This is a genomic window from Brevundimonas nasdae, assembly GCF_016654005.1.
Taxonomy (GTDB): Bacteria; Pseudomonadota; Alphaproteobacteria; order Caulobacterales; family Caulobacteraceae; genus Brevundimonas; species Brevundimonas nasdae.
Window position 1 is genome coordinate 1 of sequence record NZ_JAEPWN010000009.1, and the last position, 113,653, is coordinate 113,653.

Annotated in this window: 103 protein-coding genes, 1 tRNA gene and 1 pseudogene (1 of these 105 cut by a window edge); 55 read left to right on the forward strand and 50 right to left on the reverse strand. The window is 65.8% G+C overall.

The window, feature by feature from the left end; all coding sequences use genetic code 11:
• Positions 1–81, forward strand: a pseudogene (locus tag JKF87_RS13365) (IS5/IS1182 family transposase); the annotation flags it as partial.
• Positions 82–104: 23 nt separating this feature from the next.
• Here JKF87_RS13365 and JKF87_RS13370 read toward each other — a convergent pair.
• Positions 105–1,274 (reverse strand): N-acetylmuramoyl-L-alanine amidase family protein, encoded by a 1,170-nt coding sequence (locus tag JKF87_RS13370; RefSeq protein WP_201100396.1) that lies wholly within the window; start codon positions 1,272–1,274, stop codon positions 105–107.
• A gap of 225 nt (positions 1,275–1,499) precedes the next feature.
• Positions 1,500–2,729, reverse strand: a complete 1,230-nt coding sequence (locus tag JKF87_RS13375; protein ID WP_201100397.1) for a class I SAM-dependent methyltransferase — start codon at positions 2,727–2,729, stop codon at positions 1,500–1,502.
• Between the two features lie 468 nt (positions 2,730–3,197).
• On the opposite strand from JKF87_RS13375, the gene JKF87_RS13380 reads away from it, so the two are divergent.
• From JKF87_RS13380 to JKF87_RS13390, 3 genes are read left to right on the forward strand one after another with little or no spacing between them, the layout of a single operon-like run.
• Positions 3,198–5,945 carry an Rne/Rng family ribonuclease gene (locus tag JKF87_RS13380; protein ID WP_201100398.1) on the forward strand — a complete coding sequence of 916 codons (2,748 nt, stop codon included), beginning with the start codon at positions 3,198–3,200 and terminating at the stop codon, positions 5,943–5,945.
• Between the two features lie 58 nt (positions 5,946–6,003).
• The gene (locus JKF87_RS13385) at positions 6,004–7,404 is read left to right on the forward strand and encodes a M48 family metalloprotease (protein ID WP_201100399.1); all 1,401 of its coding nucleotides are present in this window, start codon (positions 6,004–6,006) and stop codon (positions 7,402–7,404) included.
• Between the two features lie 31 nt (positions 7,405–7,435).
• The gene (locus JKF87_RS13390; RefSeq protein WP_201100400.1) at positions 7,436–8,215 is read left to right on the forward strand and encodes a DsbA family protein; all 780 of its coding nucleotides are present in this window, start codon (positions 7,436–7,438) and stop codon (positions 8,213–8,215) included.
• A gap of 106 nt (positions 8,216–8,321) precedes the next feature.
• Here the strand turns inward: JKF87_RS13390 and JKF87_RS13395 are convergent, their stop codons facing one another.
• Positions 8,322–9,104: a thiazole synthase gene (locus JKF87_RS13395; protein ID WP_201100401.1), complete on the reverse strand. Its 783-nt coding sequence runs from the start codon at positions 9,102–9,104 to the stop codon at positions 8,322–8,324.
• Positions 9,105–9,163: 59 nt separating this feature from the next.
• Positions 9,164–9,403 (reverse strand): sulfur carrier protein ThiS, encoded by a 240-nt coding sequence (gene thiS / locus JKF87_RS13400; RefSeq protein WP_201100402.1) that lies wholly within the window; start codon positions 9,401–9,403, stop codon positions 9,164–9,166.
• 298 nt (positions 9,404–9,701) lie between these two features.
• On the opposite strand from thiS, the gene aroQ reads away from it, so the two are divergent.
• The 4 genes from aroQ to aat are packed head-to-tail and all read left to right on the forward strand — an operon-like array spanning position 9,702 to position 12,722.
• Positions 9,702–10,148, forward strand: coding sequence for a type II 3-dehydroquinate dehydratase (aroQ, locus tag JKF87_RS13405; protein ID WP_201100403.1), 447 nt, complete (start codon positions 9,702–9,704; stop codon positions 10,146–10,148).
• Between the two features lie 46 nt (positions 10,149–10,194).
• Positions 10,195–10,683 carry an acetyl-CoA carboxylase biotin carboxyl carrier protein gene (accB, locus tag JKF87_RS13410; RefSeq protein ID WP_201100404.1) on the forward strand — a complete coding sequence of 163 codons (489 nt, stop codon included), beginning with the start codon at positions 10,195–10,197 and terminating at the stop codon, positions 10,681–10,683.
• A 9-nt stretch (positions 10,684–10,692) separates the two neighbouring features.
• Positions 10,693–12,045: an acetyl-CoA carboxylase biotin carboxylase subunit gene (gene accC, locus JKF87_RS13415; protein ID WP_201100405.1), complete on the forward strand. Its 1,353-nt coding sequence runs from the start codon at positions 10,693–10,695 to the stop codon at positions 12,043–12,045.
• Entirely contained in the window at positions 12,015–12,722 is a 708-nt protein-coding gene (aat, locus tag JKF87_RS13420) for a leucyl/phenylalanyl-tRNA--protein transferase (protein WP_201100406.1), read from the forward strand. Before accC ends, aat begins: the two co-directional genes overlap by 31 nt.
• On the opposite strand, the gene JKF87_RS13425 is transcribed toward aat, so the two are convergent.
• Together JKF87_RS13425 and JKF87_RS13430 are read right to left on the reverse strand one after the other, a co-directional pair.
• A complete protein-coding gene (locus tag JKF87_RS13425; protein ID WP_201100407.1) occupies positions 12,719–13,381 on the reverse strand; it encodes a DUF2155 domain-containing protein in 663 nt (220 codons plus the stop codon). The two genes, aat and JKF87_RS13425, sit on opposite strands and share 4 nt — an antisense overlap.
• Positions 13,378–13,770 (reverse strand): NADH:ubiquinone oxidoreductase subunit NDUFA12, encoded by a 393-nt coding sequence (locus tag JKF87_RS13430; RefSeq protein ID WP_201100408.1) that lies wholly within the window; start codon positions 13,768–13,770, stop codon positions 13,378–13,380. The genes JKF87_RS13425 and JKF87_RS13430 overlap by 4 nt, the downstream gene beginning before the upstream one ends.
• Positions 13,771–13,988: 218 nt before the next feature.
• Here JKF87_RS13430 and JKF87_RS13435 point away from each other — a divergent pair, with 218 nt between their 5' ends.
• The 3 genes from JKF87_RS13435 (at position 13,989) to JKF87_RS13445 (ending at position 18,039) form a co-directional block, all read left to right on the forward strand.
• Positions 13,989–16,538 carry a TSCPD domain-containing protein gene (locus JKF87_RS13435; protein ID WP_201100409.1) on the forward strand — a complete coding sequence of 850 codons (2,550 nt, stop codon included), beginning with the start codon at positions 13,989–13,991 and terminating at the stop codon, positions 16,536–16,538.
• 57 nt (positions 16,539–16,595) lie between these two features.
• Positions 16,596–17,090 (forward strand): pentapeptide repeat-containing protein, encoded by a 495-nt coding sequence (locus tag JKF87_RS13440; protein WP_201100410.1) that lies wholly within the window; start codon positions 16,596–16,598, stop codon positions 17,088–17,090.
• An 82-nt stretch (positions 17,091–17,172) separates the two neighbouring features.
• Positions 17,173–18,039 (forward strand): pentapeptide repeat-containing protein, encoded by an 867-nt coding sequence (locus tag JKF87_RS13445; protein ID WP_307418054.1) that lies wholly within the window; start codon positions 17,173–17,175, stop codon positions 18,037–18,039.
• Between the two features lie 53 nt (positions 18,040–18,092).
• Here JKF87_RS13445 and aspS read toward each other — a convergent pair whose 3' ends face one another.
• On the reverse strand, positions 18,093–19,925 hold the full coding sequence (gene aspS, locus JKF87_RS13450; RefSeq protein WP_201100411.1) for an aspartate--tRNA ligase: 1,833 nt from the start codon (positions 19,923–19,925) through the stop codon (positions 18,093–18,095).
• Between the two features lie 157 nt (positions 19,926–20,082).
• Here aspS and JKF87_RS13455 point away from each other — a divergent pair, with 157 nt between their 5' ends.
• The 6 genes from JKF87_RS13455 (at position 20,083) to JKF87_RS13480 (ending at position 26,206) form a co-directional block, all read left to right on the forward strand.
• Entirely contained in the window at positions 20,083–20,370 is a 288-nt protein-coding gene (locus tag JKF87_RS13455) for a YciI family protein (RefSeq protein WP_201100412.1), read from the forward strand.
• A gap of 87 nt (positions 20,371–20,457) precedes the next feature.
• Complete coding sequence (locus JKF87_RS13460) at positions 20,458–21,153, forward strand: P-loop NTPase family protein (RefSeq protein WP_201100413.1); 696 nt, start codon at positions 20,458–20,460, stop codon at positions 21,151–21,153.
• Positions 21,154–21,281: 128 nt separating this feature from the next.
• Positions 21,282–21,794 carry a DUF3617 domain-containing protein gene (locus tag JKF87_RS13465; RefSeq protein ID WP_201100414.1) on the forward strand — a complete coding sequence of 171 codons (513 nt, stop codon included), beginning with the start codon at positions 21,282–21,284 and terminating at the stop codon, positions 21,792–21,794.
• A 292-nt stretch (positions 21,795–22,086) separates the two neighbouring features.
• Entirely contained in the window at positions 22,087–24,303 is a 2,217-nt protein-coding gene (locus JKF87_RS13470; protein WP_201100415.1) for an RNA degradosome polyphosphate kinase, read from the forward strand.
• A complete protein-coding gene (locus JKF87_RS13475) occupies positions 24,303–25,790 on the forward strand; it encodes a Ppx/GppA phosphatase family protein (RefSeq protein ID WP_201100416.1) in 1,488 nt (495 codons plus the stop codon). Before JKF87_RS13470 ends, JKF87_RS13475 begins: the two co-directional genes overlap by 1 nt.
• A gap of 50 nt (positions 25,791–25,840) precedes the next feature.
• Positions 25,841–26,206 (forward strand): VOC family protein, encoded by a 366-nt coding sequence (locus JKF87_RS13480; protein WP_201100417.1) that lies wholly within the window; start codon positions 25,841–25,843, stop codon positions 26,204–26,206.
• On the opposite strand, the gene rnd is transcribed toward JKF87_RS13480, so the two are convergent.
• Positions 26,203–27,354: a ribonuclease D gene (gene rnd, locus JKF87_RS13485; RefSeq protein WP_201100418.1), complete on the reverse strand. Its 1,152-nt coding sequence runs from the start codon at positions 27,352–27,354 to the stop codon at positions 26,203–26,205. The two genes, JKF87_RS13480 and rnd, sit on opposite strands and share 4 nt — an antisense overlap.
• A gap of 79 nt (positions 27,355–27,433) precedes the next feature.
• Between rnd and purM the strand changes: the two genes are divergently transcribed.
• From purM to JKF87_RS13500, 3 genes are all read left to right on the forward strand, one after another.
• Positions 27,434–28,471 carry a phosphoribosylformylglycinamidine cyclo-ligase gene (gene purM, locus JKF87_RS13490; protein ID WP_201100419.1) on the forward strand — a complete coding sequence of 346 codons (1,038 nt, stop codon included), beginning with the start codon at positions 27,434–27,436 and terminating at the stop codon, positions 28,469–28,471.
• Between the two features lie 4 nt (positions 28,472–28,475).
• Entirely contained in the window at positions 28,476–29,060 is a 585-nt protein-coding gene (gene purN, locus JKF87_RS13495) for a phosphoribosylglycinamide formyltransferase (protein WP_201100420.1), read from the forward strand.
• Between the two features lie 87 nt (positions 29,061–29,147).
• Positions 29,148–31,202 (forward strand): M13 family metallopeptidase, encoded by a 2,055-nt coding sequence (locus JKF87_RS13500; protein WP_201100421.1) that lies wholly within the window; start codon positions 29,148–29,150, stop codon positions 31,200–31,202.
• A 135-nt stretch (positions 31,203–31,337) separates the two neighbouring features.
• Here JKF87_RS13500 and ndk read toward each other — a convergent pair whose 3' ends face one another.
• Positions 31,338–31,757 (reverse strand): nucleoside-diphosphate kinase, encoded by a 420-nt coding sequence (gene ndk, locus JKF87_RS13505; RefSeq protein ID WP_201100422.1) that lies wholly within the window; start codon positions 31,755–31,757, stop codon positions 31,338–31,340.
• A gap of 147 nt (positions 31,758–31,904) precedes the next feature.
• Between ndk and JKF87_RS13510 the strand changes: the two genes are divergently transcribed.
• Entirely contained in the window at positions 31,905–33,794 is a 1,890-nt protein-coding gene (locus tag JKF87_RS13510; RefSeq protein WP_201100423.1) for an ABC-F family ATP-binding cassette domain-containing protein, read from the forward strand.
• Positions 33,791–34,033: a DUF2164 domain-containing protein gene (locus JKF87_RS13515; RefSeq protein ID WP_201100424.1), complete on the forward strand. Its 243-nt coding sequence runs from the start codon at positions 33,791–33,793 to the stop codon at positions 34,031–34,033. Before JKF87_RS13510 ends, JKF87_RS13515 begins: the two co-directional genes overlap by 4 nt.
• A 6-nt stretch (positions 34,034–34,039) precedes the next feature.
• On the opposite strand, the gene JKF87_RS13520 is transcribed toward JKF87_RS13515, so the two are convergent.
• The 4 genes from JKF87_RS13520 to JKF87_RS13535 form a co-directional block, all read right to left on the reverse strand.
• Positions 34,040–34,636 carry a hypothetical protein gene (locus JKF87_RS13520; protein WP_201100425.1) on the reverse strand — a complete coding sequence of 199 codons (597 nt, stop codon included), beginning with the start codon at positions 34,634–34,636 and terminating at the stop codon, positions 34,040–34,042.
• 65 nt (positions 34,637–34,701) lie between these two features.
• Positions 34,702–35,196 carry a hypothetical protein gene (locus tag JKF87_RS13525; RefSeq protein ID WP_201100426.1) on the reverse strand — a complete coding sequence of 165 codons (495 nt, stop codon included), beginning with the start codon at positions 35,194–35,196 and terminating at the stop codon, positions 34,702–34,704.
• 14 nt (positions 35,197–35,210) lie between these two features.
• Positions 35,211–35,897 carry a hypothetical protein gene (locus JKF87_RS13530; protein ID WP_201100427.1) on the reverse strand — a complete coding sequence of 229 codons (687 nt, stop codon included), beginning with the start codon at positions 35,895–35,897 and terminating at the stop codon, positions 35,211–35,213.
• Positions 35,898–35,922: 25 nt separating this feature from the next.
• Positions 35,923–36,414, reverse strand: a complete 492-nt coding sequence (locus tag JKF87_RS13535; protein WP_201100428.1) for a hypothetical protein — start codon at positions 36,412–36,414, stop codon at positions 35,923–35,925.
• 255 nt (positions 36,415–36,669) lie between these two features.
• Here JKF87_RS13535 and JKF87_RS13540 point away from each other — a divergent pair, with 255 nt between their 5' ends.
• Positions 36,670–36,933: a hypothetical protein gene (locus tag JKF87_RS13540; protein WP_201100429.1), complete on the forward strand. Its 264-nt coding sequence runs from the start codon at positions 36,670–36,672 to the stop codon at positions 36,931–36,933.
• A 9-nt stretch (positions 36,934–36,942) separates the two neighbouring features.
• Entirely contained in the window at positions 36,943–37,650 is a 708-nt protein-coding gene (locus JKF87_RS13545; protein WP_201100430.1) for a lysozyme inhibitor LprI family protein, read from the forward strand.
• A gap of 42 nt (positions 37,651–37,692) precedes the next feature.
• On the opposite strand, the gene JKF87_RS13550 is transcribed toward JKF87_RS13545, so the two are convergent.
• The 4 genes from JKF87_RS13550 to JKF87_RS13565 all read right to left on the reverse strand — a co-directional run bounded on the left by JKF87_RS13550 (position 37,693) and on the right by JKF87_RS13565 (position 39,883).
• Positions 37,693–37,917 (reverse strand): lysozyme inhibitor LprI family protein, encoded by a 225-nt coding sequence (locus tag JKF87_RS13550; RefSeq protein WP_201100431.1) that lies wholly within the window; start codon positions 37,915–37,917, stop codon positions 37,693–37,695.
• A 93-nt stretch (positions 37,918–38,010) separates the two neighbouring features.
• Entirely contained in the window at positions 38,011–38,703 is a 693-nt protein-coding gene (locus tag JKF87_RS13555; protein WP_201100432.1) for a hypothetical protein, read from the reverse strand.
• Positions 38,700–39,176 carry a hypothetical protein gene (locus JKF87_RS13560; RefSeq protein ID WP_201100433.1) on the reverse strand — a complete coding sequence of 159 codons (477 nt, stop codon included), beginning with the start codon at positions 39,174–39,176 and terminating at the stop codon, positions 38,700–38,702. Before JKF87_RS13560 ends, JKF87_RS13555 begins: the two co-directional genes overlap by 4 nt.
• Positions 39,177–39,274: 98 nt before the next feature.
• A complete protein-coding gene (locus JKF87_RS13565) occupies positions 39,275–39,883 on the reverse strand; it encodes a TetR/AcrR family transcriptional regulator (protein WP_201100434.1) in 609 nt (202 codons plus the stop codon).
• A 229-nt stretch (positions 39,884–40,112) separates the two neighbouring features.
• On the opposite strand from JKF87_RS13565, the gene JKF87_RS13570 reads away from it, so the two are divergent.
• A complete protein-coding gene (locus JKF87_RS13570) occupies positions 40,113–40,445 on the forward strand; it encodes a hypothetical protein (RefSeq protein ID WP_201100435.1) in 333 nt (110 codons plus the stop codon).
• On the opposite strand, the gene JKF87_RS13575 is transcribed toward JKF87_RS13570, so the two are convergent.
• From JKF87_RS13575 to JKF87_RS13600, 6 genes are read right to left on the reverse strand one after another with little or no spacing between them, the layout of a single operon-like run.
• Positions 40,442–41,455, reverse strand: coding sequence for an aromatic ring-hydroxylating oxygenase subunit alpha (locus tag JKF87_RS13575; protein WP_201100436.1), 1,014 nt, complete (start codon positions 41,453–41,455; stop codon positions 40,442–40,444). The genes JKF87_RS13570 and JKF87_RS13575 overlap by 4 nt on opposite strands.
• On the reverse strand, positions 41,452–42,612 hold the full coding sequence (locus JKF87_RS13580; protein ID WP_201100437.1) for an ATP-grasp domain-containing protein: 1,161 nt from the start codon (positions 42,610–42,612) through the stop codon (positions 41,452–41,454). Before JKF87_RS13580 ends, JKF87_RS13575 begins: the two co-directional genes overlap by 4 nt.
• Positions 42,602–43,858, reverse strand: a complete 1,257-nt coding sequence (locus JKF87_RS13585; protein WP_201100438.1) for a cell division protein FtsA — start codon at positions 43,856–43,858, stop codon at positions 42,602–42,604. Before JKF87_RS13585 ends, JKF87_RS13580 begins: the two co-directional genes overlap by 11 nt.
• Positions 43,848–44,693: an MBL fold metallo-hydrolase gene (locus JKF87_RS13590; RefSeq protein WP_201100439.1), complete on the reverse strand. Its 846-nt coding sequence runs from the start codon at positions 44,691–44,693 to the stop codon at positions 43,848–43,850. The genes JKF87_RS13585 and JKF87_RS13590 overlap by 11 nt, the downstream gene beginning before the upstream one ends.
• The gene (locus JKF87_RS13595) at positions 44,690–45,673 is read right to left on the reverse strand and encodes an NAD-dependent epimerase/dehydratase family protein (RefSeq protein ID WP_201100440.1); all 984 of its coding nucleotides are present in this window, start codon (positions 45,671–45,673) and stop codon (positions 44,690–44,692) included. Before JKF87_RS13595 ends, JKF87_RS13590 begins: the two co-directional genes overlap by 4 nt.
• Complete coding sequence (locus JKF87_RS13600) at positions 45,673–46,668, reverse strand: 3-oxoacyl-[acyl-carrier-protein] synthase III C-terminal domain-containing protein (RefSeq protein ID WP_201100441.1); 996 nt, start codon at positions 46,666–46,668, stop codon at positions 45,673–45,675. Before JKF87_RS13600 ends, JKF87_RS13595 begins: the two co-directional genes overlap by 1 nt.
• 339 nt (positions 46,669–47,007) lie before the next feature.
• Here JKF87_RS13600 and JKF87_RS13605 point away from each other — a divergent pair, with 339 nt between their 5' ends.
• From JKF87_RS13605 to JKF87_RS13650, 10 genes are all read left to right on the forward strand, one after another.
• Entirely contained in the window at positions 47,008–47,889 is an 882-nt protein-coding gene (locus JKF87_RS13605; protein WP_201100442.1) for a hypothetical protein, read from the forward strand.
• A gap of 110 nt (positions 47,890–47,999) precedes the next feature.
• Positions 48,000–49,535: a TolC family protein gene (locus JKF87_RS13610; protein ID WP_236261385.1), complete on the forward strand. Its 1,536-nt coding sequence runs from the start codon at positions 48,000–48,002 to the stop codon at positions 49,533–49,535.
• The gene (locus JKF87_RS13615) at positions 49,532–50,554 is read left to right on the forward strand and encodes an HlyD family secretion protein (protein WP_201100443.1); all 1,023 of its coding nucleotides are present in this window, start codon (positions 49,532–49,534) and stop codon (positions 50,552–50,554) included. Before JKF87_RS13610 ends, JKF87_RS13615 begins: the two co-directional genes overlap by 4 nt.
• On the forward strand, positions 50,551–52,863 hold the full coding sequence (locus JKF87_RS13620) for an ABC transporter permease (protein WP_201100444.1): 2,313 nt from the start codon (positions 50,551–50,553) through the stop codon (positions 52,861–52,863). Before JKF87_RS13615 ends, JKF87_RS13620 begins: the two co-directional genes overlap by 4 nt.
• Before the next feature lie 140 nt (positions 52,864–53,003).
• On the forward strand, positions 53,004–54,266 hold the full coding sequence (locus JKF87_RS13625; protein WP_201100445.1) for a dicarboxylate/amino acid:cation symporter: 1,263 nt from the start codon (positions 53,004–53,006) through the stop codon (positions 54,264–54,266).
• A gap of 96 nt (positions 54,267–54,362) precedes the next feature.
• The gene (locus JKF87_RS13630) at positions 54,363–54,890 is read left to right on the forward strand and encodes an RNA polymerase sigma factor (protein ID WP_201100446.1); all 528 of its coding nucleotides are present in this window, start codon (positions 54,363–54,365) and stop codon (positions 54,888–54,890) included.
• Positions 54,890–55,861, forward strand: a complete 972-nt coding sequence (locus tag JKF87_RS13635; RefSeq protein WP_201100447.1) for a FecR family protein — start codon at positions 54,890–54,892, stop codon at positions 55,859–55,861. Before JKF87_RS13630 ends, JKF87_RS13635 begins: the two co-directional genes overlap by 1 nt.
• 134 nt (positions 55,862–55,995) lie before the next feature.
• Positions 55,996–58,920: a TonB-dependent receptor gene (locus JKF87_RS13640; protein ID WP_236261386.1), complete on the forward strand. Its 2,925-nt coding sequence runs from the start codon at positions 55,996–55,998 to the stop codon at positions 58,918–58,920.
• 8 nt (positions 58,921–58,928) lie between these two features.
• On the forward strand, positions 58,929–59,537 hold the full coding sequence (locus tag JKF87_RS13645) for a biliverdin-producing heme oxygenase (RefSeq protein ID WP_201100448.1): 609 nt from the start codon (positions 58,929–58,931) through the stop codon (positions 59,535–59,537).
• Complete coding sequence (locus JKF87_RS13650) at positions 59,534–60,271, forward strand: energy transducer TonB (RefSeq protein ID WP_201100449.1); 738 nt, start codon at positions 59,534–59,536, stop codon at positions 60,269–60,271. The genes JKF87_RS13645 and JKF87_RS13650 overlap by 4 nt, the downstream gene beginning before the upstream one ends.
• An 11-nt stretch (positions 60,272–60,282) precedes the next feature.
• On the opposite strand, the gene JKF87_RS13655 is transcribed toward JKF87_RS13650, so the two are convergent.
• The 12 genes from JKF87_RS13655 to JKF87_RS13710 form a co-directional block, all read right to left on the reverse strand.
• Complete coding sequence (locus JKF87_RS13655) at positions 60,283–60,441, reverse strand: hypothetical protein (protein ID WP_201100450.1); 159 nt, start codon at positions 60,439–60,441, stop codon at positions 60,283–60,285.
• A gap of 73 nt (positions 60,442–60,514) precedes the next feature.
• Complete coding sequence (locus JKF87_RS13660) at positions 60,515–61,903, reverse strand: efflux transporter outer membrane subunit (protein ID WP_201100451.1); 1,389 nt, start codon at positions 61,901–61,903, stop codon at positions 60,515–60,517.
• Positions 61,900–65,088: an efflux RND transporter permease subunit gene (locus tag JKF87_RS13665; RefSeq protein WP_201100452.1), complete on the reverse strand. Its 3,189-nt coding sequence runs from the start codon at positions 65,086–65,088 to the stop codon at positions 61,900–61,902. Before JKF87_RS13665 ends, JKF87_RS13660 begins: the two co-directional genes overlap by 4 nt.
• Positions 65,085–68,201, reverse strand: a complete 3,117-nt coding sequence (locus tag JKF87_RS13670) for an efflux RND transporter permease subunit (RefSeq protein ID WP_201100453.1) — start codon at positions 68,199–68,201, stop codon at positions 65,085–65,087. Before JKF87_RS13670 ends, JKF87_RS13665 begins: the two co-directional genes overlap by 4 nt.
• A gap of 4 nt (positions 68,202–68,205) precedes the next feature.
• The gene (locus JKF87_RS13675; protein WP_201100454.1) at positions 68,206–69,558 is read right to left on the reverse strand and encodes an efflux RND transporter periplasmic adaptor subunit; all 1,353 of its coding nucleotides are present in this window, start codon (positions 69,556–69,558) and stop codon (positions 68,206–68,208) included.
• Between the two features lie 250 nt (positions 69,559–69,808).
• Positions 69,809–71,080: an O-acetylhomoserine aminocarboxypropyltransferase/cysteine synthase family protein gene (locus JKF87_RS13680; RefSeq protein WP_201100455.1), complete on the reverse strand. Its 1,272-nt coding sequence runs from the start codon at positions 71,078–71,080 to the stop codon at positions 69,809–69,811.
• Positions 71,081–71,207: 127 nt separating this feature from the next.
• The gene (locus JKF87_RS13685) at positions 71,208–71,978 is read right to left on the reverse strand and encodes a 2,3-dihydro-2,3-dihydroxybenzoate dehydrogenase (RefSeq protein WP_201100456.1); all 771 of its coding nucleotides are present in this window, start codon (positions 71,976–71,978) and stop codon (positions 71,208–71,210) included.
• Positions 71,975–75,880 (reverse strand): non-ribosomal peptide synthetase, encoded by a 3,906-nt coding sequence (locus JKF87_RS13690; RefSeq protein ID WP_201100457.1) that lies wholly within the window; start codon positions 75,878–75,880, stop codon positions 71,975–71,977. The genes JKF87_RS13685 and JKF87_RS13690 overlap by 4 nt, the downstream gene beginning before the upstream one ends.
• Positions 75,881–75,883: 3 nt before the next feature.
• The gene (locus JKF87_RS13695) at positions 75,884–76,135 is read right to left on the reverse strand and encodes a phosphopantetheine-binding protein (protein WP_201100458.1); all 252 of its coding nucleotides are present in this window, start codon (positions 76,133–76,135) and stop codon (positions 75,884–75,886) included.
• Positions 76,132–76,779 (reverse strand): isochorismatase family protein, encoded by a 648-nt coding sequence (locus JKF87_RS13700; RefSeq protein WP_201100459.1) that lies wholly within the window; start codon positions 76,777–76,779, stop codon positions 76,132–76,134. Before JKF87_RS13700 ends, JKF87_RS13695 begins: the two co-directional genes overlap by 4 nt.
• Positions 76,776–78,410: a (2,3-dihydroxybenzoyl)adenylate synthase gene (locus tag JKF87_RS13705; RefSeq protein WP_201100460.1), complete on the reverse strand. Its 1,635-nt coding sequence runs from the start codon at positions 78,408–78,410 to the stop codon at positions 76,776–76,778. Before JKF87_RS13705 ends, JKF87_RS13700 begins: the two co-directional genes overlap by 4 nt.
• Complete coding sequence (locus JKF87_RS13710) at positions 78,407–79,609, reverse strand: isochorismate synthase (RefSeq protein ID WP_307418072.1); 1,203 nt, start codon at positions 79,607–79,609, stop codon at positions 78,407–78,409. Before JKF87_RS13710 ends, JKF87_RS13705 begins: the two co-directional genes overlap by 4 nt.
• Before the next feature lie 193 nt (positions 79,610–79,802).
• On the opposite strand from JKF87_RS13710, the gene JKF87_RS13715 reads away from it, so the two are divergent.
• Genes JKF87_RS13715 through JKF87_RS13725 form a run of 3 tightly spaced genes read left to right on the forward strand, consistent with a single transcriptional unit; the run spans position 79,803 to position 83,122 of the window.
• Complete coding sequence (locus tag JKF87_RS13715; protein WP_275945263.1) at positions 79,803–80,474, forward strand: response regulator transcription factor; 672 nt, start codon at positions 79,803–79,805, stop codon at positions 80,472–80,474.
• Positions 80,452–81,846, forward strand: coding sequence for a sensor histidine kinase (locus JKF87_RS13720; protein ID WP_201100463.1), 1,395 nt, complete (start codon positions 80,452–80,454; stop codon positions 81,844–81,846). Before JKF87_RS13715 ends, JKF87_RS13720 begins: the two co-directional genes overlap by 23 nt.
• A 58-nt stretch (positions 81,847–81,904) precedes the next feature.
• Positions 81,905–83,122 (forward strand): MFS transporter, encoded by a 1,218-nt coding sequence (locus JKF87_RS13725; protein WP_201100464.1) that lies wholly within the window; start codon positions 81,905–81,907, stop codon positions 83,120–83,122.
• Here the strand turns inward: JKF87_RS13725 and JKF87_RS13730 are convergent.
• Positions 83,035–84,042, reverse strand: coding sequence for a LysR family transcriptional regulator (locus tag JKF87_RS13730; RefSeq protein ID WP_201100465.1), 1,008 nt, complete (start codon positions 84,040–84,042; stop codon positions 83,035–83,037). The two genes, JKF87_RS13725 and JKF87_RS13730, sit on opposite strands and share 88 nt — an antisense overlap.
• Before the next feature lie 346 nt (positions 84,043–84,388).
• On the opposite strand from JKF87_RS13730, the gene JKF87_RS13735 reads away from it, so the two are divergent.
• Both JKF87_RS13735 and JKF87_RS13740 read left to right on the forward strand, forming a co-directional pair.
• Positions 84,389–86,446, forward strand: coding sequence for a TonB-dependent receptor domain-containing protein (locus JKF87_RS13735; protein WP_236261387.1), 2,058 nt, complete (start codon positions 84,389–84,391; stop codon positions 86,444–86,446).
• 17 nt (positions 86,447–86,463) lie between these two features.
• Positions 86,464–87,885, forward strand: coding sequence for a YncE family protein (locus tag JKF87_RS13740; RefSeq protein WP_201100467.1), 1,422 nt, complete (start codon positions 86,464–86,466; stop codon positions 87,883–87,885).
• Between the two features lie 66 nt (positions 87,886–87,951).
• On the opposite strand, the gene JKF87_RS13745 is transcribed toward JKF87_RS13740, so the two are convergent.
• The 3 genes from JKF87_RS13745 to JKF87_RS13755 form a co-directional block, all read right to left on the reverse strand.
• Entirely contained in the window at positions 87,952–88,482 is a 531-nt protein-coding gene (locus tag JKF87_RS13745) for an AprI/Inh family metalloprotease inhibitor (RefSeq protein ID WP_201100468.1), read from the reverse strand.
• A gap of 1 nt (position 88,483) precedes the next feature.
• A complete protein-coding gene (locus JKF87_RS13750; RefSeq protein WP_201100469.1) occupies positions 88,484–88,918 on the reverse strand; it encodes a hypothetical protein in 435 nt (144 codons plus the stop codon).
• A gap of 233 nt (positions 88,919–89,151) precedes the next feature.
• Positions 89,152–89,243 (reverse strand) — tRNA-Ser (locus tag JKF87_RS13755).
• A 123-nt stretch (positions 89,244–89,366) separates the two neighbouring features.
• Here JKF87_RS13755 and JKF87_RS13760 point away from each other — a divergent pair.
• The 4 genes from JKF87_RS13760 to JKF87_RS13775 are packed head-to-tail and all read left to right on the forward strand — an operon-like array spanning position 89,367 to position 94,195.
• A complete protein-coding gene (locus tag JKF87_RS13760) occupies positions 89,367–90,863 on the forward strand; it encodes an exopolysaccharide biosynthesis polyprenyl glycosylphosphotransferase (protein ID WP_201100470.1) in 1,497 nt (498 codons plus the stop codon).
• An 11-nt stretch (positions 90,864–90,874) separates the two neighbouring features.
• On the forward strand, positions 90,875–92,320 hold the full coding sequence (locus JKF87_RS13765) for an oligosaccharide flippase family protein (protein ID WP_201100471.1): 1,446 nt from the start codon (positions 90,875–90,877) through the stop codon (positions 92,318–92,320).
• Positions 92,317–93,249: a glycosyltransferase family 2 protein gene (locus JKF87_RS13770; protein WP_201100472.1), complete on the forward strand. Its 933-nt coding sequence runs from the start codon at positions 92,317–92,319 to the stop codon at positions 93,247–93,249. The genes JKF87_RS13765 and JKF87_RS13770 overlap by 4 nt, the downstream gene beginning before the upstream one ends.
• 1 nt (position 93,250) lies before the next feature.
• Entirely contained in the window at positions 93,251–94,195 is a 945-nt protein-coding gene (locus JKF87_RS13775) for a glycosyltransferase family 2 protein (protein ID WP_201100473.1), read from the forward strand.
• Here JKF87_RS13775 and JKF87_RS13780 read toward each other — a convergent pair.
• Both JKF87_RS13780 and JKF87_RS13785 read right to left on the reverse strand, forming a co-directional pair.
• Entirely contained in the window at positions 94,192–94,893 is a 702-nt protein-coding gene (locus JKF87_RS13780; protein WP_201100474.1) for a P-loop NTPase family protein, read from the reverse strand. The two genes, JKF87_RS13775 and JKF87_RS13780, sit on opposite strands and share 4 nt — an antisense overlap.
• A 39-nt stretch (positions 94,894–94,932) precedes the next feature.
• Complete coding sequence (locus tag JKF87_RS13785; RefSeq protein WP_201100475.1) at positions 94,933–96,375, reverse strand: GumC family protein; 1,443 nt, start codon at positions 96,373–96,375, stop codon at positions 94,933–94,935.
• A gap of 124 nt (positions 96,376–96,499) precedes the next feature.
• On the opposite strand from JKF87_RS13785, the gene JKF87_RS13790 reads away from it, so the two are divergent.
• A complete protein-coding gene (locus JKF87_RS13790) occupies positions 96,500–97,285 on the forward strand; it encodes a polysaccharide biosynthesis/export family protein (protein WP_201100476.1) in 786 nt (261 codons plus the stop codon).
• A 7-nt stretch (positions 97,286–97,292) separates the two neighbouring features.
• Here the strand turns inward: JKF87_RS13790 and JKF87_RS13795 are convergent, their stop codons facing one another.
• Both JKF87_RS13795 and JKF87_RS13800 read right to left on the reverse strand, forming a co-directional pair.
• On the reverse strand, positions 97,293–97,604 hold the full coding sequence (locus JKF87_RS13795) for a sel1 repeat family protein (RefSeq protein WP_201100477.1): 312 nt from the start codon (positions 97,602–97,604) through the stop codon (positions 97,293–97,295).
• A gap of 173 nt (positions 97,605–97,777) precedes the next feature.
• Complete coding sequence (locus JKF87_RS13800; protein WP_201100478.1) at positions 97,778–98,503, reverse strand: glutathione S-transferase N-terminal domain-containing protein; 726 nt, start codon at positions 98,501–98,503, stop codon at positions 97,778–97,780.
• Positions 98,504–98,679: 176 nt separating this feature from the next.
• Between JKF87_RS13800 and JKF87_RS13805 the strand changes: the two genes are divergently transcribed.
• Together JKF87_RS13805 and JKF87_RS18395 are read left to right on the forward strand one after the other, a co-directional pair.
• Entirely contained in the window at positions 98,680–99,189 is a 510-nt protein-coding gene (locus JKF87_RS13805; protein WP_201100479.1) for an RcnB family protein, read from the forward strand.
• Between the two features lie 169 nt (positions 99,190–99,358).
• Entirely contained in the window at positions 99,359–100,375 is a 1,017-nt protein-coding gene (locus tag JKF87_RS18395) for an RcnB family protein (protein WP_236261388.1), read from the forward strand.
• A 175-nt stretch (positions 100,376–100,550) separates the two neighbouring features.
• Here the strand turns inward: JKF87_RS18395 and gatB are convergent, their stop codons facing one another.
• Complete coding sequence (gene gatB / locus JKF87_RS13815) at positions 100,551–102,053, reverse strand: Asp-tRNA(Asn)/Glu-tRNA(Gln) amidotransferase subunit GatB (protein ID WP_201100480.1); 1,503 nt, start codon at positions 102,051–102,053, stop codon at positions 100,551–100,553.
• A gap of 97 nt (positions 102,054–102,150) precedes the next feature.
• On the opposite strand from gatB, the gene JKF87_RS13820 reads away from it, so the two are divergent.
• On the forward strand, positions 102,151–102,495 hold the full coding sequence (locus JKF87_RS13820) for a hypothetical protein (protein ID WP_201100481.1): 345 nt from the start codon (positions 102,151–102,153) through the stop codon (positions 102,493–102,495).
• A gap of 38 nt (positions 102,496–102,533) precedes the next feature.
• On the opposite strand, the gene gatA is transcribed toward JKF87_RS13820, so the two are convergent.
• The 3 genes from gatA to JKF87_RS13835 form a co-directional block, all read right to left on the reverse strand.
• On the reverse strand, positions 102,534–104,012 hold the full coding sequence (gene gatA, locus JKF87_RS13825; RefSeq protein ID WP_201100482.1) for an Asp-tRNA(Asn)/Glu-tRNA(Gln) amidotransferase subunit GatA: 1,479 nt from the start codon (positions 104,010–104,012) through the stop codon (positions 102,534–102,536).
• Between the two features lies 1 nt (position 104,013).
• A complete protein-coding gene (gatC, locus tag JKF87_RS13830; RefSeq protein ID WP_201100483.1) occupies positions 104,014–104,301 on the reverse strand; it encodes an Asp-tRNA(Asn)/Glu-tRNA(Gln) amidotransferase subunit GatC in 288 nt (95 codons plus the stop codon).
• Between the two features lie 69 nt (positions 104,302–104,370).
• Complete coding sequence (locus tag JKF87_RS13835; RefSeq protein ID WP_201100484.1) at positions 104,371–104,883, reverse strand: hypothetical protein; 513 nt, start codon at positions 104,881–104,883, stop codon at positions 104,371–104,373.
• Between the two features lie 51 nt (positions 104,884–104,934).
• Between JKF87_RS13835 and ruvX the strand changes: the two genes are divergently transcribed.
• The 4 genes from ruvX (at position 104,935) to pyrC (ending at position 108,659) form a co-directional block, all read left to right on the forward strand.
• Positions 104,935–105,414, forward strand: a complete 480-nt coding sequence (gene ruvX, locus JKF87_RS13840) for a Holliday junction resolvase RuvX (RefSeq protein WP_201100485.1) — start codon at positions 104,935–104,937, stop codon at positions 105,412–105,414.
• On the forward strand, positions 105,411–106,334 hold the full coding sequence (locus tag JKF87_RS13845) for an AEC family transporter (RefSeq protein WP_201100486.1): 924 nt from the start codon (positions 105,411–105,413) through the stop codon (positions 106,332–106,334). The genes ruvX and JKF87_RS13845 overlap by 4 nt, the downstream gene beginning before the upstream one ends.
• A gap of 70 nt (positions 106,335–106,404) precedes the next feature.
• Positions 106,405–107,388 carry an aspartate carbamoyltransferase catalytic subunit gene (locus tag JKF87_RS13850; protein WP_201100487.1) on the forward strand — a complete coding sequence of 328 codons (984 nt, stop codon included), beginning with the start codon at positions 106,405–106,407 and terminating at the stop codon, positions 107,386–107,388.
• On the forward strand, positions 107,385–108,659 hold the full coding sequence (gene pyrC, locus JKF87_RS13855; protein ID WP_201100488.1) for a dihydroorotase: 1,275 nt from the start codon (positions 107,385–107,387) through the stop codon (positions 108,657–108,659). The genes JKF87_RS13850 and pyrC overlap by 4 nt, the downstream gene beginning before the upstream one ends.
• 6 nt (positions 108,660–108,665) lie before the next feature.
• Here pyrC and JKF87_RS13860 read toward each other — a convergent pair whose 3' ends face one another.
• Entirely contained in the window at positions 108,666–109,598 is a 933-nt protein-coding gene (locus tag JKF87_RS13860; RefSeq protein WP_201100489.1) for a glycerophosphodiester phosphodiesterase family protein, read from the reverse strand.
• Between the two features lie 127 nt (positions 109,599–109,725).
• Here JKF87_RS13860 and plsY point away from each other — a divergent pair, with 127 nt between their 5' ends.
• A complete protein-coding gene (plsY, locus tag JKF87_RS13865) occupies positions 109,726–110,364 on the forward strand; it encodes a glycerol-3-phosphate 1-O-acyltransferase PlsY (RefSeq protein WP_201100490.1) in 639 nt (212 codons plus the stop codon).
• On the forward strand, positions 110,361–111,434 hold the full coding sequence (gene dprA / locus JKF87_RS13870) for a DNA-processing protein DprA (RefSeq protein ID WP_201100491.1): 1,074 nt from the start codon (positions 110,361–110,363) through the stop codon (positions 111,432–111,434). Before plsY ends, dprA begins: the two co-directional genes overlap by 4 nt.
• Positions 111,435–111,640: 206 nt before the next feature.
• Here the strand turns inward: dprA and JKF87_RS13875 are convergent, their stop codons facing one another.
• Together JKF87_RS13875 and JKF87_RS13880 are read right to left on the reverse strand one after the other, a co-directional pair.
• Complete coding sequence (locus JKF87_RS13875; RefSeq protein WP_201100492.1) at positions 111,641–112,078, reverse strand: hypothetical protein; 438 nt, start codon at positions 112,076–112,078, stop codon at positions 111,641–111,643.
• Positions 112,079–112,142: 64 nt separating this feature from the next.
• On the reverse strand, positions 112,143–113,462 hold the full coding sequence (locus JKF87_RS13880; protein WP_201100493.1) for a replication-associated recombination protein A: 1,320 nt from the start codon (positions 113,460–113,462) through the stop codon (positions 112,143–112,145).
• A 72-nt stretch (positions 113,463–113,534) separates the two neighbouring features.
• Between JKF87_RS13880 and JKF87_RS13885 the strand changes: the two genes are divergently transcribed.
• Positions 113,535–113,653, forward strand: partial view of a VOC family protein gene (locus JKF87_RS13885; RefSeq protein ID WP_201100494.1) — the start only. 307 nt of this gene lie beyond the right edge of the window; only the first 119 of its 426 coding nucleotides appear in the window; its start codon is at positions 113,535–113,537; its stop codon lies off the right edge, out of view.

Below are 113,653 nucleotides of genomic sequence, written 5' to 3' on the forward strand. Positions count from 1 at the left end.
GTCGCCACGCGCTATGATCGATGCCCGACCGTCTTCCTCTCCGCCATAGCTCTCGCTGCAACCGTCCTCTTCTGGCTATGAGTCCTGAGCCTAGGCCCTGAGTTTCAGGGCTGGCCCATCGCGCCGCCGCTGGACGCCATCATCAGGGGCGCCTGCGGCTGACTGAAGTAGCGGTCGATGCCGTCAGCGACGGCCTTCATCATGCGGCGGCGAACACGTTCGTCGCTCAGGGCGCGCTCGTCCTCGGCATTGGTGATGAAGCCCATCTCCAGCAGAACCGCAGGCACGTCTGGCGCCAGCAGGACGGCCAGACCGGCGTCGCGATGGCTGCGACGCAGCAGCGGGCGGTCGGTGGCCTCCAGATGCGTCAGCAGAACCCGGGCGAACTGGGCCGAGCGATTCTGGGTCGCACGCTGGGTCATGTCCAGCAGGATGCGGTCCACTGACGGATCGCGGCCCGGCAGGTGCAGATCGCGGTGCCAGTTGTCGCCGCGCGTGAACTCACGCACCGCACGGCCCGCGCCCTGCTCGGACAGGGTATAGACGCTGGCGCCGCGGATCGCCGGGTCCGACCCCGCATCGGCGTGCAGAGATATGAACAGGTCGGCGTTGGCCTGACGCGCGATGGTGACGCGGCGGTTCAGGTCGACATAGCTGTCGTCAGAACGCGTCATGTGCACGCGGTACTTGCCGGTCCGCTCCAACTCGGCCTTCAAAGCCAGGGCGGCGGCCAGGGTGATGGTCTTTTCGCGCACATTGGCGCCCGCGGCCCCAGGGTCGCGTCCGCCGTGGCCGGCGTCGATCACGATCAGAGGCTTTTCTGCGCGGCGAGGTTCCGTCGCACGCGGCGCCGTACGCGCCGGCGTGATCGCGGCGCCGGTCGCCTTGAGGTCGATGACATAACGGAAATGAGGCACGCCATCGCCCGGCGGCAACAGGAAACGCCGCTCGATCTCGCTGCCGCGCGCCAGCTCAAGTTGGACGCGCGAGCCGCCGCCGTTGGCGTCGACACGGAATGACCGAACCAGGCCCGAACCGCCGCCATCCAGCCCCCGGCCGGTGGCGACACCCGACAGCGCCACAGTGACGCGGCCGTCTGCGCCCGCGTCGATGACACGGCCCTGCGCCGACTTTTCAAGGTCGATTACAACGCGCGTGCGGTCGCCGTCGGCGCCGAACCTTATGCCCAGCACCTCCCCGCTTGAGCCCCACGCAAGACCGCGCGTGGCGAACAGGACGACCGTGCACATGACCACGAAGGCCAGAGCGGTCATCGCCCATTCCTTCGTGCGCCAACGCGCAATGTCTGACAAAAAGCGACCGCTCATCCCGACGACGAACCCACTACACCGTTTACTGAGCCGCCTTATCGCCCGGCTCTCGTATTCAGGGGGTTAAGGCGAACACTAAAATATTCGGCGTTCTTCGGTGCTCGGCCAAAAACCAGAAGGACATAACAACCGGATATTCATGAGCGCAGATCGCCTCATAGCCCCCGCCTATCCGACCGTCCAATCCGCCTCATCTCCGACAAACACCGCAAGCGCCAACGGACGAGCATCAGCGCCCATACCAACCTCACAGGGACGCAGGGGCGGGCGCGTGATCAGCCACATGAATTCACGACCCGGAGATTCACACTCGACCCACCCCTCAAGACGGTTCTCGACCCTGACCATGGGGAACAGCTTCTCTCCGACTTGAAGAGACACCCCCTCCCAGTGCTCCTCGCTGATCGCCATCAGAACAGGAAACGATATGCGAGTACGTTTTGCTGGAAGCTCTTGAAAACCGAGAGGGACCTTTTCCTTGGCGCTCCAGCGAAAATATCTGTCATCCGCTTCTTCCAGCCCGTGCCAACCACTCGCCCCCTTCATAAGGGGCAGATGATCCAGAACCAAAGGAACGGCGAGAACCTGAAACCTTTCTACATACCTCTTGGCTATAGAGGAAAGATGATTACGCCAAATGAAGAAACCCCAATCACATATTCTGTATTGAAAATTATTTTTTCGACAAAACACGTCTATCGTATTTGCAGAGAAAAATGAAATATGACCATTTCTCGGTCCAAAATATTTCCAACTATCTCTTATCTCTGCAATATTATCTGGTATATATTCTTGACTGAAGAACATAACACCACCTTCTGACATCGCTGATGACATCAGATTAATTGTACCCCTAGGGTCCGGACTATGCTCAAGGACCTCGTATGCTGATACAATGTCAAATTTTCTATCCGGCATTTCACCGCCAGCATAGGGATCATAGCTAGCAATATCCCGAATGCCATAAATATTCATTTCCTGCTCAAGAACGCCTCGGCCGGAACCAAAATCAAGCATCGACAAATGTGGAATTAAATCACCCGCTCGATTGAATATTATACTCGAAATAAATCTTGACCGAGTTCCGTCATACTCGGGATCATAAACAGCATAATGATTGTTATAAATGTTTCGTGCGAAATCTTCATGAGACCAATCATCACAAAAGTCAGTGAATATATGCTCGCACACGACACATCTGTAATGATTAACAGCCACGCCATATTGTCCAGCAGCAATGCCACATGAGTTTTTTGAAAAATCTACGCTGAAAAAATAATCAGCAGCATCGCCACACATCTTACAGACACGAGAAATTTCAACCGGCGGCAGCCGCCCCTCAAGGGCGCCGCCCAGCAACTCTCTCACCCGGACATCGCCCGCATCATCACCAAACATGCCGATCTCCAAGCATAATCACGCTGCACATTGATACACCCCAATGCAGTGCATCAACACCCTCAGCGCGAACCCTCTCCACATATCCAAAGGCCTCAATCGTTTTGCATTTCCTTTGAATGGCGCCTATTGTGTGAAAGTTGCGATCGATCGCGTCATCGTCCAGTGCGACTTTAGACGCGCACTCCCCGCAGCGCTGACTTTCAACTCATTCCGATGATCGTCCGGCCTAGCCGTCGATCTGACGAAAGGGTTCGAGACGCTCCTTTGAACGGAGCGCTTGAACCCCGGATGAACATAACCTCATGGGCCAACCCGCTTGCACACCTCGTCGGCAGCAAATTGCCGCACTCGCACTTCGCGAGGGGATGTTGCACGCCCTGGCCCCTTTCCCCGTTCGGCGAGCCGCCACGACCCTGCCCAGTTTCCTGGGAGGGCGGGCCTGCGCGCGCCAGAGAGAGACTTTCAATGTCAAAGACAATGCTGATCGATGCGGCGCATCCGGAGGAGACCCGGGTCGCCATCGTGGATGGACGGCAGATTGAGGAATTCGATTTCGAATCCCGTGCGAAGCGCCAACTTCGCGGCAACATCTATCTCGCCAAGGTCACCCGCGTAGAGCCCAGCCTTCAGGCCGCCTTCGTCGAGTACGGCGGCAATCGCCACGGTTTCCTGGCCTTCAACGAAATCCACCCCGACTATTACCAGATCCCTGTCGCCGACCGCGAAGCCATCATGGCCGAAGCGCACGACGATGAGGACGACGACGATCTGGACCGCGATTCCACGGGCGACGATGTCGATCCTGAATCCGCCCTGGCGGATGAGGAGCGTCTGAAGCGCCGCCTGATGCGTCGCTACAAGATCCAGGACGTCATCAAGCGTCGCCAGATCCTGCTGGTGCAGGTCGTCAAGGACGAGCGCGGCGCCAAGGGCGCGGCCCTGACCACCTGGCTGTCGCTGGCGGGCCGCTACTGCGTCCTGATGCCGAACACCGGCAAGGGCGGCGGCATTTCGCGCAAGATCACCAACACCTCCGACCGCCGTCGCCTGAAGAGCGCCGTCGCCGCCCTGGAAGTGCCGCAGGGCATGGGCCTGATCATCCGCACGGCGGGCGCCAAGCGCACCAAGGCCGAGATCAAGCGCGACTATCAATATCTGCTGCGGCTGTGGGAGACGATCCGCGAGACGACGCTCGCCTCCAACGCCCCGTCGATGATCTACGAGGAGGAAAACCTCGTCCGCCGCGCCGTGCGCGACATGTTCGACAAAGACTTCGACGGCATTCAGGTCGAGGGCGTCGAGGGCTTCAAGGAGGCGCGCGACTTCATGCGCGTGCTTATGCCCGCCCAGGCCAAGAAGGTTCACCTGTATCGCGGCTCGCGGCCCCTCTTCGCCGCCAACGGCATTGAAGAGCTGCTGACACAGATTCACCAGCCGGTCGTACCATTGAAGTCGGGCGGCTATCTGGTCATCAACCAGACCGAGGCCCTGGTGGCCATCGACGTCAACTCGGGCCGCGCGACCAAGGAACGCAACGTCGAGCAGACGGCGTTCAAGACCAATATGGAAGCCGCCGTCGAGGCCGCGCGCCAGCTGCGTCTGCGCGACCTTGCGGGTCTGGTCGTCATCGACTTCATCGACATGGATGAGGGCAAGAACAACCGCACCGTTGAGCGCGTGCTAAAGGAGGCCCTGGCCGCCGACCGCGCCCGCATCCAGATGGGCCGCATCTCGCCCTTCGGCCTGATGGAGATCAGCCGCCAGCGCCGCCGCCTGGGCGTGATCGAGGGCGCGACCGAGGCCTGCCCGCACTGCCAGGGTTCGGGCCGAATCCGTTCGGCGGAATCCGCCGCCCTGATGACCCTGCGCGCCGTCGACATCGAGGCCGGCAAGAATGGCGCAGGCGTCGTGGTGCTTAAGGTCTGCACCGCCGTCGGCCTCTATATCCTGAACCACAAGCGCGCCTATCTGCAGGACCTGCTGGAGCGTCGCGGCCTTAACGTCATCGTCCAGATCGACGACAGCCTGGGTCAGGGCGAGCACAACATCGAACGGACCGAGACGAACGAGGACTTCGTCGCGCCCGAGATCGAACTGCCCAACCTGAACGACGACTTCGACGCCTCGCTCTACGAAGACGAGGATGAGGACGACGACGACGACGAAGTCATCAGCGACGATGACGATGAGGATGAAGACTCGCTGGAGCGCGAGGACAGCGACGACGACGAACCCCGCGAACGCGCCGAGCGCGCTGAATCCCGTGGTCGTGGTCGTGGCCGCAATCGCCGCCGCCGTGGCGGTCGTCGCGATGAAGAAGCCACCGACGCACCGGAAGCCCTGACCGTCGAAGACGCCTCTGACGACGAGGAAGACGAGAACGGCCGCCGCCGTCGTCGTGGCCGTCGAGGCGGTCGCCGCGTCCGTGAGGACGGCGAGCGCGACGTCTACACCTGGGTGCGCGGCCGCACGCCGTCGCTGGACGATCCCTATGTCTGGTTCGACCCGCTGAACCCGGGCCGCCCCGAGCCGCGCCAGGAACGTGCTGAACGTCCTGTCGCTGCCGAAGCGGAAGTCGAAGGACTGGATGCTGTCGCCTCGGAAGGTTCGAGCGAAGAAGGCGGTCGTTCGCGTCGTCGTCGTCGTCGCGGGCGTGGCCGCGGCGGAGACACAGCGCACGAGCAGAAGGTCGAGAACCGCGCCACCAACGAAGGCATGGCCCCGGACGGGTCGCCCGACACGCCGATGGCCGTCATGATCGCGCCGACCGAAGACACGGTTGAGGTCGATACGCCCGCCATCGCGCCTGAGCCGCAACGCCGCCGCGTGCGCCGCAAGTCGGCCAGCGCCGAAGCCGCGGCCCAGGTCGCCGCCGAGGTCGAAGCCAAGGCCGAGCCGGAAACGGCTGCAGAGCCCCACGTCGAACCGCATCCCGACACCGCGATCGAGACGAACGAGGCGCCGGTCGAAGGCACGCCGGTCCAGCTGGACGTCACGCCCCAGACAGCCTTCGCCGTCGAACAGGCGCTGGCGCAGGCTGTCCACGAACCCCAGCCCGCTTTCGTCGATCTGGCGTCTGTCGAAGCCGTGGTCGTCAACGAACCCGTCGTCGCGCCTCAGCCCGAAGTCGATGTCCAGGCCATCATCGCCGAAGATCCGAACCAGATCGTCGCACCTCCCGAAAAGCCCAAGCGTGGGTGGTGGCGCCGCTGATCGGTCACGATTAGACTGTCAGAATGCAGACGGGGGTCGATCGTTACCGGAGTGCGCCATGACGTGGCTTCCTCGATCAGCAACCCGTCTTCTGGCGGCGGCGGCAACGGGCCTGATGGTCCTTGTCGCCGCTGGCCAGGCCTCTGCCCAGAGCATGATCCGCGACACCGAGATCGAGGGAATCATTCGCGGCTGGGCTGATCCTGTCTTCGTGGCCATGGGGCTGAACCCCTCCGACATCGAAGTCCTGCTGGTCAACGACAACGACCTGAACGCCTTTGCGACCCGCGGACGGATCATGGGCGTCAACACCGGCCTGATCCTGCGCACCAAGAACCCCAGCGAACTGCTGGGCGTGATGGCCCACGAAGCGGGCCATATCAAAAACCGCCACACCCTGCGCGACGGCGCCCAGAACGCGGGCAAGCAGCCCATGTTCATGACCATGGCCCTGGGCGCGCTGGCCATCGCCGCAGGCGCGCCGGACGCGGGCGTGGCCCTGCTGGGCTCCAGCCAGTATTTCGGAACCCTGGGCGCCCTGCACTACATGCAGAGCCAGGAGGGCGAAGCCGACCTGACCGGCGCCCGCGCGCTGGAGAGGGCCGGAGAAACCGGCGCAGGCCTTGTGTCCTTCTTCGAGAATTTCCGCTCGCAAGAAGTCTTCTCCGACGCACGCCGCTACCCCTATTTCCGCAGCCACCCCCTGTCATCGCAACGGATCGAATCCATGCGCCGCTTCGTGCAGGAGCAGCCGCACTACAGCCACCGCGACAGCTCCGAACGCATGGCCCAGCACGCCCTGATCCTGGCCAAGATCCATGCCTTCATGGATCCGCCGAACCAGACCCTGCGGTCTTACCCGTCGACAGACACCTCCCTGCCCGGCCGTTATGCACGCGCCATCGCCTGGTATCGCGACGGCCAGACCGACCGCGCCCTGACGGCGGTGGATGAACTGATCGCAGGCGACGAAACCAATCCCTATTTCCAGGAACTGAAGGGTCAGGTCCTGTTTGAGGAAGGCCGCCCGGTCGAGGCCGTCGTGGCCCATCGCGAGGCTGTGCGCCTGGCCCCCGACGCCCCTCTGCTGCGCGTCAACCTGGCCCACGCTCTGATCGAAACCAACGACCCCGCCAATCTGGACGAGGCCATCAGCCAACTGAAACACGCCACCGTCGCCGAGAAGGACAACACCATGGCCTGGCGCCTGCTGTCCCAGGCCTATGCGTCCAAGGGGATGGAAGGCGAAGCGCGCCTGGCCTCGGCGGAACTCTATTTCGCTGCCGGCGCCGAAAAGGAAGCCGTGCAGTTCGCCCTGCGCGCCCGCAGCATGCTGCAGCCGACCTCTATCGAATGGCGCCGCGCCATGGACATCGTCCTGGCTTCAGGCGCCACGCCCGCCGACATTCAGGATCTGGACCGGCGCGACGCCCTGCGCCGTCCGGCCACCTTGAACTGATCCCCCTTCCTCCGACGACTGACGAGCCTTCATGACCGACGACGCCCCCGCGCCCGAAACCAAAGCCGCCCCCGCATCGAACTGGCTGACTGGCGCGCGCGCCGGCTATCTGGCCCTCGGCGTGTCGGTCGTGGCGCTGGGCCTGGCCGCCGCGCCCTATTTCACCGGCGGCGGCGAGAATGTGCGCGCCTATCTGCTGAAACACCCCGAAGTCCTTCAGGAAGCCAGCCAGGCGCTGCAGGAAAAGGGCGAACAGGCCCGCGTGGACGAAACCAACCAGGCCGCCGCCGCCAACGCCGCCCTGCTGAAGCCCGATCCGCGCGACCCCAGCTTCGGCCCGGCGGACGCCAAGGTGACGGTGATCGAATTCTTCGACTTCCGCTGCCCCGGCTGCAAGGCCGTGGCCCACGACTACCGCGCCCTGATGGCCGCCCACCCCGAGGTTCGCTTCGTCTTCAAGGACTGGCCGATCCTGGACCGGGGCGAGGACGTGACCTCGCAGTACGCCGCCCGCGCCGCCCTGGCCGCGCACCAGCAGGGCAAATATCTGGAGGTCTATGACGCCCTGATGACCGAGCGGGCGCTGAGCATCGAGGCCATCGACCGCATCCTGGCCGAGCACGGCGTCGACATGACGCGCGCCAAGGCTGCCGTCGCCTCACCCGAGACGACCCGCCACATCGCCGACATCCACACGACGGCGGCCGCCCTGCGCCTGCAAGGCACTCCGACCTTCCTGGTCAACGGCAAGGCCAGCCCCAGCATCGACCCCGCCGAAGTCGGCAAGATGATCGAAGCGGCGAAACGCTGATTTCTTCCTTCTCTGAAACGTAATTAGGCGGCGGTCATGCCTTGACCGCCCCCTAATCCGTCTCGCTTCACGATCCGCCTTCTCCCGCAAAGGCAGGAAGAGCGCGTCAGATCAATCCCGTCGTGGGTGACGACGGGTCGCCATACACCCGCTTGGGCATCCGGCCCGCCAGATAGGAATCGCGGCCTGCGAGGACCGCGTGCTTCATCGCGCGGGCCATGCGGATCGGGTCTTTCGCTCCGGCGATGGCGGTGTTCATCAGAACGGCGTCGCAGCCCAACTCCATCGCCAGCGTCGCATCCGACGCCGTGCCCAGACCAGCGTCAACCACCACGGGCACCTTGGTCTGGTCAACGATCAGCTTGATGTTCACAGGGTTGAGCAGGCCTAGGCCCGAGCCGATCGGCGCCGCCAGAGGCATGATGGCCGCAGCACCTGCGTCCTCTAGCTTGCGGCAATAGACGGGGTCATCGGTGCAATAGACCATCACGTCGAACCCGTCCGCGACCAGCAGCTTCAGCGAGCGCAGGGTTTCTTCCATGTCGGGATACAGCAGGTTCGGGTCCGACAGCACTTCCAGCTTGACCAGGTTCCAGTCGCCTGCCTCTCGCGCCAGACGCAGGGTCCGCACGGCGTCCTCGCCGGTGAAACAGCCTGCCGTATTGGGCAGGTAGGTGTACTGATCCGGCTTCACAAAATCGACCAGCATCGGCTGGGTCGGGTCTGACAGGTTCACGCGGCGCATGGCGACGGTCACCATCTCGGCGCCCGCAGCTTCGGCGGCGGCGGCGTTCTGGGCGTAGTCAGCGTATTTGCCGGTGCCCACGATAAGGCGCGAGGTGAAGGTGCGGCCCGCGACGGACCAGGTTTCAGTGGCTGTATCGGTCATGGGTCTGACCTAGTCCCCCAGGCGCGCGAAGCAAAGCGCGGTTGCGGGATTTGATGAAATCAGCCGCCGCCGACAAACTGGACCAGTTCGATCCGGTCCCCCTCGGCCACCGTCGTTGTCGCATGAAGGGACTTGGGCACGATTTCCAGATTGCGCTCGACCGCCACCTTGCGCGGGTCCAGCGACAGTTCCTCGACCAGCGCCAGGATGGTGGCGGACTGGACCTGGCGCAGTTCGCCATTCAATTGGATCTGGTGCACGGCGTATCTCCCGACGATAGTCAACGTCAGCGGGGACATAGGACCAAGCGACGCGTTTCGCCAGCCGGTCAGCCGACCTCGAACAGATAGGCGCAGATCACGACGGCGACGGCCGCGCCTGCCGCCATAACGGAACGAACGATCAATTTGACGTCTTCGCGCATACTTCGCGCTCCTCGACGAGCGTCCCGAAAGCGGACGATTGATCAAATCCGTGCGAAATCTGCGCCATCCGCCTTACGTCGGGTAAGGTTCCTGCTGCTAGACCGTTTGACCCACGGCCAGCCTCGGCTAAAAGGCCCCTCTTGTGCTGCGAAAGCGTCCGATTCCGGAATCCATGGCCGAAACGCCTGTCATCCATGTGCTCAACGGCCCCAATCTGAACCTGCTCGGGGTTCGGGAGCCGGAAATCTATGGCCGCGACACCCTCGCGGACATCGAGCAGCGCTGCGTGAAAGCGGCTGGCGAGGCGCAGATCGTCTTCCGCCAGACTAATCATGAGGGCGTGCTGGTCGACTGGATTCAGGAAGCGCGTGAAGGCGCGGACGCCCTGATCATCAATCCGGCGGCCTACAGCCACACCTCGGTCGCGCTGCACGATGCGCTGAAGACGCTGTCGATCCCGGTGATCGAACTGCATCTGTCCAATCCGGCGGCGCGCGAAGCCTTCCGGCATCACTCCTATGTGTCGTCTGCGGCGACCGGCGTCATCGCCGGGTTCGGCGCGCACGGCTATGAACTGGCCGTCCAGGCGGCTCTCACCAAGGTCCGGGAACGCGCCTGAGGGCCGACCCGTTCTCACTGAACACGAAAGACAAGGCGCAATTCCAATGGCCGATGACAAGAAACACGCCGAGATCGACGCGACCCTGGTTCGCCAGCTGGCCGACATCCTGAACGAAACCGACCTGACGGAAGTCGAAGTCGAACGCGGCGACCTGCGCATCCGCGTCGCCCGCGAGATCACCGTGAACGCCGCTCCGGTCCAGTATGCCGCCGCCCCCGCTGCGGTCGCAGCCCCTGCCGCCGCCGCTGCTCCGGTCGCCATGCCTTCGGACCCCGCCACCATCGTCGCCCGCGCGGGTGAAGAGGTGAAGTCGCCGATGGTCGGCACCGCCTATCTGCAGGCCTCGCCGGAGGCTCCGGCGTTCGTCCAGCCAGGCGACAAGGTCAAGAAGGGCCAGACCCTGCTGATCGTCGAAGCCATGAAGACGATGAACCCGATCCAGGCCCCGCGCGACGGCGTCGTGGCGGAAATCCTGGTCGGCGACGCTCAGCCGGTCGAATTCGGCGAACCGCTCGTCCTGCTGGAAGCCTAAGGCGCCCTGATGTTCACCAAGGTCCTCATCGCCAACCGCGGCGAGATCGCGCTGCGTATCCACCGCGCGTGCAAGGAGATGGGCATTTCGACCGTCGCCGTGCACTCGGAAGCCGATCGCGGCGCCATGTGGGTGCGTCTGGCGGATGAAAGCGTCTGCATCGGCCCCGCCTCGGCGGCCAAGTCGTATCTGAACATCCCCTCGATCATCGCGGCGGCTGAAATCACCGGCGCCCAGGCGATCCACCCCGGCTACGGCTTCCTGTCCGAGAACGCCCGTTTCGCCGAGATCGTCGAGGCCCACGGCCTGACCTTCATCGGCCCCAAGCCCGAGCACATCCGTGTCATGGGCGACAAGATCAGCGCCAAACAGACCGTCAAGGATGCGGGCATCCCCGTCGTCCCCGGCTCTGACGGCGAGGTCGAGACCGTCGAGGCCGCAATTGAAGCGTCCAAGGCCATCGGCTTCCCCCTGATCGTCAAGGCGGCGGCTGGCGGCGGCGGTCGCGGCATGAAGGTCGCCATGACGCCGGACGATCTGGTTGAGGCGGTTCAGACGGCCCAGTCCGAAGCCAAGGCCGCCTTCGGCAACGGCGCCGTCTATATGGAGCGCTATCTCCAGAAGCCGCGCCACATCGAGATCCAGGTCATCGCTGACAGCCACGGCAATGTCGTCCACCTGGGCGAACGCGACTGCTCGCTGCAACGCCGCCACCAGAAGGTGCTGGAGGAGGCCCCCTCGCCCGCATTGTCGGCTGAGGGTCGCAAGAAGATCGGCGAGACGGTCAACAAGGCCATCGCCGCCATCGGTTACCTCGGCGTCGGCACCATCGAGTTCCTGTGGGAGGACGGCGAGTTCTTCTTCATCGAGATGAACACCCGCCTGCAGGTCGAACACCCGGTCACGGAAATGATTACGGGCGTCGATCTGGTGCGTGAACAGGTCCGCATCGCCGCCGGTCTGCCCCTGTCCTTCACCCAGGACGACATCAGCTTCGAAGGCCACGCCATCGAGGTGCGGATCAACGCCGAGAATCCGGAGACCTTCACCCCGTCGCCGGGCAAGATCACCGACTTCCACGCCCCCGGCGGTCTGGGCGTGCGTCTGGATAGCGCCATCTACGCCGGCTATTCGATCCCGCCCTACTATGACAGCCTGATCGGCAAGCTGATCGTCCACGGCCGCGACCGCGAAGAGGCCATCGCGCGCCTGAAGCGTTCGCTGAACGAGATCGTCATCGGCGGCGTCGACACCACCATTCCGCTGTTCCAGAAGTTGCTGCAGGAGCCGGATATTCTGTCTGGCGACTACGACATCCACTGGCTGGAGAAATGGGCCGCCCGCCAGAAGGGCGACGCCTGACCGACCCTGATTTCAGCGCCAGCGGGCCTTTTGGCGGCTTCGGCCCCGAGGACCTGCTGGCCTGTTACGCCCGGGGCGTGTTTCCGATGGCTGAAGCGCGCGATGATCCGTGCGTCTTCATCATCGAGCCGGACCAGCGCGGCGTCATTCCGCTGGACGGCTTTCACATTCCCACACGCCTGCGCCGAACCGTGCGAAGCGAACCGTTCGAAGTGCGGATCGACACCGCGTTCGAAGCCGTCCTGGACGGGTGCGCCGCCGCCCAGGGGCCGGATCGCGAAGACACCTGGATCAATGCGCCGATCCGCCGCCTCTACGCCGCCCTGTTCGCCATGGGCCACGTCCATTCCATCGAATGCTGGAAGGATGAACGGCTGGTCGGCGGCCTGTACGGCGTCACGCTAGGCGGCGCCTTCTTCGGCGAGAGTATGTTCAGCCGCGAACGGGACGCCTCAAAAGTGGCTTTGGTCCATCTGGTCGCGCGCCTGCGCAAAGGCGGCTGGACGCTGCTGGACGCGCAGTTCCTGACCGAGCATCTCAGCCAGTTCGGCGCCGTCGAAACACCGCAAGCGACCTATCTGCGACGCCTGAAACCCGCGTTGATGGTTGTGCCGGATCAGGCCGCACTGCTCGGACAAATGAATGGCACTGAAGCCGTCGCCCTGGCGACCGCCTAGTTTTTGCAGCCCACGACCCAGGCGTCATAGTTGACGTTCTGAAGCCCGCTGACCGCAGGCGACGAGGCGAACATCCAGCCACGGAAGATCTGGCGGGGTTCGGCGCCCTGGGCCGAGCCGCGCGGCTGCACCGACACGTCCACATAGGCGATGGAGTCTTCGGTCAGTTCGTCCGGGGTCGAAACCTCGCAGGCGCGGACGTTGAAGATCAGGTTCTGGTTGAAGCGCACGGGACGGCCGCCGACCTCGACCTCGAACTTCATGCTTTCAGCTGTGGTCTTGTCGATGGCCTGAATGACAGCGAACTTGCGGCGCTGGCGTCGGGCGGGCGTCGCCGGTTGTTCGATGGCCTTTTCAACCGGTGCAGCGACGACCTCGTCCGCCACCTTCTCCACCGCCTCGTCTTCAGCGATGATGATGGCGGGCGGTGGGGTCACAGCGACTGGGCTTTTGGGCGCAGGCGCGCCGGACGGCGCCGTTTCTGTAGGCACAACGGTCGGCGCCTGGGCCGGGGTCTTCCTGAGAATGTCGCCGATGGGGTCGGATTGAACCGGGCGCGCATCGCGCGGAGCGTCCTGAAGCACGCTGGCCGTCACTGCGCCAGCGCTCAACACGCCGACGACGGCCGCCGCGCCCATCAGGAGCCGGTTCGTTTTCACTCAGGCGTCCAGGCTTGATAATCGCCGGTCGCAGCCGGACGCTTGGCGTCATTGGCCAGCGAGCCGGGCGGACGCCAGGCCAGCGGGGTGCCGCTGAGGTTCGGCAGGTGATCCTTTTCCCACGACCGACGCGGCAACGGCTCTTCCGTCGGCGGCAGGTCGAAGGTGTAGTGCAGCCAGCCGTGCCAGTCCGCAGACACCTTGGAGGCCTCGGCATAGCCGTCATAGATGACCCAGCGGCGCTTGCGCCCGTCATAGCTGACGTTGTCGCGGCTCTCGTAATAGCGATTGCCGTTCTCGTCCGCGCCGACATAGCGGCCACGCTTGGCGATGGTGAAACGGGTGCCGATCGTGGCGCCCTCCCACCAACCGAAAATCTTGCTCAACACGTCTTAGAAATCCAGGTCATGCAGCCGCGGCGGGAGGTCCGGCGGCTGGGAGGGATCATAGAAACCTGCGCCCCCTTCGTCCAGAGTTCAGGTCGACTTCCGACAGCGCGGCTCCAATCGATATCTTGTGGGCAACCCGACGTGAGACCACCAGATATATTGGCAACACCCTATGACACGCCGTAATCTGAGTGAAGGCTTTCGGGAGACCTCGCCCAATGCGCTTTCAAACCGACCTCACCGTCCTCGCAGACCGAGTCGCGATGGAGACGCGCGAGGTCGAACGGGCCGCAGCGATTGAGACTGTTCTCGCTCCCTCCGGCTGGTCGGACGCCCAGATCGAGGCCTGGCTGGATTGGGCTGACGGTGACGAAGAAACGGGCGACTGGCTGAATGGCTCTGTTGAGGCCTGGATCGCGCCTTTGGTTCAGACGGGATTGTCGGAAGGCGTCTTCACCAATGCCGCCGAGGCACAGGCGTTCGCCGAGGAGTTGTCCGCCTCCATTCGCCTGGGGCTGGCGTCGCCTGCGTCCAGCGCCCCGAGCGCCACAGAGATCATCGATCTGTCCGATCCCAGCGCCCCCGCACGACTGGCGGACCATCGCGCGCGCCGCACCAGCGCCAGACTGGGGGCGCAGGCGGCAGAAGGCTTGGCCGACGCCCTATGCGCCGTCGCCGACGCGGTGGACCGCTGCGAGGGGCCGCATGGCGACTGCGCCAACCCGGCGCGGAATCCCGCCCTCGCCCGCGCCGGGGCCGCCGCACGTCGATGCGGCGCCAGCGACGCCGACATTCTGCGCGCCGCCGATGGCGAGCGGCCGTCCGCCTTTACGGCTGCAACGCCGAACACCGCCCCCTTGGCCGCACTTGCCGACCGGACCCAGATCGCGGCCGGAGCGCCGGAAGCCCTTCTGGCGGCCCAGACCATGCTGGATGGCGGCCTGATCCTGACATTCGATCCGCGTGACGCCGAAGCCCTGATCGGGCAGAGCATCGGGCGGGCGGTGCTGAACCTGGGCGCTGTCGCAGCATTGGGAGGCGACACGCCCGCCCTGCTGTCGCATCTGGCCCGACTTTGGACAGTGGCGCTCGATCTGCAGACCGCAACGCCACGTTCGATTGCGTTGGGACTGGAAGGCCTGCTGGCAGCATCCACCTCCGAGCCCGACATGGCGACGCACACCAAGGCTCTGGCCGCCATCGTCGCCGCCAGCGCGGCGGAAACCTCGGTCGAACTGGCCGCCGTGCGCGGCGCGGCGCCCGATTGGGACAGCCTCAAGGGCGAGGTTTCAGACGCCCGGACCGCGTCACAGCCCCGCCGCCATGCCGCCATCGGCCTGTTTGTCGACGACGCCACCGCCCGACTGCGCCTAGGCCTTGGCGCCATAAAGCCTGTTGACGTCTTCCAGACCGCTGACGGCGAGATCGGCAGGCGCCTGAACCCGGCGCTGGCCCAGATCATCACGCGCGAAGGCGGCGATGTGGAATCGGCCGAACGTCATCTGTTCGGCCGCCGCACCCTGGCGGAAGCGCCGGGCGTCGATCACACAGCCCTGCGCGCGCTCGGCTTCACCGACATTGAACTGGCCGCGATCGAACAGGGGCTGGCCTGGGCTGACGGGTTCGAAACCGTCTTCGCCGCGCCCGTTCTGGACTCCGGCTTCATCCGTGACGTGCTGGGCATGGAGGATGGCGAAGGGCCGCTGTTGAACCTGCTGGGCATATCTGAAGAAGCAGAGGCCGAAGCCGCACGCTGGGTCTTCGGCCATGGCGATCTGGCGAGCTGGGCCGATGCCCCTCAAGCCATTGCCGCACTGCTGGCCGATCCCGCCCATGCAGAAGCGGAGTTGCGGCGCGCAATCGCCCCGCTCAGCAACACCCCGGATGTCGCCGCTGAAACCATCGAATGGCGCGCCACTGCAGCCCAGGCCGCCCGGTTGATCAGTCAGGCGGCGATGGAAGGCCGCCGCGCCATTCGCCTGCAACGCGCCATCCCGCCGGTCGGGCCGCTGCTGGACCTGCCCAATCTCGACGCGCCGGTTCGCGCCGAAGCCCCCCGCCCAGCGCCACAACCGACGCCCGAACGGATCGTGGAGCGCGTGGTCGAGCGTCAGCGGGCGCGCCGCAAACTGCCCGACCGCCGCAAGGGCTATATCCAGAAGGCCGCTGTCGGCGGGCACAAGGTCTATATCCACACCGGCGAATACGAAGACGGGGAACTGGGCGAGATCTTCATCGACATGCACAAGGAAGGCGCCGCCTTCCGCAGCCTGATGAACAATTTCGCCATCGCCATCTCGATCGGCCTGCAATACGGCGTGCCGCTGGATGAGTTCGTGGATGCGTTTGTCTTCACCCGGTTCGAGCCGGCGGGGCGGGTCACGGGCAATGACTCGATCAAGTCCGCCACCTCGATCCTGGACTATATCTTCCGCGAACTGGGCGTCTCCTATCTGGACCGGGGCGAACTGGCGAATGCCGAACCTGAAGCGCTGAACGCCGATGGTCTGGGCGAAGCCCCGCCGCAGGGCGAGGCGGTTCCCGCTGCCCGTTTCATCTCCAAGGGGTTTGCGCGCGGCTCGGCGCCGGACAATCTGGTCGTGCTGCCGTTCGGCAAGAAGGCTGATCCGGAAGGCAGGACAGCCGCCAACACCGAGGCCGTGGCCTGCCCTTCGTGCGGTGATTTCAGCCTGCAGCAACGCGGCGCAGCCTGGGTCTGCGACACCTGCGGCGCGGCGCCTGCGCTCAAGGGCGGCGATCAGGGGTAAATTAAGGGATTTGGCCTAGGCTTTGCTGGAAGACGATCAAACGTCGGAGCCCGGTCCATGAAGAATACAATCCGTCTCGGCCTGATCGCCGCCGCTCTGCTGGCGGCAGCCACGCCCGCCCTCGCCCAGAATGCAGGCCAGATCGCCAGCGTGCGGCGCGGCGCATCCTGTGCAGGCTGCAACCTGTTTCAGGGTGATTTCTCGGGTCTGGAAGTGCGCGGCCTGAACCTGTCGGGCGCGCGTCTGCGTCAGGCGGACCTCAGCCTCAGCGTCATGAACCGCACGCGCTTCTCCAACGCCGACCTGCGTGATGTCGAGGCCTATGGGGCCGTTCTGTCCAGTTCGAACTTCTCCGGCGCTAACCTGACCAACGCCAGCTTTGTGGGCGCCTATCTGCAAGGTGCCAACTTCTCGGGCGCGACCCTGGCCGGGACCAATCTGTCCGGCGCACAACTGAACCGCGCGACCGGCCTGACGCAGAGCCAGTTGAACCGCGCCTGCGGCGACGGCTCCACAATCCTGCCCGCCGGCCTGCGCATTCCCGCCTGCTGAAAGCCTGAGACCTGTCCGCGTTTTAACGAAGTTACCTCGATTTAAGTAGGTGCGCCGGGGGTTTCGGGGCATTCAGTGGCTTGTGAAACAGATCGCTCGACATCTTCGGACTGGCTCCGCATTCGCCCTTCTGGCCATCGGCGGCGTGCTTCTCGCCTCGCCGGCGGTGGCTGAAGTTTCGGTGACTATTCAGGACCGTGACGTGGCCCGCTCGGTGTCGCTGGGCGGTTCATGCAACCGCTGCGAACTGTCCGGTCGCAACCTGTCCGGGGCCGCCTTCACCGGCGCCAGCTTCATGAATGCGACCCTGGTAGGCGCAAATCTGCGCGGTGCCGAAATGGTCGGCTCCAACTTCACGGGCAGCGATTTCAGCCGCGCCAATCTGTCAGGCGTCCAGATCGTCGGCGCCAACTTCACCTCAACCAACTTCACCCGCGCTGTGCTGACAGGGGCCGAGGCGCAGGGGTCATCCTTTGTGCGGGCGAACATGACCAACGCCGACCTGACCGGCGGCGAAATGCACGGCGTGAACTTCAGCAACGCCACCCTGATGAACACCAAATTCGTCGGTGCGGAACTGTTTGGCGCAACCTTGGCCAATGTCACAGCCACAGGCGCGGATTTCAGCGGCTCAGAAATGAATGCCGCCAATATGAGAGGTGGCGATTTCAGCAACGCTCGCTTCGTCTCGGCGACTTTAGATGGAGCACGCCTGTCAGACGGGCGTTTCTCCAGAGCCGATTTCACCGACGTCTCCATGCGGCGTGCCGATATTCGCGGAGCCGACCTGTCTGAGGCGCGCGGCCTGACACAGGATCAGGTCGGTGAGGCCTGCGGCGACGAAACAACCCGGCTGCCCGGCCGATTGACGGCGATGGCTTGCCGCGGGTCGGTGCGGGTAATCCGATCGCCGACGCCGCCAACACCGCCCACTCCGCCTCGACGGTAAACAAAAAAGGGGACGCCGAAGCGTCCCCTTTGTCATTTCTGACCTGACGTCGATCAGACCTTGATCGGCGGGGCGGTACGGATGTGCAGTTCCTTCAACTGCTTGTCAGCAACCGGCGACGGCGCGCTCATCAGCAGGTCTTCGCCCTGCTGGTTCAGCGGGAAGGCGATGACTTCGCGGATGGCCGTCTGGTTGGCCAGCAGCATGACGATGCGGTCGATGCCGGGGGCCAGACCGCCGTGCGGCGGCGCGCCATAGCGGAAGGCGTTCAACATGCCGCCGAACTGTTCTTCGACCACCGAGGCGTCATAGCCCGCAATGTCGAAGGCCTTCAGCATGATCTCCGCCTTGTGGTTCCGGATCGCGCCCGAGCACAGCTCATAGCCGTTGCAGACGATGTCGTACTGATAGGCGCGGATGGTCAGAGGATCCTGCGTCTCCAAAGCCTCCAGTCCGCCCTGCGGCATCGAGAAGGGGTTGTGGCTGAAGTCGACCTTCTTCTCTTCTTCCGACCATTCGAACATCGGGAAGTCGACGATCCAGCAGAACTTGAACTGGTTCTCGTCGACCAGCTTCAGCTCCGTGCCGACACGGGTGCGGGCCAGGCCTGCGAACTTGGCGAAGACCGACGGCAGACCGGCGGTGAAGAAGGCGGCGTCGCCCTTGCCCAGGCCAAGCGAAGCCATCAGAGCCTCGGTCGGCTCCTGCCCCAGGTTCTTGGCGATGGGACCGCCCCATGCACCCTGATCGTCGGACCAGAAGATGTAGCCCAGACCGGGCTGGCCTTCGCCCTGGGCCCACGAATTCATGCGGTCGCAGAAGGCGCGCGAGCCGCCGGTCGGCGCCGGAATGGCCCAGACGGCGTTCTTTTCGTCTGCGTCCAGAATTTTGGCGAACAGACCGAAACCGCCGCCGCGGAAGTGGTCGGATACCACCTGCATCTTGATCGGGTTGCGCAGGTCCGGCTTGTCCGAACCGTACCAGGCCATCGACTGGGCATAGGTCAGACGCTCGAAGCCCTTATGCTCCAGCGTCTCGCCGAAATCGTTGGTGAAGACGTGCGCGCCGTCGATGGGCGACACCGGCTTGCCATCGCTGAACTCTTCGAACACGCCGTGCATCACGGGCTCGATGGCGGCGAAGACGTCTTCCTGGGTGACGAAGCTCATTTCCACATCGAGCTGGTAGAATTCCAGCGAACGGTCGGCGCGCAGGTCTTCGTCGCGGAAGCAGGGCGCGATCTGGAAATAACGGTCAAAGCCAGAGACCATCAGCAGTTGCTTGAACTGCTGAGGTGCCTGCGGCAGCGCATAGAACTTCTCGGGGTGCAGACGCGACGGCACCAGGAAGTCACGCGCGCCTTCCGGCGACGAAGCCGTCAGGATCGGGGTTTGGTATTCTAGGAAGCCCTGGCCGAACATGCGGTTGCGGATCGATTGGATCACCTTGGACCGCAGCACGATGTTCTTGTGCAGCGTCTCACGGCGCAGATCCAGGAAACGGTTCTTCAGACGGATTTCTTCCGGATATTCCGGCTCGCCGAAGACCGGAAGCGGCAGCTCGGCGGCTTCCGACAGAACCTCGACCGCCTTGACGCGGACTTCGATCTCGCCGGTCGGCAGGTTGGCGTTGACGGTGCCGTCCTCACGCCCGACGACCTCGCCGTCGATCTTGATGACGCTTTCGGCGCGCAGACGCTCAACTGCCGCAAAGCCCGGCGTCTCCGGGTGCAGCACCAGTTGCGTCAGGCCGTAGTGGTCGCGCAGGTCGATGAACAGCAGGCCGCCGTGGTCGCGCTTGCGGTGAACCCAGCCCGACAGCCGGACATTCGAGCCTGCATCCGTCGACCGGAGGGCGCCGCAGTTATGGGAGCGATAGGCGTGCATGAGAATCGTCTGGACTGGGCCGCGCGCGCGGCGAAAATCGGAAGCGGCGTAGGGCGCACCATCCCCCCCGAAAGTCAAGGTTTGGGCCAAGGTTTAGGCCGTTGCAAAGGCCGCTGGACCGCGCGATAGCCTGCGTCATCAACCCGGAAGGCAGCCCATGTTCGTCGTCACCATCACCTACACCAAGCCGATTGAAGCGATTGAAGCCAAGACGGTCGAACACCGCGCCTGGCTGGACCAGCATGTGGCCAGCGGTCTGGTGATTGCAGCCGGCCCGATGGTTCCGCGCACCGGCGGCATCCTGATCGTGCGCAGCGGCGGCACGAAGGAAGAGCTGATCGCCCTGCTGAAAGACGACCCGTTCCAGGTCGCCGACCTGGCCACCTACACCGTGACCGAGTTCAATGCGGGCAAGTTGAACCCCGCCCTGGCTCCATTCGCCTGATTTCATCCACAAAACGGCCCTTTCCCTCCCCAAGACCAACAGGGTGGGGCCTAAGCGGTCGGCGGCCGCGTCTGCTATGACAGTCCCATGACTGCGCAGAGCGCCCCGCCCCCATCCGCTGAAGAACAGCTGCGGCTGCCGTTGGAACGACACGGCGAAGCCGAGGCATTTGTCGTGTCTGACAGCAATGCGGACGCAGCCGGCGTTCTGGCGCGCTGGCCGGACGGGGTCGGCTCGGTGCTGTCGCTTTATGGCCCGCCAGGATCAGGCAAGAGCCGACTGGCCGCCGAATGGGCGGAACGGGTCGGCGCCATGCCCCTGCACGGCGCAGAAGCCGCCCTGATTGATCCGCTGGAGCTGGAGGGCCGCCCCGTCCTGCTGGATCGCGCGCCGGACGCAGACGACGAAAGCCTGTTTCACCTGATCAATCTGGCCAATGCCGGGGGCGGCGCCCTGTTGCTGGTGTCGCGCGATGCGCCGCGTAGCTGGACCGTCGCCCTGCCCGACCTGCGTTCCAGACTGGACGCCCTGCGCACCGTCGCCGTCGAAGCGCCGGACGATGTGGTTCTGTCCGCCATCCTGCGCGCGCGCTTCGCCGAACGCAGCATCGCGCCCGCCGATGAGGTGATCGACTATCTGGTGCGTCGCCTCGATCGTTCTGCAGAAACGGCGGCGACGGTGGTGGAGCGGCTGGACGCTTTACACCGCCCGGTCACGCGCGTTCTGGCGCGCCAGGTGCTGGACGAGATGCAAAAGCCTGAGAGTGTCGACGACGCTGATTGACGCGTCTGTTCCACATTCTGAGAAGAACGCGTTTCAGACACAATCCACACGAAAATATTGAACGTATGGCGAAGACGTGACGTTGGGCTGCTGGAGCGGGATAGGCTCCGGATAGGGAAACGTCTAAAATGCGCGTTCAGATTGCTCTGATCTCCGCCGTCGCTTTGCTGGCGGCATGTTCCAACCCTGACAACAAGACCAAGACGGAAGGCGACGGCGCTGCTGCGCCTGCAGCCCCGGCTGCGGCGACCATGCCTGCGCCCAAGCCCGGTCTGTGGCAGCAGACGATTTCGGGCGGCGCCATGCCCGCCCCGACGACCGTCAAGATGTGCGTCGGCCCGACGGTGGAAGGCGAAAATCCCTTCAGCGCCCCGCAACCCGGCGTGGCGTGCAGCGAGAACAGCGTCAAGGCTGCACCAGGCGGCGCCGAGTTCCACTCGGTCTGCAATGCGCAAGGCATGACCGTCACCTCGGACGGCAAGGTCTCCGGCAATATGGATTCCGCCTACAAGATCGACATCACGACCAAGACCGCCGGTCCTAATGTTCCGCCGCAGATGGCCGAGATGAAGATGACCATCGACGCCACGCGTCTGGGCGACTGCCCGGCGGGCACGGCGCCCGGCGCCGTCGTCCAGTAAGCCTGCTGAAAAGGGACGGTCGAAAGGCCGTCCCGACTTTCCGCCTAACGCTGCTGTCGGCGTCTCCAGCGGCGCAATAGACGATAGGGGCTGGGTTGGCCCAGCAGATCCCACACAAAGGCGAGTATCAACAGGGCGACGATAAGGGCCGCAAGCGCGAGCATGATTTAATCCTGAACAGGTCGCCTTGGGGAGAAGGCCGCGCAAGATAGCGCCGATATCTTACGCTGCGCCATCATGAAAATGCCTGCGGCGACTTGCGACTGTCATAGTCGCGCGCGACAACCACGACATGACTGACGCAGCGATCCATGACGCCACCCGTGGCGAGGAAGTCCCCGCCTCGCGCGCCCCGCAACTGGCGCTGAATGAAGAGCTGATCAACTCGCCCACGCGGTTCTTCAACCGCGAAACCTCCTGGCTGGCGTTCAATGAGCGTGTGCTGGAAGAGGCGGCGAACCCGAACCACCCCTTGCTGGAACGCCTGCGCTTCCTGTCGATCTCGGCCAATAATCTGGACGAGTTCTTCATGACCCGGGTTGCGGGCCTGAAAGGGCAGTTGCGCGAGCGCGTGCGGGTTCTGTCCGCCGACGGCCTGACGCCTGCCGAACAGTTGGAGCAGATCAATGTCGCGGCCGGCGAGCTGATGGCTGAACAGCAGGTCCGCTGGCGTCAGCTGAAGAAGGAGCTGATCGGCGCCGGGATCGAGGTCGTCGACCGCCACCAGATCACCAAGACCGAGCGTGATCGGCTGGAGCCCGAGTTCCTGAACCAGTTGTTCGCGGTTCTGACGCCTCTGGCCATCGACCCGGCGCACCCTTTCCCCTTCCTGCCCAATCTGGGTTTCTCGCTGGCGCTGAAGCTGAAGCGCAAGGGCGAGGCCAAGACCTTCTACGCGCTGGTGCCAGTGCCGACCCAGGTGCGCCGCTTCTGGGAATTGCCGACCGACGGCCGCTCCACGCCGGGCCGCAAGCGGTTCATCACGCTGGAAAACGTGCTGCTGCTGTTCATCGATCACCTGTTCCCGGGCTGCGAGGTTCTGGAAAAGGGGGTGCTGCGCCTGATCCGCGACAGCGATATCGAAATCGAGGAAGAGGCCGAGGACCTGGTTCTGGAGTTCGAAGAGGCGTTGAAACAGCGGCGTCTCGGATCGGTCGTGCGCGTCAAGATCGAGGCCTCCATGCCGGGCGACCTTCGCGACTTCATCGTCGGCGAGCTTGAGGCCGCGCCGCAGGACGTTGTTCTGGTCGATGGGATGCTGGGTCTGGCGCAGTTGTCCGACCTGATCCCCGCCGGTCACCCAGACCTGAAGTTCAAGGCCTATGAGCCGCGCTATCCTGAGAGGGTGCGCGACTTCGGCGGCGACATCTTCGCGGCGGTCCGTGAAAAGGACATGCTGATCCACCACCCGTTCGAAAGCTTCGACGTGGTTGTGCAGTTCCTGCGTCAAGCCGCCCGCGATCCGAACGTGCTGGCCATCAAACAGACCCTGTATCGGACATCGAAAGACAGCCCCATCGTGGCCGCCCTGATCGAAGCGGCCGAGAATGGCAAGAACGTCACCGCTCTGGTTGAACTGAAGGCGCGGTTCGACGAAGAAGCCAATCTGCGGTGGGCCCGGGCGATGGAGCGGGCGGGGGTCCACGTCGTCTTCGGCTTCGTGGAGTACAAGACCCACGCCAAGCTGAGCGTGGTGGTGCGACGCGAGGGCGAGGGCCTTCGCACCTATTGCCACTTCGGCACCGGCAACTATCACCCGGTCACGGCCAAGATTTACACCGACCTGTCGCTGTTCAGCTGCGACCCTGTTCTGAGCCGCGACGCCAGCCGGGTGTTCAACTACATCACCGGCTACGCCACGCCGGACGAACTGGAGGCGCTGGTCGTCTCGCCGCTGAACATGAAATCCACTCTAATCGAACTGATCGGCAAGGAGATGTCGGCGGCGGCGATGGGCAAGCCCGCCGCCATCTGGGTCAAGCTGAACTCGCTGGTGGACCCCGAAATCATCGACGCCCTGTACCGCGCCAGCCAATGGGGCGTGCGAATCGACCTGGTCGTGCGCGGCATCTGCTGCCTGCGTCCGGGCGTGACGGGTCTGTCGGAGAACATCCGGGTCAAGTCGATCGTCGGCCGATTCCTGGAGCACAGCCGCATCGTCTGCTTCGCTAACGGCAAGGATCTGCCGCACGACAAGGCCAAGGTTTTCATCTCGTCGGCCGACTGGATGACGCGCAATCTGGACCGTCGGGTCGAGGTGATGACGCCCATCCGCAACGCCACCGTCCATGATCAGGTGCTGGACCAGATCATGGTCGCCAATCTGAAGGACGACGCCCAAAGCTGGGTGCTGGACGCCGAGGGCCGTTACACCCGCGTGCAGCCCGCCGATCCTGAACGCCCCTTCTCGGCGCACAAGTATTTCATGACCAATCCCAGCCTGTCGGGCCGCGGCCGCAAGGTGAAGACCCTGCCTTCGGTCCTTCGCTATGAGCGTCCAGGCCGCTGATGCCGGATATCGAACTCCCAGGCCGTGAGATCGCGGCCATCGACATCGGCTCCAACTCGGTTCGCCTGGTGCTGTACCGGCTGGAAGGCCGGGCGATCTGGACCGTATTCAACGAGAAGGTTCTGGCCGGTCTGGGCCGCGACCTGCCGACCACGGGCAAGCTGTCGCGCGAAGGCGTGACAATGGCGATGACGGCCCTGCGCCGCTTCGCCGCTGTCCTCGAGGGCGTTCGTCCCCACACCACCCTTATCGCCGCCACCGCCGCCGTGCGCGAGGCCAAGGACGGCCCAGACTTCTGCCGGCGCGTAGCCGAAGAGACCGGCCTGGTCATCCGCGTGTTGTCGGGCGAGGAAGAGGCCAAATACGCCGCCATGGGGGTTCTGGCCGGGGCGCCCAGCGCGCACGGTGTTTCCGCCGACATGGGCGGGACCAGTTTGGAACTGACGCGTCTGAACGGCCACGGCGTCGAACATGGCATGACCCTGCCGCTGGGGCCATTCGCCTTGGCCGAGGGAAAGGGTTTCGACGGCGCCCGCATCAAGGCCCGGATCGACGAACGACTTAGGCCGGTCGCCAGCCAGTTCCGCTCGGATCGGCTTTACGCCGTCGGCGGCGCCTGGCGCACCCTGGCCCAGGTGCAGATGTCGCTGAAATCCTATCCGCTAAAAGTCGTGCATCAGTACGAAATGTCGGCGGAAGATGCACTGGAGACAGCGCGGCTGGTCGCCCAGCAATCGGCGGCGGGCTTGGCGAAACTACCCGGCGTCTCCAAGAAACGCGCCGAGACCCTGCCCTACGCCGGCCTGGTGTTGGAAGGCCTAATCAACAATCTGGGCCTGAAGACCATCGAGATGTCCGCCTGGGGCGTCCGCGAAGGTCTGTTGTTCGAGACCCTTGATGAGACCGTGCGAACGGCGGACCCGCTGTTGGCAGGCTGTGCGGCGCTTGGCGGGCGTCAGGGCATTGACCCCGCGCTGCCCGGCGCCCTGACCCGCTGGATCGCCGACATCGTCGCCGCCCTGCCCTCCGCCTTCGGCGAAATCCGCGATGAGGTGCTGACCCGCGCCGCCTGCCGTCTGGCCGATCTGGGCGCCCGACTGCATCCCGACCACCGGCTGGAGCTGGTGTTCGACCAAGTTCTGCGTGCGCCCGTCGCAGGCATCAGCCACGCTGAACGCGCCTTTCTGGCCAGTGTGATGAACGCCCGCTATGGCGGCGGATCCGCCACGCCCCAGCCCGATGCGGTCAATCGCCTGCTGAGCGATGACGCCCGACGCCGCGCACGGGCGCTGGGTCTGGCGATCCGGCTGGCCTGTGATCTGTCGGGCCGTTCCGCCCAGTTGCTGAACAACGCGGCGGCGCGGGTGAAGGGCGGCGACCTGCGCCTGACGGCGGAACACGGCTATGACGACGTGCTGCTGGGCGAACAGACGAAAAAGCGCGCAAAGGCCTTGGCCGAGGCCATGGGACTGGGTCTGTCGATCTAGACAGACCCACAGACAAGGGTCAGCCTGTCTCGGACAATAGGGAGGCGATCATGCCCGTAACCGGAATCGGCGGCTTCTTTTTTCGCGCGCAGGACCCGCAGGCCCTTGCCGCCTGGTATCTGAAACATCTGGGCGTCGGCGCGCCCGAAGGTCAATTCCTGTGGGACCAGCAGGCGGGCCCCACCGTCTTTTCGCCCTTCCCGCAGACCACCGACTATTTCGCAGCCGAGAAGGGCTGGATGCTGAACCTGCGCGTCGAAGGTCTGGACGACCTGCTGACCGCGCTTAGAGCCGCTGGAATAGAGGTCATCACCAAGGACGAATGGGACGCCACGCCCGAAATCGGTCGTTTCGCCCGCATCCATGACCCGGAAGGCAACCCCATCGAACTGTGGCAGCCGCCCCGCGAAAACTAGCCTTCGATTTCCACGACCTCGACGCGCGATCCGCTGAGGACCAGGGCGATTTCGCCGCGCTTCAGCTTCAAGGCGTCCTCACCGAACAACTGACGGCGCCAGCCCTTCATGGCCTCAACATCGGCGTCGTCGCTGATGGCGATCTTCTCCAGATCGGCCGATGTGGCGATCAGCTTGGAGGCCACGCCCGCATTGTCGCTCTTGGCCTTCAGCAACACCTTCAGCAGTTCGACCACCGACGGCGGCGCGGGCTGACGGTGGGCCGGGCGCTCCATTTCCGGGGCATGCGCCTCAGGATCAGCCAGGACACGCTTCAGCTCTTCGGCCAGCTCCAGGCCCAGGCGCGATCCGCCAAAACCCTTCGGCACCGAACGCAGACGGTTGAAGGCCTCGGTGTCGGTCGGCGTCTGCTGGGCGATCTCGTCGATGCCCTCGTCCTTAAGGATGCGGCCGCGCGGTTGGTCACGCTCCTGCGCGGCGCGTTCGCGCCAGACGGCGACAGCCTTGAACGCAGCCAGATACTTGGCCGAGAACTTCTTGGGCTTCAGACGCTTCCACGCGTTCTCGGGATTGGTGTCATAGATGGCCGGATCGACCAGACCTTCCATCTCGGTCGTCACCCAGTCCAGACGCCCCTCCTTGGCCAGCCGATCGCGCAGCTTGGGATAAAGGGCCGCCAGATGGGTCACGTCGCCCAGGGCATAGACCAGTTGGCTTTCCGACAACGGGCGACGGCCCCAGTCGGTGAAGCGGCTGCCCTTGTCCACCTCGATGCGCAGCATCTGACGAACCAGCGAATCATAGGCCACCTGTTCGCCGAAGCCCGCCGCCATGGCCGCAACCTGGGTGTCGAACATGGGCTTGGGCATGGCGCCCAGACGCACGAAGATTTCAACATCCTGTCTGCAGGCGTGAAAGACCTTCACGATCTTCTCGTCACGCAGCAGGTTCAGGAAGGGCTCAAGATCCAGGCCCTCGGCCATCGGATCAATGATTCCGGCATGTTCGCTGGACGCCGCCTGAATCAGGCACAGGCGCGGCCAATAGGTCGTCTCCCGCATGAACTCGGTGTCGACCGTAATGAACGGGGCGGCGGACAGGCGGGCGCAGAACTCGGCCAGCGCCTCATTGGTGGTGATTGGCGTCATTCCGGTGCTATAGCCCCGCGCAACCTACCTGTGGCAAGAGCCGCGCTGCATTTCCGCCCCGATTCAGGCCCTGAAAACCATGAGCGACACCCAAAAGCCTCTCGAAAACGGCCTGACCTACGCCGACGCGGGCGTGGACATCGACGCAGGCGAGTTGCTGGTCGAACACATCAAGCCCCTGGCCAAGTCCACGGCGCGCCCCGGATCGGAGCCCTCGCTGGGCGGTTTCGGCGCCCTGTTCGACCTGAAGGCCGCCGGTTTTGAAGACCCGCTGATCGTCAGCACCACGGACGGCGTCGGCACCAAGCTGAAAATCGCCATCGAGACCGGCCGCCATGACGGCGTCGGCGTCGACCTGGTCGCCATGTGCGTCAACGACCTGCTGGCCCAGGGCGCCGAGCCGCTGCTGTTCCTCGACTATTACGCCACGGGCCGCCTTGAGATCGACGCCGCCCGCCGCGTGGTCGCAGGCATCGCCGAGGGCTGCCGTCAGGCTGGCGCGGCTCTGGTCGGGGGCGAGACCGCCGAAATGCCGGGCATGTACACCGAAGGCGACTATGACCTGGCGGGCTTCAGCCTGGGCGCCGTCGAGCGCGGCCACGCCCTGCCCTATCTGGATCGTCAGGCGGCGGGCGACGTGATCATCGGCCTGGCCTCCACCGGCCCGCACTCCAACGGCTATTCGCTGGTGCGCAAGGTGGTCGAGAAATCCGGTCTGGCCTGGGGCGATGACGCGCCCTTCGCCAAGGACCGCTCGCTGGCGCAGGCCCTGATGGAGCCGACCCGCATCTATGTGAAGCCGGTCCTGCCGCTGATGAAGGCCGGTCTGGTCAAGGGTGCGGCCCACATCACGGGCGGCGGCCTGATCGAAAACCCGCCGCGCTGCATCGCCGACGGTCTGCAGGCGGCGTTCGACTGGGATTCGTGGCCCATGCCCGCCGTCTTCCAGTGGCTGGCCGAAACCGGCGGCATCAGCGACCACGAAATGCGCCGCACCTTCAACTGCGGCGTCGGCTTCATCCTGATCGTCGCGCCCGAGAACGCAGAACCCGTTCTGGCCGCCCTGCTGAACGCCGGCGAAGTCGCCTTCGTCTGCGGACAACTGGAAGCCGCCTGATCCGATGAAAACACGCGTCGCCGTCCTGATATCGGGGACTGGCTCCAACATGGCCGCCCTGATCGACGCTGCGAAAGCGCCTGCCTGCGCTTATGAGGTCGTGCTGGTGCTCTCGAATATCGAGGGTGCGGGCGGGTTGGCCCTGGCCGAAGACGCGGGCGTCAGGACGGCGACCATCGCCCACAAACCCTTCGGCAAGGACCGTGAGGCGCATGAGAAGGCGGTGGATCAGGCGCTGCGCGGCGCCGGGGTCGAGGTGATCGCCCTGGCGGGCTATATGCGCGTGCTGACGCCCTGGCTTGTCGGTGGGTGGCGCGGGCGGATGCTGAACATTCACCCCAGCCTGCTGCCTCTATACCCCGGCCTGGACACCCATGCGCGCGCCATCGCGGCTGGAGACGCCGAAGCGGGCTGCACCGTGCATCTGGTGACCGAGGGTGTCGATGAAGGCCCCGTCCTGGGTCAGGCGCGCGTGCCGATCCTGCGGGGCGATACGCCCGCCCTGCTGGCTGAGCGGGTCAAGACCGCCGAACACAGGCTTTATCCGCAACAGTTGGGCGTTTTCTGCCGGGGTCTGGAGCGCGCCTGAACGCGCCCTATATTACCAAATCTTAATGCGACAGCCTGTCGCACCGGCGCGAAGGTGCCGCCCAATAGAAACAGGATCTGTCCCTAAATGAATCGCATTCGTCTGATGGCCGCCTGCTCGGCCTGCATCGTGGTCGCCCTGACGGGCGGCGGTGCTTCGGCTCAGGAACATTCGCATGGCGGCGCGGGCGCCCATTCGCCCTTCGGAGCCTGGGGCTTTGACCTGGCAGGCCGCGACACGGCGGTGAAGCCCGGCGACGATTTCAACGAATATGCGAACGGGACCTATCTGCGGACGACGGAAATCCCTGCCGACAAGGCCCGCTTCGGCCCGTTCGACGTCCTGTATGAGAACGCCCAGTCGCAGCTGAAATCCATCATCGAGACCAGCGCCGCCAATCCGACGAACGACAACGCCCGCAAGGTCGGCGCCCTGTACGCCAGCTTCATGGACGAAGCCCGCGTCGAGCAACTGGGCGCCCAGCCGCTGGCCGCTGATCTGGCCGCGATCAAGGCCGTGACCGATCGTTCGGGCGTCGCGCGTCTGATGGGCCAGTCGCATTCGAAGTTCGGCGGCTCTTTGTTTGGCGTCGACGTGTTCGAAGACCTGCAGAATCCGGACCTGAACTCGGCCTATCTGGGTCAGGGCGGCCTGGGCCTGCCGGACCGCGACTATTATCTGAAGCCTGATTTCGCCAGCCAGCGCGAAGCCTATCTGGCCTATCTGACCCGCACCCTGACCGCCATCGGCTGGACCGATCCGGCCAAGTCCGCCGCCGACATCCTGGCCTTCGAAACCAAGGTCGCTGAGAAGCACTGGACCACGGTCGAACGTCGCCAGATCGACAAGATCTACAACCCGACCAAGGTTGCAGACCTGGCGACCCAGGCCCCCGGCTTTGATTGGGCCGCCTTCCTGGACGGCGCCCAGATCGCAAACGTCGACACTTTGGTGGTGATGGAGAACACCGCCATTCCGGGCATCGCCCAGGTGTTCGCCGACACGCCGGTCGAAACCCTTAAGGCCTGGCAGGCCTCGCAACTGGCCGATCAGGCCGCGCCTTACCTGTCCAAGGCCTTCGTGGATTCGCGCTTCGAGTTCCGCGGCAAGACCCTGCGCGGCCAGCCGGAGAACCGTCCGCGCTGGAACCGCGGCGTGGCCCTGGTCGACGGCCAGCTGGGCGAGGTGCTGGCCCAAGAATATGTGCGCCTGCACTTCCCCGCCTCGTCCAAGGCCCAGATGGAGACGCTGGTCGGCAACATCAGCGCCGCCATGACCGAGCGCCTGAAGAACCTGGACTGGATGAGCGAGGCCACGCGCCAGCAGGCCCTCTACAAGATGTCCAAGTTCGGCGTGAAGATCGGCTATCCCGACAAGTGGCGCAGCTATGACGGTCTGGAGCTGACCGCCAACGACCTCTACGGCAATGTCGAACGTTCCTGCGCCTTCGAATGGGCCTTCAAGCGCGCCAAGATCGGCAAGCCGGTCGATCCGCTGGAATGGGGCATGACGCCCCAGACGGTGAACGCCTATTACAACCCGCCGCGCAACGAGATCGTCTTCCCGGCCGCCATCCTGCAGGCGCCCTTCTTCGACCCGAACGCGGACGCAGCGGTCAACTATGGCGGCATCGGCGCGGTCATCGGCCACGAGATCACCCACGGCTTCGACGATCAGGGCCGCAAGTCCGACGGCGATGGCGTGCTGCGCGACTGGTGGACGCCGGAAGACGCCGCCCGCTTCGAAGAACGCGCCAAGGTGCTGGGCGCCATCTATGACTCGCTGGAGCCCCTGCCCGGCATGCACGTCAACGGCGAGCTGACCATGGGCGAGAACATCGCCGACCTGGGTGGACTGCTGCTGGCGCTGGACGCCTATCACAAGTCCCTGAACGGCCAGCCCGCGCCCGTGATCGATGGCCTGACCGGCGATCAACGCGTCTTCCTGGGCTGGGCGCAGGTCTGGCGCGAGAAATCGCGCGAGGCGGCGCTGAAGGAGCAGCTGACCACCGACCCGCACTCGCCGGGCGCCGTGCGTGCCGCCACCTCGCCGCGCAACATCGACGCCTGGTACGCCGCCTTCGGCGTCTCGCCGGATCAGAAGGAGTTCATCGCTCCCGAGGCCCGCGCGCGCATCTGGTAAGGCGATACGGCCACAAAACGACAGCGGCCCCGGAGAGCGATCTCCGGGGCCGTTTTCTTTGGCTGGCGCAGCACAAAGAAAAACGGCCGGACCATCGCTGGCCCAGCCGTTTCAGCAGTTCAAGCCGATCAGGGCTTAGCCGACGATCTGGTCGTCAGTGAAGAACTGGGCGATTTCGATGCCGGCGTTTTCCAGCGAGTCCGAACCGTGGACCGAGTTTTCGCCGATCGACAGGGCGAACAGCTTGCGGATCGTGCCTTCAGCAGCGTCGTTCGGGTTGGTGGCGCCCATGACTTCGCGGTACTTGGCGACGGCGCCTTCGGCTTCCAGAACCTGGACGACGACCGGCTCGGCGATCATTTGCGAGACCAGTTCGCCGTAGAAGGGACGCTCGGCGTGCACTTCGTAGAATTTCTTGGCTTGGGCTTCGGTCAGCTTGATGCGGCGCTGAGCGACGATGCGCAGGCCAGCGGTTTCGATGACAGCGTTGATCGCGCCGGTCAGGTTGCGGCGCGTCGCGTCAGGCTTGATGATCGAGAAAGTGCGTTCGGTCATGGTGAAGTGACTTCTTGTTTGGGAGTTTGAGGGTCGCGGGCTTATAGCGACGACCTCCCTAGTTTCCAACTGTCCCTTTTTCGTGTCCGTGACGCTCCTCGCCCTGCGACTGGCGGCATCCGGACGATTTTAGATTTCGACTGTTCCATGCTCCAGATCACAGACCTGACCTTCAACGCCTGGGGCCGCAAATTCCTTGTCGACGCCTCCGTCAGCCTGCCGCCTGGCGCCAAAGTCGGCCTGGTGGGCCGCAACGGCATCGGCAAGTCCACCCTGTTCAAGCTGATCCTGGGCGAACTGAACGCCAATGGCGACGAAATCAGCCTGCCCAAGACCGCCCGCATCGGATCGGTCGATCAGGAACACCCGGCCACGCCCGTCAGCGTCATCGACACCATTCTGGAAGCAGACGTTGAACGCCACACCCTGCTGGCCCACCTTGAGACGGCCGAGCCGGAAGAAATGGGCGAGATCTGGTCGCGTCTGATCGAGATCGACGCCGACGCCGCCCCGGCGCGCGCCGCCGAAATCCTGGTCGGCCTGGGCTTCGATCAGGAGAATCAGGCCCGCCCGATGTCCGAGTTCTCGGGCGGCTGGCGGATGCGCGTGGCCCTGGCCGCCGCCCTGTTCGCAGAGCCGGACATGCTGCTGCTGGACGAACCGACCAACTACCTCGACCTGGAAGGTGCCCTGTGGCTGGAGGCGCGGCTGAAGAAATACCCGCACACGGCCCTGATCATCTCCCACGACCGGGAAATGCTGAACGAGGTCTGCACCCACATCCTGCACCTCGCGAACCACACCCTGACCCTCTACACCGGCAACTACGACGCCTTTGAAAAGGCCCGCGCCGAGAAGGCCCGTCTGCAGTTGTCGGCCAAGGCCAAGCAGGACGCCGAACGCGCCCACCTTCAGGCCTTCGTGGACCGGTTCAAGGCCAAGGCGTCCAAGGCCGCCCAGGCCCAGTCGCGCATGAAGCGGCTGGAGAAGATGCAGCCGGTCGCCACCACCATCGAAGAGCGCGTCGCCCCCTTCACCCTGCCCTCGCCGCCGCGCCCGCTGGCCCCGCCGCTGATCCGTCTGGAGCGGGCCAATGTCGGCTATGAGCCGGGCAAGCCGATTCTGCGGAACCTGAACCTGCGCATGGACCTGGACGACCGCATCGGTCTGCTGGGCGTCAACGGCGCGGGCAAGTCCACCTTCGCCAAGATGATCGCCGGCGCTCTGAACGTGTCAGAGGGCGAACTGCACCGCGACAAGAAGATGCGCGTGGGCTGGTTCCACCAGCACCAGATCGAGGCGATGGACCCCACCGACACGCCGCTGGAGATCATCCGCCGCGCCATGCCGGATGCGCCGGAAAGCGCCCGCCGGTCCAAACTGGCGCAGTTCGGACTGGGCTATGAGAAGCAGGAAACCACGGTCGACAGTCTGTCGGGCGGCGAGCGCGCGCGTCTGCTGCTGAACATGGTGGCGATGGATGCGCCCCACGTCCTGATCCTGGACGAACCGACCAACCACCTGGACATCGACAGCCGCCGCGCCCTGCTGGACGCGCTGAATGACTATTCCGGCGCCGTTATCCTGATCACCCACGACCGTTCGCTGATGGAGATGGTCGCCGACCGGCTGTGGCTGGCCGCGGACGGCACTGTGAAGCCCTATGACGGCGACATGGACGACTACGCCAAATTCGTCCTCGACCGCGCCAAGGCCGCCGTATCCAAGCCCAGCCAGATCAAGAAGGAAGAGGCCGCCAAGGCGCCCGTTCAGGACAACAAAAACCGCAAGAACGACAAGAAGTCAGGCCCGTCGCCGTCGACCCTGCGTCACGCGGTCAAGAAGGCTGAAGAGCGGATGACGCAACTGACGGCGGAAATCGCCCGCATCGACGACGACATCGCCAACGCCTCGGTCTCCAACCCCAAGGCCATCGAAGGCCTGACGCGCGCCCGCGCCAAGACCCAGACCGATCTGGAAGCGGCCGAGGCTGCGTGGATGGCGGCGGAGGAAGCCCTGGCCGAGGTCGTCGGATGAAGCCGATCGAACTGTCCAAGGACGCGCGCGCAGCCGCCACCGGCAAGCTGCGCGACTATTTCCGCCAGGAGTTGGATCAGGACCTGGGCCAGTTGCCAGCCGAGATGCTGCTGGACTTCATCAGCAAGGAAATCGGGGGTGTCTTCTACAATCGCGGCGTCCACGACTCCCAGGAACTGGTGCAGAAGAAGGCCGAAGACATTGTCGAGGCCCTCTACGGCCTGGAGCGCGGCGCCTGAGCCTGATCAGCCCGGAATGGGGCCGATACGCCAGTTGCTGAAGCTTTCGATATCCTCGGGTCGCGAGGGGCAGCGGTCCTCCAGCGTGAAGGCGATATCGCCCTCGTAGTACCAGTCCGCCGTAATCGCATTCGGGTTCTCGCCGCTGGAATAGCAAACGGCGGCCTTGCCTGCCGGCGTCATCAGGATGGCCCAGTTGGTCACGCCCGCGCCCGCCGGATCATAGCCCGACGCCATCAACCGTCCCATCGTGCTGCGGATCGGCACGACGACATTGCCGTCGAAGACCACGAACTGCTGCACGTCACGCGGCGCGCCCGAGGCCACGATGGCGTCACGCACCGCTCGGTTCTGGAAGAAGGACACGCCCTGAACCGGATCAAACGGATCCTTGCCGGCATAGGCCATGATCCCCGGCGCAGCGGCGGTCTCGGCGGGTGCGGCGACCTTGTCGGCTTCCATCTTGGGCGCTGCTGTCCGGTCCTGAACGGCGACCTCGACGGGCTTTTTGTCAGACCGGTCGTCGTCGGCCTTGGCGCAGGCCACGACGCCGATGCTGAGGGCCAGGGCGGTCAGGGCTATGCCCAGTTTACGGTTCTTCATGGGACGCTTTTCCTTGGCCGCATGGGCCGAGATGAACATTGGCAATCAGATTTTTCAGACGGGATTCACCGCCCCGATGCCAGGGCGGCGCGCGTGTCTGCATCGAGCAGGGCGTCAACCGGCATGGTGGAGAAGATGTCGTTCTGGGACGAGACGGACGGGCGAGAGGCATAGAAGACGAAGCGGCTGCCTTCTCCGCGCGAACGCGGACTGTAGCTGGGTCCGAACGTGCATTCCGGACCGAGGCCATAGGCGAACTGCAATTCGGGCGGCGCGCCCTCGCCTTTCAGCACCCGCACAGGCTTGGCGCGCACATAGGCGCCGCTGGCCATGCCCGGATGGCTCGGATCGTCCGGAGAGAACACCATGAAGCTTTCGGTGATCTCGGCCTCATAAACCAGCGCCGCATTGGCCCAGGATGAGGCCTGGATTTCACGCAAGTTCGCCTCTCTCTGTTCAGGCGTCGGCGGCGGTCCCGCAGACGCGATGCAGGCCGAAGCAACGCCCGGCGCAACAATCGCCAGGGCCACGGCGGTCAGGATGGCGGATGTCTTGATCATCGAGGTTTTCCTGATCAGATCGGGCGCGGGCCGTCGCAGGCGAATCGCGGCGGGCTGGCCCAGACGACGATGCGCGTGGCCTGCGCCGGGCGGAACAGCCCCTTGCCCACCCTGTCAAAGCTGTGGTCGCAGTTGAACGAGGCGTTGATCACCCAGTCCCGTCCCTTGGCGTCGATCATGGCCTTCTGCCACTGCTCGGTGGCATCAGGCTGGCTGACCATGACCGTTTCGATCGTCATGGCGCGACGTCCGACGTTGAAGGTGTACTGGATCGAAGGCTCCACCGCATTGCCGCACATCATCAGGCAGTCGGCGGTCAGGACGCCGTCCTGAAAGTTGTCGAAGATCTCGGCGAAATGGATGATGTTGGCCGTGCCGATGGCGTCGCCGCCGACGACGGCGTCCACATTGAAGGTGCAGCGAGGCGAGGTTTCCATCGCCAAGGCCTCCACCTTGCCGCCCGTCACCAGGGCTTGGACGCTGCATCCTTCGACCTCATAATAGCGCACTGAGGCGGCGTTCTGGCTCGCCCGTCCCGTCACCCGCTCCAGCACCGACGCATCCGCGCCCAGCATGCCAGAGGTGAAGACACGGTCGATCTTGGACGCCGCCCTGGCCTGCGCCGGGGCCGAAGCCTGAGCCGCAGGCGCCAGCATCAGCGCCAATCCTGCGGCCAGGCCGACAGCGGCGGTTTGGTCCATGAAACCCATGGGTCAGGCCTTTCGATCAGGAATAGAAGGGAATGCGGTCCAGCTTGTACACCCCGCCGTGCAGGGAGAAGACACGCTGATCCCCGGTGTCATCAAGCTGCAGAATATGTTCGCCCCGCACGATGGGTCCGCCGCCCTCGCCGTCATCCACCCCGCTCTGGAAGGCGCGCAGGCGGCGATCCCGGATGGCCGCGATGACAGCAGGCGTGAAGATACGGTCGTAACGCGCCAGGAACTCGGCCTTGTTGCGACTGGTCGCAGAGGCGGCTGAGATTTCGCAAGCCTGGCGCGCCTCGCAATAGTTGCCGGGCCGATAGTCGGTGAAGGGGAACTGGGTCATGGCCGCCACCGCCTCTCGGTCGTTGGCCAGGACGGCGGCGCGGAAGTCCTCAAAGAATGTCTGAAACCTGGCGTGCGATCTCTGGGCCGCAACAGGCGCCGGAGCAGCGGGTTCAGCAAGAGCGGGCGCGCTGACGGCCAACACCGCCGCGATCAGACAAGATCGCATCAACACCGTCACGTCTCCCTCTCCATTTCCATTTCCATTTCCATTTCCATTTCCATTTCCATCAGCAAAGGCCGTTTCAGCCTGCCGTTTCGTTTACGCATCGATTTATTATACATCGCTCAATATGACGCAAGCCCCACTGACGCGTTTTCAATTTATCAATTGAGCATCGCTCATATTCTGGTAGACTGCCCTGGACATCCGCCCCTTGCCAGCCGCCCTTACGCCCGCTCACGTCCCCAAACGGCTATAGCCATGATCAGTTCAGTCCTGCTCGCAGCCATTATGTCGACAGCCCTCGCCTCGCCTCCTCCAAGGATGCAGGACACAAGGACGGACGAACCGGGCGGCCGGATGGAACAGGCGGAGGGCAGCGCCAGAGTTCAGCACCAGCCCGGCGCCTTCCGTGATGATGGCGAGGGTGACAGCCTGACGCCGGTGCGCAAAACCGGCGAACCCACCGCCCATGTTTTCACGCCCGCAGATGGCTGCTGGCGCCTGACCCAACATCTTAGCTGAGGTCCCCTAATGTCCCTTATGTCTAGACTGGCGCTGGCCGCCCTCCTGTCCCTTCCCGCCGGCATGGCCTCAGCGCAGTCCGCACCTCAGGCCGCTGATTGCAGCCGCGCCACCCAGCCTGTGGACCGCGCCATCTGCACGACCCCGGACCTGCGGCGGCTGGATCAATCCATCGCCACCGCCTACCGCCGACTTCTCGCCGATCTGGACCGCAATGGCGCCGCCGCCCTGCGTGACGACCAACGCGTCTTCATCAATGCCCGCAATCGCGCGGCGGCGGGTCGCACTGGCGCGGAACTGATCACCGAACTGCGTGGATGGCTGGAACAACGCGCAAAAGCACTAAACAGTCTTCTGGCCAATCCTAACGACGGTCTTGTCGGCCACTGGGTCAATATCAACGGCGAGATCGACGTGGTGCAATGGGCCTCGGGCGTGCTGACGTTCAACGCCAACGCCGTCGACCCGCTGGGTGCCCGCTGGGTCTGTGACGCGGACGGCGATGGGGAATGGACCGGAGAAAACGAAGGCACGCTGGAGGTGAAGACGGGCGAGGACACCTCACGCTGGTCGCTGGTCATCAGCCGCAAGGGCGACACCCTGCAAGTTCAGGAACGCCACGTCAGCGGCGACCGCTCCATCCCCTATTGCGGCTTCAACGGCGGCCTGTCCGGGACCTATTTCCGCGTGGACCCGCTCACTCTGGAGCGCAACTGACGGCCCGACGTGGTTCTCGTCAGACCAACGGCGGGAACCGCGTCAATCCAGATAGTTCGCCATCAACGCGCGAAGCGTCGCGATGCGCGCTTCATAATGGCCGACCACGCAGGTCTCACCCGTCATGCCCAGCGCTGTTCCCTGACCGAAGACATAGCTGACCACGTCGCAGTCGGCGCGGATGAAGGCGCCCCAGTTCTCTTCCGCCGCCATCAGGCTGGCGCCCGCCTTGCCGTAGTCAGCGCCTTGCGGCCCCTGTCCGCTCAAGCGTCGCGATCTCAAGCTGTGCGGCCCATGCGGCGTTCAACGGCGCAAGACGCGCCATCATCGCCAAAGCCGCCCAGAGATTTCTGAAACGCATCATTCTCTGTCGACAGAGGCCATGTCGCAGGTCGTTTCTTCCGCCTCGCACACGCCCTGGAACCAGGCCGTCCCAGTCCGAACCCGATCGGCAGCCAGTTCGCGCGGAACACCGCCCACGCTCTCGCGCACGACGACATAGTCCACCAGAACCCACCCGCCCGGACCACAGGCGCGGATCGCCGCGACACGCCCCATGTCCGTCACCCAGTCATCGCCCAGGTCCAGCAAGCGCTCGCTGGATCGATTAGGGCGGGCGAAACCACGGGCGGACTGAATGGCGAACTGCGCGGCGTCAGCTGGGATCCAACCCTCCCCCGAATAGACAGTTCGAACCGGCAGCGGGCGGTCGTCTGCGTCGGTTTCGCCGTGGTTATAGGCGTCGCTGGCGTCCGCAATCTTCAACCAACCAGGCCTGGCCTCCCGAACCTGGAACCGGACGCTGTAGGGATAGTCGATCTGGTCCGAGCGGGTCGGGATGGCGCCAAGTGCGGCAGCCTGCGGCTCCGGCGCGCTTCGAACGACAACCGGTGCGTTGAGCCTGTAGCTTGGCCACGCCGTCAGATCGCAGGCCGTCGCATCGGTTGGAATCCATGCCGTTTGGGGCAATGGGCGCGCATTAACGACGCCTGCCTGCGCGGTCAGCGCCAGGGCTGACGCCAGCACACAGGCCTTGGTCATAGTGCGGCTCATGGCAATGTCCTCGGGCTGGCGCGTATTCCTGGCGCGATTTCCTGCGGCCGATCCGTCCACGTCAGAATCTTGACCAGGTCCCCGCCCGGAGCCGCAAATCTCTCACAGGCCGGACTGATATCGCGCGAGAGATCAGCCGCGCGGAAGGCGCCATCTTGCAGCCCCTCAAGATAGGCCTCGGCCCATTCACGATCCTCTTGCGACAACCGGCTGCGCTCGTAGTCAGCCGTCTCCTCGGCGTTGGCCTGGATCAGTTGCGCATCCTCGTCGGACAGCACCCGACACAAGAGCCCCATGCCGACCAGGCGCTGAATCCGAACGGCCAGCACGGCATGCCCCCTGAACAGTTGCCGCTGCATCGTCGCCATGTCCGGCGTCGCATCAGCGCGTGCTTCCTGCGCCGCCGCCACGCGCGGGCCAGCCAGCCCCACTGTGCAGGCCAACACCAGACTGGCGATCAACTGTTTTCGCATCATCCCTCCTGCGGCCCGGAATGCGGACACGGCGACCCGACGCGGACCGCGGCCAGGGGATCATTCAACAGTTTTGATCATTGTTCAATACATCGAAGTCAGCGCGATGGCGCCGCCGCACCCGCGTGGATCAAAGCCTCCCAGACCCGATCAAGAGCCAACTCCATCGGCTGGGAGATGTTCATCAGGGCGAAACTGCCATTCAGATCGAAGACGCAATGGCCGTGGACCACCGCGATCAAAGAACGCGCCAGTCGGGGTGCCTCGGACTGCGCCTGGGTCGGCAGCACAGCCGCCACCTCGTCCACGATAATCTGCGTCAGGGCCCCGCGCTGCAGGTTCTGCTCGTCGGGGATCACAACATCAGGCGGCAAATGATGGTCGTAGATGGCGGTCCAGCTATTCACGTTGTCGCGTGCAAAGCCGAAATAGGCCTCGACCAGAGTCTGGATCCGGTCGGCCCCGCTGGTTTCGAGACGCTGCCGCACATACTCGGCCCAAAGCTGGAAGGTGCGCGTATTGATCGTGATCAGCAGCCGATCCAGGGTTCCGAACACATTGTACAGCGTGCCGACGGAATAGCCGATGCGTTTGGCCACCTCCCGCGCAGAGAAGCGGGCAAACCCGACCTCGGCCATATGCTTATGGCCTTCGACCACGAACAGATGTTCGAGCTCCTGACGCGTGTGATCTGATCGCCTTCCCATCGTCACGACATAGCAGGCATCGGGTCGTCATAAAACTTAGAAACGGCAGGCCCCGCCAGGGCTTAGGCCCAGTCATCCCGGAGTTTGCGGCGATGTGTCCCAACCGACGCCGTTCATTCCTCCGCCCCTTAGAATGACGAACGGCAAAATAAATGATCACTGCTCAAATAATGCTGGACCTGGCGCCGATCCTTGCCTAGCCTGTCGGCCTGAAGTTCGGAGAAAACCCGTGACGCGCCACGCCTCTGCAGACCACGGCCGCAACAAACTGCTCTTCTGGGGCGCGCTGATGTCCAGCCTGATCGGCTGGGCGCCGCTGCTGGCAGGGCTGATCAGCGCAGGGGCCGCATCGGCCTTTGGCTGCGAGGTCAATGAAGCCTACGCCCACCCCTGCATGGTGATGGGGGCTGACATATCCGACGCCCTCTACACGGGCTTCATGTCCATGTTTCTGCTGATCTTTACAGCGCCGGTCATCCTGATTTCGATCACACTCTGGATCATCCTGGCCGTTTCGCGCATGCGGTCGCCACCTGACGCCCCCGGCGGCGCAAACACCTAAAGCGTGCGGGTGAACGGGCCTTCCACGCCCGGCTCCAGCGCCTGCCCCTGATAGAGTCGCGCCACCCGCGCGCCCAGCAGATCCCCCGGCCCTTGAATGAATCGCGGCCCGCCGAAGGCTTCGATTCCATCCAGTTGCCGCGCCAGAGCCCGGCGATCCTGCGCCACCACCGGGTTCAGGAACAGACGGATCGCCGTCTCCTTCAACCAGCCAGGTCCGCGTCCCTTGGGCGTGGTGAACCGGGCGAACGGGCGCAGCGAACCCGCGTCGACCGGGGTGAAGAAGGCGGAAACGCACAGGGTCAGACCCTTCGGCCCCTCCCACCGCGCCTGCACCGTCGTCGGGGCATAGAGGCGCGTGCGGCTGCGGTCGCGGGGCGGTTCCAGCATCCGTGACATCCACCCCAGGTCGGGGACCGGCTGTTCGATCACCTGCTCGATGCTGGTCTCAAAAATATTGGTGCTGAGGTGGACGGGCATCCGCCGATTGCTGCGCCGAATGATGCCGTCGTGGATGTAGTTGGTGTGAAAGGCGTCCAGAACATTCTCGATCGCGTCCAGCGCCCTGCCCCGCCACACGCCCTGCGCCCACCAGAAATGGTCATGATCTTCGTCGCCCCAGACGCCGAGATCGGGCAAGTCCGCCTGCCCCTCCTTCAGCCGGACGAAGACGCCGCCGTTGCGCTCAATCACCGCGACGGGGCTGGCGGCCAGTCGCGCGCCATCGCCGGACGCCAGTTCACCCCCCGGCACCTCAAGACAGTCGCCGTCCGGCCCGAACCGCCAGCCATGATAGGGACAGACGACCGCGCCATCCTTCATCCGCCCGTCAGACAGGGGAAAGTTCCGATGGGGACAGCGATCCAGCAGCCCCGCGATACGCCCATCCGCCCCCCGAAACAGCACGACAGGCGTGTCCGCCACCTTGCGCGCCAACGGCTTGCCCCGAACCTCCTTCGACAGGGCGACCAACTGCCAGCTCCGCGCGATGCTGTCGGGCACGGGGGTCATTGCGCGCCTCCGGGACCGTTCCATTCGATATCGCGGGTCATGGCCTGCTCCAGACTGCATCCGGCACGCGCGGCGCGGACGGAAAAGACGGCGCTGTCGATCAATGCGCCCAAGACCGGCGCCACACCGCCACCCCTTGCGATCACGTCCTGCCCCTCACGCCGTTCGCGCGACCAGTTGGCCAGCCGGTTCTGTTTAAACGCTTCCGGCAGACCATAGAGCCACATTGCCAACCCCAGATGTCCGCGTTCACGTCCCCTGACCAGTCCGACCGCCTGCCCGGTCATCGCCAAGGCCAGTTCGCGACGCCCTCTGAACAGGTGCAGACCACTGGTGCCGCGCGGATTGCACTCGATCAGCCAGGGGCGGCCGTCTGCATCAATGATGGCGTCACAGGCGAACTGGCCCGCTCCGACAAGGCCCGCCAGCCGACGTGCTGCATCCAGCAAGGACGAGGCGGCGACCTCGTCCAGCGGTTCAAAGGCGTAACCGACGCCGCCCGGTCTGCGCCACGGTGAACGATAGGCGGCGAAGGCCGTCAGAACGCCATTCACAGCGACGGCGTGGAAGCAGACCTCATTTCCCACGACCCGATCCTGCGCCACCCAGACACGGTCGTCGGCAGGTGAAATCTGGGTCAGTTGTGATGCGGATGGGCCGATCAGAGTTTCGGACCCGAAGCGCGAATACTCCGGCTTGAACACCAGACACTCCGCCTCGGGCGAGACCTGATCCAGTTCGGCCCGTCCGCCGATCCGGCGTGTCTTCGGGACCGAAATCCCTAGCCGTTCGCACACCTCAACGAAGCGATGCTTGGAATGAAGTTCATCCAGGACTTGGGGCGATGGCGCAAACAGGCGCGCTTCAAAATCCAGCGAAGCCGCAGCCGCCGCCAGATGGAAAACCTCTTCGCAGACAGGAATAATGAGCGCTAGTTCAAGACCCTGCACCAGAAACTGAAGATCATTTCTGAAACCCTGAACGTCCAACCGCGGTGAGGCGTACCGATGCACGGCCTTGGCGACGCCGGCCCCCTGCGCCATCTGACAGGAACAACTGTCAGCCAGATGAACCTCCCAGCCCGCCGCGACGAAACTGCGCGCCAGATCAAGCGCGGCCGGCGCCCGCGCGCCCGTGATCAGAACCCTATCCGGCATCAGACCACCGGATGCGCCGACGCTTGGGCTGGTCCCAGATCGGCGGCGGGCCAGCAACGATCGCCGGGCCGATCTCGACCTTAAACAGCAACCGATCCAACGCCCCGACGGCGACCGGCGCCGTCGCAGGATCAACCTCGACCACTACGCGGCCTGGGCTGGCGGTGACCCGCCAATCCTGCTGCGGCCCCAAGGCGTCAACCAGCGCATTCTCCACATCGCGCGGTGGAATGACCTGATCGCCCCAGCGCCACAGGTCTTCGTAACGCCCTTCCACGCCCTGCACCGCGAGCAGCGGCGAACCGCACCGGCATGGGCCAGCAGGCTCCAGAAGATCATCCAGGCGCAACCGCACCACCGGCTGGCTGACCCGCCTCAGGTCAGTGATGATGGGACGAAAGCGGTTCGTGCCGGGGATGGGGTCGCGCTCGACGATCAGCACGTCCTCGTTCAGATGAAGGGTTCCGAACCGGCAGGCCGCACCCAGAAATCCCTCGGTCGCCTGATAGATCGGGTCTGGCCTCAGGCCCAACCGCTGGCCGATCCAGTCACGCTCACCCTCGCCCATCGGTTCGGCGCCATAGAACAGACGCCGCAAGGGCCACGGTGCATCCTGCTCCATGCGTCGCGCGACATCGGACAGCACATGAGACGGTGCGATCAGAACATGGGGTTGAAACGCGTGCAGACGCGCCATCCGCTGATCCGCAGGCGTATCCAGGCCGATGAACTCGAACGACACGCGCCCTGCCCCGCCGACTTCGCGATAAAGGGCGCTGTCCGCCCTCAGGCAAAGCGCGATACGCCACGGCTGCAACGGCGCATTCAACGGCAGCAACCGCGCCAACGCATGACCGACATAGGCGGCGCGCTCGGCCGGGCTGGCCAGAAACAGACCACGCGAACCGCTGGACCCGGTCGAAAAGCCCGCCGTCACCCCGCCCGGCAAACCGCCTTCGCGCCCCTCTTCAGCCGCCTGCGCCGCCGCCATGGCCGAGGCTTCGTCGAGGCTCAACGTGTTCCATTCTGCAAAGGCGGAACGCACCTGCCCAGGCGTGGAGATCGGAAAACCAGCGAGCGGGCGCCCGGCATAGGCGGCCACAGCCGGGGTGCGCGCCAGCACAGGCTGCAGCCGTCGCCACAGGGCTTTCTGGCGGCGCTCAACATCAGCGCGGGTTCGCAAACCCAACCTGTCGAACTGCGTCGCCATCCAGGTGCGCGCTATGAGTTTGCGGTCAGGCCTCATCGGCGCTGATCTCCGCCGCCGCCTCGGCGCAATGCGAGGGGGTCACCACCAAGTCGGCGTTGCGTGCCCAGAGACGGTGCAGGTCATGCAGGGTTCGGCGATAGGCGTCCGTCTCGCCCAGGATGCTGGTGGTCAGGCGCGGCGGCGGGGCGTCGTCACGCACGGCGCGTCGCGACCAGGCGGCGTCTCCGATCAGGAAATGACGCCGGTCATCCTCGCCCCGCAGAACCAGCCCCCAATGCCCCGGGCAATGCCCCGGCAAAGAAACCGCCAGCATCGAACCATCGCCGAACAGGTCCGCGCCATCGCTGAACGGCGCCATATCCGCGCCCAGCGGCGCACGCGGCAGATCCTCGAAAAAGCGCGCGCGGACATCAACGTCAGCGGGCAGCAACCCATCCAAAATGCCGCGCCGGACCCGCGCCAACCGCCCATGACGGCGCACATCCTCCAGCCCCGCCCGCGCGCAGAACAGCGTGGCCTGAGGAAAGGCGTGCAGACCGGCGATATGGTCGCCGTGGAAATGCGAAATCACGACCGCACGCACATCCTCCGCCCTCAACCCAAAGCGGCTCAACTGTTCGATGACGGCTTGTCCCTCCGGCAGATCGACCGGCGTCGTCCAGCGATAGAAGCGTTCTGGAAACGGCTGCGTCGCCTTGAAGAAGGCCGGATCATAGCCTGTGTCGAACAGCACCGGCCCCACTGTCGGATGCAGGATCAGACCCGCCAGAGCCGGAAACTCGACCGGCTTCCATCCCGCGCCACGCCGCGCCATCGCCTCGGGGTGACGACAGGACCCCGCCTTCAACACATGGACCTGACAGCGCGTCATGCCGCCATCCTCGGCGCCAGTTCCAGCGCGGACGCCACCGCATCATAAGCGGGCGCATAACCCAGGACGGTTCGCGCATAAGACAGATCAAAGGTCTGGGAATAGGCCAAGGTCGCCAGCGTATAGGGGGTGATCTTCGGCTCTGGTCGTCCCGGCCAGACGCCGCACACCGTCTCCGACAGCGCGGCCAGAACCCGCATGGGCGCCATCGGAACCGGGATGAGACGAGGCCTCACCTGCAACACCGCGCACAACCGCTCCGCCAGTTCGAGAATGCGGATCGGCTGTCCGCCAGAGATGTTGATCGGCCGCCCGCCCACCGTCTCTCTATGCTGGTCCGCCAGCACCAGGGCCGCGGCCGCATCACGCACGTCTGTCAGGTCGATCCGCGCGAGGCCGCCGCGCAGAACCGGCAGCCTGCCGCGCCGCACCATCTCAAGAATTCGTGGCAGAAGAACCGCGTCATCCGGTCCGATCAGGGCGCGGGGACGGATCGACACCGTTCGGAAGCCCGGTCTGTCCGCCGCCAGCACCTGTTGCTCCGCCGCCAGCTTGGTGCGGGCATAGGCGTTCAGCGGGCGCGGGTTCGGCAGGCTGTCCTCGGTCAGCCCCTCCTGATCCTTGAAATCCGCGTAGATCGAGGGCGAGGACACAAAGACGAAGGCGCCGCACCCCGCCGCCTGCGCCGCCGCCAGCAGCCCCTCGGTCACATCGACATTGATGCGCTGGAACACCGCCTCCGCTCCCCAGGGACTGGACAGTGCCGCCGCATGAAAGACGACATCAACGCCGTCGCAGAGCCGGGTCAGGTCGGCCTGCAGCAGGTCGCACAGGACCACGTCCGCGCCCATACTCTCAAGTCGTTGCACCACTGCCGCAGACCGTCCGGTCGCCCGCATGGCATATCCGGCGGCGATCAGGGCCTCGGTCAAGGCCAGACCCAAGCCGCCCGTCGCGCCTGTGACCAGTGCGCGACGCATCAGAACCGCAGCACCATGGCCGCCGCGCTGATCCCGGCGGCGGTGCCCAACAGAAGCACCGTCGTTCCCGGCTTCAACCGCCCCAAGGATTGGGCCTCGACCAGACCGCTGGGCAAAGAGGCGGCGATCTGGTTGCCGCGATCAGAAAAGATGTCGATAACCCGCTCCGGGCCGCCGCCCATCAAGCGTCGCACATGTTCGACGCCCGGTCGGCTGGCCTGATGGCAGATGACCAGATCGACGGTCGCGCGCGTCAGGCCGGCCTCCTGCAGCACTCCGTCGATCATGCGCGGCAAGACCCTGGCCGCCGCCTTGAACACCCCAAAGGCGTCCATGCGGAACCGCGCGCCTTCGAGCAGCGCCTCATAGCCGTCTGTCGCGCGTATCCGCGTGCCGCCAGAGCGCAGGACCGCCAGATCCTTGCCCTCGCCATAGGTTTCGAAGCGGCGGCTGATCAACGCCGGGCCTTCGCCATCCGCCCGCGCCTCGATGCAGACCGCCGCCGCGCCGTCGCCGAAGATGGCGGCCGAGGCTGGCGTGCCCCAATCCAGTCCCGCCGACGCAATATCGCTGGAAACCACCAAGGCCCGCTTCCAGCGCCCGGTCGCAAACCCCATGGCGACGATATCCAACGCGGCCAGGAAGGAAAGACAGGTCTGGTTCACATCAAACGCCCAGATGCCGGATTTCCCCAGCCCCAGTTCATTCTGGATCAGGACGGCCGTGCCTGGGATCGGCTGCTCCATCACCCCGCAGGCGCCGATCAGGACGTCGAACTCGCCCTCGCCCCACCCCGCCATCTCCAGCGCCGCCCTCGCCGCACGTGCGCCCAGCACGGAGGTGGTCTCCTCGGGCGACGCGACCCCGCGACTGGAGATGCCGAACTGTCCTTCGGTCCATCCCGTCGGCTGGCCGAACACGGCGTCCAACTCAGAGGACGGCCTGCGTCTTTCGGGTAGAGCCGCGCCATATCCAACCAGGGCCAGTCCCGTCATCGCGACGCACCCTGCGCGTGACGGGCGGTCAAGCCCGTATTCTTATCCCTGAAGGCATTTCGCAGCATGGGTGAACCGTCGTGTTTCGGGGTCATGGTCTAACAGCAGCACCTCGTAAAAGGCTTGTCCATAAATTTATTGATCATCGCTCATTTTTTTGAACCAATCGTCCGGCATCGTCAATATGTGCGACGGTCTGCGGGCCTGGACAGGATTTTACATCGCGGCGCTTTCTGCCCGAACGGCGTCGTGTCATCCAATGGTCCAGCTGGGCGTGTGGCAACCAACTTCGCCACACGTCGTTCTCCGTCACTCGATCAAAGGCCAACAGGACCTCCCATGACACCCCGCACCCGCCTCGCCCTTGTCGCCGCCACTGCTCTGGCTGTGGGCGCCGGCCCTGCTCATGCCCAGACCAACACTCAGACAAATCAGGACCGACTGGGCGCCGTCGTCGGCGCGCTGTTCGGCGACCGTCTCGGCATTTCGGCGCTGGATCAGGCCTGGCTGCGCGGCGGCCGCCCCCTGCGTGACGGTCAGAGCCAGTTCAACACCCGCGTCGACAGCAGCCTGCGCGTCGGTCAAATCTCCAGCGCCGCCGCCACGCGCCTGCGCGCCGACTATACGGCCCTTGTCGATCTCGAAACGCGTTACGCCGCCGATGGACGCTTCACCAACGAAGAACGCGCCGATCTGAACAGCCGCTACAACGCCCTGACGCAGACGCTGGAGTCCGGCGCGGCAGGTTATGGCGATGTGAACTCGGTCGCCCAGGGTCGCGCCGCATTCGAGGCCCGTGTGGACGCCTCCGTCAACGCGCGCCGCATCACCCGCACCGAGGCCACCCGCCTCAAGACTGACTATCAGGCCTTGATCCAGCTTGAGACCCGCTACGCCGCCAAGGGCTCCATCACCGCCAGCGAGCGTAACGATCTGGACAGCCGCCTGGATGCCCTGGACGCCCGCGTCGGCGACGGTCCCGCCGTGCAGCCGCCTGTGGCGACCCAGACCCCGCGCGTGCGGTTGGCCACGCTGGAAACCGCCGTGACCGCCGCCGAGCGCTCGGGCGCCCTCACCCGCGCCGACGCCGCCGATGTGCGGGTTCAACTGGGCGACCTGACGCGTCTGGAGGCCGCCTATGGCCGCTACAACCCGTCGGCGGATGAAACCGCCTATCTGACGCGCCGACTGGGCGAACTGGAAACGCGCGTCCGCCGCTAAGACCGGTTTTCATGCATCAACGGGCGCCCATTCATCGACTGAATGGGCGCTCTGCATGACGCGACTGCGCTGATATGGCGTCGGAACCCTTGCGACATCTGAGAACTTGCTTGACCCGACGGCGCCGCTTCAGGATCGTCACCCAGGCTTTGCAAGGATCGATGATGGTTTCAGCATGGATCGGACTGCCCTTCGCGCTGTTGGTCGCGGGCGCCGCGGCCGCTCAGACGGCGTCGCCGCAGCAGACGCCGCTGACCTATGCCGAAGCCTCTGTCCGGCTGCGCACCTCCTCCAGCCTGTCTCGCGCTGCGGGCTATGGCGTGGACGCCGCCAGCGAACAGGCGGCGGCGGCGGCGGGCCTGCGTCGGCCCACGGTGTCCCTGGACGCCCAAGCCATCCGCTATCGCAAGACCTTCGACATTTCCCTGACTGGCGCGCTGGACAAGGCCCAGTCCGAACTGGGCGCGGCCATTCCGGGGCTGATCTCGGACCTTCCCGGCATACCGGGCGATATTCTTCAGACGGTGGGACAGCGGCTGCAGGCCGCCCTGCCCGAAATCTTCGCCGCCCTGCCGACCGATGTCCGGCTGGAGGTCGAGGACACCGCCTTTCGCCCGACCCTGACCGCGCTTCAGCCCATCTACAGCGGCGGCGCCATCCCCGCCCTGCAACGCGCCGCCGCCGCCAATGTCGATATGGCGCAGGCGCGCCGTCGCGAGGCGATGGATCTTGAAGGCGTCAACCTGGCCCGCGCCTATTTCGGACAGGTGTTGGCGGCGGAGGCCGTGCGCATCTCCACCGACACCCGCGACGGGTTCGATCTTCACCTGCGCAACGCCGAGCGGATGGAGCGCGAAGGGGTGTTGAGCCATGCACAGACGCTGCAAGTTCAGGTGGCCCGCGACGCTTCACAGCGCCAACTGGACCGCGCGCAGTTGGAATACGACAACTCGGTCCAGTCGCTTGGCCGGGTGCTGAACCTGGACGACGGGGTGACGCCGACGACGCCGTTGTTCGTCAACCGCGCGTCGGTCGGTCCGATGGATGTCTTCATCGCCCAGGCGTCGCAGTCCAACGCCCGCATCGCCCAGGCCCAGGCGACACGTGATCTGGCCGAAGCAGGCGTCGATCTGGCGGAATCGCGGTTTCGCCCCACCGTCTATGCCTTCGGCACCTACAACCTGAACCCCGACAACGCCCTGCCGACAGAGCCTGACTGGGCCGTAGGCATCGGCGCGCGCTACACCCTGATGTCGTCGATCGACCGTCGCCGCATGGCGGGCGCGGCGCGATCGCAGGCCCAGGCCGCGGGCGAACTGGAACGCCAGGCGCGCGACGACGCCCGGCTGCTGGTCACCCGCGCCTATAATCAGGCGGAGCTGGCGCGACGCCAGTTCCTGTCGATGGACTCCAGCCTGACGGCGGCGACCGAGAACCTGCGGGTGCAGGAGATCGGCTTCCGGGAGGGGGAATCTCCTGTCTCTGCCGTTGTGGACGCCCGCAATCTGCTGGGCGCCGCACGGTTGCAGCGCGCGGTCGCCGCCTATGAATATGATCTCAGTCTGGCGGCGCTTCTGGCGGCGTCCAGCAGCCCCCAGACCCTGAACGACTATCTGCAACGCGACGACCGGATCAGCGCACCATGAGCGAGACGACAGCCACGCCCCCCTCGCGCAAGCGCGGCGCCCTGCGCGTCTGGATCATCGCGGCAGGCGCGATCCTGCTGGTGGGCTTCATCATCGTGGGCCTGTTCCTGGCGGCCCGCCCGCCGAAGGAGCAGATCCAGGCCATGGTCGAGGCCGAAACCTTCACCGTCGCCACCAAGGCGCCCAGCCGTGTCGAGCAGCTTCTGGTCTCCGAAGGCGACCGCGTCACCGCAGGTCAGGTGCTGGCCGTCATGAGCAGCCCCGAAATCGAGGCCAAGGACGTGCAGGCGCGCGCCCTGCTGCAGTCCGCCGAGGCGCTGCAGTCCCTCAGCCGCGAGGGCGCCCGGCACGAAGACATCCGCACCGTCGAATCCATCTGGCGCGCCAGCCAGGCCACGGAACGTCTGGCCGACCAGACCGCACGACGCGCCGAGGCCTTGTTCGCCGAGGGGGTTATCTCGGCCCAGCGGCGCGACGAAGCCGTCGCCGCCCGCGCCGCCACCGCCGCCCAGACCGAGGCCGCCCGCCAGCAGTATGTGAAGGCCCAGACCGGAACCCGGCCACAGGAACGCTCTGTCGCTGACGCCCAGGTCAGCGGCGCCCAGGCCGCCGTCGCCGAGACCACCAGCCTGCAATCCGAAACCCGACTGGTTGCGCCACACGCGGGCGAGGTGTCCCAGCGGTTCGCCAATGTCGGCGAACTGGTCCTGATCGGCGTGCCGGTTTACACCGTGGTCGACACCGCTGATCCCTGGGTGTCCTTCACTGTCCGCGAAGACCAGTATCGCGACCTGAAGATGGGTGCGACGCTGCACGGCGACATACCGGCGCTGGGTCTCAAGAACGCCGCCTTCCGCGTCACCGCCATCAGCCCCCAGGGCGAGTTCGCCACCTGGCGCTCGACCCGCCAGTCCAGCGGCTATGACGTGCGCAGCTTCGCCATCAAGGCCAAGCCGGTTCAACCCATCGCCAACCTGCGTCCGGGCATGAGCGTGCTGTTCGACTGGTCGCGCCGATGACGTCCAATCGCGCGGCCTTCGCCCGGGCCGTGCGCGACGAGACGCGCCTGCTGCTGACCCGACCGTGGGACGCCTTCGTCGCCTTCGGCCTGCCGCTGATCCTGCTGGTGGTCATCGCCGCCATGTTTGCGCCGGGCGTGATCCGGCAATCGCCAGCGGCGGTGGTGGACCATGATCGGTCCAGCTTTACCCGCGCCGCCGTTCGAAACATGCAGGCCAGTTCCGGCCTGGACGTCGCCTATGCGCCCGCCACTCTGGACGAGGCGATGGCGCTGATGCGGCAGGGCAGGATTTTCAGCTTCGCCTATTTCCCCTCGGGCTTCACTGCGGGGGCCTTCCGCCAGCCTGAACAGGCGACGGTCTATTTCAACGGCGCCTTCCAGACGGCGGGCGCCCTGACGGCCCTGAACCAGTCCGCCGCCATCGCCTCAGCCGCCGCGCCCGCGCTGGAGGAGCGCGCCCGGCAGATGGGCGTGCCCGCAACCGCGCTCAGCCCGCCGGATGTTCAGGTGTCGATCATCGGCAACCCGCAACTGAACTTTGAACTGTTCCTGGGCGGCCTGCTCGGCCCCGGCGTCCTGCATCTGCTGGCCGCCTGTTCCGCCGTGCTGGCGGTCGGGCGGCTGATGCAGGGCAAGTCGTTTCGTCCATTCAAGATCGCCCACGGCGGCCGCACGACGGCGGCCCTGGCTGGCCATCTAACGCCGCATTTCCTGATCTTCACCCTGTGGGGACTGGCCTGGATCGTCTGGCTGTGCGGGTTCCGGAGCTGGGGCGTGGCCGGGTCGCTGCCTCTGCTGATGCTGGGCATGGCGGCCCTGATGGCGGTCAGCGTCGCCCTGTCGGCCCTGCTGGTCGCAGTGGCGGGCGACAACGACCTGGCCTTCTCCGCCACCGCCATCTACTCTGGCGCCGCCATCGCCTTTTCCAACGGGACCCTGCCGCTGGACCACGGTCCGCGCTTCGCCCAGTTCTGGAGCGATGTCCTGCCTTACACCCACTATCTGCGGCTTCAGACCAGCCAGATGGTGACCGATGGCGCAAAGCCCGCCGCCGTCCATGACCTGCTCATTCTCTGCGCGGTGACCCTGGGCGCCTTCATCATCGCCGCCCTGGCGATCCGCTGGCGCGCCAACCGCGAGCCCAAGGTCGAGGCCCTGACCTTCCCGCTTCCGACCGACAGCGTCACCGGCAGTTTCGCCGCCACCTTCGCAAGTATTGTGAAGACCCGCCCGGTCGCCAGCCTGCTGCTGCTCGCCGTGGTGCTGTACGCCTTCTATTACCCGGCGGCCTATTCGGGTCAGTCCGCCACCGGCCTGCCTCTGGCGGTGGTGACCAGCAGCCAGACGCCGACGACGCGCACCCTGGTCGAGGATCTGAACGCCAGCCACGCCATCGAGGTCGCCGCTGTCGCCTCCTCTGTCGAGGAAGCCCAGAACCTGATGAAGCGCGGCGTTGTGGACGGCATCATCGTCCTGCCCGATGGGTTCGAGGCCAGTCTGGCGCGCGGCGCGCCGGACGGTGTCGCCATCTATCTGAACGGCGGCTATCTGGTGCGCGTCACCGCCATCGGCAAGGCTGCGGCGGGCGCCGTCGCGGACGTGATCCGCAAACGCCTGAACGGCCTGCCCGAGGTCGCGCGCGCCGCGTCCCTGACGCCCAGCCTGAAACAGGTGTCGCTCTTTAATCCCACCGAGGGATACGGCGACTATGCGGTTCCGGCGGTCAGCATCGTCATCCTGCAACAGACCCTTCTGCTGGGCGCGGGCGTCATCGCCGCCATACGACGCGAGACGGCGGCGCCGGTCCTGCGGCTCAGAAGTCGTCTGGGCCTGTGGCTGGCCCTGACCGTCATCGGCGCCTTGTCCAGCCTGTTCTATTTCGGCTTCGTCTTCTGGGTTCAGGACTATCCGCGTGCGGGCGATCTGATCGGGGTCATCCTTCTGGCGCCCTTGTTCTCGGCAGCTGTGTCGGCGCTGGGTCTGTGTCTGGGCGGCTTGTTCGACCGGCATGAGCGCGTTTTACAGGTGCTGGTCGGCACGTCGGCGCCGCTCTTCTTCCTGGGCGGCACGGCCTGGCCGCACTTCATGATGCCTCAGCCCTTGGTCTGGCTGGCCAATCTGTTTCCTTCCACGGCAGGCGTGCAGGCCTTTGTGAAGATGAACTCGACCGGCGCCAGTCTTTCCGAAGTTGCGCCAGAAGCGACGGTGTTGGTTGTCCTGGTTGTGATCTACGGCCTTTGGTTGTTGGCGCCCGATCTGAGAACCATCAGACAACGACAGGTCACGGCCCAGCAAACCTCAAGCTGAGCCTTGGCAGCCTATTCTGATTTTCCGCTGGCGAGGCGGAGGATTGCCGTTATTCATGTCGAATCTGTCGAGGGCGGCCCGGAATCATTGACCGACGATTAGGCGATGTGATCCCACGCTCAACTGGGGCGACTATCTGTATGAAACGTTCTTTTGCGTACCTCATCATCGGGGCGATGATCCTGGGGGTCCTCACCGGGTGGGGCCTGAACCATTTTCTTGACGCTGAGGGGGCGTCAAAGGCGGCCTCCAACCTCAACCTGATCACCGACGTCTTCCTGCGCCTGATCAAGATGATCATTGCGCCGCTGGTGTTCACCACTCTTGTCGCGGGCATCGCCCACATGGAGGACGCCGCCTCCGTCGGACGCATCGGCGTCAAGACGATGGCCTGGTTCATCTCGGCCTCCGCCGTTTCGCTGTTGCTGGGCCTGGTGATCGTTCAGATCCTGCAGCCGGGCGCCAACCTGCACCTGCCGGAAGCCGTCGTGGCCACCGCACCCGCCGCATCGACCGACGCCTTCTCGCTGCATGGCTTCATCACCCACCTGGTGCCGACGTCGATCTTTGACGCCATGGCGCGCAACGAAATCCTGCAGATCGTCGTCTTCGCCGTCTTCGTAGGCACCGCCGTCGCCGCGCTGGACGACAAGGCACCCGCCGTGATGCACCTGGTCGAACAGGCCGCCTCCATCATGCTGAAGGTGACCGAGTTCGTGATGAAGCTGGCCCCGCTGGCCATCTTCGGCGCCCTGGCCTCGACCATCGCCACCCAGGGCCTGGATATGCTGGGCACCTACGCCAAGTTCGTTCTGGGCTTCTATGGCGCCATGGCGACCCTGTGGGGCATCCTGTTCCTGGCCGGCGCCGTGGTGCTGGGCAAGCGCGTGATCCCGCTGTTCCGTACGATCCGCACGCCCGCCCTGCTGGCCTTCTCAACCGCCAGCTCGGAAGCCGCCTACCCCCGCATTCTGGACGCCCTGCCCAAGATCGGCGTGCGCAAACGCATCGTCAGCTTCGTCCTGCCGCTGGGCTACTCGTTCAATCTCGACGGCTCGATGCTGTACTGCACCTTCGCCACCATGTTCATCATGCAGGCGCACGGCGTGCACCTCAGCCTGTCACAGCAGATCTTCATGCTGCTGCTGTTGATGGTCACGTCCAAGGGGATCGCGGGCATTCCGCGCGCCTCGCTGGTCGTCATCATGGCCACCCTGACCTACTTCGGTCTGCCGGAAGCCTGGATCGCAATCGTGCTGGGCGTCGACCATCTGCTCGACATGGGCCGTTCCGCCACCAACGTCGTCGGCAACTCGGTCGCCGCCGCCGTGGTCGCCAAGTGGGAAGGCGAACTGGACCCCGAGGACGAAATCGAAGGCGCTGAACCCAAGACCATCGCCTGATCTGAACCAAAGGCGGCCTGACCGCGCGATCAGGCCGCCGATCCAGACCATAACGTGTTTGCGATTCACTCGCAGACACGGTATCGCGCATCGCGAATGTCCCCCCTCGATCTTTCACATCGCGCGGCCTTCTCTCAGCTGCTGGTGACCGAGCGCACGTCGCTGATGCGACTGGCCCGGCGGATCCTGGGCGACGCCAGTCTGGCGGAAGACATCACCCAGACCCTGTGGCTGAACATCCAGCGCATCGCCGATCCCGAGACGATCAAGGACAAGCGCGCCTATCTCTATCGGCTGATGCTGAACCTGACGTCGGATCAGATGAGGAAGCGGTCGCGCGGCGCTGCCCTGTTCGACGACCAGGCGGACGATATGCGGATGGCGGACGCCGCACCGACCACCGAAACCCGGATCATCGACCGGCAGCGGCTCAGCCTGTTGTCCGCCGCCATCGATGAACTGCCTCCGCGCTGTCGCGAGGTGTTTCTTTTGCGTCGAGTCGAGGGCCTGACGCCCGCGCAAGTTGCCGAACGACTGGGAATTACGACAAATGCGGTCGCGAAACACGTCCGTCATGCAATCAGCCATTGCCAGACGCGCCTGGCTGAGCAAGAGGCGTTGTGATGACATCCGTCACGACCTCAAAGCCCGACCGCGTGTCCCGCGCGGATCGCGAAGCTGCGCGCTGGGTTGCTGACCAGCAGAGCGGACTGCTGGATGACGCAGGCTCGGCGCATCTGGACGCCTGGCTGCAGAGCGCCGAGAACGCCGTCGCCTTCGAAAAGGCGCAGGCCCTCTGGTTGGAAATGGGCGAGGCCGCGGTTCGACCGGCGCCCCAAACCGCCCCTTCCCCTCGGCGTCGCCGTGCTTCACCTCGCGACGGTCGCCGCTCACGCGCGCCGCTCATAGCCACCGGCGTGGCGGCTGCTCTAGCCGTCGCTTTCGTCGCCCTGGATGGCCCCACGCGACTGCGCGCCGATGCCGTCACCCGCCCCGGCGAGCAAAGGACGCTGACGCTGGCGGACGGCTCCACCGTACGCCTGAACACCGACAGCGCCGTCCAGGTGGCCTATGCTCCCGACCGTCGCACCGTGCGCCTGCTGCGCGGGGAGGCCGCCTTCACTGTCGCCCCGAACCCGAACAGGCCCTTCACGGTTGAGGCGGGCGGCGGTTCCACCACGGCGCTCGGCACACGGTTCATTGTCCGGCGCGACGGCGTCCAGACCCGGGTATCAGTGACAGAACACGCGGTCAGGGTGGCGTCGAACCCTGCTTCGATTGTCGTGACGCAGGACCAGACCTCGACCTATGTTCCCCGTCAGGCGCCGTCGGCGCCGGTCGCGTCCTCCGTCGGCGTGGGCGCCTGGCAGGACGGCTGGCTGGTGTTCGATGACCAGCCCCTGTCTGCGGTCGTCAGCGAGATCGGACGCTATTCCACCCTGCCGATGACCGTCATCGGACGAAAGGCGCGCGATCGACGCGTCAGCGGCGCCTTCCGCATCGACCAACCCGACCAGACCGTGACACGTCTGGAACAGACCCTGGGCCTGCGCTCCACGCACCTGCTCGGCGGAGCCATCATCGTTCACGACTGAACGACGTTCTGAACTTTTTTCGAAGTCCACAGTCCCGGTTTCGCCGCATCGCACGTCTATCTTGCGAGAACCATTCTCATTCGCACCATGCGAACCCATATGGACTGGCGCAGTGCGCGCCATGAGAGGCGAAGTTGACCAAGGCGAGACACAATATCGGGGCCATGCGCCTCTTCCTGATGGCCACGACGGCTGTCGCTTCGGCGGCTGTGCTGGCGCCCCTGCCCGCAGCGGCTCAGGCTCAGCCCAGCTTTGACGTGCCGGCGGGTCCCCTGACTCCGGCCCTGATCCGTTTCGCCCAACAGGCCAATGTTGAGCTGGCCTATGACGCCAGCCTGACGCGCAACGCCTCCACGCGCGGTCTGCAGGGCCGTTACAGCGTGTCCGACGGCCTGTCGCGTTTGCTGGCCGGAAGCGGCGTGACCTACAGCCTGTCAGGCCGCGTCGTGACCCTGTCGGCCGCACCCGCGGTCGGAAACGCCATCGCACTTGGCCCCGTGCGGGTGCAGGGCGCGACCGAAGGCGGCGCCGGACGCCTGAGCGCCGACGGTTTCGACACGCACGGCGACCCGGCAGAAGCGCCATATCGTTCGGCAGACTCCAGCGCCTATATCGACCACGACACCATCGAACGTTTTCGGGGAACCTCGACCGCTGACGTCATCAAGGGTGTGGCGGGCGTGACAGCGGGCGATCCGCGCACCGCCAATGCTCTGGACGTGAACATCCGCGGCATCCAGGGTCAGAGCCGCGTGCCGGTCATCATTGATGGCGGCCAGTCCACGATGGACACCTATCGCGGCTATGCCGGTCAGTCGCAGCGCACCTATCTCGACCCCGACCTGATCTCCAACATCACCATCACCAAGGGCCCCAGCCTGCAGGCCAACGCGTCGGGCGGCATCGGCGGCGTGGTGGTCATGGAGACCCTGAAGGCCGACGACGTCCTGACCGAGGGTCACGATCTGGGCCTGCGCGTCCGCACCGGCGTGTCAGACGCCAGCGCACGCCGCCTGCCCGCCTACAGCGGCGTGCCGTCCAAGGACAGCGGCGACCTGACCCGCCCCGGCGGACAGTTCTTCAACATCGCAGCCGCAGGCCGTTGGGACAGGTTCGACCTGGTCGCCGCCTATGCCTGGCGCGATGTGGGCAACTATTTCTCGGGTCACCGGGGCTATAACGACTTCCCGCAAGGCCGCCGCGTCCTGGCCACGCTGAACCCCACGAACACCGAGGTCTTCAACACCTCGTCCCAGTCTGAATCCCTGCTGCTGAAAGGCACCTGGCGGATCACCGACGAGCAGACCCTGGAAGCCGGTTATCGCCGCTACAAGGGCGAGCAGGGCGAGATCATGGCCTCGCAGATCATCCGCGTTGATCGTGACCGCGTGCCGCAATGGGCGCTGGGGAACGTGGACATGGACGCCTACAATCTGCGCTATCGCTACAAGCCGCAGGGCAAGCTGGGCGACCTGGTCGATCTGAGAGCCAACGCCTGGTACACTCACTCCGACAGCCTGATGTACAACGGCCTGACCGGCATCACGCCCTGGTACTATGACCGCCGCACCGACTGGTGGGACGCGCCGTCCTTCAACACCGACCCCGGCTACAAGGACGCCTATCGCAACGAGCTGACGCAGGAGCGTTTCGGCGGGGACATCACCAACACCTCGCTGCTGTTCACCGATCTGGGCAAGTTCACCTTCGACTACGGCCTGTCGTTCAGCCACGAGGATGTCGGCCCCGGCCCGAACTCGCCGCTGATGCAGGACGACTTGGTCAACAACCGCTTCCTGCGCAGCGCGGTGCGCAAGGAATACAGCGTCGTCGCCTCGGCCAAATGGGAGCCGGACGAGCACTGGGAGCTGATGGTCGGCGGCCGCTACAACCACGTCGATGTGCGCGACCGTAATCGACTGGCGACCGTGTCCAAACGTGAAGCCGTCGGCAAATACCGCTCGATCCAGTTGCTCAGCGGCGACGCCAGCCTGCCAGCATGGCGCGCTACGCGCATCGCCTCGCTGAACTGGTACCCCGACGCCAATGGACAGTTCACCCAGGCGTCTCTGCTGGCCTCGCCCTACAAGCGCGGAACGGCTGCGGACATCACGGGCTGGAACTTCTACGACGCGGGCGCGATCAGCGACCTGATCGTTCCGACCGAATGGACATGGTCCGACCCGATCCGCCGCACGGACGACGCCTTCATGCCGACGGCCAGCGTCACCTATAGCTTCGACGAAGACACGCTGCTGTATGTGAAATACGCCGAGGGCGTGAAGCTGCCCAGCCTGTTCGAGACGACCCTGGGCCTGTTCACGGCGGCCAAGCCGGTCGGTGAACTGAAGCCGGAACGCGCCAAGACCTGGGAGGTCGGCGCCAGCACCATCCGTCGCGATCTGATCACCGGCGGCGACCGGGCGGGCTTCAAGCTGGCCTATTTCAACACGCGCATCGACGACCTGATCACGCGCGACTACCGCACCCTGTCGGCAGGCCTGATCCGCAACATCGACCAGTTCAAGGTGTCGGGCGTCGAGTTCCAGTCCAGCTATGACAACGGCGTCGTCTTCGGCGACCTGTCGGCCCACTATTATTTCGAGGCCAAGACCTGCGCGCCCGACATCGCCGCTGAACGCCGCGAATATGGCGAGGAGTGGGACATCGACGGGCTGAAAAACACGCCCAACTGCGTCGATGGCGGTTTCGAAGGCTCCTACACCAACACCCAGAACCCGCCGCGATACAATATCAACCTGACGCTGGGCGCCCGGCTGTTCGATGATCGCCTGACCATCGGCGGACGCGCCGTTCATAACGCCGGCCCGATCAGCAAGCTGGATCAGGAATGGAACGTCGGCCTGTCGGCGATCCAGCAACTGTACAAGGAGGCGACCATCTATGACGCCTTCGCCAGCCTGAAGGTCACAGAGCAGACCAAGCTCGACCTCAACATCGACAATGTGATGGACGAATACTACCTCGACCCGCTTGCGTTGGGCGTCATGCCCGCGCCGGGCCGCACCGTCCGTCTCGCCCTGACCTACCGCTACTGAGACTGATGATGACCCCGCTCGAAACCAGCCGCGCCAAACGGCTCAAATCCTCCAGCAACGGCGTGCACGAAGGTCTGGACAACGCTATCATGGCCGCCAAGCCCTTCAGCAGCCGCGACACCTATGCCGAGTTCCTGCGGATTCAGCAGTTGTTCCACCGCGACATCGCCGCCCTGTACGAGACGCCTGAACTGACGGCTCTGGTGCCGGACCTGCTGGAGCGTCGCCGTATCAATGAGGTGCTGACCGATCTCGCTGATCTTGGCGCGGAACCTGCGCCTGCAGACGGCCCGCCCCGCTTTGTCGCGGGCGAGCCGGTGGACGTGCCGACCGCGCTGGGCTGGCTGTACGTGGCCGAGGGCTCGAACCTGGGCGCCGCCTTTCTGATCAAGGCGGCGGCGGCTCTGGGTCTGTCGGCCGAGTTCGGCGCCCGCCATCTGGCCGCCTCGCCTGAGGGCCGCGCCAACCACTGGCGCAGCTTCACCGCCGCCCTCGACGCACCCGAAATGACCGAGGAAGAGGAGGCCCGCGTCCAGGCCGGGACCGCCGCCGCCTTCGCACGCGTTCGCGGTCTGGTGGATGTCGGCTTCAAGACCAGGACCGCAGACGCCGCATGACGACCGTTCTCCCGCGCGTCGCGGTCCAGGGTCACGTCGGGGTCGAAAGACCTCGACGCGGGCCCGGTCGTGCGCGCGGGATGATCGCCCTTGGCGGCGCCCTCGCCCTCCACGCCGCCCCGCTGCTGTTCCTGATCAACTTCGTGTCCCACGCGCCGATCCCGCTGGAGGAGCCGCCGGTGATCGCCGTTGAGTTGATCCGCAACAACGCCGCCCCGCCCCGGCCGCCGTCCGAACAGGTTGAAGGCCCCAAACAGGTTCAGGCGGCCGCCAGCCGCGCCGCCCCGCAACAGATCCATCCCCGCATTCAGGCGGACGCGCCCGAGGCCCTGGCCGTCCCCGTGACGCCGCCCGCGCCGCGCCCCGCACAGAACCAGACACCCGCGCCAGAAACGACCGCGCCCGTCGCCCGTCCCGCCCCGCCTGCCCCGCGCGCATCGACGGCGCCCCAGGACTGGCGCGCACGCCTTCTGGCGCATCTGGACACCAAGAAACGCTATCCGCCCGCCGCCCAGCGCCTGCGTCAGGAAGGCGTCGCCTATGTCCGGTTCACCATGGATCGGTCAGGCCGCGTCCTGTCCTCACGCATAGACCGCAGTTCAGGCCGTCCGCTGCTGGACCGCGAAGCCCTTGCCATGCTGGACCGCGCGCAACCCCTGCCCCCGCCACCCGACGATGTGCCCGGCGCGACGCTGGAGCTGGTTACGCCGGTGGAGTTCTTCCTGCCCCGCTAGGCAGGGCCGCATCACGCTCTGCGGGCCAGTCCGTCCAGCCTCAGCGCCAGACTGGCCAGGGCCTCATAGATGGCGGCCAACTCGACATAGGCCTCAGCGATTTCGACCGTCGGCGCGGCGAAGGAGCGGCTGAGCCAGATCGCCGCCAGTTCCCTGTACTGTTCTCCCATGAGGCATCTGTCCCATTGTGAAGCTTAGGACAAAACACTCGCAATAGTTGTGCCTGATTGCTAGTCTGAATGATCAGTCGCCCTGATCGTTGCGCCAGCCACCGCCGATGGACTGGATCAAGGCCACCGCTGTCGTCTGGCGATTGACGGCGCCCTGCAGCAGGGCTCGGCGCGCCGTCAGAGCCGTCGCCTGGGCTGTCGCCACATCCGTATAGGCCACCGTCCCGGCCCGGTACTGGTTCAGGATCATGGCTTCGGTCTGGTCCGCAGCCTGAGACGCCGTCTGGAGTTCGGCATACTGACGGCGCAGCACATCCGTGGCGGTCAGCTGGTTCTCCACGTCCTGAAACGCCGTCAGCACCGTCTGGCGATAGGCGGCGACAGAGGCGTCATAGCTGGCTCGGGCCTGCTCCACCGCCGCGCCTCGCGCCCCGGCGTCGAACAGGGTTTCGGCCAATCCGAGGCCCAACGACCAGATGTTGGTCGAACTGGCGAACAGATCGCCAAGGTTCGACGTCGTCTGACCATACGATCCCGTCAGCGACAGATTCGGGAAGAAGGCTGCCTGCTGCACCCCGATGCGGGCGTTGGCCGCGGCGACCGCACGCTCTGCGGATGCGATGTCGGGACGGCGCTCCAGCAAGGTCGAGGGCACGCCCACCGGCACCTCGGGAATGATCGGCGTCCACTGCGCAGGGGCCAGGGTGAAGCTGCTGGCCGGTTCACCGACCAACACCGCAATGGCGTTCTCATAGGTGGCGCGGTTCCGCTCCAACCCGATACGCGTCGACCGTGCATTGGCCAGCGTCGTCTCGGCCTGCAGCACGTCGGTGCGTGGCGCGATGCCCGCTTCGTAGCGGTTCCGGGTGATCTGCAACGCCCGCTCATAGCCGGTGATCGTCTGATCCAGCAGGGCCGTCTCGGCATCGGCCTCGCGCAGGTTCAGGTAGTTGGCGGCCAGTTCGCCCTGGATCGACAGATGGGCATTGGCCAGGTCGGCGGCGCTGGCCTGGGCCGTGGCGTCGTTCGCCTCGACCGAGCGACGGATGCGGCCCCAGAAGTCCGGCTCCCACGTCGCGCCGATCCCGACCTGATAGTTCTTGTTGTCGTTCAAAGTCGTCGTTTTTGACTGCGCGCCCGATCCGTTCAACGACACGGTGGGAAACAGGCCTGCCCGTGTCTCGCGTGTCAGGGCGCGGGCCTGACGATAGGCGGCCTCGGCGGCGGCGATGGTCTGGTTTGCGGTTTCGGCGCGGGCGGCCAAGCTGTTCAGGGTGTCGTCCCCGAACAGGGTCCACCAGTCGCCGCGCGCCAGAGCGTCGGAGGGCTGGGCCGTTCGCCAGCCGTCCGGCGCCTTGAACGCTGTGGCGGTCGGGGCCGTCGGCGTCACATAGTCGGGCCCGACGGCGCAGGCCGAAGTCATCAGAACGGCGGTCAGGAGAAGAGGGGCGAACGGTCTCATGCGGGTGAAGACTCCGTATCGATGCCACGCGCCAGAGCGCGCTCGTCGCCCCGCTTTCTCCGCAGCTTGTCGAGATAGACATAAACCACCGGCGTGGTGATCAGGGTCAGCAACTGGCTGGCGATCAGGCCGCCGATGATGGTGATGCCCAAGGGGCGACGCAGTTCCGCCCCCTCTCCAAATCCAATCGCCAGCGGCAGCACGCCCAACCCAGCGGCCAGAGTCGTCATCAGTATGGGCCGGAACCGCAGCAGCGAAGCCTCGCGCACCGCCTCGACTGCCGAGAGGCCGCGCGACCGCTGGGCGTCCAGCGCGAAGTCGATGATCAGGATGGCGTTCTTCTTGACGATGCCCAGCAGCAGAAAGACTCCGATCAGGGCGATGATCGAGAACTCCATCCCGAACAGCATCAGCGCCAGCACCGCCCCCACCCCCGCCGCGGGCAGGGTCGACAGGACGGTGATCGGATGGACGGTGCTTTCGTACAGGATGCCCAGCACCAGATAGATGGCGACCAGGGCAGCCAGGATCAGCATGGGCTGTTCCTGGTTCTGCTGCTGCGCCTGCGCCGCCTGCCCGGCGAAACTGCCGCGCACATTGATCGGCATCCCCAGCGAAGCCGCCGCATCCGTCACGATCGCCTGCCCTTGGGACAAAGACACCCCTTCCGCCAGATTGAACGAGACGGTCGTGGCCAATTCTCCGTTCTGGTGATTGACCGACGTAGCGGCGGGGCGTTCAGCCGCGCTGGCGACCACGGCCAGAGGCGTCAGCGGTGTCGTGGTGGTGACCAGGGCCGATCCGGTCGATGGGTCTCTCAGCGCCGGATTGATCAGGCCACCGGCGCCTGCGCCGCCGGCCGGTGACGTGGGCACCTGCACATCGGCCAAGGCCTCGGGGCCTTTGGCGAACTGCGGCATCCATTCCATGATGACCGAATACTGGTTGATGTCCTGATAGATGGTCGCGACCTGACGCTGGCCGAATGAATCATACAGGCTGTTGTCGATATCGCGGGGCGAGACGCCCATGCGCGCCGCCGTGTCGTGGTCGATGGTCAGGTATGTCTCGACGCCGTTCTGAGCCAGATCACTGTCCACGTCGGTCAGTTCCGGGCGGGTCTTCAACTCGTCCTCCAGCTTCTGGCCCCAGGTTCGCAGGTCTGCGCTGGAATCGCTGATCAGGGTGTACTGATAGGTGGAGTTGGACGAACGCCCGCCCATCCGCAGGTCCTGCACCGGGTTCAGGAAAACGCTCAGCCCTTCGACCCGCCCCAGCTTGGGCCGCAAACGGGCGATGACGGCGGCGCTCTTTTCGCCGTTACGCTGATCCAACGGCTTCAGATTGACGAACATGAAGGCGCCGCCCGCCCGCGCCCCGCCTGTAAACCCGACCACCGTATCCACTGCCGGGTCGGCGTGGATGATGTCCACGACGCGTTTCAGCTTGGCGGACATGGCCTGGAACGACACGCTTTGGTCCGCGCGCACGCCTGCCATCAACTGCCCGTTGTCCTGCTGGGGGAAGAAGCCCTTGGGCACCACCACATACAGATAGGCCGTCAGGCCGATCACCGCCGCGAGCGACAGCACGACAATCGGCTTGGACTGCAGCGCCCAGTCCAGGCACCAGGAATAGGCGTTCTGGATCCTGGAGAAGGCCGCCTCGAACGCTCGCCCGATCCGTCCTTCACGGTGCCCATGCGGACGCGGCTTCAGCAGATAGGCGCACATCATCGGCGTCAAGGTCAGGGAGATGACCAGCGAGATCATCACCGCCGCCGACAGGGTGACCGCAAACTCGCGGAACAGCCGCCCCGTCTGCCCGCCCATGAACAGCAGCGGGATGAACACCGCCACCAGGGATATGCTGATCGACAGGACGGTGAAGCCGACCTCGCGCGCGCCCAGCAGAGCCGCCTTGAACCGCTCCATCCCCGCCTCGATGTGGCGCTGGGTGTTCTCCAACACCACTATGGCGTCATCGACGACAAAGCCCGTCGCCACCGTGATCGCCATCAGGCTGAGATTGTTCAGCGAAAAGCCCAGCAGATACATGACCCCAAACGTGCCCAGCAGGGACACGATGGTCGCCACGGTCGGAATGAAGGTCGCGCGCGCGCTGCGCAGGAAGGCCGAAACCACCAGCACCACCAGGATCAGCGACACCACCAGCGTCAGTTCGATCTCATGCAGAGAGGCGCGGATCGAGTTGGTCCGGTCGGACGCGACCTGAATCTTGATGTCGCTGGGCAGTTGCGCCTGAAGCTCCGGCACCACGGCCCGCACCCCGTCCACGGTGCTGATGATATTGGCGCCCGGCTGACTGGAGATCAGGACAATGATAGCGGGCTTGCCATTGAACAGACCCAGGGTCCGGGTGTCCGCCACCCCGTCGGTCACTGACGCCACGTCGGCCAACCGCACCCCTGCATTGTTGCGCCAGGCGACGATCAAGCTGGCGTAGTCGGCGGCGCTCTTGCCCGCCGCGTCGGTGTAGATCTGGAAGCGCTGTCCCTCCCCTTCGACAGCGCCCTTTGGCCGGTCGGCGTTGGCGGCCTGGATGGCGGCGCGGACATCTTCCAGGCTGATGCCATAGGTGTTCAGGGCGAACGGATTGACCTGCACCCGCACGGCCGGCAGCGAACCGCCGCCGATCTCGACCTCGCCCACGCCCTCGACCTGGGCCACGCGCTGACTGACGATGTTGGACACCGCGTCATAGATCTGGCCCGGCGTCTTGGTGTCCGAGGTCAGGGCCATGATGATGACCGGCGCGCTGGACGGGTTGGACTTGGTGTAGGTCGGGTTGCTGCGCAGGGTCGTGGGCAAGTCTGCACGCGCGGCGTTTATGGCGGCCTGAACCTCACGTGCGGCGCCGTCGATGTTGCGGTTCAGGTTGAACTGCAGATTGATGCGCGTTGATCCGGTTGAACTTTGTGACGTCATTTCGTTGACGTCAGAGATCACGCCCAGCCGCCGCTCTAACGGCGTGGCCACACTGGAGGCCATGGTGTCGGGACTGGCGCCCGGCAGCCGCGCCTGCACCGAGATCGCCGGATAGTCGACCTGCGGCAGGGGCGCGACCGGCAGGACGAAGAAGGCGGCGATCCCCGCCAACGCAATGCCGACGCTCAGCAGCACGGTCGCAATGGGTCGCCGGATGAAGGGTTCGGACAGGTTCACAGAACCGGCTCCGGCTCAGCGTCCGACTGCGCTGCATCACCCCGCTCCGGCCGACGCTTCGCGGGCGCCAACCGGTCAAAGGCCAGATAGATCACCGGCGTGGTGAACACCGTCAGAAGCTGACTGACCAGCAGGCCGCCGAAGATGGCGATGCCCAGCGGACGCCGCAGTTCCGATCCCTCGCCAAAGCCCAGCATCAGCGGAACCGCCGACAGCAGGGCCGCAAAGGTCGTCATCATGATCGGTCGGAACCGCAGCACCGCAGCCTGGAAGATGGCGTCGTGCGCCGACTTACCCTCGTTGCGTTCAGCCGCGATGGCGAAGTCGATCATCATGATCGCGTTCTTCTTCACGATACCGATCAGCAGGATCAGGCCGATGATGCCGATGACGCCCAGATCATTGCCGGTGATCCACAGGGCGAACAGCGCCCCCACCCCCGCCGACGGCAGGGTCGACAGGATCGTCAGCGGGTGGACATAGCTCTCATACAGAACCCCCAGCACGATATAGACGCAGACCACCGCCGCCAGGATCAGCCAAAGCTGGTTCGACAGCGAGGTCTGGAACGACCCCGCTGCCCCCAGGAAGGTGGTGGTGACGCTGGCCGGGGCCTTCACGCTCTTGACCGCCTCCTGCACCTGACTGACGGCTGCGCCCAGTGACACGCCGGGCGCAGCGTCAAAGCCGATGGTCGCCGCCGGGAACTGGGCCACGCGAGTGATCTGGGTCGGGGCGTCCTTTTCGGTGATGGAGGCGAAGGCGCTGAGCGGGGTCGCCCCGCCTGTCGCCTGCAGGTTCAACTGCCCCAGCGACTGCGGCGTGGTCAGTATGCCGGGATCGGCCTCCAGAATGACGCGGTACTGGTTGGTCTCGGTGAAGATGGTCGAGACGATCCGCTGGCCGAAGGCGCTGTAAAGGGCGTCGTCCACCTGCGCCGCCGTGATCGACAGCCGCGCCGCCGAGTCCCGATCGATCGAGACCTGGGCCGCAGGCGTGGTTGCGGCCACATCATTGTAGATGTTGCGAAGCTTCGGCTGTTTGGCCATCGCAGCCGAGATCTTGTCGGCCCATTCGTTGACGTTCTGGGTGCTGGCGCCCTCGACCGCCAGCCGATACTGGGTCGGCCCTGTTTCGGTGTCGATGGTCAGGTCCTGCGTCGGCTGGAGATACAGGGTCAGGCCCGCAATCTGATCCACTTCGGACTTCAGCCGGTCCATGATCGCCTGCTGCGAGCCGGTCGTGCGGTTGGTCTTCAGATTGATGGTCATCAGGCCGATGTTCAGGGCGGCGCTGTTGGCCCCGTCGACGCCGACCGACGAACTCAGGGATTCAACATCCGGGTCGGCCAGAACCACCTTGGCCGCCTGTTGCTGCAGTTGGCTCATCCGCTCGAAAGAAACAGAGCTTGTCGCCTGCACCCGCGCCATCAGCTGGCCGGTATCCTGCGTCGGGAACAGCCCCTTGGGGATCACAACGAACAACAGGCAGGTCAGCGCCAGGGTGCCGACCGCGACCAGCAGGGTCAGGACCTGACGCCCCAGCACCCAGACCAGGGCCTTTTCATAATGGCCTTCCAGCCATTCGAACGCCTTCTGAGCCCGCGCGCCGATCCCCTTGTTTCCAACCTCGGGATGGGTCTTCAGCAGACGCGCCGACAGCATCGGCGTCAGCGTCAGCGACACCACCGCCGAGATCAGTATGGTGATGGCCAGAGTGACCGCGAACTCACGGAACAGCCGCCCGACCACGTCCCCCATGAACAGCAGCGGGATGAGCACCGCCACCAGCGACACCGTCAGGGATATGATGGTGAAGCCGATCTCGCTGGCGCCCTTCAGCGCCGCCTCCATCGGCTTCATGCCCTTTTCGAGATAGCGGGATATGTTCTCGATCATGACGATGGCGTCATCGACGACGAAGCCGGTCGCGATGGTCAGCGCCATCAGGCTGAGGTTGTTCAGGCTGTAGCCCAGCAGATACATGGCCCCGCACGACCCGATCAGAGAGATGGGCACCGCCAGACTGGCGATCAGCGTGGCCCGCAGGCTGTGCACGAACAGGAAGATCACCAGCACCACGCCGATGATGGCCAGCACCAGCTCCATCTCGACATGATGGACCGAGGACCGGATGCCGGTCGTCCGGTCGGTCAGCACCGTCATCTGCAGTGACGCGGGCAGTTGCGCCTGAAGCTCCGGCAGGCGCTGCTTAATCGCATCCACTGTCGAGATCACGTTTGCACCCGGCTGACGCTGCACGCTCAGCAGGATCGCGGGCTTGTCGTTGGCCCAGGCGGCGAGCCGCGAGTTTTCGGCCCCGTTCACCACCTTGGCCACATCGCTCAGCCGCACAGGCGCGCCGTTGCGATAGGTGACGATCAGGTTCTCATAGTCCGCGACAGTCAGCAGCTGATCATTGGCGTTGATCGTATAGGACCGCGTCGGGCCGTCGAAACTGCCCTTGGCGCCATTGGCGTTCGCGTTGTCGATGGCGGTGCGCATGGCGTCCAGCGTGATGCCGTAAGAGGCCAGCCGCTGCACATCGGCCTGAATGCGGATCGCCGGCTTCTGTCCCCCGCTCAGAGTCACCAGACCGACGCCTGATGTCTGGCTGATCTTCTGCGCCAGCCGCGTGTTGACCAGGTTCTGCACCTCCGTCAGCGGCAGGGTGTCAGAGGTTATGGCGATGGTCAGGACCGGCGCATCCGCCGGGTTGATCTTGGCGTAGATCGGCGGCGCTGGCAGGTCGGCGGGCAACAGGGCGCTGGCGGCGTTGATCGCGGCCTGAACCTCCTGCTCCGACACGTCCAGCGTCTCGGACAGGCCGAACTGCAGGGTGATGACCGACGCGCCCGACGAACTGATCGAGGTCATCCGGTCCAGCCCGGCCATCTGGCCCAACTGTTTCTCCAGCGGCGCGGTGACCGTCTGGCTCATCACCTCGGGACTGGCGCCCGGATACAGGGTCTGGACCTGGATCGTGGGATAATCGACCTCCGGCAGGGCCGACAGCGGCAGCAGGCGGAACCCCACCAGTCCCGCCAGCACGATGGCCAGCATGAACAGCGAGGTGGCGACCGGCCGTTGGATAAACGGACGCGAGGGACTCATCGGATCAGCGTCCCTGGCCTTGAGCCTGTCCTGCGTTCTGGCCCGTATTCTGGCCTGCGTTCTGACCCAGATTCTGGTCCGGCTTCTGGCCCTGACCTCGCCCGGGTCCCTGGCCCCGCCCCTGGCCCCGCCCCTGACCGGCGCCCTGGCCGTGCGGACGGGCCTGCCCCGCCACCGTGACAAGCGCGCCCTGCGTCAGGCGGTCTCCGCCTTCCGTAATGACCTTCTCTCCTGCTTTGAGGCCGGAGGTGACGACCACCGTGGTCGTGGTGGCCGGACCGGTCACCACAGGGCGTTGCGAAACCTTGCTGTCGTCGCCGACAATCCAGACGAAGGAGGCGTTCGTGTTCTGCCGCACAGCCGTGGACGGCACTGTGACGGCGTCCTTCAGCGTATCCAGCGTCATGCGGATGTTGACGAACTGGCTGGGGAACAGCGCGCCCGACACGTTGGGGAACCGCGCCTTGCCCTTCACCGTGCCGGTCGTGCCGTCGATCTGGTTGTTCAGGGTGGAGAAGACGCCGGTGTCCAGCGTCTGCGTCCGCGTCGTATCCAGCGCCAGAACCTGCAGACGCTCGCCGGAATAGGCCCGCTGCTGGATCGGTCCGATCTGCGCCTGGGGCACGGTGAACTCGATGTCGATCGGGGTGACGGTCGTGATGACCGCGATGCCGCCCGCATCGCCCGCCGCGATATAGTTGCCGGCATCCACGACCCGCAGGCCGATCCGGCCGCTGGCGGGCGCCACGATGCGCGCGAAACCGAGATTGAGCTGCGCCGCCTGCACCGCACCGCGATTGGCGGTGACGGCGCCATCCAACTGCTGCACCAGGGCGCGCTGAGTGTCGACCTGCTGAACGGCGATCGAATCCTGCTGCTGCAGGGTTTCATAGCGGGTCAGGGTCACGCGCGCCGACGCCAGTTGCGCCTGGTTCTGCTGAAGCTGGCCCTGGGCCTGTGTCAAAGTCGCCTGGAAGGGGCGCGGGTCGATCTGGGCCAGAACCTGTCCCTTCTGGACCATCTGGCCTTCGCTGAAATAGACATTGGCCAACACGCCCGACACCTGAGGGCGCACCGTCACGGTCGCCGCGGGCGTCACCGTGCCCAGCGCGTCCAGCGTGACCGGGACGTCGGCGGTGGCGGCCGTGGCCACGCCGACGGTGGTCGCCGCCGCCCTTCGGCCGCCGCCTGGACCGCCAGGGCCGCCTGCACCCGGCGCCGTCTCGGTTCCCAGAGATCGCACGACAACCAGGGCCAGTGCCGTCACCACGATGGCCGCGACGACCCCGCCGATGATCTTCTGGCGTCGGGTCAGACGCCGCATCCGCGAAGGCGTCGAAGAAGGCTCTGGGCTCATGGCATCCGCTCTACGTCCCGACCGGCCGCCGCCGATCCATGCGCGTAATGCTTAAGTCAGCGGATTGAGCCATTCCGTCGCACCCCGCGACAGAAAAAACCTTCATTTTCAGAACACCGGTCCATGCAGACTGGTTTGAATGCCCGCCCGCGACGCCGGAGCGAGCACCTGCAATCTCAAAATATCGTCTTTGAATTCAGCAGCTAGAAACAGGACGACCCGCCCGACCGGGTCGTCCTGTCAGGGCGCGTCAGACCGCCGCCAGCGCCTGTTCCAGATCGGCGATCAGATCGTCGATATGTTCGATGCCGACCGACAGACGCACCGTGTCCTCGGTCACGCCCGCCTTGGCCAATTCCTCCGGCGACAACTGCCGGTGGGTGGTCGAGGCCGGGTGACAGACCAGCGACTTGGCGTCGCCGATGTTGACCAGACGCGTGAACAACTGGACCGCATCCTGGAAGCGCCCGCCCGCCTCGCGTCCTCCTTCAACGCCGAAGGTCAGCAGGCCGGACGCCTTGCCGCCGAAATATTTCTGGATCAGGGCGTGGCCGGGATGATCGGCCAGACCGGCGTAGTTGACCCATTTCACCTTCGGATGCGCCTTCAGCCATTTGGCGATGGCGGTGGCGTTCTCCACATGGCGATCCATCCGCAGGGCCAGAGTCTCAAGACCCTGCAGGATCAGGAAGCTGTTGAACGGCGAAATGGCCGCGCCGGTGTTTCGCAACAGCACCGTGCGCACCCGCCCGATGAAGGCTGCGGGGCCCAGCGCCTCGGTATAGACCACGCCGTGATAGCTGACTTCCGGCTCGTTCAGACGCCGGAACCGCGCCTTGTGCTCGGCCCACGGGAAGTTGCCGCTGTCCACAATGGCCCCGCCGATCGAGGTGCCGTGACCGCCAATGTATTTGGTCAGCGAATGGATCACGATGTCCGCCCCATGCTCGATGGGGCGCGTCAGATAGGGTGTCGGCACGGTGTTATCGACGATCAACGGCAGGCCCTGCGCGTGCGCCGCCTGAGCCAACGCGCCGAAGTCCACGACATTGCCCAGCGGATTGCCGATGGACTCGCAGAAGACCGCCTTGGTCCGCTCATCCGTGTTGGCGGCGATGGCGTCCACGTCGGCCGCGTCGATGAAGCGGACGGTGATGCCGTACTGCGGCAGGGTGTGGGCGAACAGATTGTAGGTGCCGCCGTACAGGGCCGAGGTGGCGATGATGTTGTCGCCGGCCTCTGCAATCGTCAGGATCGCATAGGTGATGGCCGCCTGGCCCGAGGCCACCGTCAGAGCCGCAATGCCGCCCTCCAGCGCCGCGATCCGTTGTTCCAGCACGTCCGAGGTCGGGTTCATGATGCGGGTGTAGATATTACCCGCCACCTTCAGATCGAACAGGTCGGCGCCATGCTGGGTGTCGTCAAACGCATAGCTGGTCGTCTGATAAATCGGCACGGCCACCGCCCGCGTCGTCGGGTCAGGCTTATAGCCAGCGTGCAGGGCAAGCGTGTCGAACTTCATGGCGTTTCCCGTCAGGTTCGGCGCACTTGCGCCTGTTAAGGCTAGGGAAATAACAAAGTTCGGGACGGAAGAGCATTTCAGATTTTCTGTCGTGCAGGATCAGGTTTCCTGCTGCCCTCCCAAGCCTTCACCCCCGCAAGGTGGCGCCCCCGTCGACATAGAGGTCCGTCATGGTGATATGACCCGCGCGGTCAGACAGCAGGAAGATCACTGCCTCGGCCACGTCTTCGGGCGTCGCCAGCTTGGCCAGCGGGATGCCCGCCTTGAAGGTTTGCGGCGATCCCGCGATCACCCGCGCGGCGCCGTTTTCATCTGCCCACATGCCCGTCTGCATCGGCGTCAGGGTCGAGCCCGGGGCGACGATGTTGCAGCGGACGCCCATCGGCGCCAGCTCCAGTCCCAGGCAGCGGGTGAACATGGTCGCCGCCGCCTTTGACGCCGCATAGGCGGCCATGGCGTGGCGCGGAACGCCTGCGGCGTTCGAACTGACGGTGACGAAGGCGCCCTGCCCTCTGGGCCCCATGCGGCGCGCGGCCTCTCGCCCCAGATGGAAGACCCCGTCGGTGTTGACCGCGAAGACTCGCCGCCATTCCGCATCCTCGGTCTGGTCCACGGTGACGTTGGACAGGACGCCTGCGACGCTGGCGATCAGGTCGATTGGGCCCCACTCCGCCTCGACCCGATCAAACAGGGCGGTGACGGCGGCGCTGTCAGACACATCCAGCGGCTCGGCGCGCACGGCGCCGTCCCGAGCCAAGGCCGTCAGGGCGTCGGACGGCAAGTCGGCGGCGACGACCCGTGCCCCCTCCTCAACCAGTTGCCGCACCACCGCCGCGCCGATGCCGCCAGCGGCGCCGGTGACCAGGGCGATGCGTCCGGCAAGACCAGAGGGTTTCATTTCACAGTCTCCTCGGCGGCGCTCATCCGCGCGGACAGGGCGGGACCAATCAAGGCGCTGGCCGCCGGTCCTGTCAGTTGGGGGTGCAGGAAGGGAACTTCGAACACGTCCAGTTCAGCCGCATAGGCCAGCCAAAGCTCCGGCTTCAACGGCTTGCCCTGATGGTCCAGCCCCGCGCGGACATGGGTGGTGATCCCGCCAAAGGCCTGGTGATGATGCTGGCGGACCAGTCGGTTGGTGTCGAGCACCACGCGGATCACCCCGTCCAGCGCCGCTTCGGGCAGGTTGCCCAATGCGCTGTCGCCCGCCTTCAGGAAGTCAATGATGGCGGCGCGGCTGCGCAGGTCCGGGTAGGCTTCGGGATCATAACCCGCGATGGCCAGCAGCGAACGCAGGGCGTCGATTTCGTCCGGTTCAGGCTCGGCGCGCCAGCAGTCGGCGGGGTAGGAATCCAGCATGGCCATCAGGCCGACCGAATGCCCCCTCGTCTCCAGCTCGACCGCCGCCGCCTGGGCGATGATGCCGCCGACAGACCAGCCCGCCAGGTGGATTGGACCGGATGCGCCCGCCGCCAGAATCCGCTCGGCATAAAGCGCACCGAGCGCAGCGATGCTGTCCGGCAAGGGATTGGCCGGATCCAGCGCCGGGGACTGTACGCCCCAGACCGTGCGGCGCGGCGACAGGCTGCGCGCCAGCGTCCGATACCCCCAGGCCAGTCCGCCCGCCGGGTGGATCAGGAACAGCGGCGGCAGGGACGGATCCCCCTCCGCCAGCCGGATCAGCGGCCCCAGGCCGTTGTCGACGCCCTGCCCTTCCGCATCAATCAGGGCCGCCAGTTCCGCCACGCGCGGATGATCGAACAGGGCGCCCAGCCCCGGATCACGACCAAAGGCCTCGCGCACCAGGATCAGCAGATGGACAGCAAGCAGAGAGTCGCCGCCTAGGCTGAAGAAGTCATCGTCCGCACTGACCGGCTCGGCGCGGCCCAGCGCATCGGCATACAGGGCCGCCAGCATACGCTCGGTCGGGGTTTCAGCCGCCCGTCCAGCGACGGTTTCGAACGCGGGCGCAGGCAGGGCCTTGCGATCCAGCTTGCCGTTCGCCGTCACTGGCAGAGCGTCCAGCGCGACGATGGCGCCAGGGACCATGTACTCCGGCAGCCGCGCCCCCAGACGCGCCTTCAGGACGGTGGGATCATAGGCCGCCCCCGGCACGACATAGGCGGCCAGACGCCGCTCTCCCGGACGATCCTCGCGCGCCAGAACCACCGTCTCGCGCACCAGACCGGAGGCGATGATTGCGGCTTCAATCTCGCCCAATTCAATGCGCAAGCCGCGTATCTTCACCTGATGGTCGCTGCGCCCCAGAAAGACCACGGCCCCATCTGCACGGCGACGCGCCACATCGCCCGTGCGATACAGCCGCTGCCCCGGACAGTGCGGATCAGCAATGAACCGATCCGCCGTCAGGTCAGGCCGGTTCAGATAGCCCCGCGCCAGTTGCACGCCGCCCAGATGCAGATGCCCGCTCATGCCCGGCGCGACAGGCCGCAGCCGCTCGTCCAGAACCAGCAATCGCGTGTTCCACACCGGCCATCCGATCGGCACCGGCTGCGACGCATCATCGGCGCTGGCAGGCCAGTAGCTGACATCGACGGCGGCCTCGGTCGGTCCGTACAGATTGTGCAGTTCAGCCTTCACCGTCTGGTGGAAACGATCGCGCAAATCGGCGGGCAACTCCTCGCCGCTGCAGAAGACATGCGTCGTCTCAATCCCCTTCGACGCCGGGTCGGCGAGGAAGGCCGACAGCATCGACGGCACGAAATGCAGGTCGGTGATGGCATGGCGGCGGATCAAGGCGGCGATGGCTGACGGATCACGGTGCGCGCCGGGCGGCGCCACGACCAGTTCTCCGCCCGAGATCAGGGCGAGGAAGAACTCCCAGACAGACACGTCGAACGTCGCGGGCGTCTTCTGCAGGATGCGGCTGTGCGGCCCGATCCCGTACTGATCCTGCATCCACAACAGGCGATTGACGATGGCGCGGTGCTCGACCAGCACGCCCTTCGGCTCGCCCGTCGAACCCGAGGTGTAGATGACATAGGCGGCATTCTGGGGGGCGGCGTCATCGCCATCCGAGACGTCCGATGGCGCATCACCTGTCTGGGGCCAATCGACGGGGCGCAGCAGATGCGAACCAAAGGCCGCGCCCAGATCGTGATGGGACAGGACCACTGTCGGCTGGGCCATCTGAACAATAGTGGCGATCCGATCCAGCGGGTGATCCAGATCGAGCGGCAGATAGGCCCCGCCCGCGCGCAGGATCGCCACCAGCCCCACCACCAGCTCCAGCGAACGCGGCAGGGCGACGGCCACCAAGCTTTCGCGCCCCACGCCTCGCGCGCGCAACACAGCCGCCAGCGACGCCGTGCGCCGGTCCAGCTCCGCATAGGTCAGGGCGTGGTCGCCGAAGGTGACGGCGGGCGCATCCGGCATCGCCGCCATCGCCTGTTCCAGCAGGGCCGTCAGGGTGACGTCGGGAACCGGGTGGGCCGTGGCGTTGAAGGCCTCCAATTCGCGCTGCGTCTCCTGCGGTGTCGCAATGGGAACCTGAGCCAGGGCTTCCGCATCCAGCGCAGCCGCGATGAAGGCGGCCAGCCGCTCGCCATGGGCGGCGGTCTCTTCGGCGGAATAGAGGTCGGGGTTGGCGTCCACCTCCAGCGTCAGATCGGGCGTCGCGTCGCCCCGGAAGGTGAAGCTGATGTCGTCAACCGGCCCCGTGCCGAGGATGTGCAGGGTCGCCTCCAGCCCCTCGAAACGCGGCGGCTGTGCGAACGGCAGGACATTGATCAACGGCCCGTACAGGCGCCTCGCCCCGCCGATCAGGCCCAGATCGCGTCGCAACTGTTCGCTGCGGTAACGGCCATGACGCCGCGCCTTGATCAGGGCCTTGGAGGCGTCAATCAGTTGCACGTCCAAAGGCGCGTCTTCGTCCAGCGTCAGGCGCAGCGGCAGGACGTTCATCACCATGGCCGGAACACGCGCCGAGGCGCTGCCCATCCGCGCCATGTGGGGCACGCCGATCACGGCGTCCTCGACACCGGCGAACCGGCGCACATAGGCCGCGCCCAGCACCGTTACGACATCGGGCCACGACAGGCGCCCGGCGTTGGCCCGTGCCTTCAGACAGGCGGTCACCTGGGGCGGCAGAACCCGTTCGGCGCGGTGAAAACTGTGAGCGGTGACCGCCTTGCCGGGCGCCAGGGTCGCAACTTCGGGCGCATCGCCCATGACTTCGCGCCAGTAGGCGGCGTCGGCGACGCGCTTGTCCGATGTGCGATAGGCGGCGTCTTCGCCCCAGACGTTCGACAGGGGCGCAAACCCCGGCCCCACGGCAGGCCCGCCCCTGCCCGCATTGTAGATTTCCGCCACCCGGTTCGCCAGCAGGCCCATGCCAAAGCCATCCGTCGCCAGATGGTGCACCCGCAGGCTCCACAGGAACCGCTGCGGCCCGACGACGAACAGCAGATTGGCGGCCAGAGGATCACGGGTCAGGTCGACCGGCGTGTCATGGTCCCGCTGCATGGCGGCCAAGGCCTCGGCCAGCGGATCGGCCGCGCCCGACACATCGATGATCTTCAGCAACGGACGATGCGACGGGTCCAACGCCTGACTGACTTCGCCGTCCTGGTCGCGAAAACGGACGGACAGGATCTCGGCCTCGACCGCCATCTGGTCCACGGCGACGCGGAAGGCGTCGATGTCCAGCGGCCCGCGAAAATCGACATAGTGGGCCGTGTTGAAGATCGGGTTGGCGGGATCCAGGCGCTGGGCGAACCACAGGCCCGACTGGGCTTCCGTCAGCGGCATCCAGGCCGTTACAGCCGCGCGTCCGTCATCCATGGATCAGGCCTCGATCCCGTGCGCCTTCTGGCGCGCCTGCACCACACCCCACCATCCGGCCAGGGTCACGTGCTCGGCCAGTTCGCTGAACTCCAGCGGCACGCTCTCGCTCCACAGCAGGGACAGGTTCAGGGCCCGCAGCGAATCCACGCCTAGGTCCATCAGATTGTCGTCATCGGCGATGGCGTCCGGCGTCTCGTGCAGCACAGCGGCGATATCGGCGCGCATCCGCTCAAGGGTCAGGGGGTTGCTCATGTCAGTCGTTCCAGAACGCGCCGCGTCGACAGGGCGACGGCGCAAGTCGCGGCGGCCCATTGAACCGCCGCCATGTGTTTCTCGCGCGAAAAGTCGCCCAGGGCGTCCGCGACAAAAAAGGGTTCGATGTCGCGCTGAAACGCCTCACCCGCCGTCAGCTGGCAACCAATATGGGCATAGACGCCGCAGACGATCAGTTGATCGCGCGCCCGCGCCCGCATCAACGTCTCCAGATTGCTGCGCTGGAAGGCGCTGTAGCGATGTTTGACCAGCACGAAGTCTGATGGGGTCGGCGCCAGTTCGGGCAGGATGTCCTGATGTTCGGGCGCGCGGCTCATGCCCGGTCCCCAAAGATCAGCCTGCAGCCCGCGGTCGCGACGATCCTGGTCTCCTTGCTGGGCCGTGTAAAAGACCGGAACGCTCGCCGCCCGCGCCGCCTCGATCAGGCGGGCGATGTTGGCGACCAGACCTGTCAGAGGCTCAGCATCCGCTGCATAGGGCCGCATGAAATACCGCTGCATGTCATGCACCAGCAGGGCCGCGCGCTTGGGCTCCAGCGTCCAGGGCGCACGCGACGCCGGGATTTCATCTTCGGTCGGCAGGTCATAGGCGGGCACGGTCGGCAGGCCGGGCTTTACGGTCATGCTGTTTCTCCCTTGGCCGCGTCCAGCAGCCGCTGGCGCAGGGCGGCGCGCAGCTCGCGACGGCTGATCTTGCCCACGGCGGTGATGGCGAAGTCCTCGACGAAGACGATCTGGTCCGGCACCTTGAACTCGGCGATGTCGCGTTTGCGCATCCAGGCCTTGATCTCGACGCCGCGCGGCGCAGGGCCGTTCGGAATGATGAAGGCGCAGGTGCGTTCGCCCAGATAGTCGTCGGGCGTGGAGACCACCGCCGCGTCGAACACCGCCGGGTGGGCCAGCAGGTGATCCTCGACCTCTTCGGCTGAAATCTTCTCGCCCGCACGGTTGATGTGGTCGGTGGCTCGGCCCATCACGACCAGATAGCCCTGTGGGGTCTGGCGCACGACATCGCCGGTGCGATAGAAGCCGTCGTCGGTGAAGGACCGCGCGTTGGCCGCATCGTCATTGTGATAGGCCCGGATCGTATAGGGGCCGCGCGTCAGCAGATTGCCGATCTCGCCTTCGGCCACCGGCACGTCCTGATCGTCGACGATCCGCACCTCGTCATCCGGGCTGATCGGACGGCCCTGCGTCTCCACGATCAGGTGCTCGGGATCATCCAGACGGGTGTAGTTGACCAGCCCCTCGGCCATGCCGAACACCTGCTGCAGGGTGCAGTTCAGCTCGCGCCGGACGCGGCGGGCGGCTTCGGGCAGGAACTTGGCCCCTCCGACCAGCAGCACCTGAAGGCTGGAGATGTCATGCGCCGTATTGGCCGCCGCCTGCATCCACAACAGGGCCAGCGGCGGCACCAGACCCGTGATCGTCACACCCTCGCGGGCGATCAACGGGAAACAGACATCCGGCGATGGCGAGGGCGCCATCACCACCGTTGCGCCGACACAGATGGCGCCCAGATAGCCCGGCGAACTCATGGGGAAATTATGGGCGGCAGGCAGGGTCGTTAGATAGACGCTGTCGGCGCTCAGCCCGCTGATCACCGCACTGTCGCGCACGCTGTACAGATAGTCGTCGTGAGTGCGCGGGATAAGTTTGGACAGGCCCGTCGATCCGCCGGAAATCTGCAGGAAGGCCACCTGCGACGGATCGGCGTCGGTCGTCGGCAGCAAAGACAGATCGGCGCGGAAGCTGTCAAAGGCGACAAACTCCTCAGCCTCGCCCACCACCACGACGTGGCGCACGGCAGGGACCTCGGCCTGAACCTGACGGGCCAGGGCGCGATAGTCGAAGCCGTCGCGACGATCGGCGACGACATAGGCCGCCGCCTCGGACTTTCTGGCGAAATGGACGATCTCGGTCAGGCGATGCGCCGGCAGGGCGTAAACAGGGATCAGTTGCGCGCGGAACAGGCCGAAGACGACGCTGAGAAACTCCGCCAGATTCGGCAGTTGCACCACCACCCGGTCGCCGGGCTTCAAGCCCAGAGCCAGGAACCCCGCCGCCGCCGTCTCGGCCCGTTCAAGCAGTTCGGCATAGGTCCAGCGCGCGCCCTCGCCCACCACCGCCAGCCTGTCGGGGTGGTCCGCCGCGCAGTTGCGCAGCAGGTCCGAGAAGGTCTCGCCCCGCCAATAGCCCTTTTCGCTATAAAGTGCGGCCAGATCGTCGGGCCAGACCTGTTGAAGCGGGATCATGCTGCGGCCTCGTCAACGCCCAGGGCGCGCAGAACCGCCTGGAACTTGCCGGATGTTTCGTCGGCTTCGGCTTCCGGGTCAGAGCCTTCGACAATACCCGCCCCGGCATAGAGCCGCGCGGTGTCGCCCGCGACTTCGGCGCATCGCAGCGAGACGTGCCAGGCGCCGTCGCCGACCGCATTGGTCCAACCCACGGCCCCGGCGTAGAAGCCCCGATCATAGCCTTCCAACTGCTGGATCAGTTCGACCGCACGCTCACGCGGCGCGCCCGCCACCGCCGGGGTCGGATGCAGCACGGCGGCCAGTTCAGCCGAAGACACTCGGTCGGGATGCCGCAGCCGCCCCTCAATCCGCGTGCCCAGGTGCCACATGGTGCGGGTCGAGACCAAGGCTGGTCCCGGCGGCGCGCGCAGTTCGCTGCAATAGGGCGTCAGCGCATCCAGAATGGCCTCGACCACGGCGGCGTGTTCGCGACGATCCTTGTCCGACCGCAGCAGGGCCTTTGACGCCGCCTCATCCTCGGCCAGATCGGGACTGCGCCGCGCCGACCCCGCCAGCGGATAGGACAGGATGCGCGCGCCCTGTTTGGAGATCAGCAGTTCCGGCGAGGCGCCGACCAGACGCCGCATAGCGCCGCCTGCATCCTGGCCCAGCGGCGTGATGAACCGCGCTGCCGACGGGTCCGCCTTCAGCGCCAACCACAGGTCGAACGGATCAATCCGCCCATCGGCCGTCAGCTTCAGACTGCGCGACAGCACAACCTTCTCCAGCGGAGATTCGGCGCTCGCCCGCCGAATCTCCGCCAGGGCTCCAGCCACAGCCGCACGATAAGCCGCACGGTCGGGCTGGGGCTCCATGCGCCAGTTCAACCGCTTGGGGGCGGAAGATTGAACGGGCCAGGGACGATTGGCCGCACGCTGCGGCAAGAACAGACAGTCATCGGCGTTGCGGTCAAACGGCAGGGCGCCGACCAGCAGGCGCGGGGCAGGTTCGCCCGACACGGCGTCACCCGCCAAGGCGTCGAAGAAGACCTGCACCCGCTCGCCCAACGTCGCCGCTGGGCCTGGTTTCAGGCGCTTTTCCAGCCCTGTCGTGAACAGCTTCAGCTCCGGCGTGGAAATGCCGAAGGCCCAGTTCATCTGCTGCTCAGCCGACGCCTGCGGCGCATCCGATAGGCCGCCGCCGATCTGAACTGGCACATCAGGGACTTTCCAAAGCTGAGCGGCGGTCATGACTCTCACGGGGGAACAGGTCGCCTGAAGCCAGGCCACGCATTTGCATATCATTCTCAAATCAGGGCATTACAGCGGCGACCTTCGCCGAACCTTGCGTGCAGATTAAATCCGCCGCCGGTCGGCCTTGCTGAACGAGACGACACGACCCGCCATGCGGATGCTGATCATCGACGACGACCTGCCCGCCCGCACCTTCATCGCCGAAGGCCTGCGCCAACAGGGGCACACGGTGGACGAAGCCGCCGAAAGCGAAAGTGGTCTGCACATGGCGCTGGACGGCGCCTATGACGCCATCGTCGCCGACCGGATGATGCCCGGTCCGTCCGGCGTGGACATGGTGCGCGCCATGCGGGCGGCGGACCTGCGGACGCCTGTGCTCATGCTGACTGCGCTGGGCTCGGTGGAGGATCGGGTAGAGGGGCTGAACGCAGGAGCCGACGACTATCTAGTCAAACCCTTCGCCTTCAGCGAACTCAGCGCTCGGCTTCAGGCCCTGATCCGACGCCCGCCCCTGGCCGCGCGCCCGACCCGCCATGTCGTCGCGGATCTGGAAATCGACGTCACGGCCCACCGCGCGACCCGCTCTGGCGAGGTGCTGGAGCTGACCGCTCATGAGTTCAAGCTGCTGGAGATGCTGGCGCGCAACGCTGGTCATACGGTGACGCGCACCATGCTGCTGGAAAGCCTGTGGGGTTTCCACTTCGACCCGCGCGCCAATCTGATCGACGCCCACATCAGCCGCCTGCGCGCCAAGGTGGACCGCGGCTTCGATACGGACCTGATCCACACGATCCGGGGGGTCGGCTATGTCCTCAAGGACCCGCGTTAAGGCCAGACGCCCTTCGATCTGGTCGACCGCCAGCCTGCGGTTCGCGGCGGCCTTTTCGCTGCTGTTCGGCATCGGCGCCGCCGGTCTGATCGTGGCGGTCGACTATGGCCTGATGCGGTTCGCCGAGGCAGAGGTTCGCGACGGCCTGACCCACCAGATGGAGGTGATGCGCGCCGACGCCGACCGTCACGGCAGCGCTGCCCTGGTGCGCGAGTTGAACAGCCAGACCCGCAACCGCGACGCCCGCCGCTACCTGCTGCTGGTCGTCGCCCCGGACGGCCAGACCTTTTCCAACGGCCTGACGCGGCAAGCGGTCAATGACACGGGCTTCCGCCGCAACCTGCCGACCAAGATGCGGCAGACCCGCTGGCCGGATCAGACGCCCAACATGCTGGTGCTCAGCGGCCATGCCCAGGACGGCGCCCTGTTGGCGGTCGGGCGCGACACCCAGCATCTGGACGAGTTGCGCGGCGGCGTGCGCCAGTTCGCCTTCTGGAGCGGACTGGTCCTGTTCATGCTCGCCATCGTCGGCGGGCTGACGGCGGGCTGGCTGTTCCTGCGTCGGCTGGAGGGCGTCAACAACGCCGTGGGCCGCATCATCGCCGGACAGGAGGCGACCCGCCTGCCCGCCATCGGCTTCGGCCGTGAGTTCGATGACCTGGCCCAGAACCTGAACCGGATGCTGGACCGGCAGGAGGCCGCCCACACGGCGCTGAAAACCCTGTCGGAAGGCGTGGCGCATGAACTGCGCACCCCGCTGACCCGTGTGCGCAACCGTCTGGAGGATGCTGCCGCCCACATCGACGATCCGGAACGCGCCGCAGACGCCCTCGACCTGGCCATGCAAGAGACCGATCAGCTCAGCAGCCTGTTCGAAGGCCTGCTGGCGCTGGCCCGTCTGGAAAGCAGCGGCGACGGACTAAAGACCGTCCCGGTCGACGCCGCCGCCCTGGCTCGCACGGTCTGCGACATCTATCGCCCCATCGTCGAAGAAGATGGCGGCGCGCTGAACGGCCCGACAGACGGCGCCCTCATGGTTCAGGGCGATCCCCATCTGTTGCAGCAGGCGCTGGCCAATCTGATCGAGAATGCGGTCTTTCACGGCGGCGGCGATGTCCAGATCATCGTATCCGTCACGCAAGACGACGGCGCGGTTCGCCTCAGCGTGTCCGACAACGGTCCCGGCATACCGGACAACCAGCATGACAGGGTTCTGCGCCGCTTCCATCGTCTGGCGCCGAACAACCGATCCGGTTCCGGCCTGGGTCTGGCCATGGTCGCCGCGGTCGCGCGCGCCCACGGCGGTGCCGTCCGCCTGTCTGACAATACGCCTGGCCTGAAGGTGGAGTTGATCCTGCCGACTGACGACTAATTTGCAATTCATTCTCAATTGCTGGACATGAGCTTCACCGTTCACTTCGGAGCCGATCATGACCTCTGTCCCCTCGCCCACCGATCAGCCGCCCGCCTTCAGCCTCAAGCCGCTGCTGGCCGCCGCCTGCATCGGCAGCATGGCGATGATGGCCTTTGTCGCCGTGGTCGGACCGATGGCGCGGCTGCTGGATCTGGAGCCCTGGCATGTCGGCATGGCCGTGACAGCGGCGGGCGTCGCCTGGATGCTGATGGCGCGCTTCTGGGGCGCCTATAGCGACCGCGTGGGGCGCAGGCGCGTCCTGCTGACCGCCCTGGTCGGGTTCGCCGTCAGTTATGCCGTGCTGGCCCTGTTCATGAACGCCGCCCTGCTTTGGGTTCCCGCCGCCGCCATAACCTTCCTGGGCATGACGCTGGCCCGTACAGCCGCAGGCGCCTTCTATGCCGCCGTTCCGCCCGTCTGCGCCGCCGTGGTCGCCGACCACACCCCGCCCGCCGGGCGCGCCAAGGCCATGGGCGCAGTCGGCGCCGCCAGCGCTGTCGGCATGGTGGTCGGACCGGGCGCAGCGGGGCTTCTGGCGGGGTGGAATATCGGCGCCTCCCTGCTGGTGATCGCCGCCCTGCCGTTGGTGGCGCTGGTGGTTGTCTGGCGCTTCCTGCCTGCCGACGAACATGCGGCGGTCCGCAAGCCCTCGCCGCTGAAGCTGACCGACCCGCGCCTGCGCCGCGCCGTCTTCACCGCCTTCGCGGCCATGTTCTGCGTCGTGGCGGCCCAGGTCGTGGTAGGCTTCGTCGCTCTGGACCGGCTGGCGCTGGCGCCGAGCGACGCCGCGCGCGTCTCGGGCGTGGCCCTGGCCGTCGTCGGCGTGGCCTTGTTCGTGTCGCAGATGGTTCTGCGCCGACTGGACTGGTCGCCGATCCGCTTCATCCGCATAGGCGGCGTAGTGGCGGCGGTCGGTTTCGCCTGCGTCAACTTCGCCGACAGCCCCGCCCTGCTGTGGCTGACCTATGGCGTGGCGGCGGCGGGCATGGGCTGGGTCTATCCCGCGATCTCTGCCCTGGCGGCCAATTCAGTCGAGGCGCACGAACAGGGGGCGGCGGCAGGCGCGGTCGGCGCGGCACAAGGCCTGGCGGCGGTTGTCGGCCCTATCGCCGGAACCCTGGCCTATCAGGCCTCGTCTGGCGCGCCCTATGTGATCGGAGCAACGCTGGTGCTGGTCGTCGTGCTGTGGCCCGCGCGCCGCCCTGTACCGGAACAGGCGCCCTCCGCCCCCTGACCCGCGGACGTGCCGTCGCCGTCCTCAAAGGCGGCGGCCAGGGTCGCCACCATCCAATGGGTCGTGGGGTCATCCTGCGACCGCTCATGCCAGCTCAGATAATAGTCGAACGGCTTCAGCCCCAGCGGCACCGCAAAGGTCCGCAGACCGTGGGCCGAGGCGAACCGGCGCGCGGCGCGCCGCGGCAGGATGGCCACCGCCTCACCTTCCGCCAGCAGATAGGGCGTCAGCGAAAAACTCTCTGATCGGCACAGAACGCGGCGGTCCGCCATGTCCGGCCTTTCATCCGTGATCCAGTCGCCGAACCCTTCGCCGATCGAGGTCGCGACATGGGGCCAGCGCAGCAGGTCATCCGCTGTCGGGCGGGCGTCATGGACCGGGTGATCGGCGCGGGCCAGACCCAGGTAATCCTCCTGGAACAACCATCGTGACTGCAGACCCGTGCCCTGCGGATCCCAGCCGGTCAGAAGCAGATCAAGCTGGCCCTCCTCCAACCGACGCACGCTGGCGTCCGACAACGGTTCGACCGTCAGGCCGATGCCCAGGGCTTCACGCTCGATCTGCGCCAGGGTCGGCGCCAACACCGTCAGCGCCCCATAGTCGGTCGAGGCCAGATGGAAGCTGCGCCGCACTTGCTGCAGGTTAAGCTCGGGTTCGCGCAGCAGATTCTCGCCATCCCGAAGCCAGTTGCGAAGCGGCCCGCTCAAGGCCTCGGCGCGCGGGGTCAGGGTCATGCCGCGTGGGCCCCGCACCAGCAGGGCGTCCGCGAACTGGTCCCGCAACCGCGCCAGAATCCGACTCATCGCCGGTTGCCCGATGCCCAGCCGATCCGCCGCCCGCGACACGCTGCGCATCTCGATCAGCACCAGCAGATGATGCAGCAGCGTGAAATCAGTGTGTTGGGGAAGACGCCCGACCATGCCCGTTCTTGAGTTCGCCCTTCCCGCAGGTCCAAACCAGCGGGGGCGCAGATACTATTAGATGCGAACGACTCTTACTCGCACGCATATCGCATAGCTACGGTTTTGTGGCCACGCGCGGCGTCACGACCATCACGGCACACAACGCACATGCGTTTTCTGAATAGGCCCAATGCCGAATGCGACATTGATGGCTTGTTGCGAATGATTATTAACCGCGCCGACTGCTCGCCGCAGTCAGATTCCCAGTCAATCCCAGGCGCTCGCGCAAGACGACGCCTGTCCTCTCCGAATGCCTTTGGGGGCGCCAATGTCATATGTTTCGCGAGGTCTCGGGCTGTGCCTGATGACCACAACCATTCTCGCCTCGGGCTCGGCCCTGGCGTCCGTCGACGATCAATCCGACCCGCGTGTCGCCCGGCTGGACGAGGTCGTCGTGACCGCCTCGGCCACCGGCGTCGACGTCCGCGACGCCCCGGCCTCGATCAGCGTCATCACCCGCGAGGATATTGAACGCCAGCCGGTCCAGAGCCTGGCCGAACTGCTAGGCCGCCTGCCCGGCGTGACCGGCGGCATCAGCCCGACCGGGGCCATGTCCAAGATAACCATTCGCGGCCTGCCGGACAACTACACCCTGGTGCTGGTCGACGGCCGCCGCGTCGGCAATTCGCGCGACATCAGCTACCGCCCCGATCTGGGCCGTCAGGATCTGAACTGGATCTCGCCCGATATGATCGAGCGCATCGAGGTCGTGCGCGGGCCGATGTCATCCCTTTACGGTTCTGACGCCATGGGCGGCGTCATCAACATCATCACCCGCAAGATCGCCCCAACGTGGCGCGGTTCAGCCAACACCTCCTACACCTGGGCCGAAGACAGCCAGCGCGGCGACGCCTATCAGCTGGGCGTCAATGTCGCCGGGCCGATCACCGACACCCTGGGCCTGCGCCTGGGCGCCACCTACGCCCGCACCAACCCGGACGAAGTCAATATCTCCGGCTCCAACGGCACGGGCGGCGTCGTGAACAAAAGCCTGAACGGCGTGCTGAACTGGGCGCCGATCCAGAACCACAACTTCTCGTTCGAGGGCAGCTACGGCCTTGAAGAGCCGCTTGCGCCCAAGACCCTGGTGCCAGACCGCAACGGCGTCCTGGTCCCGCAAGGCGCCTTCGGTTCCAAGACAGAACGCACAAACTTCCGCGCCAGCCATGAAGGCAAATGGTCGTTCGGCGACACGCGCCTGGACATCTACCGCAACGCCTTCACCAACAAGGCGATGGGGGCATACGGCGGCGCGGGCGAGTTCGAGGAATGGATCGTCGACGGCCTGCTGAATTTCGAGAAGAACTTCATCTGGCGGCACAAGTTCGCCCTCGGCGGCCAGTACCGTGAAGAACAGCTGACCAACACCGACACCGTCGGCACGGTCCCCGTCGACTTCAACGGCAATGTCGTCAGCGGGGCGACGCTGAAGGGCGATACGGCGGCCATCTTCGCCGAAGACCAGATCACCCTGCGCGAGAACCTGCTTCTGACCCTGGGCGCGCGCCTGGACAGCCATCATCGCTATGGCGAGCATTTCAGCCCGCGCGCCTATCTGGTCTGGCACCCGGCTGAAACCTGGACCATTCGCGGGGGCGTCTCCAAGGGCTTCCGCGCCCCGTCGCTGAAGGAAAACAGCGCAGGCGCCGCCACCAACTCGGGCGGCAACGGCTGCCGTGGTCTGATCGGCATGGTGGCCCGGGACAAGAACGGCAATCCGCTGCTGGACGGCGCCGGCAAGCCGATCACCTACACCTCCGGCTCATGCTGGATGACCGGCAACCCGGACCTGAAGCCCGAGGAAAGCACCAGCTACGAGGTCGGCTTCTCGTATGACGGCGCCAACTACCGTTTCGGCGCCACCTATTTCCTCACCGACTTCGACAACAAGATCCAGTACGCCCCGCTCGGCTATTACGAAGGTCGCTGGTGGACCAAGAACGAGAACATCCAGCGCGCCCGCACCAAGGGCCTGGAGCTGACCGGTCAGGCCAGCCTGCCCTACGATCTGACGCTGCGCGGCAACGCCACCTGGATGATCGAGGCCAAGAATCTGGACACGGGCGCCAACCTGATCACCACGCCGGAGTGGTCGGGCTTCGCCTCGCTGGACTGGCGCGCGACCGAGCGGCTCGGCTTCATGCTGTCGGCCCAATACACCGGCGAACAGCTCAGCGGCGGCACCACCCTGACCAACAGCCACACCGAGTTCGACCTGACCACCGCCTTTGAGGCGTCGGACACCGTGACCCTGCGCGCCGGGATCACCAACCTGTTCGCCGAGAAGATCAGCGGCACCTCGGGCGACGGCTACTACTCTCCCGGTCGGCGTTTCTTCGTCGGCCTGACCACTCGCTTCTGATCTGGAAAGACGTGATCATGACCATGCTCAAGAACTCCCTTCGCGGCGTCGCCCTCGGCGCTCTTCTGGCGGTGTCGACCGTCGCCCTGCCCTCGCTCGCCGCGGCCCAATCGGTCTTCACCGCGCCGGAACGCCTGCAGGAAGGCTCCGTCAGCTTCGCCTCGGCCGAGCGCGGCGCGCCCGTCCTGGCGGGCGGCCAGGTCGTCGCTACGGGCCGGGGCTTCCGTCCCGGTCAGGCCGTCACCCTGCTGCACGGCCAGACGCCCCTGTCGACCGGCGCCATCGTCGCCAATGCAGAGGGTGGGTTTGAGGCCCGCCTGACCCTGCCCGCCGACGCCGCCGCAGGAAACCATCCGATCGTGGTGGTGTCGCAGGAGCCGTACAATGCTGTGCTGGCCAATCTGAAGATTTCGCCCAACGTGCCGCTGTCGGGCGAAAGCAACTTCCGCATCACCAACTCGCGCCTGACGCGCGGCCTGTATCAGACCGCCTACAGCGCCAAGCGCAACGCCGTCTTCGTCACCTCGGCGGTCGGTCGCCCGCCTGTGCGTCAGTCCGAGTTGCTGCGTCTGAACGGCGACACCCTGGCGGTGCAGGCCCGCATCACGCCTGCCGCCGCGCCCGGCCGCACCAATGCAGCGGGTGAAACCTCTGACGGCGGCGTCTTCGCGGTTTACGGCGTCGGCGTCGATGACGCCCACGACACCGTCTGGGTGACCCAGAGCCGCCAGAACACGGTCGCCGTCTATCGCCAGAGCGACCTGTCGCTGGTGCGCCAGTTCGATCCGGGCACGGTCAACCACGCCCGCGACGTCGTCATCGATGAGACCGCGTCCAAGGCCTATGTCAGCGCCACCTTCCAGCCCGAGATCGTGGTCTTCGACACCAACGGTTTGGCGGTGTCCAAGCGCATCAAGATCGATTCGACCGTGCGCGGCGAAACCTTCTCGGCCGCCAGCCTGTCCTATGACGCCCAGGCGCGCCGCCTGTACGTGGCCTCGAACTCGACCAATGAGATCGCGGTCATCAACACCCAGACCGACGCCGTCGAGAACGTCTTCAAGGTCGCGGGCGCGCGCGGCGTGATCGGTGTGGCTCATGATCCCTTGACCAACCGCATCTTCGCCGCCGCCCAGGGCACCGACAATCTGGTGATCCTGAACGGTGCGGACGGCTCGGTCATCGCCGACACGCCGGTCGGCGCAGGCGCCCTGAACGTCGCGTTCGAGCCTGTCGCCCGCCGCGCCTATGTCAGCAACTTCGGCGCCGGCACGATCACCGTCGTCGACGTCGACGGCCGCATCGTCGCCAACCTGCCCGCCCCGCCGACCGCCAACCACGTCGCCGCCGACGGCCGCGGCAACGTCTACGCCGCCGTCAAATCCGGCTGGGCCGGTGACGGAGACGACAGCATCCAGCTGATCCGCCCCCGTCGCTGAAGACACCACCGAACACAGGAAGCCGCGCACATCCGTGCGCGGCTTTTTTGCACCCGACTCCGGGCCTCAGGGTCGTGTGAGGTTGAGGTTCTCCAGCCCCAATCCCATCGCCTGGCGCTCGGCGTAATATTCGTCCTTGCGGTGCCGCGTCAGTCGCAGCAGGACGTGGCGCGTGACATCAATCAGAACAATGGATCCATCATCCGCCGCGAACCAGGCATAGGGATCTGCAATGCCCAGCCGGTCCAGGCACTCCTCGTCATAGACAAAACTGTAGCCCCCGATCGTGCGCGCATTCTCCAGTTCGACAGGACAGACACGCCCGCCTTCGCGATCCTCCCACAGGACAAAATCACCCAGCGGCGAGGGATCAGGCTGGGGATGGTCAGGATCATCATTGCCCCAGGCGGCGATGGGCGCCTCCTGAACCACAGGCGCCGCAGCAACCTCCACCAACGGCGGCTTGGTCGACTCGGAGGCCTGGGCCTCTCCCTGTTTGGACGGCGAACAATTCGCCAGCCCGACCGCGCACAGGACCACCGCCGCCAGCCAGGCACGGGCGACATCAGCACGTACGGTTTTGAACCTCTGCGCCATTTCAGTTCACCGTAACCGCAACTTCATACCGTGCGGCGACATCCCCCCGCCGCACCAGTTCGGGCACAGGTCCCTTGGCGACCGGCGTCAGCGCGAACCTCAGCGTCGCCCGGCCCGGGCCTTCGGCCAAATAGGTGAAGACCGCCACGTCCGTCCTGTCTGGCCCGCCTCTGGGTTCGACATCCAGGTTCGTGAACATGAAGGGGCCGGTCATGGCGTTGGGGTCGGCGTCGACCCACAGATAGCCGTCGCGCGTCCGATACGGCAGCCGCACAACCACCTCGCGTCCATTGACCGAATAGGTCGGCGGCGGCAGGCCGGCGATGCTGGCGGCGGCCTCCTCGACCGACGCCGCCCGCAATGACACATCACCGCTCGATGCTGAACAGGCCGCCAGCGCCGCGCCCAGCCCCAATAAACCCACCACCGTCCGCATCACGCCTCACCCCACGATCCCTGAAAAGAACAAGGATCGTGCGTTCGGTAAGCGGCGTATTGAACAAAACGGACTCAAGGCGCGGTTTACGCCGCGATCCCCAACGCGTGCGCCGCACATGCATGATTCTGGCTGTACCCCCGCCAGCGGCATTCAGCGGCGCGTCACGCCTGGGCTGTTCCCGACCTGAAGCACAAACCTCAAGCCATCTTTTCTACAGATTATCAGGAAAATGGCGGAGACGGAGGGATTCGAACCCTCGGTACCCCTTACAGGGTACGACGATTTAGCAAACCGTTGCCTTCAGCCACTCGGCCACGTCTCCAGCGAAGGCGTCGATAGCGGAGGTCGCTGCGTCGCGCAATCCGCTTCGAACGAAAGTCCTCATGTTAACGCGACATAGAGGCAAGTCGTGGTGAATGTCGGCGTTCGCCAACCACGGATCGACATGACCGACTGCGCCTCTCATCTCGCGGACCCGCTGCCCGCGCCCACAGACCGGGCGGCCAGGCGGGCTGCGCGTGGGCCGTTCAGGACCGAGGTCTGGCTGAGCGCGCGCCAGCGTTCGGGTGTGCGTCTGGCGGCCCATTATTTCCGCGCCGCCGATGTGCTGGCTGTCCTGATCATAGGGCTGGCCGTCGCCGGGGCCGCTGCGCCAAACGGTCTGGGGGCCCTGACCGTCTCGCTGATCGCGCCTGGACTGGCGGCGGGCGTAGTGATTCTGGGCTTGATGCGCGGGTTGAACCTCTATGGCTTCCGGCGAAGCCGCAGGCCTCTGGCCCATCTGGCGTCCATCGTCGGACTGTCGCTGGCGGCGGCGGGTGCGGCCGTCATCGTCAGTTTGATCGTCGGGCCTGAGGGCCAAGCCATCGCTGAGGTCTTCATTCTGGCGACGACGGCGGCGCTGTTGCTGCTCCACACCCTTTGGCTGGCCGTCGTCACACGCTGGCGCAGACAGGGCGTCCTGTCGCCCAATATCGTCATCGTCGGCGCCACCCGTAACGCCGAGGCCCTGATCCAGCGCGCGCTGGAGCGGCGCGACCTGAATGTGCTGGGCGTATTCGACGACCGGCTGGAGCGTTCTCCCGAAAACATCGGCGGCGTGCCGGTGCTGGGGGATGCGAACGCCCTGATGAGCCACCGGATGACGCCCTATGTGGACCGCATCGTCCTGGCTATCGACGCCAAGGGCGGCGAACGGGTGCGTGAACTGACGCGACGGCTGGAAGGCCTGCCGAACCCCCTGACCGTTCTGGTCGAGGGCGGGTGCGTCGACGCGGCCCTGGATCGTCTGGCTTCGGCCCCGCTGGCGCCGCTGGGGGGGCCGGCCCACGCCGACCGCAAGGCCTTCAACAAGCGAATGCTGGATGTCGTCGTCGGCCTGATCGCCCTGATCTTGGCGACGCCCGTGATGGCGATGGTCGCCCTGGCCATCCGCCTGGACAGTCCCGGTCCCATCTTCTTCCGCCAGCGGCGCCATGGCTTCAATCACGAAGAGATCGTGGTGTGGAAGTTCCGCTCCATGCGCCATGCCGACGCCGACGCCACCGCCAGCAGACAGGTCAGCGCCGACGACTGCCGCGTCACCCGCGTCGGCCGCTTCATCCGCGCGACCAGCCTTGATGAACTGCCCCAGATCTTCAACATCCTGACCGGCGAGATGTCCTTGGTCGGTCCCCGCCCTCACGCCATCGGCATGAAGACCGGCGACACGGAATCCGCCCGTCTGGTCGCCGAATACGCCCATCGTCATCGGATCAAGCCGGGCATGACCGGCTGGGCCGCCATCAAGGGCTCGCGCGGTCCGGTGAACACCGAGCAGGAGGTCCGCCGCCGCGTGCAGTTGGATATCGACTATATCGAGCGCCAGTCCTTCTGGCTGGACCTGTGGGTGATCCTGATCACCGTTCCCGTGCTTCTTGGCGACAGGTCTGCCGTCCGGTGAGTGAGAAACGCATGTTCTGGCGCGGCGTGTGGGGTTATCTGCCCGCACAGGTCGTGCAGGGGGTGGTCGGTTTCCTGACCATCGTCGTCTTCACCCGGCTGCTCAGCCCGGAAGACTTCGGCCATTACGCCCTGGCTTTTTCGGTCACCACCCTGGCCCACACGGCGACCTTCAGCTGGCTGGAGGCGTCGATGGCGCGGTTCTGGGCGGCCGAGCGCACGCCCGAGGGCCTGAGCACCCATTTCGCCAGCCTGTACCGCACATCCTTCGCCATCATCGCCGTCTTCGTCCCGATCGCGGCGCTGGTGGTGTGGCTGCTGCCGCTGACGCCTGGGTTCAAGATCGCCGTCGCCTTCGGCCTGGCCGGGGCGCCGATCCGCAATCTGGCCAAGCTGGCGCAGGAGCGTTACCGCGCGGCGGGCGAGGTCGCCAAGGCGGCCAATGTCGACATGTTCGTCTCGATCTTCGGCTTCCTGGTCGGGGCCGGGTTCGCGCTGGCGGGCGCGGGCGCCGCCTCCCCGCTGCTGGGTCTGGCTTTGGCCCCCCTGTTCGTGCTGCCCTTCATCCTGCCGGGCGAACTGGCTCAGTCGGCAGGCGGGACCGTGGATCGCGAGCGGCTGAAGGCCTATGCGGCCTATGGTTATCCCATCGCTGCGTCCCTGACCCTGGCGCTGGTTCTGGCCTCGACGGACCGCTTCCTGCTGGCGGCCTTCATGGATGCGGCTGCGGTCGGCGCCTATCACGCCAGCTATAGTCTGGCGAACCGGACGCTGGACGTGATGTTCATCTGGCTAGGCGCGGCGGGCGCGCCCGCCATGGTCATGGCGCTGGAGCGCGGCGGTCGCGAGGCTTTGCGGGACACGGCGCTGGTGCAGGGATCGACCCTGATCCTGATCGGCCTGCCCGCCGCCGTCGGCCTGGCCCTGGTCGCGCGACCGATGGCGGAGTTGATGATCGGTCAGGATCTGCGCGCCGCCGCCGCCATCGTCACGCCGTGGATCGCCGCGTCCGCCTTCCTCTCCGGCATGATCGCCTATTATTTCGGCTTCGGATTCACTCTGGGCAAGAAGACCGGCCTGCTGCTGGTCACCATGGCCATTCCCGCCCTGTCCAACATCGTGCTGAACCTTGTGCTGATCCCACGGCTGGGCGTGCTGGGCGCCGCTGTCGCCACCGCGCTCAGCTTCGCCATAGGCCTGATCGCCTGTCTGTTGATCAGCCGCCGGGCCATCGCCCTGCCGATCCCGTGGGACAGTCTGATCCGCTGCGGCGTCGCCTCCGCCGCCATGGCCGGGGTCGTGGCGCTGTTGCCGCCGATAGGAGGTCTGGCTGAACTGGTGCTGGACGCCAGCGTCGGCGGCGCGGTCTATGCCGCCCTGGCTCTGACGCTGAATGCAGCAGGCGTGCGCGACCTGTTGATCCGCCTGATCGCCGCCAGACGGGGGGCCGCTGCATGAGGGCAGACATCCACGATAACGCCGCATGGACTGCGGCCGCGCCGACCATCTCGGTGCTGACGCCCTTCCTGCGCGATGATCCCGACGCCCTGATCCGTCAGCTCGACACCGAGGCGGCGGCGCTGAGCGGACAGGTCGAGCTGATCCTGATGGATGACGGCACGAATGACGCCGCCCTGACCAAGCGACTGAAGGCGACGCTGGACGGCCTGTCCCTGCCTGCCCGCCTGATCACGCTGACAACCAACGAGGGACGCGCCAAGGGCCGCAACCGCCTGACCACCGCTGCGCGCGGACCGGCCTTCCTGTTCCTCGACAGCGACATGAAGCCGGACACGCCGCATTTCCTGCAGAACTGGGCCGATCTGTTCGCCGCCGATGCGCCAGCGGTGGCTTTTGGCGGCTTCTCGCTGGATCAGGCGCCGACGGATGCGCGCTACGCCGTCCACCGCGCCCTGTCCGGCGCCAGCGAATGCGTGCCCGCCGCGGAACGCGCCAAGACGCCCGAGAAATACGTCTACACCTCCAATCTGCTGGTCCGACGCGATGTGTTCGATCTGGAGACTTTCGATCCGGGCTTCACCGGCTGGGGCTGGGAGGATGTGGAATGGGCCATGCGCGTGTCGCAGCGGTTCCCGGTCATCCATATCGACAATCCCGCCACCCACATGGGGCTGGACACCGTCGCCGACCTGGCGGGCAAGTTCGAACAGGGCGCTGGCAACTTCGCCCGCGTCGTCGCCCTGCACCCGACCATCGTCCAGACCTACCCCAGCTACAAGGCCGCGCGGGCGTTGAAGCGCCTGCCCGCCCTGCCCCTGATCCGAGGGCTGGTGAAACAGGCGGCCCTGGCGCCCATCTTGCCGACCAAGGCCCGCGCCTTCGCCCTGCGCCTGTATCGCGCCGCAGTCTATGCGGACGCCGTCTGACATGGCCGTTGAACCCGCAAAAGACGTCGCCGTCATCATCCCGACCTTGCGCCGCCCCGAAAGCCTGGAGCGCGCCCTGCGATCGGTCTTCGCCCAGACGAAGGCTCTGGACCGGGTCCGCGCTGTCGTCGTCGCGGACAATGACCCGGACGGCTCCGCCGCGCCTCTGATCGAACGGCTGCGGCATGAGGCGCCTGTTCCTCTGACCTATGCCCACGCCCCCATTCCCGGCGTCGCCACAGCCCGCAATGTCGGTCTGGCCGCGACCGACGCCGCCCTGATCGCCTTTCTGGATGATGACGAGGCCGCCTCGCCCGGCTGGCTCGACGGCCTGCTGAACGCCCAGGCCCAGACGGGCGCCGATGTCCTGTTCGGTCCCATTCGCGGACGCGTGCCCGACGGGACAGGCTGGACCACCGCCTATCTGGAGCGGTTCTTCGGCCGCACGGGTCCGACCGAGACAGGTCTGACCGACGACATCCACGGCTGCGGCAACAGCCTGATGGTCCGCGCCACGGCCCTGCCCGACGATGCGCCGTTCGACACCGCCATGAATGAGACGGGCGGCGAGGACGACCGGCTGTTCACCGGCCTGCAGGCGCGCGGCGGAACCTTTGGCTGGGCCGCCGACGCCTGGGTGGACGAGTTCGCGCCTGCTGACCGCGCCACCCTGCGCTACGCCCTTCTGCGCGCCTTTGCCTATGGCCAGAGCCCCAGCCAGATGGCGGCGGATCGCGGCGACCGGGCGGGCGTGATCAAATGGATGCTGGTGGGCGCGGTTCAGACCGGGCTTTGGGGACTGGCGTCGATCGCCGTCGCCATTCTGAGACGCCCCAATCGCGCGGACGTTTACGACCGGCTCGCGCGCGGTCTGGGCAAGGTGTTCTGGACCAAGGGGTTCGAGCCGCGCCTCTATGGCGCCGCGATGCTGAAACGGACGGCTTAGCCCGTCAGCCGCTGCAGGAAGCCGGGCGCGCGATAGGTTGAGCGGTTCATCACCACGCCCGCGATCCGGCCGCCGACGGCCTCGATCTCGTCACGCAGGATGACCGGCTCGTTCGCCGCCGTGCTCTCAGCCCGCACCACGAGCACCGTCATATCGACGAAGGGCGCCAGGATGATCGACATGTCGTTGCGATCCGCCGCCGGGGCGTCGATGACGATGGTGTCGGCGTGCTGGCGCATCACGTCCCAATAGCGCGGCTCGCCCACCGTCTCGACCCGGTGGCCGGAGCGCAGGGCCTCCATGTGGAAGTGCGTCACCCACAGCCGCCCGCCCAGACAGGACCGCGCCGTCAGCAGGCGTGACGACGGCACGGGCTTGCCGTCCCGCCCGGTCACACGCGGCGTCACGACGAAGAAGCTGGAACCGTCAGGCGAGGCGCGTGCGGGCTTGCCGATCTGCCCGAACCGGTCCGGTTCGCCAGCAATGGCTTCCAGCTGCCCCTGCTGGGTCAGGTCGCCATCGATCAGCCAGACGGGCTTTCTGGCCCGCACGGCGGCCAGCCGGGCGAACTCGCGCGCCACTGTCGACACCCCCTCGCCGGACGCGGCGGAGGCGAACTGGATGACACGCGCACGATGAGCCGGCGCTGGGCCCAGCGCCGCCCACAGGCCGCCCATTTCCGAAGTCAGATCGACCATCGAATCGCTATGCGCTCTCCGTCACGCCGCAGCGTAACATTATCTGGCCTTGGCGGGCGCCACAGCGAGAACGGGCATATCCAATGTCCGCGCGACAGAAGCCGGGGTGGTGAACCCCTTGCGGGTGAAGACCCGCAGCAGGCCGACGCACAGGGCGGTGAATCCGGCGAACAGGAAGACCGCCGCCAGCGCCGGAATCTTCAGGCTTTTGGCCGTTGAAGGCGGCTGGGCGCGCTCCAGCACGGTGACATTGTCAGCGCCCGCCGCGACCAGGGCGTTGTCCGCGCGGCTCTGGCTTTCACGCTGCTGGAACTCGCGGATATTGGCCGTCAGAACCTCGCGATTGCCCGCCAGGGTCGAATTCTCGGATTCCAGCGCCGTCAGACGCGCCTGACGCGCGCGGATGTCGTTCAACTGGCGATCCAGGGCCGACAGACGCGCCGCCAGCGAATCCCGCTCGGCCCGGGTATTGATCCGCGTCGTCTCCAGTTCGGTCCAGATCGGGTTCGGCCCGGTGCGGACCTCCTTGGGCCCCACCGCCGTGCCGGACGACACATAGGACTGCAGTTGCACGATCCGCGCCTCGATGTCGCGAACGGGCTGGGCGTCGGGCGTATAGCGCGACAGAAGTTGCTCGCGCTCGGTGCGCAGTTGCAGAATCTGGTCCTGGGCCGAGATGTTCAAATCCTGCTGTAGGGCGATCTCGGGCGGGGTCGAGGCTTGCTGCGACATCAAGGTGTTCAGGCGCTGACTGGTCTGGTTCAACTGGCTCTGCGTGGACATACGGTCGGTGAAGACCGTCTGATAGGTCGCCGCCAGCGTCGTCTTGGCAGCGGTGAAATCGCCGATGTCGTTGGTCCTCAGGAAGCTTTCATAGGCCTGATCGGCGTTGGCCAGATCGTCCTCGAACGCCATCCGCTGGGTGGCGATGGCCGGGGTCTTGTCCTGAAACACCTCGCGGCGATAGGCCAGATACTGTTCGATCACCGTATTCAGGATGCGCGCGGCGCGTTCGGGTTCATCGGCCTTGTAGGTCAGGCGGACCACTGAACTGCCCGGCGCCGTCAGCACGCCCAGGCTGGCGCCGATGGACTTGCGCGCGGCGGCGTTGGCCTTGTCGACATCGCCCTTGGTCGCCTTGCCGAGCACGGCAGGCGCGCCCAGCGCGAGGACCACACGCTCGCGCACGGCGCTGGAGCCGATGATGGCGGCTTCGGAGTTGGCGACTTCCGCCCCCTGCGGCGCCTGCCCGCCCCGCTCCGCCGTGCCGACGCGCGGCTGATAGACATATTCCTGGCCAACGCCCGCGAAGACAGCGCCCGTGGCGGTGTAGCTTTTCTTCAGGCCGAACGCCGCAAAGGCCCCGATGGCGAAAATCACCAGGAAGATCACGATCATCAGCAGCAGTTCGCGGAACAGCATGCCCACGACGTCCAGCACGCCGTAACGCGGTCTTGTTGTGACGTAGGCCGTCGAGCGCATTGGGCGGACCGAATCCTTGAAACAGGCTTATGAATGCACCCTTCGCCGACCCGCGTTAACCTATGGTTACCCATAAGTGACGAAGCTGCGCAGAACGCTCCTTTCATCGGACCCGCCCGATTCCATGACGCCAGACCGCCGCCTGATCCTTCTGGCCCTTGGCTCAGCCGCGCTTGCGGGTTGCGGCGGCGGCGCGAACGCATCCCGGATGCCGTCTCCCGGCGTGGGCGCGCCCCGAAATCCCCCCCCTCAGGGCCCGGTCGCACGCGGCGGGGACCCGCGCGGTGAACTAGGCGGCCTCAGCTTCGCCCGCTGGACGGACGCAGAGCCGGAATATCTGCTGTATCCCGGCGACGAGATCGAGGTGGCCACGCCGACGGCGGCAGAGCTGACGCGAACCCTGAAGGTCGGCCCTGACGGACGCATCGCCCTGCCCCTGATCGGCCAGGTGATGGCGGCGGACCGCACCCTGCCGGAACTGGAGCAGGTCCTCTCAACCGCCTACTCGACCCAGTTGGTGCGTCCGCTGGTCGAGGTGACCCTGCGTCAGGCCGGGCCGATCCGCGTGTGGGTCGACGGGGAGGTCCGCACGCCGGGCGTGATCGAGATTGTCGGCGAACTGGAGGCCTATCAGGCCGTCATACAGGCGGGCGGTCTGGCGCCGACGGGCAAGCCTGACCGTGCAGCCCTGATCCGGCGCGGGCCGGGCGGGACCAGCATGATGCGGGTGATCGACCTGCGCCCCCGACGCGCAGAGACCGTCATGCTGCGTCGCGGCGACATCATCTTCGTGCCACGTTCAACCCTGGGCGAACTGGCCGCCTTCTTCACCCAGGTCCGCGCCGCCATGCCTATCGGCTTCAGCTACTCAATCAACGGATCGAACGGCAACGGCTACGCACAGTTCTAGGGCTTGGTCAGGCGACCAGATTGACGACGCCCTGGTCGATGTAGCGGCGGGCGGCCTTCTGGGCCTCGGAAATCTCTTCCCGATCCATCTCCATGCTCATCTCGCGGCGATAGACCCGCGCCTCAACTGAGCCCTTCATGGCGGCCAGGTTGAAGATCATATGGGCCGAGACCCGGTCCATCGGGCAACCGCCCGAACCGGCCGAATACATCATGCCCAGCTTGAACAGGTCGTCGCCCGACATGTCCACGGTCTGCAGCGGCAGGCCTTCATCATCCGATCCAGCCTGCAGATCGTGCGCCAATTCTTGCACTATCATCACCGTATCTCCCAAACAGGCGTCATTCTGAGCCTGCCTTCTGATACGCGATCAAATACCGACGGTTTGAAGTTAAAGTTAACGACAAAAGGCCGCACCGAATTTTTCAGTAAAGCAGGTTCGAATACTCCCCGCTCGATTCACACCTCTGAAATACTTCGGAAATCTCTTGTTTACGTCTTGTGCGCCCGTTGACCGAACAGGATCCGGCGCGCCGCCTCTGCATCCTTGCCAGATCCGCCTGCATTGCCGCGCAACTCCTCCAGCAACGCCCTGCCTTTCCTGACCGCCGGCCGCGCGCCCACACGCTCCAGCCAGGCCGCCAGCTTGGGGAAGTCCTGCATGTTCTGCCCCTGCAGGCCGGGCAGAACCCACGGCCAGGCCGCCATGTCGGCGATGGAGTATTCACCCGCCAGATAGTCGCGATCCCGCAACCGCCGCTCCATCACGCCGTACAACCGGTGCGTCTCGTTGGTATAGCGCCGCACCCCGTAGGCGATCTGGCGCTGGTCCAGGATCATCGCAGGGGCATACTGGCGGAAATGATGCGTCTGGCCCGCCATCGGCCCCAGCCCGCCGACCTGCCAGAACAGCCATTGATCGACCTCGACCTTGCCGCGCGGATCGGCAGGATAGAACTGGCCTGACTTGATCCCGAGGTATTGCAGGATAGCGCCGGATTCAAAGATCGACAGGGGCTCTCCGCCCGGCCCATCCGGATCGATGATCGCAGGCATCCGGCCGTTGGGGCTGATAGCTTGGAACTCTGGCGAAAACTGTTCGCCCGCCCCGATATTCACCGGCTTCACCACATACGGCAGTCCCATCTCCTCCAGCGCGATGGAGATTTTCCAGCCGTTCGGCGTGGGCCAGTACCAGAGTTCAATCGGCCTGCTCATCTGCGCTTCTCCTTGAGGTTCAGGGACATTTTGGCGCACTGACGCCGCCGCGCAATGCACCATATCAATCCTGACACGGTCGTTCAGGACGCGTTCAGGCGCACAATCCGACCCTCGTCTCATCACCGGACCAAAGGACGGCGCTTCCGTCGGCGGGTCCAGAATGGAGCACGAAGATGAACCGCCTCACCAAGGCCGCCGTCGTCGCCCTCGCCCTGTCGACCTCGGCTGTGCCGTTGCTCGCAGAGGCGCAAAGCCGCGACCGACGCGAATATCGCGATGATCGCCGCTACGACAATCGCCACAACTATCGCCCCGATTACCGCCCCGACAATCGGGATCGCCGTGACTACCGCAACGACTATCGCAATGATCGTTGGGACCGGAACAACCGCGACTGGTGGCGCGGACGCTCGGACTTCCGGGGCTACAACGGCCCGCGCAGCGGCTATTGGTACGCGCCCAGCTACGGCTACTACCGCGTCGATCCCCGCTATTCGGGCTATCGCTGGCGCGCAGGCGGATACCTGCCGCCGCAGTACCGCAGCTATTATGTCCGCGACCCGTATGTTTACAATCTGCGGCCCGCGCCCCGCGGCTACCGCTATGTTCACGCCGGCAACGACATCGTCCTGATGGCCGTCGCCACCGGCCTGATCGCCAGCGTCATCTCGGGCGTCTATTGAGGCCCACGCGGCGACGCTTCTTCAGCCTCGCGGGCGCTGGCCCGCGGGGCTTTTTCATCGGCTGCTTCCAGCAGTCTGTTGATTGCTAACAATGTTCAGCCTGGGTTCATCGACAAAGACGAAGATCACCTCAAGCCGCTGGAGAACCGGCGTGCAGGAACCAAAGACCATGAAACGCCTCTTGTTGGCTTTCACCGCCGTCGCCGCCTTCGCCGGTCCGCTCGCCGCGCCGATCCAGGCTCTGGCCCAGGATCAGCCCCAGCCCAGCCGCGAACGCCCGTCGCGTGGCGGCGATGGCCCGCGCGCCATGCGCCCGGATCGCTCGGGAATGTCCGAGCGTCCCAGCCGTCCAGAGACCAGCCAGCCGCGTCCCTCGCGACCCGATGGCGGCTGGACCCGTCCTGACAGGCCCAACACAGGCGGCGAGCGTCCTAGCCGTCCCGATCGCCCTGATCGCCCGAACACCGGCGGCGCCCGCCCGGATCGTCCGGAAGGCGGCTGGAACCGTCCCGACCGTCCCGGAACCGGCCAGCCCAGCCGCCCCGACAATGGCGGCGGACAGCGGCCTGACCGTCCTGACAACGGCTGGAACCGTCCAGATCGTCCCAACAATGGCGGCAATCGTCCCGACCGCCCCGACAACGGCTGGAACCGTCCAGATCGGCCGAGCAACGGCGGCAATCGCCCCGACCGCCCTGACAACGGCTGGAATCGTCCAGATCGCCCTGGTGCGGGACGCCCGGACAACAACTGGAACCGTCCCGGCCAGCCCAACCGTCCCGGGAACAACTGGAACAACGGTCGTGATCGCGACCGCATCCAGCGCGAGTTCCGCCAGCGGTTCAACAGCAACCAGTGGCGTCGCGACTTCTATCGCGACCGCAACCCGAACTGGTGGCGCAATGACAACCGCTTCCGGGGCTACAGCGGCGTGCGCGTCGGCTTCTATTTCGCGCCGGGATGGGGCTATTACAGCGTCCCCCGCTCCTATTGGGGTCGCTACTGGTCGGTGGGTCAGTATCTGCCCGACATCTTCTGGCGCTACCAGTTGAACGACTGGCGCACCTACGGCCTCGGCTATCCGCCCGAGGGCACGCGCTGGGTCTCGGTCGATAACACCATCTATCTGATCGACGACTATGACGGTTACATCATCGACGTCATCCGCGACGCCTGGCGCTGGTGACGAACACGACAAAGGCCCGGAGATCGCTCTCCGGGCCTTTTTTTTGTGTCAGCGTTCAGAAACCGCCGCCCTCTCGAACTACCCGCCCCCTCGCCCTGTCGCTCAAGCAGCGAGCGACCGCATCGCGAGCGTTAGCGGCCCGCCGGGGGCTTGGGGGCCGCAGCCTCCCCAGGCATCAAAGCCCCAGCTTTGCCTTCAGGATTTCGTTGACTGCGGCCGGGTTGGCCTTGCCGCCCGTGGCCTTCATCACCTGACCGACGAACCAGCCGATGGCCTGAGGCTTCTCAGCCACCGCCGCCGCCTTGTCCGGGTTGGCGGCGATGATGTCATCGACAGCCTTCTCGATGGCGCCTGTGTCGGTCACCTGCTTCAAACCATGCTTCTCAACCACTTCGGCGGGCGAGCCTTCGCCGTTCCAGACGTAGTCGAACACCTCCTTGGCGATCTTGGACGAGATGACGTTCGTCTCGATCAATTCGACCAGTTGCGCCACATGGGCGGCGGGCAGAGGGTTGTCGCTGAAGTCCTTGTTGTCAGCAGCCAGACGCGCCGAGACCTCGTTGGTGACCCAGTTGGACACCAGCTTGGCGTCGCGTCCCTTGGCCGCGGTTTCGAAATAGTCGGCCTTGGCCTGTTCCGAGATCAGCACGATGGCGTCGTATTGCGACAGACCATACTCGCTCATCAGGCGCTTGCGCTTGTCGTCCGGCAGTTCGGGCAGAGACGCCTTGATGTCATCGATCCACGCCTGTTCCAGATCCAGCGGCAGCAGGTCGGGATCGGGGAAGTAGCGATAATCCTGCGCCTCTTCCTTGGAGCGCATCGAACGGGTTTCTCCTGCGGTCGGGTCGTACAGGCGGGTTTCCTGCGTGATCGAACCTCCGTCCTCCAGAATCTCGATCTGGCGGCGGGCTTCATACTGGATCGCCTGAGAAATGAAGCGGAAGCTGTTGACGTTCTTGATCTCGCAGCGCGTGCCCAGATAGCTGAAGTCGCCCGTTTCCTTGAACTTGTCATAGTTGCCGGCGCGGCAGACGGACACGTTCACGTCGGCGCGCAGATTGCCCTTCTCCATGTCGCCATCGCAGGTGCCCAGGTAGATCAGGATGGTGCGGATCTTCTTGACGTAGGCGACAGCCTCGTCGGGCGTGCGCAGGTCGGGGCGCGAGACGATCTCCATCAGCGCCGTGCCGGCCCGGTTCAGATCGACATAGGATTCGGTGGGCGACAGGTCGTGGATCAGTTTGCCCGCGTCCTGCTCCAGGTGCAGCCGCTCGATGCCGACGTTGAAGAAGACGCCGTCTTCACCCTCAACCTCGACCACGCCCTCGCCGACGATGGGATAATAGAGCTGGCTGATCTGATAGCCGGTCGGCAGGTCGGGATAGAAGTAGTTCTTGCGGTCGAACTGGCTGCGCTTGTTGATCTGCGCGCGCAGGCCCAGGCCCGTGCGGACGGCCTGTTCGACGCAGTGTTTGTTCAGCGTCGGCAACATGCCGGGGAAGCCCGCGTCCACCAGCGACACCTGCTCATTGGGGCCAGCGCCGAAGCCGACGGCGGCTCCCGAGAACAGCTTGGCCTTGGACGCCACCTGGGCGTGGATCTCCAGCCCCATGACGATTTCCCACGGGCCGGTCCGACCCTGGATGAGTTTGGTGTTCGTAGCGGTATCGGTCATGTGTTCGTCCTAGCGCCCCGATGGACGCGGAGAAAGAGCCTGTCGTAATGATGACGCGAAACTGCGTGCATCTTCACCTTCTCAACGGAGATTTTCGATGATCAAGACCCTGTTCGCCACCGCTGCCGCCTCGCTCCTGATCGCAGGCGCCGCCTCCGCCCAGACCGCGCAACCCGCCCCTGCTCCGGCCGCAGCGCCCGCAGCGTCAGACCACGCCCATCACGCCCGCCCCACCATCGACAGTTCGATAGAAGACCTGATCGCCAATCCCGCGACCAAAGCGGTGCTGGACAAGCACCTGCCGGGCATCAGCAGCCATCCGGCCTATGACCAGTTCAAGGCCTTGACCCTGGCCCAGATCGCGCCCTTCTCCGAAGGCCACATCACCGACGAGAAGATCGCCGCCATCGACGCCGACCTGAAGGCGCTTCCGGCGCAGTAATCAAAAAAAGGGCCCGCGATCTGCGGGCCCTTTTCATTTCACCACCACTTGCCGGGTTTGGCCGTGAAGCCCGCCGCACGTTCCAGCGCCGCGCCGACCTGGAAGACGGTCGCTTCGTCCAGCGCCTTGCCGATGACCTGAAGGCCCAGCGGCAGACCACCGGAATCCATGCCCGCAGGCACCGAGATGCCCGGCAGACCGGCCAGATTGGTCGTCACGGTGAAGACGTCGTTCAGATACATGGTCAGGGGGTCGATCTGCTTGTCGCCCAGCGCGAATGCAGCTGACGGCGTCGACGGCGTCAGGATGGCGTCCACCTGGCCCCAGACGTTGTCGAAATCCTCGGCGATGCGGCGACGCACCTTCAGCGCCTTGACGTAATAGGCGTCATAGAAACCGGCCGACAGCACATAGGCGCCGATGGTCAGGCGACGTTGCACTTCCTTGCCAAAGCCCTCGGCGCGGGAGGTGGCGTACAGGTCGTCCAGCGACTTGAACTCATCCGCCCGGTGTCCGAACCGCATCCCGTCGTAACGGGCCAGGTTCGACGACGCCTCGGCGGGCGCCACGATATAATAGGTCGGCAGGGCGTATTTGGTGTGCGGCAGGCTGATCTCGACGATCTCGCAACCGGCGTCTTTCAGCCAGGCCACGCCCTGATCCCACAGGGCCTGGATTTCAGCAGGCATCCCGTCCACGACATATTCGCGCGGCACGCCGATGCGCAGGCCCTTCACCGACTTGCCGACCGACTGGGTCCAGTCGGGCGTCGGGATGTCCAGGCTGGTCGAATCCTTGACGTCGAACGAGCACATGGATTGCAGCAGCAGCGCCGCGTCCTCGACCGTCTTGGTGATCGGTCCGGCCTGATCCAGCGAGGAGGCGAACGCCACCATGCCGAAGCGGCTGGCGCGGCCATAGGTCGGCTTGATGCCCACGGTGCCGGTGAAGGCGGCGGGCTGGCGGATTGAGCCGCCGGTGTCGGATGCGGTCGCGGCCAGACACAGGTCCGCCGCCACAGCCGAGGCCGAACCGCCCGACGAGCCGCCCGGCGTCAATTCGGCGTCGGAGCCGTTCGACTTCCACGGGTTCTTCACGGGACCAAAGGCTGAGGTCTCGTTGGACGAGCCCATGGCGAACTCGTCCATGTTCAGCTTGCCCAACATGACCGCACCGTCGCGCCACAGATTGGCGGTCACGGTCGATTCATAAGGCGGGACAAAGCCGCGCAGCATGTTGGAGCCTGCCGTCGTCTGCACGCCCTCGGTGCAGAACAGGTCCTTGATGCCCAGGGGCGCGCCTTCCAGCACGCCGCCCTCGCCTGCCGCCAGACGAGCGTCGGACGCCTTGGCCATCTCCAGCGCCTTGTCCGCCGTCACCTCGACATAGGCGTTCAGCGTAGGATTGGCGGCTTCGATCTTGGTCAGAAAGGCCTGGGTGATTTCAGCCGAGGAGAAATCCTTGGCCTTCAGGCCGTCGACGGCCGCCTTCAGGGTCAGATTGGTCAGGTCGCTCATACTATTCGACCACCTTGGGCACGACGAAGAAGCCATCAGCCGACTTCGGGGCATTGGACAGAACGGCGTCGCGCTTGGCGCCGTCGGTGACGATGTCGTCGCGCAGACGCAGCGGCTGGGCCACGTTCGAGGTCATCGGCTCCACGCCTTCGACATCCACCTGATCCAACTGCTCGATCCAGGCCAGGATGCCGTTCAGCTCCTGCGCCAGCGGCTCCAGCCGGTCTTCGGGGGTCTTGATGCGGGCGAGATGCGCAACCTTGCGCACCGTCGCAGCGTCGATGGCCATGCGGCCCTCCAGTCATGCGAGATTAAGCCGTGGTGACTAACGACCCGTGCCCGGATTCACAAGGTTTGGTCAGTCCGAGGACGCCACTGAAATTGCATCCGGCGGCGCGTCGCCTGTGTTGTCGAAGCTGACGTGGATGAACCGGGGGCTGTTCTTGACGCTGCCATCCTCTGACGCCGCGTCCTGACGCACCGCCAGCACGACCTTGCCCGGCGCGGATTCGACCACCCGCCATTCATTGAAATCGCCGATGGGATAGACCCGCCACCCCTCGTCCGCCCCCGCGAACAGCCCGAAATAGGTCACCAGCCCGTTCAGCGCCGGATCACCGCCCGAGACGCTGAAAACCTTGGCGTTCAGGCGGGGCAGAAGCTCCAGTTGCGACACGCCCGCCGCCTGCTGCAGACCGGGCTCGACAAGGGCGGGCATGGCCACGCCCGGTCCGGCAGGTGCCGCCGGAGCCTTGGCGACGGACAGGGGCGTGGGCGGCGGCGACGCCTTGGGGCGGCCTTTCGGCGCGTCAGGCTCGCCGCAGGCGGCAAGGCCCAGAACAACAGACAGGATCAGGATCATGCGTGTCATTCCCGCACCATCGCCTTTGACTTCGCCGCGCGCCAGTCCTAACCGCAGGCCGTGCCCGTTCTTGACCTCCTCGACCTGCCCGCCGCCTGCCCGCCCGACACCCCGTGGATGGGGCTGGACCTGGGCGAAAAGACCATCGGCGTCGCCGTGTCGGATTCCACGCGCCTGATCGCCTCGCCGCTGGAGCTGATCCGCAAGTCCAAGTTCACCATCGAGGCGGAACACCTGTTCAAGCTGATGGCCCACCGCAAGGTGTCGGCCCTGGTCATAGGCCTGCCCGCCAACATGGATGGCACCGAAGGCCCGCGCGCCCAATCCTGCCGCGCCTTCGCCCGTAATCTGGAACGGCTGCGTCCCGTCAATATCGCCTTCTGGGACGAGCGCCTGTCCACCAGCGCTGTCGAACGCTTCCTGATCGAAGACCTGGACCTGAACCGCAAGCGCCGCGCCCAGGTCGTGGACCGCACCGCCGCCGCCTGGATTCTGCAGGGGGCGCTGGATCGGGTGCGGGATCAGGCGACCTGGATTTGACAGCCCTGATTGCGGGCATCCTGCCCGTCTTTCTGATGATCGCCCTGGGCTACGGCCTGCGCAAATCCGGCTTCCTGCCCGACGAAGCCTGGCGGCCCATTGAGAAGCTGTCGATCAACATCTTCTACCCCAGCTTCCTGATCCCCGCGATCTGGCACGCCGATCTGGCGGGCGGCGGCGCGACAGTTGCAGGCTCCGCCGCCGTGGGCGCGACCCTGATCGTGGCGGCGGCGACGCTGGCGGCCAAGCCGCTGATCACGCTGGACGGCCCCGCCTACACCAGTGTCTTCCAAGGCGTGATCCGCTGGAACAGCTTCGTCTTCGTGCCGGTGATCCAGTCGATCTACGGCTCCGAAGGCACGGCCCTGGCCGCCGTGGCCATCGCCTTCATCATTCCGGTGACCAACATCGCCTGCGTCGCGGTCCTGGCCCGATGGGGCGCATTGCACCGCGAGCCCTCGGTGCTTGGGCTGCTGAAGTCGATGATCGCCAACCCGATCCTGCTGGCTTGCCTGATCGGGCTGGCGCTGAACTTGCTGCGTGTGCCGCTGATCCCCGGCCTGTCCGAGGTGATGGACCTTCTGGGCGCCGCCGCCTTGCCGCTGGGCCTGATCGTCGCCGGAGCCGGTCTGTCCTTCGCCGAGGTCAAACGCCGTCGAAAAACCATCGCCGCCGTCACCCTGGTCAAGCTGGGCGTCATGCCGCCGCTGATGTGGTTCATCGCCTGGGCCTTGGGCGGTGACAGTCTGGCGCAGGGCATCGCCCTGATTTGCGGCGCCGCGCCGGGCTCGGCGGCCTCCTATGTTCTGGCGCGTCAGATGGGCGGCGACGCGCCCCTGATCGCGGGCGTCATCGCCCTGACCACCGTGGGCAGCGCCGTGGTCATCCCCATCCTGCTGGCCCTGTTCCACTTCACCTGACTGGCGCGCCCCCAAGTCTGGTGCCCAAAGTCTGGCGTTTGCGGCGAGTCACGCCTATAGCCGCGTCTCGATGACCCAGCCCTCCCTCGTCACCGACCAGACCATTCAGGAGCGGCTGATCCCGTTCCCGAAATCCCACTTCCTCGCCGCATCGGACCTCAATCCGTTCGTGACGCCGCAGTTGCTGGACCTGGCCGACGCCTTCGTCGACTTCAATCGGCAATCCTCCAAGGCGCTGGACGTGCTGCACGGCCGCACGGTCGTGAACCTGTTCTTCGAGAACTCGACCCGCACCAGCTCCTCGTTCGAGATCGCGGCCAAGCGTCTGGGCGCCGACGTGGTCACCATGCCGGTCGCCTCGTCTTCGGTGAAGAAGGGCGAGACGCTGATCGACACGGCGGTCACCCTGAACGCCATGAAGCCCGACATTCTGGTCATCCGCCACTCGGCCTCGGGCGCTGCTGAACTGCTCAGCCAGAAGGTCGGCTGCGCGGTCGTCAACGCGGGCGACGGCCGCCACGAACACCCGACCCAGGCCCTGCTGGACCTGCTGTCCATGCGCCGCGCCCTGGGCGATGTGACCAGCCTGACCGTCGCCATCTGTGGCGACATCACCCACAGTCGCGTGGCCCGTTCCAACGTCGCCCTGTTGCAGATGATGGGCGCGCGCGTCCGCCTGATCGGCCCGCCGACCCTGGTGCCCGGCGACGCCGACCGCTGGGGCTGCGAGGTCTTCCACGACATGCGCGAGGGCCTGCAGGGCTGCGACGTCGTCATGATGCTGCGCCTGCAGTTGGAGCGGATGGCCGGGGCCCTGGTCCCCTCCACCCGCGAGTATTTCCGCTTCTGGGGTCTGGACCGCGAGAAACTGGCCTGGGCCAATCCCGGCGCCAAGGTCATGCACCCCGGACCGATGAACCGCGGCGTCGAGATCGATTCCGATGTCGCCGACGATCTGAACGTCTCCCTGATCCAGGATCAAGTCGAGATGGGCGTCGCCGCCCGCATGGCCGTTCTGGCCTCACTCTCCGCCCGTTGGGGAGACGCCCGATGACCACTCTGGCAATCGTCAACGCCCGCCTTCTCGACCCCGCCAGCGACTACGACGGTCTGGGCTCGGTCCTGATCGAGGACGGCCGCATCGTCCGCGTCATTCATGGCGCCGCCCCTGATCTGGCCGCCGACCAGATCATCAACGCCGACGGCCTGTGCCTGTCGCCCGGCCTGATCGACATCCGCGTCAAGACCGGCGAACCGGGCGCCGAGCCGCGCGAGACGCTGAAATCCGCCAGCCTGGCCGCGGCCGCAGGCGGCGTAACCACCATCGTGGTCCAGCCCGACACCGATCCCGCCATCGACGACCCGGCGGTGATCGAGTTCATCCAGCGTCGCGGCGCAGCCCTGAACCTGGTCAACGTCCGTGCGGCAGGCGCCGCGACCAAGGCGCTGGACGGCCAGCGCATGGCCGAGATCGGCCTGATGGACGAAGCGGGCGCACTGTATTTCACCGACGTGGACAAGGTCATCGTCAACAGCCGCACCCTGCAGCGGGTGATGAGCTACGCCGCCGCCTTCAACGCGCTGATCGCCTGTCGTCCGTCCGATCCCTGGCTGACTGAAGGCGCCGTCGCCGCATCCGGCGAACTGGCCACACGTCTCGGCCTGTCAGGCAGCCCCGCCATCGCCGAGCGCATCGGTCTGGAACGCGATCTGGCCCTGGTCGAACAGACCGGCGCCCGCTTCCTGGTCGACCAGATTTCGACCGAAGGCGCGCTGGAGACCCTGGCCAGGGCCCGCGCCAAGGGGCTGGAGGTCGCCGTCAGCGTCTCGATCAACCACCTGTGCTTCAATGAGGTGGACATCGGCGACTATCGCACCTTCTACCGCATCGACCCGCCGCTGCGTTCAGAGGCCGATCGTCAGGCCTTGATCGAGGCGGTGCGCGAAGGTCTGATCGACGTCATCACCTCGGCCCACACCCCTGCCCCCGCCGAGGACAAGCGCCGTCCCTTCGCCGAGGCCGCACCCGGCGCCATCGGTCTGGAGACCCTGCTGCCCGCCGCCCTGACCCTGCACCACGAGGACGGTCTGGACCTGCTGGACGTGCTGCGTCCCCTGACGCAAGGCCCCGCCGCACTGCTGGGGCTGGATGCAGGCGTTCTGGCCGAAGGCGCCCCCGCCGACCTGATCCTGTTCGACCCCGGCGCGCCCGTCATCGTCGATGCGGACGCCCTGCACTCCAAGTCCAAAAACTCCCCGTTCGACGGCCGCCGTCTGCAAGGCAAGGTCATCGGCACATGGGTCGCAGGCCGCAAGGTTCACTGACGGGCGCTACCGCGGCCTATCGCACGTCGCCGCCTTGGCGACTTCGGCTTCCAGCACGCTCTTGACCGCCAGCGGCGTGTCCGTCGCGATCACGGTCACGCCTTGTCGGAACAGGTCGCGGTATTCCGACACGTCCCCGTCCGCGGCATAGAGGTCGTCTCGCCTCACGCCCTCGGCGCCCAGGGTGCCGAACTGCACCTCTACGCCGCGCGCCTTCAAGGCGCGCCACAGGGCCGGGCGTTCGTCGCGCGTTCCGGTCCAGGCCAGAATCTGCGCCGTGTTCAGCCCCTCCAGTCCTCGCACGCTGTTCACGCCAGCCGAGATCATCATCTCCGGCGCCATCGCCGCCACGGCCCGCGCATCCTCCGGCGTATAGGTGATCAGGATCACACGGCTGGCCGCCCCTGACCGCCGCACCTGGTCGATCACCGCCTGCGCCAGTTCGATGGTGCTGCCGCCCTCGGCCGGTTTCAGGTCGATGCTGGCGATGGCCCCCACCCGTCCAGCGGCGTCCAGCGCCTCGCCCAGGGTCGGCACAGCCTCATTGGTCCGCGCGCCGTTCGACGCCTTCAGACGCGCGCGCTTGATCTGGGCCAGCGTCAGGTCCCCGACCCGTCCACGCCCGGTCGTGGTCCGTCGCATCGTCTCATCGTGCATCAGCACCAGATGGCCGTCGCGCGTCAGAGCCGCGTCCAGCTCCAGGATCGCATTGGGGATCGCCCGTCCCGTCGCCTCGATGGCCGATACAGAGTTCTCGGGCTGGTCCATCGCCGACACCGCCCGATGCGCCGATATCGCCACTCCGCCGTCCCGAACACAGTCGAAATAGGCCGCCATCGCCGGGCCGTCCGCCGCGCCATTCGCCTTCGGCTCCGCCTCGACGCAACCTGTCGTCGCCAACAGGATCGCCACGGCGGCGGTCATCATGTTTCGGGTCATCGGCGATCTCCAGCGGGGCGCGGGACCAGACGCTGCGGCGATCGCGGGGTCAAGAGGTCGGATCGCGCTTGCTACGGACCGCGCGCCGACGCATTTTGCCGCCACAACACGCGGGGAGCGAATCAACGTGCAGGATCTGGTCGGCCCCGCTGTAGGGACCTTGGCGCTGGCGGCGCTCGGCGGCTATCTGCTCGGCTCGATTCCGTTCGGCGTCATCATCACCCGCGCGGCGGGCGCAGGCGATGTGCGCAACATCGGCTCGGGCAATATCGGCGCGACCAATGTCCTGCGCACAGGCCGCAAGGACCTGGCCCTGGCCACCCTGCTGCTGGATGCGGGCAAGGGCGCGGTCGCCCTGCTGATCGCGCGCCACCTGTTCCATAGCGAAGCCGCAGGCGCCATCGCGGGCGGTGCGGCCTTCCTGGGCCACCTGTTCCCCGTCTGGCTGGGCTTCAAGGGCGGAAAGGGCGTCGCCACCTTCTACGGCCTGCTGCTGGCCGCCGCCTGGCCGCTGGGTCTGATGGCCGCCGCCGTCTGGCTGATCGCCGCCTTCGCCTTCCGTTATTCGTCGCTGGCTGCCCTGATCTCGGCGGGGACTGCGCCCCTTCTGGCCCTGCTGCCGCTGGCCGCCGTCGGCCTTCCGGTCGGCGCGCCCATCCTGATCCTGACCCTCTTCGCCGCCGTGCTGATCTGGATTCGCCACCACCAGAACATCGCCCGACTGCTGAAGGGCGAGGAGCCGCGCATCGGGGCCAAGAAGGCGTGAGCCTGAGCGGGGCCGAACGTTTCGCCCGGCTGCGGCTCGCCCGCACCGACCGCATCGGTCCCGTCGCCTTCTCCCAACTGCTCCTGCGGTATGGTTCCGCCGTCAGCGCGCTGGATGCCCTGCCGGGGCTGGTTCGCAAGTCCGGCGCCGCCTCCATGCCCCCGCCTGCGGACGCCGTTCAGCGTGAACTGGATCGGGGCGGCCAGATCGGGGCGCGTCTGCTGGTGCTGGGCGACGCCGACTATCCTGAAATGCTGGCCGCGCTGGACCCACCGCCGCCGATCTTATGGACACGGGGCCGCGTCGAGTTGCTGAACCGCCCATCGGTGGCCATCGTCGGCGCCCGCATCGCATCGGCAGGCGGCCAGCGCATCGCGCGCGGTCTGGCCCAGAAGTTGGGCCAGTCGGGCCACGTCGTCGTCTCGGGCATGGCGCGCGGGATCGACGCCGCCGCCCATGAAGGCGCCCTGCCGACCGGAACCGTCGCCGTGCTGGGCGGGGGCGTGGACGACATCTATCCGCCCGAACACGCCGACCTCTACGCCCGCCTGATCGAACAGGCCTGTGTCGTGTCGGAAAGCCCCATCGGCGCCCGCGCCCAGGCCCGCGATTTTCCTCGGCGGAACCGCATCATCTCCGGCCTGTCGCGCGGGGTCGTGGTGGTGGAAGCCGAAATCCGCTCTGGCTCGCTGATCACCGCCCGCCTCGCCGCCGAACAGGGGCGCGACGTCTTCGCCGTTCCGGGTTCGCCGCTGGACCCGCGCGCACGCGGTCCCAATGAACTGCTGCGTCAGGGCGCCATACTGTGCGAAGGCATTGAGGACATTGATCGCGCCTTCAACACCCTGCGAACCCTGCGCGAGCCGCCGTCCGAGCCGTTGCGCTATGAGGACGACATCGACGACGGCTTCCTGGACCGCGTCGCCGCCTTGCTGTCGCCCACGCCGACCCCGCGTGACGAGATCGCCCGCGCCCTGAACGCGCCGATGGCCCAGGTCGCATCCGCCCTGTTGGAGCTAAGCCTTACCGGCCGCGCCGAACTTCTGCCTGGCGGCCTGGCCTCAAGCTGAGGCGTTTCGATCCAGTTTAGGTTCAGTCGACATTTAGCCGGAAACCGTCTTTCCGGGCGTCCGAAGGGCGAACCCGGAACCCAGGCGTTCACATCAAACGTCCAATGCGTTCAGCATTGCTATCATGACCCTGGGTTCCGGGTTCTTCGCTTCACTCAGCCCCGGAATGACGGGTTAAGCGTCGGCCAACTAAATATCGGTTCCGCCTAACGCAGAACGCCGCGCCGCGTCATGAACCGGGCGTATCCGATTAGAAGCACGGCGATTATCGTGATCACGCCGGTCATGGCCGTATTACCGCCCATGACCTCTGCCCCGTCCGGCGAACCGATGAAGGTGTAGTAGACCGTCGCCAGCACCCCGACGAACGAAGCGCCAAAGGCCCACAGCGCCCATCGGCGCCTCAAGAACAGCAGAATCGCCCCTGCCAGACCGCCCCAGGTTCCAACCACCCAGGCCACGGACATCCAGGCCGGAAACCGATGGAAATAGGCGATCTGCGCCTCGGTCATGCCCATGGAGCGCAGATAGGGATCGCCCTGCGTCAGGGACATGAAGGAATCGAACGCGCCGAACCCGTTCCAGAGCAGGGCCAGCCCCGCCACCAGCCACAGATGCCAGGGGGTCTTCACCATCTGGATCATCGTCCGCTCCCAAATCTTGGAAGCCAGGATAGGCCCGTCGCAAGTCCCCTACAATGAACAGCGATCAGTCAGCCGCGTCCGGGGCCGCCTGCATCTGCGCCCGCATCGCGGCCCAGCGTTCCAGCCGCAGCTTGACCTTCCCCTCATGCCCCTCGCCCTTGGGCTTGTAGAAGGTGCGGCGCTCCATCTCGTCGGGGAAGAAGTTCGCGCCCGAGAACCCCTCGGGCGTGTCCGGGTCGTACTGATACCCCTTGCCGTACCCCAGTTGCTTCATCAACTTGGTCGGGGCGTTACGGATATGGGCGGGCGGCATCAGCGAGCCCGTCTCATAGGCCGCCTTCTTCGCCGCCTTGAAGGCTTCATAGACGCCGACAGACTTGGGCGCGGTCGCCAGATGGACCACCGCCTGCGCCAGCGCCAACTCGCCCTCGGGACTGCCCAGGAAGTCGTAGGTGTCCTTGGCCGCATTGGCGACCAGGATCGACAGCGGATCCGCCTCGCCGATGTCCTCGACCGCCATCCGCACGATGCGCCGGGCCAGATAAAGCGGGTCTTCCCCCCCGTTCAGCATCCGCGCCAGCCAGTACAGGGCGGCGTCCGGGTCCGACCCGCGCACCGACTTATGCAGGGCGGAAATCAGGTTGTAGTGTTCTTCCCGCGACTTGTCATAGGCGGGCGCCCGGCGTTGCAGCACGCCCGCCAGCCCCTGCACGTCCAGCACCTCGCCCTCCGGCAGGTCGAACAGAACCTCGGACATGGTCAGCAGATAGCGTCCATCGCCGTCCGCCAGGGCCAGCAAGGCGTGCCGCGCATCCGCCGTCAGCGGCAGCGGTTTTTCCATATGCGCCTCGGCCCGCGTCAGCAGTTGCCCCAGCGCCGCATCATCCAGCCGCTTCAGCACATAGACCTGGCTTCGTGACAGCAACGCCCCGTTCAGCTCGAAACTGGGGTTCTCGGTCGTGGCGCCGACTAGGGTCACCACCCCGGCCTCGACGAAGGGCAGGAATCCGTCCTGCTGGGCGCGGTTGAAGCGGTGGATTTCATCAACGAACAACAGGGTCGACTGCCCCGCCGCGCGCCGCATCCGCGCGGCCTCGAACGCCTTCTTCAGATCCGCAACGCCCGAGAAGACGGCGCTGATCGACTGGTATTCATAGCCCGCCGCCTGGGCCAGCAGCCGGGCGATGGTGGTCTTGCCGGTGCCTGGCGGTCCCCACAGGATCATCGAGCCCAGACGCCCCGCCTCGATCATGCGCCGGATCGGCCCGCCGGGACCAAGCAGGTGGTCCTGTCCCACCACCTCCTCCAACCTGCGCGGGCGAAGACGGTCGGCCAGGGGCGCGTCGGGGGGCAGGATGCCGGAGGCTTCGAACAGGTCAGTCATGGATTTCTACTATGTAGTCGTTCGCCAAACCCATTTCACGCGTTAGTAAGGGCCGAATACGGAGATCGCCCAATGACCGACGCCAATCCGAACCAGGGCCCGACCAGCGGCGTGACCCCTCATCTGACGATTCCGGCGCGCGGCGCCTCGGCGGCGGTGGACTTCTACATCATCGCTTTCGGCGCAGAGGT

Bases quoted from the DNA above. Each gene is read 5' to 3' on its own strand.
- JKF87_RS13745 (WP_201100468.1), bottom strand. From the start codon at position 88,482: ATGGCGCAGAGGTTCAAAACCGTACGTGCTGATGTCGCCCGTGCCTGG.
- JKF87_RS13650 (WP_201100449.1), top strand. From the start codon at position 59,534: ATGACGACCGTTCTCCCGCGCGTCGCGGTCCAGGGTCACGTCGGGGTC.
- aroQ (WP_201100403.1), top strand. From the start codon at position 9,702: ATGGCCGAAACGCCTGTCATCCATGTGCTCAACGGCCCCAATCTGAAC.
- JKF87_RS13515 (WP_201100424.1), top strand. From the start codon at position 33,791: ATGAAGCCGATCGAACTGTCCAAGGACGCGCGCGCAGCCGCCACCGGC.
- JKF87_RS13735 (WP_236261387.1), top strand. From the start codon at position 84,389: ATGACCACAACCATTCTCGCCTCGGGCTCGGCCCTGGCGTCCGTCGAC.
- JKF87_RS13605 (WP_201100442.1), top strand. From the start codon at position 47,008: ATGACACCCCGCACCCGCCTCGCCCTTGTCGCCGCCACTGCTCTGGCT.
- ndk (WP_201100422.1), bottom strand. From the start codon at position 31,757: ATGACCGAACGCACTTTCTCGATCATCAAGCCTGACGCGACGCGCCGC.
- JKF87_RS13370 (WP_201100396.1), bottom strand. From the start codon at position 1,274: ATGACCGCTCTGGCCTTCGTGGTCATGTGCACGGTCGTCCTGTTCGCC.
- JKF87_RS13645 (WP_201100448.1), top strand. From the start codon at position 58,929: ATGACCCCGCTCGAAACCAGCCGCGCCAAACGGCTCAAATCCTCCAGC.
- JKF87_RS13760 (WP_201100470.1), top strand. From the start codon at position 89,367: ATGACCGACTGCGCCTCTCATCTCGCGGACCCGCTGCCCGCGCCCACA.
- JKF87_RS13775 (WP_201100473.1), top strand. From the start codon at position 93,251: ATGGCCGTTGAACCCGCAAAAGACGTCGCCGTCATCATCCCGACCTTG.
- JKF87_RS13435 (WP_201100409.1), top strand. From the start codon at position 13,989: ATGCGCTTTCAAACCGACCTCACCGTCCTCGCAGACCGAGTCGCGATG.
- JKF87_RS13835 (WP_201100484.1), bottom strand. From the start codon at position 104,883: ATGACACGCATGATCCTGATCCTGTCTGTTGTTCTGGGCCTTGCCGCC.
- JKF87_RS13705 (WP_201100460.1), bottom strand. From the start codon at position 78,410: ATGATCCCGCTTCAACAGGTCTGGCCCGACGATCTGGCCGCACTTTAT.
- JKF87_RS13615 (WP_201100443.1), top strand. From the start codon at position 49,532: ATGAGCGAGACGACAGCCACGCCCCCCTCGCGCAAGCGCGGCGCCCTG.
- JKF87_RS13470 (WP_201100415.1), top strand. From the start codon at position 22,087: ATGACTGACGCAGCGATCCATGACGCCACCCGTGGCGAGGAAGTCCCC.
- JKF87_RS13770 (WP_201100472.1), top strand. From the start codon at position 92,317: ATGAGGGCAGACATCCACGATAACGCCGCATGGACTGCGGCCGCGCCG.
- JKF87_RS13560 (WP_201100433.1), bottom strand. From the start codon at position 39,176: ATGCGAAAACAGTTGATCGCCAGTCTGGTGTTGGCCTGCACAGTGGGG.
- JKF87_RS13590 (WP_201100439.1), bottom strand. From the start codon at position 44,693: ATGACGCGCTGTCAGGTCCATGTGTTGAAGGCGGGGTCCTGTCGTCAC.
- aspS (WP_201100411.1), bottom strand. From the start codon at position 19,925: ATGCACGCCTATCGCTCCCATAACTGCGGCGCCCTCCGGTCGACGGAT.
- purM (WP_201100419.1), top strand. From the start codon at position 27,434: ATGAGCGACACCCAAAAGCCTCTCGAAAACGGCCTGACCTACGCCGAC.
- JKF87_RS13850 (WP_201100487.1), top strand. From the start codon at position 106,405: ATGACCCAGCCCTCCCTCGTCACCGACCAGACCATTCAGGAGCGGCTG.
- JKF87_RS13475 (WP_201100416.1), top strand. From the start codon at position 24,303: ATGCCGGATATCGAACTCCCAGGCCGTGAGATCGCGGCCATCGACATC.
- JKF87_RS13660 (WP_201100451.1), bottom strand. From the start codon at position 61,903: ATGAGACCGTTCGCCCCTCTTCTCCTGACCGCCGTTCTGATGACTTCG.
- JKF87_RS13875 (WP_201100492.1), bottom strand. From the start codon at position 112,078: ATGATCCAGATGGTGAAGACCCCCTGGCATCTGTGGCTGGTGGCGGGG.
- JKF87_RS13805 (WP_201100479.1), top strand. From the start codon at position 98,680: ATGAACCGCCTCACCAAGGCCGCCGTCGTCGCCCTCGCCCTGTCGACC.
- JKF87_RS13375 (WP_201100397.1), bottom strand. From the start codon at position 2,729: ATGTTTGGTGATGATGCGGGCGATGTCCGGGTGAGAGAGTTGCTGGGC.
- JKF87_RS13580 (WP_201100437.1), bottom strand. From the start codon at position 42,612: ATGCCGGATAGGGTTCTGATCACGGGCGCGCGGGCGCCGGCCGCGCTT.
- aat (WP_201100406.1), top strand. From the start codon at position 12,015: ATGGGCCGCCCGCCAGAAGGGCGACGCCTGACCGACCCTGATTTCAGC.
- JKF87_RS13765 (WP_201100471.1), top strand. From the start codon at position 90,875: ATGTTCTGGCGCGGCGTGTGGGGTTATCTGCCCGCACAGGTCGTGCAG.
- JKF87_RS13720 (WP_201100463.1), top strand. From the start codon at position 80,452: ATGTCCTCAAGGACCCGCGTTAAGGCCAGACGCCCTTCGATCTGGTCG.
- JKF87_RS13510 (WP_201100423.1), top strand. From the start codon at position 31,905: ATGCTCCAGATCACAGACCTGACCTTCAACGCCTGGGGCCGCAAATTC.
- JKF87_RS13780 (WP_201100474.1), bottom strand. From the start codon at position 94,893: ATGGTCGATCTGACTTCGGAAATGGGCGGCCTGTGGGCGGCGCTGGGC.
- JKF87_RS13575 (WP_201100436.1), bottom strand. From the start codon at position 41,455: ATGACCCCCGTGCCCGACAGCATCGCGCGGAGCTGGCAGTTGGTCGCC.
- JKF87_RS13795 (WP_201100477.1), bottom strand. From the start codon at position 97,604: ATGATAGTGCAAGAATTGGCGCACGATCTGCAGGCTGGATCGGATGAT.
- thiS (WP_201100402.1), bottom strand. From the start codon at position 9,403: ATGTCCCCGCTGACGTTGACTATCGTCGGGAGATACGCCGTGCACCAG.
- JKF87_RS13525 (WP_201100426.1), bottom strand. From the start codon at position 35,196: ATGATCAAGACATCCGCCATCCTGACCGCCGTGGCCCTGGCGATTGTT.
- JKF87_RS13520 (WP_201100425.1), bottom strand. From the start codon at position 34,636: ATGAAGAACCGTAAACTGGGCATAGCCCTGACCGCCCTGGCCCTCAGC.
- JKF87_RS13465 (WP_201100414.1), top strand. From the start codon at position 21,282: ATGCGCGTTCAGATTGCTCTGATCTCCGCCGTCGCTTTGCTGGCGGCA.
- gatB (WP_201100480.1), bottom strand. From the start codon at position 102,053: ATGACCGATACCGCTACGAACACCAAACTCATCCAGGGTCGGACCGGC.
- JKF87_RS13785 (WP_201100475.1), bottom strand. From the start codon at position 96,375: ATGCGCTCGACGGCCTACGTCACAACAAGACCGCGTTACGGCGTGCTG.
- JKF87_RS13500 (WP_201100421.1), top strand. From the start codon at position 29,148: ATGAATCGCATTCGTCTGATGGCCGCCTGCTCGGCCTGCATCGTGGTC.
- JKF87_RS13695 (WP_201100458.1), bottom strand. From the start codon at position 76,135: ATGAGCAACCCCCTGACCCTTGAGCGGATGCGCGCCGATATCGCCGCT.
- JKF87_RS13715 (WP_275945263.1), top strand. From the start codon at position 79,803: ATGCTGATCATCGACGACGACCTGCCCGCCCGCACCTTCATCGCCGAA.
- JKF87_RS13700 (WP_201100459.1), bottom strand. From the start codon at position 76,779: ATGACCGTAAAGCCCGGCCTGCCGACCGTGCCCGCCTATGACCTGCCG.
- JKF87_RS13725 (WP_201100464.1), top strand. From the start codon at position 81,905: ATGACCTCTGTCCCCTCGCCCACCGATCAGCCGCCCGCCTTCAGCCTC.
- gatA (WP_201100482.1), bottom strand. From the start codon at position 104,012: ATGAGCGACCTGACCAATCTGACCCTGAAGGCGGCCGTCGACGGCCTG.
- JKF87_RS13685 (WP_201100456.1), bottom strand. From the start codon at position 71,978: ATGAAACCCTCTGGTCTTGCCGGACGCATCGCCCTGGTCACCGGCGCC.
- JKF87_RS13800 (WP_201100478.1), bottom strand. From the start codon at position 98,503: ATGAGCAGGCCGATTGAACTCTGGTACTGGCCCACGCCGAACGGCTGG.
- JKF87_RS13455 (WP_201100412.1), top strand. From the start codon at position 20,083: ATGTTCGTCGTCACCATCACCTACACCAAGCCGATTGAAGCGATTGAA.
- JKF87_RS13600 (WP_201100441.1), bottom strand. From the start codon at position 46,668: ATGACGGGACTGGCCCTGGTTGGATATGGCGCGGCTCTACCCGAAAGA.
- JKF87_RS13595 (WP_201100440.1), bottom strand. From the start codon at position 45,673: ATGCGTCGCGCACTGGTCACAGGCGCGACGGGCGGCTTGGGTCTGGCC.
- JKF87_RS13530 (WP_201100427.1), bottom strand. From the start codon at position 35,897: ATGGACCAAACCGCCGCTGTCGGCCTGGCCGCAGGATTGGCGCTGATG.
- JKF87_RS13670 (WP_201100453.1), bottom strand. From the start codon at position 68,201: ATGAGTCCCTCGCGTCCGTTTATCCAACGGCCGGTCGCCACCTCGCTG.
- JKF87_RS13690 (WP_201100457.1), bottom strand. From the start codon at position 75,880: ATGGATGACGGACGCGCGGCTGTAACGGCCTGGATGCCGCTGACGGAA.
- JKF87_RS13880 (WP_201100493.1), bottom strand. From the start codon at position 113,462: ATGACTGACCTGTTCGAAGCCTCCGGCATCCTGCCCCCCGACGCGCCC.
- JKF87_RS13535 (WP_201100428.1), bottom strand. From the start codon at position 36,414: ATGCGATCTTGTCTGATCGCGGCGGTGTTGGCCGTCAGCGCGCCCGCT.
- JKF87_RS13390 (WP_201100400.1), top strand. From the start codon at position 7,436: ATGACCGACGACGCCCCCGCGCCCGAAACCAAAGCCGCCCCCGCATCG.
- JKF87_RS13750 (WP_201100469.1), bottom strand. From the start codon at position 88,918: ATGCGGACGGTGGTGGGTTTATTGGGGCTGGGCGCGGCGCTGGCGGCC.
- JKF87_RS13860 (WP_201100489.1), bottom strand. From the start codon at position 109,598: ATGACCCGAAACATGATGACCGCCGCCGTGGCGATCCTGTTGGCGACG.
- purN (WP_201100420.1), top strand. From the start codon at position 28,476: ATGAAAACACGCGTCGCCGTCCTGATATCGGGGACTGGCTCCAACATG.
- JKF87_RS13380 (WP_201100398.1), top strand. From the start codon at position 3,198: ATGTCAAAGACAATGCTGATCGATGCGGCGCATCCGGAGGAGACCCGG.
- JKF87_RS13555 (WP_201100432.1), bottom strand. From the start codon at position 38,703: ATGAGCCGCACTATGACCAAGGCCTGTGTGCTGGCGTCAGCCCTGGCG.
- gatC (WP_201100483.1), bottom strand. From the start codon at position 104,301: ATGGCCATCGACGCTGCGACGGTGCGCAAGGTTGCGCATCTCGCCCGC.
- JKF87_RS13820 (WP_201100481.1), top strand. From the start codon at position 102,151: ATGATCAAGACCCTGTTCGCCACCGCTGCCGCCTCGCTCCTGATCGCA.
- JKF87_RS13680 (WP_201100455.1), bottom strand. From the start codon at position 71,080: ATGAAGTTCGACACGCTTGCCCTGCACGCTGGCTATAAGCCTGACCCG.
- JKF87_RS13460 (WP_201100413.1), top strand. From the start codon at position 20,458: ATGACTGCGCAGAGCGCCCCGCCCCCATCCGCTGAAGAACAGCTGCGG.
- JKF87_RS13625 (WP_201100445.1), top strand. From the start codon at position 53,004: ATGAAACGTTCTTTTGCGTACCTCATCATCGGGGCGATGATCCTGGGG.
- JKF87_RS13395 (WP_201100401.1), bottom strand. From the start codon at position 9,104: ATGACCGATACAGCCACTGAAACCTGGTCCGTCGCGGGCCGCACCTTC.
- accC (WP_201100405.1), top strand. From the start codon at position 10,693: ATGTTCACCAAGGTCCTCATCGCCAACCGCGGCGAGATCGCGCTGCGT.
- JKF87_RS13740 (WP_201100467.1), top strand. From the start codon at position 86,464: ATGACCATGCTCAAGAACTCCCTTCGCGGCGTCGCCCTCGGCGCTCTT.
- rnd (WP_201100418.1), bottom strand. From the start codon at position 27,354: ATGACGCCAATCACCACCAATGAGGCGCTGGCCGAGTTCTGCGCCCGC.
- JKF87_RS13440 (WP_201100410.1), top strand. From the start codon at position 16,596: ATGAAGAATACAATCCGTCTCGGCCTGATCGCCGCCGCTCTGCTGGCG.
- JKF87_RS18395 (WP_236261388.1), top strand. From the start codon at position 99,359: ATGAAACGCCTCTTGTTGGCTTTCACCGCCGTCGCCGCCTTCGCCGGT.
- JKF87_RS13790 (WP_201100476.1), top strand. From the start codon at position 96,500: ATGACGCCAGACCGCCGCCTGATCCTTCTGGCCCTTGGCTCAGCCGCG.
- JKF87_RS13630 (WP_201100446.1), top strand. From the start codon at position 54,363: ATGTCCCCCCTCGATCTTTCACATCGCGCGGCCTTCTCTCAGCTGCTG.
- JKF87_RS13540 (WP_201100429.1), top strand. From the start codon at position 36,670: ATGATCAGTTCAGTCCTGCTCGCAGCCATTATGTCGACAGCCCTCGCC.
- accB (WP_201100404.1), top strand. From the start codon at position 10,195: ATGGCCGATGACAAGAAACACGCCGAGATCGACGCGACCCTGGTTCGC.
- JKF87_RS13565 (WP_201100434.1), bottom strand. From the start codon at position 39,883: ATGGGAAGGCGATCAGATCACACGCGTCAGGAGCTCGAACATCTGTTC.
- JKF87_RS13635 (WP_201100447.1), top strand. From the start codon at position 54,890: ATGACATCCGTCACGACCTCAAAGCCCGACCGCGTGTCCCGCGCGGAT.
- JKF87_RS13655 (WP_201100450.1), bottom strand. From the start codon at position 60,441: ATGGGAGAACAGTACAGGGAACTGGCGGCGATCTGGCTCAGCCGCTCC.
- pyrC (WP_201100488.1), top strand. From the start codon at position 107,385: ATGACCACTCTGGCAATCGTCAACGCCCGCCTTCTCGACCCCGCCAGC.
- JKF87_RS13675 (WP_201100454.1), bottom strand. From the start codon at position 69,558: ATGAGCCCAGAGCCTTCTTCGACGCCTTCGCGGATGCGGCGTCTGACC.
- JKF87_RS13585 (WP_201100438.1), bottom strand. From the start codon at position 43,858: ATGAGGCCTGACCGCAAACTCATAGCGCGCACCTGGATGGCGACGCAG.
- JKF87_RS13545 (WP_201100430.1), top strand. From the start codon at position 36,943: ATGTCCCTTATGTCTAGACTGGCGCTGGCCGCCCTCCTGTCCCTTCCC.
- JKF87_RS13620 (WP_201100444.1), top strand. From the start codon at position 50,551: ATGACGTCCAATCGCGCGGCCTTCGCCCGGGCCGTGCGCGACGAGACG.
- JKF87_RS13730 (WP_201100465.1), bottom strand. From the start codon at position 84,042: ATGGTCGGGCGTCTTCCCCAACACACTGATTTCACGCTGCTGCATCAT.
- JKF87_RS13385 (WP_201100399.1), top strand. From the start codon at position 6,004: ATGACGTGGCTTCCTCGATCAGCAACCCGTCTTCTGGCGGCGGCGGCA.
- JKF87_RS13480 (WP_201100417.1), top strand. From the start codon at position 25,841: ATGCCCGTAACCGGAATCGGCGGCTTCTTTTTTCGCGCGCAGGACCCG.